Source organism: Polynucleobacter sp. Adler-ghost (genome assembly GCF_018688495.1).
In the GTDB taxonomy this organism is placed as follows: domain Bacteria; phylum Pseudomonadota; class Gammaproteobacteria; order Burkholderiales; family Burkholderiaceae; genus Polynucleobacter.
Map to the genome: position 1 here is coordinate 490,571 of NZ_CP061320.1, position 115,343 is coordinate 605,913.

At 46.3% G+C, this 115,343-nt stretch carries 103 protein-coding genes, 3 tRNA genes, 1 other RNA gene, 3 pseudogenes and 1 riboswitch (2 of these 111 running past the window's edge); of the genes and pseudogenes, 54 read left to right on the plus strand and 56 right to left on the minus strand.

Going from position 1 to position 115,343, the window contains the following annotated elements; genetic code table 11:
- The 8 genes from ICV89_RS02640 to tsaE form a co-directional block, all read right to left on the minus strand.
- Positions 1-141: the 5' portion of a hypothetical protein gene (locus ICV89_RS02640; protein WP_251370894.1), read on the minus strand. Its footprint begins 87 nt before the window's first position; only the first 141 of its 228 coding nucleotides appear in the window; it begins with the start codon at positions 139-141; the stop codon falls past the left edge of the window.
- Positions 128-457 carry a hypothetical protein gene (locus ICV89_RS02645; protein WP_215309442.1) on the minus strand — a complete coding sequence of 110 codons (330 nt, stop codon included), beginning with the start codon at positions 455-457 and terminating at the stop codon, positions 128-130. Before ICV89_RS02645 ends, ICV89_RS02640 begins: the two co-directional genes overlap by 14 nt.
- Positions 435-725 (minus strand): hypothetical protein, encoded by a 291-nt coding sequence (locus ICV89_RS02650; protein WP_215309444.1) that lies wholly within the window; start codon positions 723-725, stop codon positions 435-437. Before ICV89_RS02650 ends, ICV89_RS02645 begins: the two co-directional genes overlap by 23 nt.
- A 273-nt stretch (positions 726-998) precedes the next feature.
- Positions 999-1,592: a Fic family protein gene (locus ICV89_RS02655; RefSeq protein WP_215309445.1), complete on the minus strand. Its 594-nt coding sequence runs from the start codon at positions 1,590-1,592 to the stop codon at positions 999-1,001.
- Complete coding sequence (locus ICV89_RS02660; protein ID WP_215309448.1) at positions 1,570-1,767, minus strand: antitoxin VbhA family protein; 198 nt, start codon at positions 1,765-1,767, stop codon at positions 1,570-1,572. The genes ICV89_RS02655 and ICV89_RS02660 overlap by 23 nt, the downstream gene beginning before the upstream one ends.
- A gap of 129 nt (positions 1,768-1,896) precedes the next feature.
- Positions 1,897-1,972 (minus strand) — tRNA-Lys (locus ICV89_RS02665).
- Between the two features lie 86 nt (positions 1,973-2,058).
- Positions 2,059-3,396, minus strand: a complete 1,338-nt coding sequence (locus ICV89_RS02670) for an N-acetylmuramoyl-L-alanine amidase (protein ID WP_215309450.1) — start codon at positions 3,394-3,396, stop codon at positions 2,059-2,061.
- Positions 3,397-3,401: 5 nt separating this feature from the next.
- Positions 3,402-3,911: a tRNA (adenosine(37)-N6)-threonylcarbamoyltransferase complex ATPase subunit type 1 TsaE gene (gene tsaE, locus ICV89_RS02675; protein WP_215309454.1), complete on the minus strand. Its 510-nt coding sequence runs from the start codon at positions 3,909-3,911 to the stop codon at positions 3,402-3,404.
- Between the two features lie 43 nt (positions 3,912-3,954).
- On the opposite strand from tsaE, the gene queG reads away from it, so the two are divergent.
- From queG to ICV89_RS02690, 3 genes are read left to right on the plus strand one after another with little or no spacing between them, the layout of a single operon-like run.
- Positions 3,955-5,049 carry a tRNA epoxyqueuosine(34) reductase QueG gene (gene queG / locus ICV89_RS02680; RefSeq protein WP_215309456.1) on the plus strand — a complete coding sequence of 365 codons (1,095 nt, stop codon included), beginning with the start codon at positions 3,955-3,957 and terminating at the stop codon, positions 5,047-5,049.
- Between the two features lie 42 nt (positions 5,050-5,091).
- On the plus strand, positions 5,092-5,877 hold the full coding sequence (locus tag ICV89_RS02685) for an AzlC family ABC transporter permease (RefSeq protein WP_215309458.1): 786 nt from the start codon (positions 5,092-5,094) through the stop codon (positions 5,875-5,877).
- Entirely contained in the window at positions 5,877-6,218 is a 342-nt protein-coding gene (locus ICV89_RS02690) for an AzlD domain-containing protein (RefSeq protein ID WP_215309459.1), read from the plus strand. The genes ICV89_RS02685 and ICV89_RS02690 overlap by 1 nt, the downstream gene beginning before the upstream one ends.
- Before the next feature lie 19 nt (positions 6,219-6,237).
- On the opposite strand, the gene ICV89_RS02695 is transcribed toward ICV89_RS02690, so the two are convergent.
- Positions 6,238-9,315, minus strand: coding sequence for an FAD-binding and (Fe-S)-binding domain-containing protein (locus ICV89_RS02695; protein WP_215309461.1), 3,078 nt, complete (start codon positions 9,313-9,315; stop codon positions 6,238-6,240).
- Positions 9,312-9,995 (minus strand): GntR family transcriptional regulator, encoded by a 684-nt coding sequence (locus ICV89_RS02700; protein ID WP_215309463.1) that lies wholly within the window; start codon positions 9,993-9,995, stop codon positions 9,312-9,314. The genes ICV89_RS02695 and ICV89_RS02700 overlap by 4 nt, the downstream gene beginning before the upstream one ends.
- A 180-nt stretch (positions 9,996-10,175) precedes the next feature.
- Here ICV89_RS02700 and ICV89_RS02705 point away from each other — a divergent pair, with 180 nt between their 5' ends.
- The 3 genes from ICV89_RS02705 to ICV89_RS02715 all read left to right on the plus strand — a co-directional run bounded on the left by ICV89_RS02705 (position 10,176) and on the right by ICV89_RS02715 (position 13,319).
- On the plus strand, positions 10,176-11,360 hold the full coding sequence (locus ICV89_RS02705) for an alanine--glyoxylate aminotransferase family protein (protein WP_215309465.1): 1,185 nt from the start codon (positions 10,176-10,178) through the stop codon (positions 11,358-11,360).
- Positions 11,361-11,489: 129 nt separating this feature from the next.
- The gene (locus ICV89_RS02710) at positions 11,490-11,894 is read left to right on the plus strand and encodes a heme-binding protein (RefSeq protein WP_215310296.1); all 405 of its coding nucleotides are present in this window, start codon (positions 11,490-11,492) and stop codon (positions 11,892-11,894) included.
- Positions 11,895-11,900: 6 nt separating this feature from the next.
- The gene (locus tag ICV89_RS02715) at positions 11,901-13,319 is read left to right on the plus strand and encodes a DEAD/DEAH box helicase (protein ID WP_215309467.1); all 1,419 of its coding nucleotides are present in this window, start codon (positions 11,901-11,903) and stop codon (positions 13,317-13,319) included.
- Here the strand turns inward: ICV89_RS02715 and gluQRS are convergent.
- Entirely contained in the window at positions 13,306-14,259 is a 954-nt protein-coding gene (gene gluQRS, locus ICV89_RS02720; RefSeq protein WP_251370895.1) for a tRNA glutamyl-Q(34) synthetase GluQRS, read from the minus strand. The two genes, ICV89_RS02715 and gluQRS, sit on opposite strands and share 14 nt — an antisense overlap.
- 15 nt (positions 14,260-14,274) lie before the next feature.
- On the opposite strand from gluQRS, the gene dnaE reads away from it, so the two are divergent.
- Complete coding sequence (gene dnaE / locus ICV89_RS02725; RefSeq protein WP_215309471.1) at positions 14,275-17,901, plus strand: DNA polymerase III subunit alpha; 3,627 nt, start codon at positions 14,275-14,277, stop codon at positions 17,899-17,901.
- Between the two features lie 11 nt (positions 17,902-17,912).
- On the opposite strand, the gene ICV89_RS02730 is transcribed toward dnaE, so the two are convergent.
- Genes ICV89_RS02730 through ICV89_RS02740 form a run of 3 tightly spaced genes read right to left on the minus strand, consistent with a single transcriptional unit; the run spans position 17,913 to position 20,646 of the window.
- Positions 17,913-19,070: a glycosyltransferase family 9 protein gene (locus tag ICV89_RS02730; protein WP_215309474.1), complete on the minus strand. Its 1,158-nt coding sequence runs from the start codon at positions 19,068-19,070 to the stop codon at positions 17,913-17,915.
- Between the two features lie 20 nt (positions 19,071-19,090).
- Positions 19,091-19,870 carry a glycosyltransferase family 2 protein gene (locus ICV89_RS02735; protein WP_215309476.1) on the minus strand — a complete coding sequence of 260 codons (780 nt, stop codon included), beginning with the start codon at positions 19,868-19,870 and terminating at the stop codon, positions 19,091-19,093.
- Positions 19,867-20,646: a glycosyltransferase family 2 protein gene (locus ICV89_RS02740; RefSeq protein WP_215309478.1), complete on the minus strand. Its 780-nt coding sequence runs from the start codon at positions 20,644-20,646 to the stop codon at positions 19,867-19,869. The genes ICV89_RS02735 and ICV89_RS02740 overlap by 4 nt, the downstream gene beginning before the upstream one ends.
- Before the next feature lie 10 nt (positions 20,647-20,656).
- On the opposite strand from ICV89_RS02740, the gene msbA reads away from it, so the two are divergent.
- Positions 20,657-22,420, plus strand: coding sequence for a lipid A export permease/ATP-binding protein MsbA (msbA, locus tag ICV89_RS02745; RefSeq protein WP_215309480.1), 1,764 nt, complete (start codon positions 20,657-20,659; stop codon positions 22,418-22,420).
- 7 nt (positions 22,421-22,427) lie between these two features.
- On the opposite strand, the gene rng is transcribed toward msbA, so the two are convergent.
- The 8 genes and pseudogenes from rng to ICV89_RS02785 all read right to left on the minus strand — a co-directional run bounded on the left by rng (position 22,428) and on the right by ICV89_RS02785 (position 29,129).
- Positions 22,428-23,891 (minus strand): ribonuclease G, encoded by a 1,464-nt coding sequence (gene rng, locus ICV89_RS02750; protein WP_215309482.1) that lies wholly within the window; start codon positions 23,889-23,891, stop codon positions 22,428-22,430.
- Positions 23,888-24,511, minus strand: coding sequence for a nucleoside triphosphate pyrophosphatase (locus ICV89_RS02755; RefSeq protein WP_215309483.1), 624 nt, complete (start codon positions 24,509-24,511; stop codon positions 23,888-23,890). Before ICV89_RS02755 ends, rng begins: the two co-directional genes overlap by 4 nt.
- A gap of 7 nt (positions 24,512-24,518) precedes the next feature.
- Positions 24,519-24,962: a 23S rRNA (pseudouridine(1915)-N(3))-methyltransferase RlmH gene (gene rlmH / locus ICV89_RS02760; protein WP_215309484.1), complete on the minus strand. Its 444-nt coding sequence runs from the start codon at positions 24,960-24,962 to the stop codon at positions 24,519-24,521.
- A 13-nt stretch (positions 24,963-24,975) separates the two neighbouring features.
- A pseudogene (rsfS, locus tag ICV89_RS02765) lies at positions 24,976-25,362 on the minus strand (ribosome silencing factor); the annotation flags it as partial.
- Between the two features lie 54 nt (positions 25,363-25,416).
- The gene (gene nadD / locus ICV89_RS02770; protein ID WP_215309488.1) at positions 25,417-26,106 is read right to left on the minus strand and encodes a nicotinate (nicotinamide) nucleotide adenylyltransferase; all 690 of its coding nucleotides are present in this window, start codon (positions 26,104-26,106) and stop codon (positions 25,417-25,419) included.
- Positions 26,107-26,122: 16 nt separating this feature from the next.
- Complete coding sequence (gene hemF, locus ICV89_RS02775) at positions 26,123-27,034, minus strand: oxygen-dependent coproporphyrinogen oxidase (RefSeq protein WP_215310298.1); 912 nt, start codon at positions 27,032-27,034, stop codon at positions 26,123-26,125.
- Positions 27,035-27,084: 50 nt separating this feature from the next.
- Positions 27,085-28,362: a phosphoribosylamine--glycine ligase gene (purD, locus tag ICV89_RS02780; RefSeq protein ID WP_215309490.1), complete on the minus strand. Its 1,278-nt coding sequence runs from the start codon at positions 28,360-28,362 to the stop codon at positions 27,085-27,087.
- Positions 28,363-28,409: 47 nt separating this feature from the next.
- Positions 28,410-29,129 carry a YebC/PmpR family DNA-binding transcriptional regulator gene (locus ICV89_RS02785; RefSeq protein ID WP_215309492.1) on the minus strand — a complete coding sequence of 240 codons (720 nt, stop codon included), beginning with the start codon at positions 29,127-29,129 and terminating at the stop codon, positions 28,410-28,412.
- 141 nt (positions 29,130-29,270) lie between these two features.
- On the opposite strand from ICV89_RS02785, the gene ICV89_RS02790 reads away from it, so the two are divergent.
- A tRNA-Leu gene (locus tag ICV89_RS02790) sits at positions 29,271-29,355 on the plus strand.
- 42 nt (positions 29,356-29,397) lie between these two features.
- Here ICV89_RS02790 and ICV89_RS02795 read toward each other — a convergent pair.
- From ICV89_RS02795 to lptF, 3 genes are all read right to left on the minus strand, one after another.
- Entirely contained in the window at positions 29,398-30,339 is a 942-nt protein-coding gene (locus tag ICV89_RS02795; RefSeq protein WP_215309494.1) for a CysB family HTH-type transcriptional regulator, read from the minus strand.
- 62 nt (positions 30,340-30,401) lie between these two features.
- Positions 30,402-31,556 carry an LPS export ABC transporter permease LptG gene (gene lptG, locus ICV89_RS02800; protein WP_215309496.1) on the minus strand — a complete coding sequence of 385 codons (1,155 nt, stop codon included), beginning with the start codon at positions 31,554-31,556 and terminating at the stop codon, positions 30,402-30,404.
- Positions 31,553-32,668, minus strand: a complete 1,116-nt coding sequence (gene lptF, locus ICV89_RS02805; RefSeq protein ID WP_215309498.1) for an LPS export ABC transporter permease LptF — start codon at positions 32,666-32,668, stop codon at positions 31,553-31,555. Before lptF ends, lptG begins: the two co-directional genes overlap by 4 nt.
- 124 nt (positions 32,669-32,792) lie before the next feature.
- Here lptF and ICV89_RS02810 point away from each other — a divergent pair, with 124 nt between their 5' ends.
- The 6 genes from ICV89_RS02810 (at position 32,793) to ICV89_RS02835 (ending at position 39,772) form a co-directional block, all read left to right on the plus strand.
- Positions 32,793-34,388, plus strand: a complete 1,596-nt coding sequence (locus ICV89_RS02810) for a leucyl aminopeptidase (RefSeq protein ID WP_371817885.1) — start codon at positions 32,793-32,795, stop codon at positions 34,386-34,388.
- Between the two features lie 3 nt (positions 34,389-34,391).
- Complete coding sequence (locus ICV89_RS02815) at positions 34,392-34,856, plus strand: DNA polymerase III subunit chi (RefSeq protein ID WP_215309502.1); 465 nt, start codon at positions 34,392-34,394, stop codon at positions 34,854-34,856.
- Positions 34,857-34,875: 19 nt separating this feature from the next.
- On the plus strand, positions 34,876-35,673 hold the full coding sequence (gene lgt, locus ICV89_RS02820) for a prolipoprotein diacylglyceryl transferase (protein ID WP_215309503.1): 798 nt from the start codon (positions 34,876-34,878) through the stop codon (positions 35,671-35,673).
- 129 nt (positions 35,674-35,802) lie between these two features.
- Complete coding sequence (locus ICV89_RS02825) at positions 35,803-37,107, plus strand: malonyl-CoA decarboxylase (RefSeq protein WP_215309505.1); 1,305 nt, start codon at positions 35,803-35,805, stop codon at positions 37,105-37,107.
- Between the two features lie 106 nt (positions 37,108-37,213).
- The gene (locus tag ICV89_RS02830) at positions 37,214-38,209 is read left to right on the plus strand and encodes a tripartite tricarboxylate transporter substrate binding protein (RefSeq protein WP_215309507.1); all 996 of its coding nucleotides are present in this window, start codon (positions 37,214-37,216) and stop codon (positions 38,207-38,209) included.
- Positions 38,210-38,248: 39 nt separating this feature from the next.
- Positions 38,249-39,772, plus strand: a complete 1,524-nt coding sequence (locus ICV89_RS02835) for a malonyl-CoA synthase (RefSeq protein ID WP_215309509.1) — start codon at positions 38,249-38,251, stop codon at positions 39,770-39,772.
- A gap of 18 nt (positions 39,773-39,790) precedes the next feature.
- Here ICV89_RS02835 and ICV89_RS02840 read toward each other — a convergent pair whose 3' ends face one another.
- The 8 genes and pseudogenes from ICV89_RS02840 to ICV89_RS02875 form a co-directional block, all read right to left on the minus strand.
- The gene (locus tag ICV89_RS02840; protein ID WP_215309511.1) at positions 39,791-40,609 is read right to left on the minus strand and encodes a sulfite exporter TauE/SafE family protein; all 819 of its coding nucleotides are present in this window, start codon (positions 40,607-40,609) and stop codon (positions 39,791-39,793) included.
- Positions 40,610-40,828: non-coding RNA, 6S RNA (ssrS, locus tag ICV89_RS02845), on the minus strand.
- A gap of 99 nt (positions 40,829-40,927) precedes the next feature.
- A pseudogene (locus ICV89_RS10995) lies at positions 40,928-41,158 on the minus strand (cell division protein ZapA); the annotation flags it as partial.
- Positions 41,133-41,417 (minus strand): hypothetical protein, encoded by a 285-nt coding sequence (locus tag ICV89_RS02855; RefSeq protein ID WP_215309512.1) that lies wholly within the window; start codon positions 41,415-41,417, stop codon positions 41,133-41,135. The gene ICV89_RS02855 and the pseudogene ICV89_RS10995, both read right to left, overlap by 26 nt.
- Before the next feature lie 51 nt (positions 41,418-41,468).
- Positions 41,469-42,230, minus strand: a complete 762-nt coding sequence (locus ICV89_RS02860) for an ABC transporter ATP-binding protein (RefSeq protein WP_215309514.1) — start codon at positions 42,228-42,230, stop codon at positions 41,469-41,471.
- Positions 42,227-43,204 (minus strand): iron ABC transporter permease, encoded by a 978-nt coding sequence (locus ICV89_RS02865; protein ID WP_215309516.1) that lies wholly within the window; start codon positions 43,202-43,204, stop codon positions 42,227-42,229. The genes ICV89_RS02860 and ICV89_RS02865 overlap by 4 nt, the downstream gene beginning before the upstream one ends.
- Positions 43,204-44,109, minus strand: a complete 906-nt coding sequence (locus ICV89_RS02870) for an ABC transporter substrate-binding protein (RefSeq protein WP_215309518.1) — start codon at positions 44,107-44,109, stop codon at positions 43,204-43,206. Before ICV89_RS02870 ends, ICV89_RS02865 begins: the two co-directional genes overlap by 1 nt.
- Positions 44,110-44,113: 4 nt before the next feature.
- A complete protein-coding gene (locus tag ICV89_RS02875) occupies positions 44,114-46,153 on the minus strand; it encodes a TonB-dependent receptor domain-containing protein (protein ID WP_215309519.1) in 2,040 nt (679 codons plus the stop codon).
- A 147-nt stretch (positions 46,154-46,300) separates the two neighbouring features.
- Positions 46,301-46,516, minus strand: a riboswitch (cobalamin riboswitch).
- Positions 46,517-46,588: 72 nt separating this feature from the next.
- Between ICV89_RS02875 and ICV89_RS02880 the strand changes: the two genes are divergently transcribed.
- The 5 genes from ICV89_RS02880 to ICV89_RS02900 all read left to right on the plus strand — a co-directional run bounded on the left by ICV89_RS02880 (position 46,589) and on the right by ICV89_RS02900 (position 52,856).
- Positions 46,589-47,206, plus strand: coding sequence for a Crp/Fnr family transcriptional regulator (locus ICV89_RS02880; RefSeq protein WP_215309521.1), 618 nt, complete (start codon positions 46,589-46,591; stop codon positions 47,204-47,206).
- 210 nt (positions 47,207-47,416) lie between these two features.
- A complete protein-coding gene (gene oxc, locus ICV89_RS02885; protein WP_215309523.1) occupies positions 47,417-49,126 on the plus strand; it encodes an oxalyl-CoA decarboxylase in 1,710 nt (569 codons plus the stop codon).
- Positions 49,127-49,181: 55 nt separating this feature from the next.
- Entirely contained in the window at positions 49,182-50,432 is a 1,251-nt protein-coding gene (gene frc / locus ICV89_RS02890; protein ID WP_215309525.1) for a formyl-CoA transferase, read from the plus strand.
- A gap of 242 nt (positions 50,433-50,674) precedes the next feature.
- On the plus strand, positions 50,675-51,922 hold the full coding sequence (frc, locus tag ICV89_RS02895) for a formyl-CoA transferase (RefSeq protein WP_215309527.1): 1,248 nt from the start codon (positions 50,675-50,677) through the stop codon (positions 51,920-51,922).
- A gap of 1 nt (position 51,923) precedes the next feature.
- Positions 51,924-52,856 (plus strand): methionyl-tRNA formyltransferase, encoded by a 933-nt coding sequence (locus ICV89_RS02900; protein ID WP_215309528.1) that lies wholly within the window; start codon positions 51,924-51,926, stop codon positions 52,854-52,856.
- 28 nt (positions 52,857-52,884) lie between these two features.
- Here ICV89_RS02900 and panC read toward each other — a convergent pair whose 3' ends face one another.
- From panC to metG, 4 genes are all read right to left on the minus strand, one after another.
- Positions 52,885-53,736: a pantoate--beta-alanine ligase gene (gene panC, locus ICV89_RS02905; RefSeq protein ID WP_215309529.1), complete on the minus strand. Its 852-nt coding sequence runs from the start codon at positions 53,734-53,736 to the stop codon at positions 52,885-52,887.
- Positions 53,733-54,614 carry a ScpA family protein gene (locus ICV89_RS02910; protein WP_215309531.1) on the minus strand — a complete coding sequence of 294 codons (882 nt, stop codon included), beginning with the start codon at positions 54,612-54,614 and terminating at the stop codon, positions 53,733-53,735. The genes panC and ICV89_RS02910 overlap by 4 nt, the downstream gene beginning before the upstream one ends.
- Positions 54,607-54,795 (minus strand): DUF3460 family protein, encoded by a 189-nt coding sequence (locus ICV89_RS02915; RefSeq protein ID WP_215306243.1) that lies wholly within the window; start codon positions 54,793-54,795, stop codon positions 54,607-54,609. Before ICV89_RS02915 ends, ICV89_RS02910 begins: the two co-directional genes overlap by 8 nt.
- 150 nt (positions 54,796-54,945) lie before the next feature.
- Entirely contained in the window at positions 54,946-56,616 is a 1,671-nt protein-coding gene (gene metG, locus ICV89_RS02920; protein WP_215309532.1) for a methionine--tRNA ligase, read from the minus strand.
- Positions 56,617-56,751: 135 nt separating this feature from the next.
- Here metG and ICV89_RS02925 point away from each other — a divergent pair, with 135 nt between their 5' ends.
- From ICV89_RS02925 to ICV89_RS02940, 4 genes are all read left to right on the plus strand, one after another.
- Positions 56,752-57,594, plus strand: a complete 843-nt coding sequence (locus ICV89_RS02925) for a formate dehydrogenase accessory sulfurtransferase FdhD (protein WP_215310299.1) — start codon at positions 56,752-56,754, stop codon at positions 57,592-57,594.
- Between the two features lie 41 nt (positions 57,595-57,635).
- Positions 57,636-58,202, plus strand: a complete 567-nt coding sequence (gene dcd / locus ICV89_RS02930; protein WP_215309538.1) for a dCTP deaminase — start codon at positions 57,636-57,638, stop codon at positions 58,200-58,202.
- A gap of 39 nt (positions 58,203-58,241) precedes the next feature.
- Positions 58,242-60,509: an arginine/lysine/ornithine decarboxylase gene (locus tag ICV89_RS02935; RefSeq protein ID WP_215309540.1), complete on the plus strand. Its 2,268-nt coding sequence runs from the start codon at positions 58,242-58,244 to the stop codon at positions 60,507-60,509.
- Positions 60,510-60,630: 121 nt separating this feature from the next.
- The gene (locus tag ICV89_RS02940) at positions 60,631-60,888 is read left to right on the plus strand and encodes a type II toxin-antitoxin system Phd/YefM family antitoxin (RefSeq protein ID WP_215309542.1); all 258 of its coding nucleotides are present in this window, start codon (positions 60,631-60,633) and stop codon (positions 60,886-60,888) included.
- Here the strand turns inward: ICV89_RS02940 and ICV89_RS02945 are convergent.
- From ICV89_RS02945 to argH, 3 genes are read right to left on the minus strand one after another with little or no spacing between them, the layout of a single operon-like run.
- A complete protein-coding gene (locus ICV89_RS02945) occupies positions 60,877-62,409 on the minus strand; it encodes a TRAP transporter large permease subunit (protein ID WP_215309543.1) in 1,533 nt (510 codons plus the stop codon). The two genes, ICV89_RS02940 and ICV89_RS02945, sit on opposite strands and share 12 nt — an antisense overlap.
- Positions 62,406-62,957, minus strand: coding sequence for a TRAP transporter small permease subunit (locus tag ICV89_RS02950; RefSeq protein ID WP_215309545.1), 552 nt, complete (start codon positions 62,955-62,957; stop codon positions 62,406-62,408). Before ICV89_RS02950 ends, ICV89_RS02945 begins: the two co-directional genes overlap by 4 nt.
- 5 nt (positions 62,958-62,962) lie before the next feature.
- Entirely contained in the window at positions 62,963-64,381 is a 1,419-nt protein-coding gene (gene argH / locus ICV89_RS02955) for an argininosuccinate lyase (protein ID WP_215309547.1), read from the minus strand.
- A gap of 43 nt (positions 64,382-64,424) precedes the next feature.
- Here argH and hemC point away from each other — a divergent pair, with 43 nt between their 5' ends.
- Together hemC and ICV89_RS02965 are read left to right on the plus strand one after the other, a co-directional pair.
- Positions 64,425-65,405, plus strand: a complete 981-nt coding sequence (gene hemC / locus ICV89_RS02960; RefSeq protein WP_215309549.1) for a hydroxymethylbilane synthase — start codon at positions 64,425-64,427, stop codon at positions 65,403-65,405.
- A gap of 36 nt (positions 65,406-65,441) precedes the next feature.
- Positions 65,442-66,251 carry a uroporphyrinogen-III synthase gene (locus ICV89_RS02965; protein WP_215309551.1) on the plus strand — a complete coding sequence of 270 codons (810 nt, stop codon included), beginning with the start codon at positions 65,442-65,444 and terminating at the stop codon, positions 66,249-66,251.
- Here ICV89_RS02965 and ICV89_RS02970 read toward each other — a convergent pair.
- Together ICV89_RS02970 and ICV89_RS02975 are read right to left on the minus strand one after the other, a co-directional pair.
- On the minus strand, positions 66,248-66,820 hold the full coding sequence (locus ICV89_RS02970) for a chorismate lyase (protein ID WP_215309553.1): 573 nt from the start codon (positions 66,818-66,820) through the stop codon (positions 66,248-66,250). The genes ICV89_RS02965 and ICV89_RS02970 overlap by 4 nt on opposite strands.
- A gap of 2 nt (positions 66,821-66,822) precedes the next feature.
- Positions 66,823-68,376, minus strand: coding sequence for a DEAD/DEAH box helicase (locus ICV89_RS02975; protein WP_215309554.1), 1,554 nt, complete (start codon positions 68,374-68,376; stop codon positions 66,823-66,825).
- Positions 68,377-68,627: 251 nt separating this feature from the next.
- Between ICV89_RS02975 and leuE the strand changes: the two genes are divergently transcribed.
- Positions 68,628-69,296 (plus strand): leucine efflux protein LeuE, encoded by a 669-nt coding sequence (gene leuE / locus ICV89_RS02980; protein ID WP_215309556.1) that lies wholly within the window; start codon positions 68,628-68,630, stop codon positions 69,294-69,296.
- 17 nt (positions 69,297-69,313) lie between these two features.
- Here leuE and ICV89_RS02985 read toward each other — a convergent pair whose 3' ends face one another.
- Positions 69,314-70,717, minus strand: a complete 1,404-nt coding sequence (locus ICV89_RS02985; RefSeq protein ID WP_251370896.1) for an aldehyde dehydrogenase family protein — start codon at positions 70,715-70,717, stop codon at positions 69,314-69,316.
- Positions 70,718-70,769: 52 nt separating this feature from the next.
- Here ICV89_RS02985 and msrA point away from each other — a divergent pair, with 52 nt between their 5' ends.
- The gene (gene msrA / locus ICV89_RS02990; protein ID WP_215309558.1) at positions 70,770-71,342 is read left to right on the plus strand and encodes a peptide-methionine (S)-S-oxide reductase MsrA; all 573 of its coding nucleotides are present in this window, start codon (positions 70,770-70,772) and stop codon (positions 71,340-71,342) included.
- A gap of 29 nt (positions 71,343-71,371) precedes the next feature.
- On the opposite strand, the gene pdxH is transcribed toward msrA, so the two are convergent.
- Positions 71,372-72,007, minus strand: a complete 636-nt coding sequence (pdxH, locus tag ICV89_RS02995; protein WP_215309560.1) for a pyridoxamine 5'-phosphate oxidase — start codon at positions 72,005-72,007, stop codon at positions 71,372-71,374.
- Positions 72,008-72,029: 22 nt separating this feature from the next.
- Between pdxH and ICV89_RS03000 the strand changes: the two genes are divergently transcribed.
- From ICV89_RS03000 to pepN, 5 genes are all read left to right on the plus strand, one after another.
- Entirely contained in the window at positions 72,030-72,779 is a 750-nt protein-coding gene (locus ICV89_RS03000) for a ThiF family adenylyltransferase (protein WP_215309562.1), read from the plus strand.
- A gap of 307 nt (positions 72,780-73,086) precedes the next feature.
- Positions 73,087-74,412 (plus strand): amino acid permease, encoded by a 1,326-nt coding sequence (locus tag ICV89_RS03005; protein WP_305848971.1) that lies wholly within the window; start codon positions 73,087-73,089, stop codon positions 74,410-74,412.
- Positions 74,413-74,422: 10 nt separating this feature from the next.
- Positions 74,423-75,541 carry an alanine dehydrogenase gene (ald, locus tag ICV89_RS03010; RefSeq protein WP_215309566.1) on the plus strand — a complete coding sequence of 373 codons (1,119 nt, stop codon included), beginning with the start codon at positions 74,423-74,425 and terminating at the stop codon, positions 75,539-75,541.
- Positions 75,542-75,613: 72 nt separating this feature from the next.
- Positions 75,614-76,189: a TMEM165/GDT1 family protein gene (locus ICV89_RS03015; RefSeq protein WP_215309568.1), complete on the plus strand. Its 576-nt coding sequence runs from the start codon at positions 75,614-75,616 to the stop codon at positions 76,187-76,189.
- Positions 76,190-76,222: 33 nt separating this feature from the next.
- On the plus strand, positions 76,223-78,832 hold the full coding sequence (gene pepN / locus ICV89_RS03020; protein WP_215309570.1) for an aminopeptidase N: 2,610 nt from the start codon (positions 76,223-76,225) through the stop codon (positions 78,830-78,832).
- Between the two features lie 26 nt (positions 78,833-78,858).
- Here the strand turns inward: pepN and ICV89_RS11000 are convergent, their stop codons facing one another.
- Together ICV89_RS11000 and ICV89_RS03030 are read right to left on the minus strand one after the other, a co-directional pair.
- Positions 78,859-79,083 carry a hypothetical protein gene (locus ICV89_RS11000; protein ID WP_371817869.1) on the minus strand — a complete coding sequence of 75 codons (225 nt, stop codon included), beginning with the start codon at positions 79,081-79,083 and terminating at the stop codon, positions 78,859-78,861.
- Positions 79,084-79,244: 161 nt separating this feature from the next.
- Positions 79,245-79,448: a type II toxin-antitoxin system VapB family antitoxin gene (locus tag ICV89_RS03030; RefSeq protein WP_215309573.1), complete on the minus strand. Its 204-nt coding sequence runs from the start codon at positions 79,446-79,448 to the stop codon at positions 79,245-79,247.
- Positions 79,449-79,643: 195 nt separating this feature from the next.
- Between ICV89_RS03030 and ICV89_RS03035 the strand changes: the two genes are divergently transcribed.
- Positions 79,644-80,654, plus strand: coding sequence for a class 1 fructose-bisphosphatase (locus ICV89_RS03035; protein ID WP_215309575.1), 1,011 nt, complete (start codon positions 79,644-79,646; stop codon positions 80,652-80,654).
- A 99-nt stretch (positions 80,655-80,753) separates the two neighbouring features.
- Here the strand turns inward: ICV89_RS03035 and cphA (ICV89_RS03040) are convergent, their stop codons facing one another.
- Both cphA (ICV89_RS03040) and cphA (ICV89_RS03045) read right to left on the minus strand, forming a co-directional pair.
- The gene (gene cphA, locus ICV89_RS03040) at positions 80,754-83,324 is read right to left on the minus strand and encodes a cyanophycin synthetase (protein ID WP_215309577.1); all 2,571 of its coding nucleotides are present in this window, start codon (positions 83,322-83,324) and stop codon (positions 80,754-80,756) included.
- Between the two features lie 24 nt (positions 83,325-83,348).
- Positions 83,349-85,517, minus strand: a pseudogene (cphA, locus tag ICV89_RS03045) (cyanophycin synthetase); the annotation flags it as partial.
- Between the two features lie 210 nt (positions 85,518-85,727).
- On the opposite strand from cphA (ICV89_RS03045), the gene ICV89_RS03050 reads away from it, so the two are divergent.
- The 10 genes from ICV89_RS03050 to ICV89_RS03095 all read left to right on the plus strand — a co-directional run bounded on the left by ICV89_RS03050 (position 85,728) and on the right by ICV89_RS03095 (position 96,840).
- Complete coding sequence (locus ICV89_RS03050; protein WP_215309582.1) at positions 85,728-88,067, plus strand: ABC transporter ATP-binding protein; 2,340 nt, start codon at positions 85,728-85,730, stop codon at positions 88,065-88,067.
- A complete protein-coding gene (locus tag ICV89_RS03055) occupies positions 88,064-88,540 on the plus strand; it encodes a DUF1854 domain-containing protein (RefSeq protein ID WP_215309584.1) in 477 nt (158 codons plus the stop codon). The genes ICV89_RS03050 and ICV89_RS03055 overlap by 4 nt, the downstream gene beginning before the upstream one ends.
- Positions 88,541-88,720: 180 nt before the next feature.
- Entirely contained in the window at positions 88,721-89,725 is a 1,005-nt protein-coding gene (locus tag ICV89_RS03060) for a tripartite tricarboxylate transporter substrate binding protein (RefSeq protein ID WP_215309586.1), read from the plus strand.
- Between the two features lie 81 nt (positions 89,726-89,806).
- Positions 89,807-90,334 (plus strand): tripartite tricarboxylate transporter TctB family protein, encoded by a 528-nt coding sequence (locus ICV89_RS03065; RefSeq protein ID WP_215309588.1) that lies wholly within the window; start codon positions 89,807-89,809, stop codon positions 90,332-90,334.
- Between the two features lie 40 nt (positions 90,335-90,374).
- Positions 90,375-91,874, plus strand: a complete 1,500-nt coding sequence (locus ICV89_RS03070) for a tripartite tricarboxylate transporter permease (protein ID WP_215309590.1) — start codon at positions 90,375-90,377, stop codon at positions 91,872-91,874.
- Positions 91,875-91,971: 97 nt separating this feature from the next.
- Positions 91,972-92,343 carry a DUF2946 family protein gene (locus ICV89_RS03075; protein WP_215309591.1) on the plus strand — a complete coding sequence of 124 codons (372 nt, stop codon included), beginning with the start codon at positions 91,972-91,974 and terminating at the stop codon, positions 92,341-92,343.
- A 79-nt stretch (positions 92,344-92,422) separates the two neighbouring features.
- A complete protein-coding gene (locus ICV89_RS03080) occupies positions 92,423-94,570 on the plus strand; it encodes a TonB-dependent receptor (RefSeq protein WP_215309593.1) in 2,148 nt (715 codons plus the stop codon).
- On the plus strand, positions 94,567-95,841 hold the full coding sequence (locus tag ICV89_RS03085) for a sialidase family protein (RefSeq protein WP_215309595.1): 1,275 nt from the start codon (positions 94,567-94,569) through the stop codon (positions 95,839-95,841). The genes ICV89_RS03080 and ICV89_RS03085 overlap by 4 nt, the downstream gene beginning before the upstream one ends.
- Positions 95,834-96,310, plus strand: a complete 477-nt coding sequence (locus tag ICV89_RS03090; RefSeq protein WP_215309597.1) for a TlpA disulfide reductase family protein — start codon at positions 95,834-95,836, stop codon at positions 96,308-96,310. Before ICV89_RS03085 ends, ICV89_RS03090 begins: the two co-directional genes overlap by 8 nt.
- A 56-nt stretch (positions 96,311-96,366) precedes the next feature.
- Positions 96,367-96,840, plus strand: coding sequence for a copper chaperone PCu(A)C (locus tag ICV89_RS03095; protein ID WP_215309598.1), 474 nt, complete (start codon positions 96,367-96,369; stop codon positions 96,838-96,840).
- A gap of 74 nt (positions 96,841-96,914) precedes the next feature.
- Here ICV89_RS03095 and ilvD read toward each other — a convergent pair whose 3' ends face one another.
- The gene (gene ilvD, locus ICV89_RS03100) at positions 96,915-98,606 is read right to left on the minus strand and encodes a dihydroxy-acid dehydratase (RefSeq protein WP_215309599.1); all 1,692 of its coding nucleotides are present in this window, start codon (positions 98,604-98,606) and stop codon (positions 96,915-96,917) included.
- 227 nt (positions 98,607-98,833) lie between these two features.
- On the opposite strand from ilvD, the gene ICV89_RS03105 reads away from it, so the two are divergent.
- Positions 98,834-99,466, plus strand: coding sequence for a response regulator transcription factor (locus ICV89_RS03105; protein WP_215309601.1), 633 nt, complete (start codon positions 98,834-98,836; stop codon positions 99,464-99,466).
- 74 nt (positions 99,467-99,540) lie between these two features.
- Complete coding sequence (locus ICV89_RS03110; RefSeq protein WP_215309602.1) at positions 99,541-100,569, plus strand: RodZ family helix-turn-helix domain-containing protein; 1,029 nt, start codon at positions 99,541-99,543, stop codon at positions 100,567-100,569.
- Between the two features lie 42 nt (positions 100,570-100,611).
- Here the strand turns inward: ICV89_RS03110 and glnK are convergent, their stop codons facing one another.
- The 4 genes from glnK to trxB form a co-directional block, all read right to left on the minus strand.
- Complete coding sequence (glnK, locus tag ICV89_RS03115) at positions 100,612-100,950, minus strand: P-II family nitrogen regulator (protein WP_015420723.1); 339 nt, start codon at positions 100,948-100,950, stop codon at positions 100,612-100,614.
- Between the two features lie 51 nt (positions 100,951-101,001).
- Entirely contained in the window at positions 101,002-102,621 is a 1,620-nt protein-coding gene (locus tag ICV89_RS03120) for an NAD+ synthase (RefSeq protein WP_215309604.1), read from the minus strand.
- 16 nt (positions 102,622-102,637) lie between these two features.
- Positions 102,638-103,174 (minus strand): inorganic diphosphatase, encoded by a 537-nt coding sequence (gene ppa, locus ICV89_RS03125; RefSeq protein ID WP_215309606.1) that lies wholly within the window; start codon positions 103,172-103,174, stop codon positions 102,638-102,640.
- A 192-nt stretch (positions 103,175-103,366) separates the two neighbouring features.
- On the minus strand, positions 103,367-104,323 hold the full coding sequence (gene trxB, locus ICV89_RS03130; protein WP_215309607.1) for a thioredoxin-disulfide reductase: 957 nt from the start codon (positions 104,321-104,323) through the stop codon (positions 103,367-103,369).
- A 39-nt stretch (positions 104,324-104,362) separates the two neighbouring features.
- Here trxB and ICV89_RS03135 point away from each other — a divergent pair, with 39 nt between their 5' ends.
- From ICV89_RS03135 to recQ, 5 genes are all read left to right on the plus strand, one after another.
- Entirely contained in the window at positions 104,363-106,675 is a 2,313-nt protein-coding gene (locus tag ICV89_RS03135; protein ID WP_215309609.1) for a DNA translocase FtsK, read from the plus strand.
- The gene (locus ICV89_RS03140) at positions 106,635-107,369 is read left to right on the plus strand and encodes an outer membrane lipoprotein carrier protein LolA (RefSeq protein WP_215309611.1); all 735 of its coding nucleotides are present in this window, start codon (positions 106,635-106,637) and stop codon (positions 107,367-107,369) included. Before ICV89_RS03135 ends, ICV89_RS03140 begins: the two co-directional genes overlap by 41 nt.
- A 31-nt stretch (positions 107,370-107,400) precedes the next feature.
- Positions 107,401-108,711, plus strand: coding sequence for a serine--tRNA ligase (serS, locus tag ICV89_RS03145; RefSeq protein WP_215309613.1), 1,311 nt, complete (start codon positions 107,401-107,403; stop codon positions 108,709-108,711).
- 55 nt (positions 108,712-108,766) lie between these two features.
- A tRNA-Ser gene (locus tag ICV89_RS03150) sits at positions 108,767-108,856 on the plus strand.
- Between the two features lie 87 nt (positions 108,857-108,943).
- Complete coding sequence (recQ, locus tag ICV89_RS03155) at positions 108,944-110,779, plus strand: DNA helicase RecQ (protein ID WP_215309615.1); 1,836 nt, start codon at positions 108,944-108,946, stop codon at positions 110,777-110,779.
- Positions 110,780-110,789: 10 nt separating this feature from the next.
- Here the strand turns inward: recQ and ICV89_RS03160 are convergent, their stop codons facing one another.
- Positions 110,790-111,335, minus strand: a complete 546-nt coding sequence (locus ICV89_RS03160; protein WP_215309617.1) for a YggT family protein — start codon at positions 111,333-111,335, stop codon at positions 110,790-110,792.
- Between ICV89_RS03160 and ICV89_RS03165 the strand changes: the two genes are divergently transcribed.
- Positions 111,336-112,055, plus strand: coding sequence for a glycosyltransferase (locus ICV89_RS03165; RefSeq protein WP_215309619.1), 720 nt, complete (start codon positions 111,336-111,338; stop codon positions 112,053-112,055).
- A gap of 4 nt (positions 112,056-112,059) precedes the next feature.
- Here the strand turns inward: ICV89_RS03165 and ICV89_RS03170 are convergent, their stop codons facing one another.
- Together ICV89_RS03170 and ICV89_RS03175 are read right to left on the minus strand one after the other, a co-directional pair.
- Positions 112,060-112,455 carry a dihydroneopterin aldolase gene (locus tag ICV89_RS03170; RefSeq protein WP_215309621.1) on the minus strand — a complete coding sequence of 132 codons (396 nt, stop codon included), beginning with the start codon at positions 112,453-112,455 and terminating at the stop codon, positions 112,060-112,062.
- 35 nt (positions 112,456-112,490) lie between these two features.
- Complete coding sequence (locus tag ICV89_RS03175) at positions 112,491-113,561, minus strand: ABC transporter ATP-binding protein (RefSeq protein ID WP_215309623.1); 1,071 nt, start codon at positions 113,559-113,561, stop codon at positions 112,491-112,493.
- A gap of 68 nt (positions 113,562-113,629) precedes the next feature.
- On the opposite strand from ICV89_RS03175, the gene ICV89_RS03180 reads away from it, so the two are divergent.
- Positions 113,630-115,186 carry an iron ABC transporter permease gene (locus ICV89_RS03180; protein WP_215309625.1) on the plus strand — a complete coding sequence of 519 codons (1,557 nt, stop codon included), beginning with the start codon at positions 113,630-113,632 and terminating at the stop codon, positions 115,184-115,186.
- 62 nt (positions 115,187-115,248) lie between these two features.
- Positions 115,249-115,343 carry the start of an extracellular solute-binding protein gene (locus ICV89_RS03185; RefSeq protein WP_215309627.1) on the plus strand. 961 nt of this gene lie beyond the right edge of the window, so only the first 95 of its 1,056 coding nucleotides appear in the window; the start codon lies at positions 115,249-115,251; its stop codon lies off the right edge, out of view.

The window sequence follows — 115,343 nt, forward strand, 5'->3', positions numbered from 1 at the left end:
AGTTTGGATTGCCAAGTCTATTGCTGCTTGGCCTGCTCGTTGCATAGCGTAGGATCCAGCAATATCAGGATCTGATGAATTACGAATGTCTTTGCTTGGAGTCAACACAAAAGATTTTTTTATGGGATTATTTTTTTCCATACGCTGCATCATGATCCGGTTGAATTAATAAGACGCGTAGAAAATGATCCTCTCTAAAGCCAATTCCTCGAATTGATTTACTGACTCTGAAGGAGTATAGGGCATCAATTCCATTGGGCGCTGGAATGCTCTGGATCTTTTCCCATTTCAAACCCTTATCACGGTAGACCTGGTTCCAGGTTAGTTGGGTAATTTTTTCAAAAGTAGCAAAAGCTTTTTCTTGCTCCGTTAACTCTAGTTTTTCCCAGGCTGATTGAAAAATAGGGCTATTGAGGTCTAGCTCTACTAAAGGCTCAGGCTTTGCGTTTCGAACCATTCGTTTTTGCCATTTTTAGTTTAGAAAGATTGGTAGCTTTTGCAGGCGTCTTTTGTGCCCAGGCTAGGGCGGTAGCTAAATCTTTTTTAACAGTAGGCTTGTGCATCCACTTTTCATTATCTGGAATAACGGTGGCGGTACGAATCACCCAAACTCCTGGTTCAGGGTTTTCAACTAGCACTTGGCGGCCGGCATGCTCCTTGCCAAGTGAAATTTGTCCACTGGATCCAATGGATTTAATAACTTGATGATCTATTACTGCGCCCATGGCATTCTCCCGTATTCATGCTGCATTAATGCATTATAGCATGATAATTCTGAAAATTATACTTATCTGGAGTAATGTAATAGCATATTCTGGCTTGAAGTATGGTCTTAGCTTGATTATGCAAAAGAAAAAGCCCTTGAACTTTAATTCAAGGGCTTTGTGTTTCTGGTGGGTCGGGCGAGATTGACTTCGTCGAAAATGCGTTTTCGAACTCGCGACCAACGGGCTTAAAGAGGTTTAATTGGCTCAAACAGGTCGGTAAATTTCTCAAATCTATTCATTGCTCTCCAGGTGCTCTAGGATGAGATTGGCAAGAATGGATTCATCGCCATTAAAGGCTAGTTCCATTGCTAGATAAATTTGCTCTTGCTCCAGGTCGGAGTAGTCGAGTTGATAGCCGGTTGATTGACTAAGTTGGGAGATGAATATGCGTTGTACGCGACCATTTCCCTCTCGAAAAGGGTGAAGGGCGTTTATCTCTGATAAGTAGTGAGCTAGTCGTTTTGATAGGGAGTTTGAATCTAGCCCCTTAAGCCAGTTTTCACGAGCTAGTTTGTTAAAGATGTCGTTTGCCGCAGATTCAATAAAGCGCACATTAGCAAAATGACTATTGCCACGGCTAATATCTACTGTGCGAATCTTCCCGGCCCAGTCGTATACATCCTGAAAGAGGGCTAAGTGAATGCGCTGAAGATGAATAAGGTCAAATTGACCTGCTATGGGACTCTCTAGAATCTCAATTGACCGCAAAGTCGATAGCTCACCTTCGTAGGCGTCTAAATCTTGTGTGTTAGTTATTTCTGCTTTATTTCGAAGTACGTCTGTACCTGGGTAGCAGTAAGTGTCATCCGCGTCGTAGCGTGACATAACGTTGTTTGGTTTCTTCCAATATTTGCGCAATACTCTTTTTGCCAGCAACGTAATCAGTTAGGTTTTGTTCTAATTGCTTAGTTGGAATAATGCCCTCAATCCGAGCAGAAGCTACAGCATTAGAAACGTTGTATTGGCGGGCTTGAGATTGGGTGGCAAACTTAGTTGGCATAGTACTATTTTAGTGGATTTGGAGCTGTTTTTCTAGTTAAAAAAAGGCCTAAAATAAGGTTTAAAGAGCTATTTTTGAAGGATATCGCAGTCAATAAAAAAGCCCCGCAAAAGCGAGGCTTAGTAATATTGGTGGGTCGGGCGAGATTCGAACTCGCGACCAACGGATTAAAAGTCCGCTGCTCTACCGACTGAGCTACCGACCCAGTAAAAAGAAGATTATAGCAAGAAGTTTATGGGCGCCCTTGGGTCAGTAGGCCTCTGCCTTCAAGCCCTTGTACTTACAAGAGCGCTATGCATTTGCGCGTCTGGCAACAGGTGGATTTTTAGAGAAATAGTCCTTAATTCCCCTCATAATCGCTTCAGCAATTCGATCTTGATAAGCATCATCATTGAGGCGCGCCTCTTCCTGTGGATTACTAATAAAGGCAGTCTCTACCAAGATAGATGGAATATCCGGGGCCCTTAGAACAGCAAAGCTGGCTTGTTCAACTTTTGGTTTATGTAGTGGGGCAAATCCACTGATTTGTTTGAGGATTGAAGTGCCCACTTGAAGTGAGTCTTTGATCTGGGCAGTGGTAGACATATCCAGCAACAGATTAGCCACCTGCTTATCTTGTGTTTTGATGTTGATGCCACCAATGAGATCGGATGCATTTTCTTTATTAGCCATCCAACGAGCTGTTGTGCTGCTGGCACCCATTTGAGATAGGGCAAAGACCGAGGCACCTTTTGCTCTCGGTTCGATAAAGGCATCTGCATGAATAGAGACAAATAGATCGGCCTCTACCCGACGTGCTTTTTGAACTCTGGTGTGGAGCGGCACAAAGTAATCGCCATCTCGAGTGAGAAATGGACGCATATAAGGATCGCTCTCAATTTTGTCGCGTAAGCGTTTAGCAATCGAGAGCACTACATGTTTTTCTTTGGAACCCATGGTGCCAATAGCCCCTGGATCCTCTCCACCATGGCCTGCATCAATTGCAATGGTGATAAGGCGCTTATGTTTAGTTTTTACTGCGGACTCTTTTACGTCTGGGATCGCTTGGGCCACTGGCGCCCTCGGAGCCTCTTTCTCTTTTTTAGTTGCGAACTGCGCAATCAAGTCAATTTCTTCATTGGCTTTTTCTAGAGCACTTTCTTTACGTGCGCTACTTTTAACTAACTCCATTAGCGGATCGGGCGGAATGGCTGGGTAGAGATCTAGCACCATACGATATTGGTATTCCGCAATGGGCTCTAGCGTAAAGAGTTGAGGTTTAACAGGCTCTTTTAGGTCAAAGACCAAGCGAACCATGCCTGGTTGAAATTGCCCCACTCGGATTTGTGAAACGTAAGGGTCATTGGGTTTGACTTTAGCTACTAAATCTTTCAGGGTGGAGTTGAGTTCCATACCTTGAACATCAACTACCAAGCGATCGGGGTTGGTAAGTAGTTGTTGGGTAATCGGTAATGCTTTATCAGACTCGAGTGTGATGCGTGTGTAATCTTCTGCAGGCCAAATGCGTACCCCCAAGATCTTGGCTCCCCAAGCAATCTCTGTCTCACTGAAGAAGAGAATAAAGCCCAGCATCTTTACTGAACTTTTGAGATGCTTTCTTCTGGAGAAATTAATGGGCAGCTTACTCATTTCTATTAGATGCACATCTTCTCGAAAATAATCATTCCCTGATTTGAGTTTGCTTGGAAGGTAATATTTCTTTCATTTTCATCTGTACCAGCTATCAGATGAATTTCAACATCAAACGTAGGCAGCGTCCCTTCAGCTTTTTCTGGCCACTCTACTAAACAGAATCCAGGCTCGTCAAAATGTTCTGCAAAGCCGGCCTCTTGCCACTCCAAAGGATCTCGCATGCGATAAAGATCAAAGTGGTTCATCGCTAGAGTCTTGCCATGGATGATGAGCGGGTAGGGTTCACATAAGGTGTAGGTTGGGCTCTTCACCCGGCCCTCATACCCTAGGCCTTGTATGAGATGGCGAGCAAAGGTGGTCTTGCCAGCTCCAAGATCACCCTCTAGGGAGATATTGAGGTGAACGCTTGGATCGGCTTGAAAAAGATGGTCAAGACTCGAGGCAAGCTTTTGCGCTAAGGTAGCTGTATCCGCTTCTTGCCTACAATGATGAGTAAATGAATTCTGAGCCATTTGCCTAGTTTATTCAATTATTCAGCTACATTCTGTATTCCTAATGACTTCTTCTCAAATACCCAACTCTGTTGATCAGACTAATCTGCGTGAATGGCTGGGTGAGCAGTCTCGAAAATTGGGTTTTGATGACTTGCGTATTACTGATACCCATCTTGGTGTCGCAACTGAGCGTCTGAATGACTGGCTTGCACAAGGGCGGCACGGTCAGATGGAATACATGTCCAAACATGCTCAATTACGCTCTGACCCAGCCCTCTTAGTTCCGGGTACGGTGAGGGTCATTTGCGTCACCATGAATTACCTATCTCCCGCAATAGACTTCGATCAAGAATGGGACAGATTAAGTGATCCCGCTCAAGCAGTGGTATCGATGTATGCCCGTGGGCGCGATTATCACAAGGTGATGCGCAATCGTTTACAAGAGTTTGCTCAAATCATTGAAAAGCAAATCGGAGCATTTGGTTATCGCGTGTTTACTGATTCTGCACCCTTGATGGAAGTGGAGTTAGCGCGTAAGGCAGGCTTGGGTTGGCGGGGCAAACATACTTTATTGCTCAATCGCGAATCTGGATCAACATTCTTTTTGGGTGAAATCCTAATTGATGTTCCATTGCCTGTAGATCAAGAGCAGGAGTCGCATTGTGGAACTTGTCAGTCTTGTATAGATATTTGTCCCACGCAAGCGATTACCGCGCCTTACCAATTAGATGCGCGACGCTGTATTTCGTATTTAACGATTGAGAATCCAGATGCTATTCCGGTGGAGTTTCGAAGGTCGATGGGTAATCGTATTTACGGATGTGATGACTGCCAATTGATTTGCCCATGGAACAAATTTGCACAACGTACAACCATGCCAGATTACGCTGAGCGTCATGGTTTGGGGAGGGCAAGCCTTTTGCAACTTTGGTCTTGGACTGAAGATCAGTTTGAGAAACGCCATGAGGGTAGTGCTATTCGGCGGATTGGCTACTCTAGGTGGCGCAGAAACTTAGCAGTGGCCATGGGGAATGCTTTGGCTGCTGATCAGGTCCCCGAATTAGATAAAGACCTCCTGCGGCAAGCTTTGCAGGACGCCTTACCTTTGGCGGATGCCTTGGTAGCCGAGCATATTGAATGGGCGCTGAGTTCCTAAGTATTTTTTGGCAAAGTACCTAGCAACTCTTACAATCAAAGCATGTCATCAGCCGATCAACCTTTTATAGACCCTAGTGAAATCAAGCTAGAGGCTTCGGTAGCGCAACGCTATAAAAATCGCAGTGAGGCTTTTTGGGCGGGTATTCGGGATGCAGCTGGTGCACCTGCAATGGTGCTCTTTGCTGGCATGGTGGGCTTCGGTGCGATGGGTAAAACCAATGGTATGGATGCTTGGTTTACCACTGCCACTAGCTTTTTCATGTTCGCATTACCTGGCCAAGTAGTTTTGCTCGAGATGGCAATTACCGGATCATCAGTAGTCGCGATTGCTCTCGCAGTGACTTTAACTTCTTCGCGCTTCATCACGATGACGGTGACACTCTTTCCGCAGTTTCATGAAAAAGATCGTAATCATGGGCTTTATGCTTCGGTCCATCTACTGGCAATGACTGCTTGGGCTATTTCCATGCGCGAGTTTCAGACAATAGAAGCGAAGCATCGTTTGAGTTACTTCATTGGTCTTGGTTTACTGTGTTGGGTTATTTCTATTCCGGGCACCATTCTGGGATATTTATTGGCGGGTGTAGTGCCACCATACATCACGCTTGGCCTCGTTTTCATTAACCCATTATTCTTTTTGCTGACGTTTACCGAGGTGAAGCCCTGGGTTAACCGGATCGCCATTGGCCTAGGTTTTGTATTGGGCCCCCTTTTCTTTCTCTTGGATCGCGATACCAGCTTACTGACCACCGGTCTGGTAGGGGGAACGATCGCCTATGTGTTTGATCGCAAAGTACTACGCAAAAGAGCGGGGGTGATCAGTTGATGAATGCTGGCCTCCAGGGTTGGGGTTTGTGGATTGCCTTAGCAGGCGCCACAATAGGAACCTATATTTGTCGTGCCATTGGTGTTTTGCTAGCCAAAAGAATTAATCAAGAGAGCGAAATCTTTCGCTATCTTTCTGCCGTCACTTATGCGATGGTAGCGGCCCTCGTTGTCAGAATGGTCCTAATGCCGATTGGCCTCTTGTCGACTGTACCCGTATGGATTCGACTTCTGATTTGCATCTTGAGCATTGGTGTGATGGTTTCAAAACCAACACACCGTCTCGTTCCAGCCCTATTGACTGGAACCTTGCTGATGCTAGCTTACGGCGTTATTCGTTAGCTAGTTTTGACATCCTGTTTTAGAGATGGGCTGCCAAGATCTTGGCGATATGCACGGCGTCTCTTTGGGTGCCATCGGCAATCTGATGGCGACAACTGGTGCCATCCGCAACCACCCAACTATCTGGCGCTTTACGAATCGCTGGCAATAGACTAGCTTCTGCCATTTGCTTAGACACTTCAATGTGCTCAGCCTCATAACCAAAGCTACCAGCCATTCCGCAACAGGAAGATTCAATCAGCTTAGGCTCTGCATTTGGGATCAATTTTAGAAGTTCCATTGCCGGTGTTACGGCAGCAAATGATTTTTGATGGCAATGACCATGAAACAGCACTGGTCGCGTTGCCGTTTTTAGTGACAGTTTGAGTTTGCCCGCCTTGACCTCACTTTCTAGAAATTCTTCTAAGAGCTGTGCATGCTTACTTACAGTAACTGCCCGCTTACCAAAGCCCATAACCAATGCTTCGTCCTTTAAGGTGAATAAGCAAGAAGGCTCAAGACCAATGATCGGAATATCTTTTTCTGCAAAGGGGGCAAGATGATTTACTAATTCATCAAGACTTGCTTTAGCTTTATCGACCATACCAGCTGCTAGGTATGTGCGACCACAGCAAAATTCTTTAGAGCAGGTATTGGTACTATCGCTTGAAGTTTTTGTCTTTTGAGGAATGTGAACGCGATAGCCCGCTGCTTCTAAAACTTGCAGAGCTGCACGTAAGTTCTCATCCTCAAAATAGGCATTAAAGGTATCGGCCAATAACACCACCCCCTTATTACCATTGACATCTGCTTTGCTCAGTTCTGCGGGTGTAAATTGATGGGGTGCAATAGCGCTCTGATTATTCCAGAAGGTTTTTGCTTTCCAGATCGGTAGACTTCTTTGTGCAGAAATACCCATAACCCATTCTTGTAATTTAGCAATGGGCGTAATGTGGTTGCGAAGATTGAGTAATGCGGGAAGCCCTGGAATACTGCTGATGATAGGGGCGTATTTCGGTAAGTAGGCAACCGCGAGATCGCGCATCGTATGGCCAGTCCGCTTTTTATAAGCAGATAAAAACTCGATCTTCATCTTTGCCATATCAACGCCAGTAGGGCATTCACGGCGACAAGCTTTACAGCTGACGCAAAGCTCCATCACTTCTTTAATGGCATCACTACCGAGAGGTGAACTCCCGCCTTTAATATCCAGTTGGTTAGAAAGGGCTAGGCGCAATGTATTGGCGCGACCACGGGTGAGATGTTTTTCATCGCGCGTAACGCGATAGCTTGGACACATCACTTCCGCATCAAACTTACGGCAATGACCATTGTTGTTGCACATCTCCACAGCTTTAGCGAAGCCCATCGCAGGATCACCACCGCTACCTGGTGCACTAGTCTCTTCAGTGACTGGATTGTTCTGTACGTTCCAGGCGGACCAATCTAAGGCTGGTTGCAGCGGAATCACTTTGTAACTTGGTGGAAAGCGGAAGTTACTCGCATCATCCATCTTTGGTGGGTTCACGATCTTACCGGGATTGAATAATCCCTTTGGATCAAATGCATGCTTGATTTCAGCGAGGGCTTGCGTAATCTTTGGGCCAAATTGCCAGGAGATCCATTCTCCTCGGCAGAGTCCATCACCGTGCTCACCGCTATAAGCACCTTTGTACTTACGAACTAGGGCGGACGCCTCTTGCGCAACTGCACGCATCTTTTGCGCGCCATCACGACGCATATCTAGAATAGGGCGGACGTGGAGGGTGCCGACGGAAGCATGCGCATACCAAGTACCACGTGAGCCGTATTTAGAAAATACCTCTGTGAGCGCTTGGGTGTATTCAGCAAGACTCTCTAGTGGAACTGCACAATCCTCAATGAAGCTGACTGGCTTGCCATCGCCCTTGAGGCTCATCATGATATTGAGGCCAGCCTTACGCACTTCCCATAGATTCTTCTGCAGGCCGGCATCCGGCATTGCAACTACCGAGCCTGGAAGCCCCAAGTCACCCATCAGATCTTGCAAAGACTTTAATTTCTCCAGTAAAGAGGCATGCGCTTCCCCTGAGAACTCAACTAATAAGATAGCTTCAGGCGTTTGAGCGCTAGGGTCAATCAGCGCGGTCTCAATTGTTTTCTTAAAGCTAGGATTGTGGCGCGCCAAGTCAATCATGGTGCGATCGACTAACTCAACAGCAGTAGGTCCGAGCTTGACGATGTGTTGAGCACTATCCATTGCCTTAAAGAAGCTCGCAAAGTTCACCACTCCAAGTACTTTATGTTGCGGTAATGGCGCCAGCTTCAGCTCAAGTGATTTGAAATAAGCTAATGTACCTTCGCTACCCACCAAAAGGTGTGCCAAGTTGACACTCCCATCTTGGGTGTAAGGGAGCTCACTTTGTGGATGGAACACATCTAGGTTATAGCCAGCGACACGACGTAGGACTTTGGGGAAGTGCGCCTCAATCTCAGGCTGTAGTGTATTGGCAAGGCTTTTAACGAAGTCACCCAATTGTTTTGCAGCACCAGAACTTTGGGCGTAATTACCAAAGCTTGCCACTTGTCCATTTGCTAACCAGGCATCGATTCCTAAAACATTGTGCACCATGTTGCCATAAGCAATTGATCGACTACCGCAAGAGTTATTACCTGCCATGCCACCAATGGTTGCTTGCCCTGCAGTAGAAACGTCTACTGGATACCAAAGGCCGTGTGGTTTGAGCGCAGCGTTGAGGTGGTCGAGCACAATGCCCGGCTCAACAATTGCTGTGGCCTTAGCGGGATCTGCATGCAGGAGTTTGCGAAAGTATTTAGTGTTATCGATGACAAGTGACGTGCCCGTAGTCTGCCCACACTGACTGGTGCCCCCGCCACGCGGAAGAACTGGAATATCTAAGTCGGCTGCAATCTGAATCGCCGTCGCAATATCCTCTGCTGTTTTAGGGATAAAGACCGCAACTGGCATGGCTTGGTAGATCGATGCGTCGGTTGCATAGCGTCCGCGACTAGCGATATCCGTCAGGACCTCGCCAGAGGTTTCTTGTTTTAGGCGCTTAGCAAGCTCCGCTTTATTGGCAACGAATTCTGGCAATGGCAAATCAACAGGCTTGTTCATGCTGCAACCTTCTCTTTAGACTCTGAGTCAATTAATTGAATTACAACATCACGCTTATTCATCACATGCTGCATCATGACCTTGCGCATCCGCACGCTGTCGCGAGCCTTTAATGCATCCAACATCTCTTGATGCTCTTCGACGGCTTTTTCCCACTTAACGCCATTCTGATTGGAGCGAAAGCGGAGCGCTTCAATGCGAGCGTTGACTTGGCTAAATAGTTGGCTGAGTACGGGATTGTTCGCTGCGTGATTAATAGCTTGGTGAATCTGAAGATTGAGTCGATAGTAGCTAGATAAATCCCTGCGAGCATACGAGGCCATCATTTCGTATTGGAGCGCTTCAAGTTCAATCAGTGTTTGATCACTAATGTTTTGTGCTGCTAGCTCCCCAGAGAAGCCTTCTAAATTGGCGATCACATCAAAGGTATGAATGATGTCATCTTTGCTCAGTTGAACGGCAATGGCGCCACGGTTAGCAATTAATTCAACCAGACCATCGGCGGCTAGACGGCGAATTGCCTCGCGGATAGGGGTGCGTGAGACATTAAGCTGCTCTGCTAGCTCACGTTCATTGAGCTTGCTTCCCGGCGCAATGGAGCCTTCTACTAATAAAGCTCTGAGCTTAAGAAAGATGGCTTCATGCAGGTTTCGTGTATTAGCTGGTGTTTTGAGCATCATTTGAAATGCCTTAAATTTGTATACATAATCACTATAACGCATCTATAAGCATAAATAACGCTGTAAATCGCTTATTTTTTTGATTATTTAGAAATTATTTTGCATACAAAATTGTAAATTGTCAAAAAGTGACTTACACTGATCCCCAAGATTAACTACAAAAACCAAGCGAGACTCAGCATGCTAAAACTAGATAACCACCTCTCAGGACGCCATTTTTTACATATCCCTGGCCCAAGCCCAGTGCCTTCCCGCATTCTGAGGGCGATTAGCTATCAAACCATTGACCACCGTGGCCCTGAATTCGGGGCATTTGGCCTGAAGGTTTTAGATGGCATCAAGAAGATTTTTAAGACTGAGCAACCTGTCATTATTTATTCCGCATCTGGAACTGGTTCTTGGGAAGGGGCTCTAGTTAACGTTCTCAATCCTGGTGATAAGGTGGTCTTTTACGAGACTGGCCATTTTGCAAACTTGTGGCGTGCTTTGGCCAAAAAGATTGGCATTGAAGTTGAGGTGGTGGGTAAAGCAGGTGCTGATACTTGGCGCTGGGGTGTTGATGCATCTGTGATCGAAGAGCGCTTACGCAAAGATACTCAACATGAAATTAAAGCAGTTTGCGTAGTGCATAACGAAACTTCCTCTGGGATTACATCTAATATTGCTGCCGTTCGTAAGGCGATTGATGATGCAAAGCATCCAGCACTATTGCTTGTTGACAGCGTATCTGGCATCGGTTCTGCCAACTATGAGCATGACAAATGGGGTGCTGACGTTACTGTTTCAGGTTCGCAAAAAGGTTTGATGTTGCCTCCGGGTATTGGCTTTAATGCCTTGTCACCAAAAGCAATTGAAGCAAGTAAGCACAGCAAAATTCCAAAAGCCTATTTGGCTTGGGATGAAATTTTAGAATCCAATAAAACTGGCTACTGGCCAACTACACCCAGCACCAATCTGATGTACGGTTTGCATGAGGCAATCGACATGATGCAGACAGAAGGCTTGGATGCGATTTTTGCTCGTCATCAACGTTTGGCAGAAGCTTGTCGTCGTGCGGTTGCCGCTTGGGGTCTGGAGAACCAGTGTTTAGACCCCAATGCCTATTCACCAGTGTTGACAGCGATCGTAGTTCCGGAAGGAATGGACGCAGATGTTTTGCGTAAGCATGCCCTAGAAAAGTTCAATCTTTCGCTCGGAACTGGCCTTGGCAAGCTCAAAGGTAAGATTTTCCGTATCGGCCACCTTGGTGATTGCAATGAATTAAGCCTCATGGCTGCTTTGAGCGGTGTGGAGATGAGTTTTAGTGCTATCGGCTATAAACCCAAGGCCAGCGGTGTGGTTGCCGCCCAAGAATTTCTAAAATAATCAGTCAGTTGGGAGTAAATGGGGTACAGGCTAGCGTATTAACTGGCTTGCACCCCTTATAATTCAAGTACTTATAAAGATAGCAGTTTCATCAAATAAAACATATTCGAGACAGAGAGATTAATCATGTTGTCAACTAAACCGTATTTAACCCAGGCTGATGTTCAAAAGATTTTGGATGCAGCTGACAAGCACGCTGCTGCCAATAACTGGGCTGTGACGATTGCTGTCTGTGATGATGGTGGTCACCTATTAGGTTTGATCCGTCGTGATACATGTGCTCCTGTCTCTGCTTACATTGCTCAAGAAAAAGCACGTACTGCTGCAATGGGTAAGCGCGAGAGTCGTGTATACGAAGAAATTATTAATAACGGACGCACTTCCTTTTTATCTGCCCCACATATTTCGGGCATGTTGGAAGGTGGCGTCAATATCGAGGTAAACGGGTTTACCATCGGCGCAGTCGGCGTTTCCGGCGTTAAATCGACTGAGGATGCCGAAACCGCAAAGGCCGGCATTGCAGCCATTCTGTAAGTTACCTTGATAAATACTGTTCCTGAAATAAATTCCCCCACCGGCGCTACTGAGAGTAGCGCCACCCCAGCAACAATGACCTTTGCTGACTTTGGTTTAGATCCAAAGATTCAAAAAGCGGTATCCGAGCAGGGTTATAACACTCCAACTCCGATTCAAGCGCAATCGATTCCGCACGTTTTGGCGGGAAGTGATTTAATGGGCGCGGCTCAAACAGGTACCGGTAAAACGGCTGCTTTTGTACTGCCCATTATTCAAAAGATTCTGCGTCATGCTAGTAGCAGTGCTTCGCCTGCTCGCCATCCGATCCGTGCTTTGGTGTTAACACCGACACGTGAGCTGGCTGTTCAGGTTGCTGAGAATGCAGCGAGTTACTCTAAGCATACCGATCTGCGTGCTGCCGTGGTTTACGGTGGCGTGGATATGAAAGAGCAAGTGGCTACACTGCGTGGCGGTGTAGAGATTTTGATTGCTACCCCAGGGCGCTTGCTTGATCACATTGGTTCTAAAGTAGCGAACCTGTCTCAAGTAGAAATTCTGGTGCTAGACGAAGCCGATCGCATGCTCGATATGGGCTTTTTACCTGACTTGCAGCGCATCATTGATTTGATTCCGGCTCAGCGCCAAACACTATTGTTCTCCGCTACGTTTTCACCTGAGATTAAGAAATTAGCCCAAAGTTATTTGCGTACGCCAGTGACTGTTGAAGTGGCGCGCCAAAATGCTGCGGCAGATACTGTTAAGCAAGTGGTGCATATGGTAGCTAGTGCTGATAAGCAACAGGCGATTGTGAAAGTGCTTGAAGCACGTACTCGTCAAGGCTTATCTCGCCAGTGCATTATCTTTACCAACAGCCGTTTAGGCTGTGCAAGGCTAGCTCGCTCATTAGAGCGTGATGGCATTAAAGCTGGCGCGATTCATGGTGATAAGAGTCAGGGTGAGCGTACTCTTACTTTGGATGCATTTAAATCTGGAGCGATCGAAGCCTTGGTTGCAACCGATGTGGCTGCTCGTGGTCTGGATATTCCATCTATGCCTTGTGTGATTAATCATGAGTTGCCGTTTAATGCGGAAGATTTTATTCACCGCATTGGCCGTACGGGACGCGCTGGAAGTAAAGGCGATGCCATTGCATTGGTCGATGCTAGTGAAAAACGTTTACTCGATGATATTGAAAAGTTGATGAAGCGCAAGTTGGACATTCAGCCATTACCTGAGGGCAGTTCACGCCCCGCATCCAGCAGGAATTCGTCGAGATCAGATGCGCCAGCAAAAATGTCAGATCCATTTTTCTACAAGCCTTATGAGCCCAGCGCTGTAGTTAAGCCAGCATCAGAGACTGTAAATCCTACAGAAAAAAAAGTGGGGATTACTCCCTCAAAACCAGCGCTTGGCGCTTTGCTGGGCGGCTTTAAGAAGAAGTAATTTTTCTATCCCAGGCTTGGGTGGCTGCCAAAAGCCACTGTGCAATCGTAGTTTCTTTTCCGTCTGGTAGATCTCTCAGTCCTAAATGCATTGCGGCTTTACGTAACTCTTGTAAAGCCTGCTGCGCATTCTCAGTATGAATGGCGCTTGCCAAAGTTTGCTTGCTGAGTTTTTCGCCATGTTCATCAAGCACCAAGGGTAGGTGCAGGTAGCTCGGAGTTTGATATCCCAAGACTCTTTGCAGATACATTTGTCGTGCTGTGTTGTTCAGTAAATCCGCCCCACGCACAATGTGTGTAATCTTTTGCTCAGCATCATCCACCACGACGGCCAGTTGATAGGTAAACACACTATCTCGGCGATGCAGTACAAAATCCCCCACTTCTCGATTGAGATTTTGCGTTTGTTTACCAAGGACCAGATCTTCAAAATGCATGGTGATCCCTGGTGGCAGAGCAAGTCGCCAAGCCACTTGTGCTGATGATCTTTCTACCTCATCGTAGGTGCCAATTTGATGTGGGCGACAGGTTCCCGGGTAGACCATCTCTTGATTGCGGGGAGTCATTACGCCACGAGCTTCTAGGACGTTTGCAATATCTTGTCTAGAACAGGTGCAGGGATAGATGATTTGGAGCTGATTTAAGCGCTCTAGAGCCTTTTTATAGCGCTCTTGATGTTTAGATTGCCAAGTTGGCTCCTCGTCCCAATTAAGGCCGCAAGCAAGCAATTGGCGCAGGATTTCTTGATCTGCCCCAGAAATACAGCGGGGAGTATCCAAATCCTCAATTCTGAGTAGCCATTTCCCGTGATTTCTACGGGCATCTAACCAGCTTCCCAGGGCGGCAACTAGGGATCCCGCATGAAGCGAGCCAGTGGGCGAGGGGGCAAATCGCCCGCGATAGCCGTCGGCTGGGGGTGAGGGGTTTTTGAAGTTCGGCACAGCTAAAATGATCTCATGGCTTCACCCCGTTTTGTTCATCTGCGCGTCCATTCCGAGTTTTCGATTACGGATGGCGTCGTTCGCATTGACGATGCGGTAGCTGCTGCCGAAAAAGATGGTATGGGCGCCTTAGCCCTCACCGACTTAAGTAATTTATTTGGCTTGGTCCGTTTTTATAGTGCTGCACGCTCTAGCGGCATCAAGCCAATTGCAGGCGCAGATGTTTGGGTTAGCAATCCTCAAGACCCAGATCAACCTCATCGTTTATTACTCCTCGTTCAAAATCACTCCGGCTACCTCAATTTATGCCAGCTCTTAAGTAAGGCGTCCCTTGAGAATCAATCCCGAGGTCGAGCTGAGGTCGATCTCAAATGGTTTAGCGAACCAGCCTCAAAGGCTGAAGATAAAGCTGCAAAAAGAACACTGTCTTATGGATTAATTGCCCTTTCAGGTGGACGCTGGGGTGATGTTGGTGCTGCGCTTCTAGCTGGTCAAGAAGATTTAGCTAAAGATGCTGCCAAGCGTTGGGCAAGCTTATTCCCAAATGCTTTTTATATTGAAGTGCAGCGCGGTGGTCATCCTCAGGATGAGCAGCACCTACAGTTGGCTTGTCACCTTGCGAGTGAAATGGATTTACCAATTGTTGCCACACATCCTGTGCAGTTTATGCAGCGTAGTGATTTCACAGCCCATGAGGCTCGAGTCTGTATTGCTGAAGGTGAACTTTTAGGTAATCCTCGTCGCACCAAGAAATTTAATGAAGAGCAATATTTTTTATCTCAAGAGGAGATGGAAAAGCGCTTTGCAGATTTGCCAGTCGCACTTACAAACTCAGTGGAGATTGCCAAGCGTTGTAATCTCTCTTTGACCTTAGGTCAGCCGCGCTTGCCGGATTTCCCAACGCCACCAGGTATTACGCTCGACGATTATTTATTACAGCAATCCGAGATTGGTTTGAAGCGCCATATGGAGCGCAATTTTCCTGATCCAGAAGAGCGCGCCAAAGAAGAGGCTCGCTATCATGAGCGCCTCGTCTTTGAAGTGAAGACGATTGCTCAAATGGGTTTCCCAGGTTATTTCCTGATTGTTGCGGACTTTATTAATTGGGCGAAAAATAATGGCGTACCTGTAGGTCCGGGCCGTGGATCTGGTGCTGGCTCTTTAGTTGCTTATTCACTGGGTATTACCGATCTTGACCCACTGCGTTACAACCTCCTCTTTGAGCGTTTCTTAAATCCTGAGCGGGTATCGATGCCCGACTTCGATATTGACTTTTGCCAGCATGGGCGAGATCGCGTTATTCAGTACGTAAAAGATAAATACGGAAAAGATGCGGTTAGTCAAATTGCGACCTTTGGAACGATGGCTGCACGTGCTGCGATTCGTGACGTAGGCCGCGTGCTTGAACAAGGCTATAACTTCGTTGACGGTATCGCAAAATTGATTCCGAATAAGCCAGGTCAGTACATGACTATTGAAATGGCTAAGAAGGAAGAGAAGCAATTAGGCGAGCGTGAAAAGAATGAAGATGAAGTGCGTCAACTGTTGTCTCTCGCACAGCAGTTAGAGGGTATGACCCGTAACGTGGGTATGCATGCGGGTGGTGTATTAATTGCGCCTGGCCGCTTAACTGATTTTTGCCCGCTGTATACGCAAGAAGCGAAAGACTCTAAAGACCAAGAGAGTGGTTCCGTCATTAGTCAGTTTGATAAAGATGACGTAGAGGCGATCGGTTTAGTGAAGTTCGACTTCCTGGGTTTAACCACCTTAACGATTTTGGCGGCTGCTGAGAAATGGATTAAGACGCTACACGCCGACCGTAAAGATTGGAATATCGGTGAAATTTTGCTCGATGATCAAAAGGCTTTTGAAGTTTTAAAGAATGCCAATACAGTCGCCGTCTTCCAGCTAGAAAGTCGCGGCATGCAAGGCATGCTTCGCGAAGCTAAGCCTGACCGCTTCGAAGATATTATTGCGCTCGTTGCCCTCTACCGTCCTGGCCCAATGGATTTGATCCCGGACTTTATTGAACGTAAGCACGGGCGGCAAAAAGTAGAGTATCCAGATCCTCGGATTGAGCCCGTTCTGCAAGAAACCTACGGCATCATGGTCTACCAAGAGCAGGTGATGCAGATGGCGCAGATGATTGGCGGCTACTCACTGGGTGGTGCAGACATGTTGCGTCGAGCAATGGGCAAGAAGAAGCCTGAAGAGATGGCACAGCATCGTAAGATTTTTAGTGACGGTGCAAAAGCAGGCGGTATTACTGAAGGTAAGGCTAACGAGATTTATGACTTGATGGAGCGTTTTGCAGGCTATGGATTTAATAAATCCCATGCTGCTGCTTATGCGCTCTTGGCATATCAAACTGCTTGGCTAAAGGCCTATTACCCGGCTGAATTTATGGCAGCCAACTTATCGCTCGCAATGGATGACACCGATAAGGTGAAGATTCTGTATGACGATTGTTTGGCAAATAATATTCGCGTGTTCTCACCTGATATCAATACTGGCGTTTATGTATTCACACCATTGCGTGCACCAGATGCTGCACCGGATTCCCCCATTAGTCATATTCGTTATGGTTTGGGTGCCGTGAGGGGAACAGGTGAAGCGGCCATTGAGGTGATAGTGAAGGCGCGTGAGTCTGGCGGCCCATTTAAGGACCTGTTTGATTTCTGCGCACGCGTTGATCGGAGGCAGGTGAACCGTCGAGCGATTGAGGCTTTGATGCGTGCTGGTGCTTTTGATAGCTTGTATAAGGACTCTATTCCTGCGGGTGGCAATCCTTACGATATTCGATCCACTCTCTTGGCTTCTCTTGCGCGCGCTATTGAGGCTGCCGAGCAAGCTGAAGCTTCAATTAATCAAGTGAGTTTGTTTGAGGTGGCAGGGGAAGATGATCGTCATTTGCCAGAGCTAGTCCGCGAATTACCGTGGTCTGAAAAGAAACGTCTCCAAGATGAGAAAAGCGCCCTTGGATTGTGTTTGACCGGCCATATGTTTGATGCCTATCGCGACGAGACGGCGCATTTCATTCGCCAGCCATTAGCCAAGGTGGCTGAGGGTAAAGATCAGTTGATTGCCGGCATTATTACCTCTGCTCGGATGTTGACTGGTCAGCGTGGCCGCATGATGATTGCAACCATTGATGATGGCACTGCTGCGATTGAAGTGACGCTCTATAGCGAAGTCTATGAACCAAACCGTTCTTGGCTCAAAGAAGATGAGTTGCTAGTGGCCAAGGTCAATATCACTCCCGATAAGTTTTCTGGCGGGGTACGAATTGTTTCTGAGGCAGTGATGGATATTACGGGAGCCCGTATGCGTTTTGCGCGTAACCTTCATCTGTCCATCGATTCGGCCATAGATCTCAAATCCTTACGCAGCCAAATTGGACCTTTCTTGATGAGCAATCGTGTGCGAGATCCAAAGTTAGGGCCTTCAGCAGTCTCTATGCCAAGCGCTAGTGAAGGTATGAAAGGTTTAATGCTGACTGCTGCAGTTACCACTAGTGGTGGAGCCTGCTTGATGCAGTTCCCGGAAGAGTTGCGGATTTATCCAGATGATGCTTGCTTACATAGTTTGAATCAAATTTTGGCAGCTAAGCAATCTAATGTGGTTCAGGTTCAGTACCACTAAACACGCATTTTTTATTTCTTTGTCGCGCTTTGCAATGCTTCGATTACTTGGTTGGGGTCTAGCTGGTCCAAGCATTCGCTATTGCTACTTGCACGATCCTCACAGCCTGCTTTTCGGCAGGGAACGCATTCACCGGGCCCTTGTAGGATTGTGACATTACCAACCGTCTGCGTGCGAGATCTTAATTCATAGGGTTGTTCGCCAACAAAACCATTGGGCCAAGGCCCAAAGTTAGTGGGTGGTGTTGGACCAAATAGAGCAATGGTGGGTGTATTGCATGCTGCTGCTAAGTGCGTGATGGAGGTGTCTACCCCAACATAAGCTATCGCTCCACGAATTAGTGTTCCCGCCCGTGGGATAGTGAGTTGGCCCGCAGTATCTACAACCTGTTTACGGGTTTCCTCATCGAGCAATGAAAGAATATCTTGATTGAGTTGTAGATCTTGCTTAGCCGGGGATGCGCTCAGTACCACTTGCCAACCTTGCTTTGTGACCCATGTGAGCAATATTTGCCAATACGCAAGTGGCCAACGCTTATATGCGGTTAAAGGCCCAGGGTGAACTACTACATAAGGTGAGTGCAGTTGGCTGGCAATACTGGGTGTGACTGGGTCACCGGCCGGTGCACTTACTGAAATAGGTTTATTGAATAAGTCTAGCGGTTTTCGATAGAAGATCTCGAGCAGACGAAGCTTTTCGGTGATGACGTGTTGTGCAAAATAATCTACGTCAACAGTATGTAAGCTAATCGCCTTCTTCCAGGCATTTTGCTTATCAGTCTTACTTCTCTTCGCTTTATCTTGTTCCGTGTGACCTTGGGGGTGGCCGCCCAATACGCCCACACGGTGATGCGCCGCTACTAGGCCATAGCAATAGGCGCGATCACTGGGTTGTGTAACCACTGCCAAGTCATAACGTTGAAAGAGTCTGAAAAATAAAGTGAGGTATTCCCAAAACTTGGGACGATCTGAGGTTTCAATAATCTGGGCAATATCGGGATTGCCTTTGAGCATCTCGAGCTTACCGCGGTAGCCTAGAAAGTGAAACTCCGCATCTGGCCACAAGTCACGTGCTTGTGAAATTAGTGGCGTAGTGACAAGGACGTCTCCAATTTGGCGAGTCGCAATAAATAAAACTTTTTTAGGTTTTAGTGCTGAGAATGCAGTCATGGGGCTAATGTAACTCAATCTTACCGAGCTTTAGCCAGAATTTTTTCACGGACGCGACGTGCATTTTCGGCAGCATTGGATTGATCGTTGATGCGGTGGTAAAGGTGTAAGACTTCAGTTGCCCAAGATCCAGATTTACGAATCAAACCTTTGCTTTGAAGTCTGAAAACAAAATCAGCATCCTCGTGTCCCCAGCCTGTCATAGTTTCATCAAAGCCGCCAATAGCTAAGGCATCAGTCTTCCAGCAGGCCATATTGCAACCTTTAATACGGCGCCAGACAAATTTTTTATATTTGCGCCAGGCGCCATCACCTAACTTAATTTTGAGGGGCCAATACTTATTGATGCCGCCGGATAGTCGAGAGCTTAATAAGTTACCGGTGAATTTCTTAAAATCCCAATTTGCCCATAAAAGTAATTGCTTGCTGAGCTCGTCATTCAGCAAGACACGACTTCCTGTCACTAGATGGTTCGCCTGAGACAGTGCGCGATGTTGTGAAATAAAGTCCGACTGAACGATACAATCACCATCGAGAAATACGAGATATTCACCATGCGCTGCTTGAATGGCTTGATTGAGAATGCGGGTCTTACGAAATCCTTGATCTTCTTGCCATAGATGAGTGATTTTTACTGGGAAATTTTTCTGAATTGCCTCTATGAGATCTTTGGTAGTTGTGGTGGACCCATCATCGGCAATGATGATTTCAAAATCTAAATCTGTTTGAGTGCTAAGTGACTCAAGACAGATTTTGAGGGCTTGCGGCCAGTTATAGGTCGCCAGAAGTACGGAGATCATTTACTGAGAGAATGATTGGAGCTTGCTTCTTGGTGTAATTGCCACAACTTCATATAGCGATAGTAGGTTCCTTGCCCGTTCGAGATGGCTAATGCAAAACCCTGAGGACCATCTAAAAAACCAAGACGGATAAAGTAGGTACGAGTAAAAGCCCAAAAACCATGAAGTACGGCAGTTAATGGACTACTCTTTTTGCCTTTAGAAAATGCCTGTTCTGCTGAAGCTGTTGAATAGCGATCTAACTTCTGAAGTACTTGTGAGTAGTTCATGAAGCTAAAATGCAGCATCGGATTCTCTAATTTTGCTACTTGCCCGCTAGGAATTAGTCGTTCATGAACCAGATCATCCGAGAAGCGGGCGGTGCCGCGCTTAAATAATCGATCCACATAATCTGGACTCCAGCCAGAATGCCGAATAAAACGACCGCAATACCAAGATAGGCGTGGAATTGCAAAGCAGTCAACATGAGCTGAATGATTAATAGCGGTCAGAATCTCACTTCTGAGGGCGGGAGTTAGTCGCTCATCTGCATCTAAGGAGAGCACCCACTCGCCAGTTGCCAGGTCTAAGGCACGATTCTTTTGAGGCCCAAATCCAGGCCAATCCGCCGGTTGGCTAATGACGGCCTCATAGTTTTTAGCAATCTCTAGGGTTCTATCGGTGCTATTGGTATCCACCACCACAATTTGCTGGGCAATCCCTTCCAGGGAGGCCAAACAATCGGCCAAATTGGCCTCTTCATTGCGAGTAATGAGTATGACGGATAAGGTGGGCATAATTCATTATATGAATGCTCAAGACCGTACCGCCCTAAATCGCTTAATTCAGTACCTTAAGCCCCATATTGGCTTAATTATTGGCTCTATATTGGCCATGGCACTGGTTGCTGGCGCAGAAACCTCTATTCCGGCCCTCATGAAGCCTTTGCTCGATCGTGGCTTCACTGGTCAGATGGATCAAAAACTCTGGCTGGTGCCAGTTTTCCTGGTCGGCCTAGCTTTTGTTCGAGGGATGGCACAATTTTTGTCTAGTTATCTACTTAATCGCGTTATCAATGCCGTTTTGCTGAAGATGCGTATGCAAATGTTTAAGGCATTACTGCATTCAAGTACTACGTTCTTCCAAAAGAACTCTGCATCCAGCTTAATTAACGCGGTAGTTTTTGAGGTGAATAATGCCCTCTCCATTATGGGTGGTATGTTGATTAGTTTAGTACGTGACTCTCTCACCGTAATTGGATTGATTGGCTACTTGATTTACCTAAATTGGCAACTGACATTAGTAGTGCTGATGATTTTCCCAATTATTGCCTTCATCATTGGAAAGATTAATAAACGCTTACGTTCACTGAATCGTGAGCAGCAAACAATGACCAGTGAGCTCGCTTACATTGTTGAAGAGTCAGCCGCTGGGTACAAGATCGTGAAGGTGCATGGTGCTGAAGAGTACGAGATGGGTCGCTTTATGGAAAAGGCTGATCGTCTTCGCCGATTTGCCTTGAAATCAGCGGTTGCTGGCGGCTTGAATCAGCCAATTACCCAGCTCATCGCTTCTATGGCGCTATCGATCGTCTTGGTCATCGCCTTGATGCAGTCAGCTACCGAGGGAACTACGGTTGGTGGCTTTGCCTCTTTTATTACTGCTATGTTGTTGGTGATATCGCCGATTAAACATCTCGCTGATATTAATCAGCCATTGCAGCGCGGCTTAACTGCTGCGGAAATGATCTTTTCCCTCATGGATCAACCCTTTGAAGAAGATGAATCCCGTAAGGAGAGTATGAAGCCTCTAGGTAAAGCTAAGGGTGGAATTCGGTTTGAAGATGTCGGCTTTTCTTACCAGCAAGAAGCTGGACGAAAAGATGCTCTCACTGGTGTGAGTTTGAATATTAAGCCTGGTGAAGTGGTTGCCTTTGTTGGTCCGTCTGGTGGCGGTAAATCAACACTAGTCAATTTATTACCGCGTTTCTTTAAGCCGACCAGTGGGCAAATTTTCTTGGACGATATTCCCCTAGAGGATATTGTGCTGGCTGATGTGCGTAAGCAAATTGCTTTTGTGAGTCAAGATGTGATTTTATTCAATGACAGTATTGCGGCAAACGTAGCCTACGGCGCTACGGGCACGGAGGGCATTGATCGAGGACGTGTCATAGAGGCTCTTGAGGCGGCAAACTTATCTGCACTCATGAAAGAAATGCCCGAAGGAATTGATACTCAAATTGGTGACAACGGTAATCGTCTATCAGGCGGTCAACGTCAGCGTTTAGCTATCGCAAGAGCCATCTATAAAGATGCGCCTATTCTGATTTTAGATGAAGCAACCTCAGCACTCGATTCTGAATCAGAGCGTCAAGTTCAAGATGCTTTAGAGCGGTTAATGGCCGGCAGAACCACTTTGGTGATCGCGCATCGCTTATCAACTATTGAGCATGCCGATCGGATTGTGGTGCTAGAGCACGGTCATGTGATTGAGAACGGCTCACATGAAGAGTTGATTGCTAAGGATGGCTTATACGCTAACTTGCATCGCATTCAATTTTCAAATGCTTAATCAATGATTAGCTAAGAACGATATCGTATTGTTCTTGGCGGAAGTTGCCTTCTGCCTGGAGTTTGATGGGCTTGGCAATAAAGTCACCTAACTGTGCCAAGAATTGATTTTCTTCCTCAAGGAAAAGATCAATCACATCAGGTGCGGCAACGATTCTAAATTCCCGGGGGTTAAATTGGCGATGCTCGCGCACAATCTCTCGCAAAATCTCATAGCAAACCGTTTGTGCAGTTTTGATTTCACCTTTGCCTTGGCACGTAGCGCATGGCTCACAGGTAATATGGGCTAGAGATTCTCGAGTACGTTTACGCGTCATCTCCACCAGTCCCAGCGAGGAAAAGTCATTCACTGAGGTGCGAGCATGATCGCGTTCTAAATTGCGCTTCAGTTCGTGTAAAACCGATTCTTGGTGGTCTTTGCTCAGCATATCAATAAAGTCGATGATGATGATGCCGCCAAGATTACGTAAGCGCAGCTGACGGGCAATAGCTTGGGCAGCTTCAAGATTGGTTTTAAATACGGTGTCATCCAGATTGCGTGCGCCTACATAACTTCCGGTATTGACGTCTATCGTAGTCATGGATTCTGTTTGGTCGATCATCAGATAGCCACCCGATTTGAGATCAACTCTTCTACCCAGTGCTTTATTAATTTCAGCATCCACATCGAATAAATCAAATAAGGCGCGCTCGCCACGATGCAGTGTAAGTTTGTCCAATAGATTTGGCATATAAAGCGTAGCGAATCCTTTGAGCTTTTCAAAGTTCTCAGCTGAGTCCACCCGAATTTCTGAAGTTTCTTCGCTAGCAAGATCTCGTAATACACGTTCAGCTAGACTGAGGTCCTGATAGAGCAAGCTAGGCGCGGCCTTGTGATTTACAGCCTCACGAATCTTTTCCCAGGTTGTGCGCAGGTAATGCATGTCATGCTCAAGCTCAGTATCGCTGGCATCTTGTGCGCTGGTACGCACAATGATCCCACCCTTTTCGTCGGCAGGCATCAGTCCTGCAAGGCGCGCCTTAATGGCCTCACGTTCGTCAGCTTGATCGATTCTCTGAGAGACGCCAATATATTTCTCGGTAGCTGCATCCGTACCAGCTGGCGGGAGATAAACCAAGTTCCGGCCAGCAATACTAAGTTGAGTAGTGAGACGTGCACCTTTGCTTCCCAAAGGATCCTTCAGAACTTGAACTAAAACATTTTGGCCCTCAAAGAGTAGTTTTTCTATTTGAGCTTGAGGATTATTTTGAGTAATGTCGGCGACATGCATAAATGCAGTGCGCTCTAAGCCGATCTCAATGAAGGCGGACTGCATGCCAGGCAGAACCCGTACAACTTTTGCTAAATAGATATTGCCAACAATGCCACGCTGACGGGTACGCTCGATCTGAAGCTCTTGAACGGCCCCTTGCTGAATTAGTGCCACCCGTGTTTCTTGGGGGGTGATGTTGATCAGAATTTCTTCGTTCATATGCGGGCGACTTTTGCGAAATCTAGTAATTGGTTAACTTCGAAGATGGGTAATCCCATGATACCGCTATAGCTGCCTTTAATTGAGGGAATAAAAGCGCCACCAAGACCTTGAATACCATATGCTCCAGCCTTACCAAAAGGCTCGCCACTCTGGATATAGCTATCAATTTGAGCTTCAGTTAAGTGGGCAAATTCCACCTCAGAAACTTGAACTAGACACAGTGGATTGGTTTTTGGGTCAATCGTAAGCACAACTGCAGTTAATACCTGATGTATTTTGCCGCTCAGAATTTTTAGGATGCGCGCAGCATCAGCGGCATCATGAGGTTTTCCAAGAATTTCACCGGCTGAATTGCTAGGTAGGCTGACGGTAGTATCTGCACACAAGATCGGTGCCCAAGGTTTACCACTGTGATGCCACCTGGCTAAGGCAATAGCACTTTTGGCAAAGGTAACTCGTTCAACATAAGCACGCGCCTTTTCATCAGGGAGTGGGGTCTCAAGGGTTTCCGTATCCTCACCTGTTGCTGCAATCAGCATCTCAAACTTGACGCCAATCTGTTTAAGCAGTTCTTGGCGTCGTGGACTCTGTGAGGCAAGGTAAATATAAGAAAACATGAATAACTTACTCGCGGTGATAGGGGTGGCCTTGCAAAATAGTCCAAGCTCGGTAGAGTTGCTCAACCAGTAAGACTCTTGCCATGGCATGTGGCAGGGTCAGACTCGAGAGGCGCCACATCGCTTGAGCATTCTCCTTAAGGCTGGGATCGAGTCCATCGGCACCACCAATCAAAAAAGTAATATCAAAACCTTCTTGCCGCCAGCCTGCCAACTGGGTAGCTAGATTTTGTGTGGTTTGATCTTTGCCACGCTCATCAAGCGCAATCACCCGAGAGCCTTTCGGAATAGCTGCTGCAATTTTGATAGCTTCTTTGGCTGGACTGAGATCCGGTTTGATCTCTTTGATTTCAATGCTGCAATCTGTGGGCATGCGCTTAATGTAATCATGGGTTGCAGTTGCAACCCATTCTGGCATTTTGTGACCAACAGAAACAATCGTTAAACGCATTACTAAAGCATTACTCTTCGTCGTCTGGGTCGCTTGCTTTCACTAGCCCCTTATCCGCAGCTAGTTTCACTCGCACAGGTTTGGCTCCCCACATGCCTTCAAGCTGATAGTAGGCGCGTAATGCAGGTTGCAAAATATGAACGACGATATCACCGCAATCAACCAGCACCCACTCACCAGTCTCCAGACCTTCCACCGAGATCACTTCACCACCTTTTGTATTGACAGCCTCTTTAACGGACATGGCTAGCGATCTAGTCTGACGATTAGAGGTACCTGTGGCGATGATGACGCGATCAAATAATTCACTGAGCTTAGTGGTGTCATATACACGAATATCCTGTGCCTTGACGTCCTCGAGAGCATCAATCACGACGCGTTGTAATTTTGTTAAGTCCATAGTTTCTTTAGTATTTTTCTGAGATTTTTGAATATAAGGGTGATCTTAGCCTGATTACCTGTACAGACCTAAATTTGTAATGATCTCTAAGGCATGAGACGGAATATGCTCTGAGGCAATATCCCTGTGAGAAGCGCTTTTCAGCTGTTTTCGAAGCTCTGTGGATGAAAGATCTATTGCAAGACTGTTATCTAGATAGATGTGGCCAAATCGGCTTTTTTCAAGGGTGTCTGTATTAATACATGAATGCTTTTCTAATAAAGCCTTAATTTCAGGGCTGATTTGGGTATCAAGTTGATGATGAGGTCTGCTGGCCACCGCCAAATTCACAAAGCCTAGTAATTGATCCCAGGACTTCCAGGAGGAGAGATTGATTAGAGAGTCGACTCCCATCAACCAAGTTAAGTTGACCTCTGAGCCAAAACGCTCTCTTAGGGCTTTGGCTGTATCGATTGCATAGCTTGGACCTGCCCGATCAATTTCAATGCGATCAACTCCAATTTGAGTCGGTATTTTTAGATACAGAAATGCCCTAGCTAAATCAGCGCATGCTGCTTCAGTGAGTTCAAGACGAATTTCTGCGGGCGTGATGCCAGGGCTTTTTTGCCAGGGCTCACCACTCGGGATGAGGAGCAGAGTGTCCAGGTGTAAAAGTTTCGCAAAATGCATGGCCAGTTTAAGGTGGCCAAGATGTGGTGGGTCAAAAGTACCTCCCAGAATGCCAATTTTTTTGGGAGTATCCAAATGTATTGAGATCAAGTTAGGCAAGCCAGTCGCGCGGCTTAAGGTAATAGTCGTACAACTTCGCCTCTGGCGTACCTGGTTTTGCTTGCCAGTTGTACCACCACTGCACTACGGGTGGCATCGACATCAAAATAGATTCTGTTCGTCCGCCAGAGTGCAGGCCAAAAATGGTGCCTCGGTCGAATAACAAGTTGTACTCTACATAACGACCGCGACGGTATTCTTGAAACGCTTTTTCTTCGGGCGTAAAGCTGTCTTTATAACGACGCTCCACAATCGGCAAGTAGGCTTCAATAAAGGCATCGCCAACAGCACGTGTCATGGCAAAGCTTTGCTCAAAACCCAGCTCATTGAAGTCATCAAAGAATACACCACCAATACCGCGAGGCTCTTCACGATGCTTGAGATAAAAATATTCATCACACCATTTTTTGAATCGTGGGTGTAGCTCTTTATCAAATGGATCTAAAGCATCTTTAGCAGTTTGATGGAAGTGTTTGCAGTCCTCATCAACGCCATAGTAGGGGGTAAGATCAAAGCCGCCTCCAAACCACCAAACCGGCTCTTTATCGGGAGCTTGTGCTATAAAACAGCGCACATTCATATGTGTAGTTGGCACCTTGGGATTATTTGGGTGAAACACCAAGGAAACGCCCATGGCCTCAAAGCTACGACCGGCGACTTCGGGGCGGTGGTGTGATGCTGAAGGAGGCATTTGATCACCGCGTACATGAGAAAAACCAACGCCACCTTTTTCCAATATATTGCCGCCATCTAAAGTACAAGTGCGACCATAACCACGTAGCTTGCTATCTTCTGGCTTCTCCCAGGCATCCGCTATGAAGGCCTTACCATCGAGGGCGCTCATTGCAGTGGTAATGCGATCTTGCAGGCCTAAAAAGTAAGCTTCTAATTCTGCAATATTAATTTGAGTCTGTTCAGTTGATGACAAGGATGAAAAGTCCTTTGTAGTTAGGGTTATTTCACTGCCCGATAGCCAATATCTTTGCGATATTGCATGCCATCGAATTGGATCTGAGCAATTGCTTCGTATGCCTTTTGTTGCGCACCGCGAACGGTATCCGATAGACCTACGACGCACATGACGCGACCGCCAGAGGTGACCAGCTTCCCATCTTGCAACTTAGTGCCGGCATGAAAAGTCAATTGATCTTCAGTATCAGTAGCGATACCTGTAATAACATCGCCATTACGTGGAGTATTGGGATAGTTGTGAGCTGCCAATACTACGCCTAAAGCAGTGCGGCGATCCCACTCCAGGTCCACTGCATTGAGTGTGCCGTCAACAGCATGATCCAGTGCGTTTACGAGATCGCTACGCAGACGTGCCATGATGGGCTGTGTTTCTGGGTCACCCATGCGGCAGTTAAATTCTAGAGTTTTAATCTTCCCATCGGGAGAAATCATGAGCCCAGCATAGAGGAAACCTGTGTATGGAATGCCATCAGCTTCCATGCCTTTCACTGTAGGCATGATGACTTCGCGTAGGGCGCGCGCATGAATTTCTGGAGTCACTACTGGAGCAGGGGAGTAAGCGCCCATCCCACCGGTATTGGGCCCTTGATCGGCATCGAGCAAGCGCTTGTGATCTTGACTCGTTGCTAAAGCCAAGACATGTTTGCCATCCACAAGAACAATAAAGCTGGCTTCTTCGCCCGTCAGAAATTCTTCAATGACTACGCGTGCACCAGCATTTCCCAGTTTGTTATCTGCTAGCATCATGTCAACAGCTGCATGCGCTTCCACTAAGTCCATTGCCACAACGACACCTTTACCTGCAGCAAGGCCATCTGCCTTAATCACGATCGGTGCGCCTTTAGCATCAATATAAGTGTGAGCCTCTAATGCGTTTGAAAAAGTCTGATACTCCGCTGTTGGGATGCCATGACGCTTCATAAACGCTTTAGAGAAATCTTTGGAAGACTCTAATTGGGCTGCTAGCTGAGTAGGCCCAAAGATGCGCAAGCCATTGTTGCGAAATACATCCACGATACCTGCAGCCAATGGTGCCTCAGGACCAACTACAGTAAGGTGAATTTTTTCACGCTTGGCAAAGTCTGCTAATTCTTGAAGGTCGGAGATCGGGAGGTTTTGGATACCTGCTACGGTTTGTTTTGCCGTAGCTGTGCCGCCATTACCCGGAGCTACATATACGGTTTGAACTTGTGAAGATTGCGCAAGCTTCCATGCTAGTGCATGTTCACGACCACCAGAACCAATTAAAAGAATTTTCATAAAGGACTAAAGGATGTATTAATAAGTAGTTTCAAAAAGCTGGTCGATTACAGGGAAGCGTTCGTGAATACTTCTTGAACATCATCCAAGTTCTCAAGCGCGTCTAATAGTTTTTGCATACTCTCCGCTTGATCACCTTCGAGTTCGGTTTCAGTTTCGGGGCGCATCGTCACTGTTGCTAGCTCTGCTTTTAAACCAGCCTGATTGAGTGCGTCTTGTACCTTAGGAAACTCAGGCACTGGGGTGAGTACCTCAAGCGAACCATCATCATGGGTGATCACATCTTCTGCGCCAGCATCTAGTGCGAGCTCCATCAGTTGATCTTCATTGGTGCCTGGGGCAAATAACATTTGACCGCAGTGCTTGAACATGAAAGCAACAGAACCTTCGGCACCCATATTGCCACCATTTTTTGCAAATGCATGGCGTACTTCAGCAACAGTTCGGGTACGGTTATCCGTTAAGCAATCGACAATGATGGCGGCGCCATTAAGGCCATAACCTTCGTAACGAATTTCTTCGTAGTTAACACCTTCCAAAGAGCCTGTACCGCGCTGAATTGCCCGCTGCACGTTGTCATTCGGCATATTGGCATCTTTAGCCTTATCGATCGCTAGGCGCAAACGGGGATTCGTGGCAATATCGCCGCCGCCTAATTTAGCTGCAACCGTAATTTCTTTAATGAGTTTGGTCCAAATCTTGCCGCGCTTTTCGTCTTGACGTCCTTTGCGGTGCTGAATGTTGGCCCATTTCGAATGGCCGGCCATACGGGTAAGTCCTTTTGAGTAATGTGGCTTGAAGAGCCTATTTTAAGGTCTTCTGAGGCTAAGAATAGGGGCTCTACAACTTTTTTGTTACACTCTCACCTCTTAGTAAGCTTCAATGCAGTATTTCCACTGCAAACACCTGCCCCGGTGATGGAATTGGTAGACGTGCCGGACTCAAAATCCGGTGCCGCAAGGCGTGGCGGTTCAAGTCCGCCCCGGGGCACCATCTCAAGTAGGCTGTTATTTTCGCCCCGAGACCTTATCAATCTTAAATCTCGTAAGTTTCTGACTCGCTATTCATCGCTTGCTCAACAATTTTCTTGGTGAGCGTGGGTGAGAATAGTTCGATGAAAGTGTACACAAAAGAGCGTAAGTAAGCCCCTTGTTTAACACCTAAATGCGTTACGTTGTTGCCAAATAAGTGCCCAACTGGAATGACTCGGAGATTGCGATCTCGATCTGCGTCATAGGCTAAGCCAGCAACAATTCCCACACCCATTCCAGTTTCTACATAGGTCTTAATGACGTCTGCATCAATCGCCTCCAAAATAATATCGGGGCTGAGATTGCGTTGTGCAAAAGCGGCATCAATCTTGCTGCGACCCGCAAAAGCTTTGTCGTAGGTAATGAGCGGGTACTTCGCAATTTCTTCTAGAGTGATTGTGGATTGATTGAGGAGTGGGTGACTTAGTGGCACCATGATGACGTGATGCCATTGGTAGCCTGGGAGTGCCAGTACTCCAGGGGTATTGGCAATACCTTCAGTGGCTATGGCGATGTCAGCACGATCATGAATGAGTAGCTCTGCAATTTGACCTGGGCTTCCTTGCTGAATACTGACCCTTACCTTGGGGAAGCGTTTTGTAAATTCAGTCAACACTTTAGGCAGGGCATAGCGAGCTTGGGTGTGGGTGGTGGCAATCACAAAGTTACCCTGATCTTGGCTAGCGAAGTCTTTGCCCACTCTTCTTAAAGTTTCCACTTCATCCAAAATTCGCTCAATCGAGATGAGGATGCGCTTGCCCGGCTCTGTAAGGGAGCGAATGCGCTTACCATGCCGTCGGAATATTTCTACGCCAAGCTCATCTTCCAACTCAATAATGGCTTTGGAAACACCGGGCTGAGAGGTAAAGAGTGCCTTGGCAGCCGAGGTGAGATTAAAGTTCTGCCTGACGGCTTCACGAACAAATCGAAATTGATGCAGATTCATATGGATTCCATTCTTTATATCAACTGCGATATAGGAATCAGATTCTATATGATTTTGAGGTATTAAGCTCTAGATACCCAACGTAAACCCACCATCGCCAAAATGAAATACACCAATGGAGGTGTTAGGGCGGTTAACAATGCCGGCCATGACCCTAAAAGCCCCACATTTGAGAAGAGCGAGTTAAAGAGCTGGAAGCTCATGCCCAGCATGATGCCGCCAAATACCTTAATGCCAACGCTGCCTGCCCGAACCTTTAAGTAGGCAAATGGCAGGGCTAGTGCCAGCATGACGAAGATAGTGAATGGATAAATTACTTTTTTCCAAAAGGCAATGGAGTGCCTTTGCGCATCTTGTTTGTTATCTCTTAAATGAGAAATGAAGCGACCCAAACTAAAGATCGACATTTTTTCTGGGCTGACTAAAAGTACGCTCAAAATTTGTGGAGTGACTTCAGAATTTAGGCTGATGATCGGGTGAACAAAAGTTTGCGCTGAATACACTGGGTTTAGTGGATCCGCTTGCTTGGTTTCTTTAAAGCGAGTTTCGGTGACATCATCCAAAATCCAAGTTCCGGTTTGATCAAAGCGTCCAGATACGGCACTGCGAATAGATAGCAGACGATAGGCATCATCAAACTCATACATGCGGATATTTTTGATTTCGTTGTCCCGCTCAATTTTTCCAACGTTGACATAGCGAACTCCTGGCCTAATTGGACCACTACCATCCTCATCACGTAAGCGATCTTTGACCCACACTCCAGTTTTAAATTGCGAGCTATAGGATGAGCCCAAAGCCTTCATACGAATTTGATCAGATAAGTTTTCTGTGTAAGGCCCAAGCCATTCACTCATCATGAGCGTAACGATCACTAGGGGTAGTGATATCTTTGCTAGGGTAGTTAAGCCCCTACGCATATCCAATCCAGCAATGCGTAAGATAGTGAACTCAGATTGACTTGCGAGCATCGCAAATACATAGATGCTTCCAATCAAACCAGCGATAGGAATAATTTCAGAGATACGGCTTGGTGCTTTCAATAAAACATGCAGCAATGCTAGTGGCAAAGTGTATTGACCCTTAACTGAGCCAAGCTCACTGAGGATGTCAAAAAATAAGAACAGTGTGACTAAGGCGAAAAGAATAAAACCAAAGGCCGCATAAATTTGCCTAGCTAAATAGCGTTCAAAGATATAAGGAAATAGGTATTTCATCTATTAGCCAAGAACGAAGGTAGTTGACGACGCCACCATTTCAGGGATGGATTAATACGATTGCGAATGAGTAAAAAAGCCATGCCAAAAGCGAGGGCGTGAATGGGCCAAGCCGCCACCAAAACATTCACCTTGCCTTGTGACACAAAATTTTGCGTGAGGTTTAAGAGGTTGCTATAAATGAGGTATATCAACACCGCATAAAACATTGCCGTGTAATTACCCAGTCTTGGGTTGACATAAGCAAGCGGGATTGCAATTAATACAAGCCCAAGTGCCATTAGTGGTAAACCGATTCTCCACAGTAATTCGGCATGATTGGGATTAGCCGCGGCCACATTGGGATCGTTTAATAACTCGGATACCGATTTTTCTCGATCACGTGGTGCTGGATCGAGTGCGCTCTTGTTTTGGATGTTGGTGCTGTATTGGGCGAACTCTAGAATCCTAAAATCAGCTTGCGTTGGTACTCCTTCGTAGCGCCGGCCATTATTTAAGACGATGGATTTGCCGTCACCCTTTGCATTCTCAATAAATCCAGTGGAGGCAACGGCGACACTCAGACGACCATTTTTGGTTTCTGCGGCAAAGATATTTTTCACTTCGCTTTTATCCACATCTAACTCTTCAATGAAAAATACCCGCTCGGCTTTGGCCGACTCTCTAAACTGGCCTGCAGCAACCATGGAGACATCACTTCGCTGCTGAAAGCGCTGGCTGATGATGGTGGATTCGCGATTAGCCCAAGGCCAAACAAAAAGGGCTAAAAGGGCAATGATGACAATCAGCGGTGCTGCAAAGCGCAGGATGGGTCGAATGAGGCTAGCAATGCTGAGGCCGCTAGCAAACCAAACAATCATTTCTGAGTCTTTGTACCAGCGCACTAGCACCATCAGAACGGCCACAAAGAGGGAGACGGTCAAAAGAACGGCCATATAGCCAAGAGTGGCCAGCGCAATGAGGACGAGAGCATCCTCTGGATTGACGGCGCCGTTGGCCGCAAAGCCCAGAATTCGGATAACCAGAGTGGTAATCATGATGGTAACCAGGACCAAGAAAACGCCACCAGTCGTAAAACTGAGTTCGCGGCGAAGGGTTTGGTGAAAAATCATGAATAAATGGTGAGTTCACTGTTATTGGCTCACTCAAGATGTGAACCTGCATCTCGGAGGATAATGGATAAATACCCATTTTTTCCCTTGAATTGACTTAAAAATACCTTAAGACATCATGACCATCCAATTTAGCACCAAGATTTTCGCGCAAGCCGATCTGAATAACCCTAAGCAACTAAAAGCAAGTCTAGCCACTTTATTGGCACAGAGCTCCGACTGCTTAGTTTTAGCTTATTCAAAGGCGGACTTAGATGCTATAGCGACCGCCAAATCCAAATCTGGACTTTTACTCGAATTGGATCGTCTGCTCGGCGGTTCTGTTAGCCATGCCAATCTCGTTGGTGACCTCGATGCTCAGCAGGCATCTACCTGTGTGATCCGAGCTGAAAAGTCTTGGGCCACATCTGGAGTGAAAGTAAAGCGCATCCTCTTGGTATCTTTGGGCGATATTGTTCCAGCTAGCGCACGAAGCCTGGTCTCATACTCAAAAATTGCGCGCGCCGCATTGAAGCAGCTCAGCGGCGGCTCCATTCAAAGTGCCTTGTGGTTTATTCCAAGTTTCGCTTTGGGCCATCGTGCAGAGTTCATTGCCGAAGAGGTGCGCTTGACCATTCAGTATGCTGGTGACCAGGCATATCGCTTTGGGGTTCGCCAGCCGGCGATGAAGTTCAAGGCCAAAGATAAAGCAGACACCTTTAACCATCTTATCTTTGTAGGAAATGATACTTGCGCTAAAGAGCTCAAGGCTGCGGTTCCAGAGGGTGCTGCAATGGTTGAGGGTATGAACTTAGCTAAAGACTTGGGTAATTTGCCTCCCAATATTTGTACGCCAACCTATTTAGGTAAGGCGGCGCAAGGCTTAAGTAAAAAGACTGGATTAAAGGTTGAGGTTTTAGGTCGCAAGCAAATTGAAGCTCTGGGTATGGGCTCATTTTTATCTGTAGCTCAAGGTTCTGATACGCCGCCACAATTTATTGTGATGCGTCACCTTGGTGGCAAAGTAGGCGAGGCCCCGATTGTTTTGGTGGGCAAGGGTATTACCTTTGATACTGGTGGCATTTCTCTCAAGCCTGGTGAGGCGATGGATGAGATGAAGTACGACATGTGTGGCGCTGCATCGGTGATTGGCACAATGTATGCAAGCGCTTTGATGAAGTTAAAAAAGAACGTCATTGGCGTGATCCCCACTTGTGAAAATATGCCATCTGGCCAAGCTACTCGTCCAGGCGATATTGTGAAGAGCATGTCGGGGCAAACGATTGAGATTCTCAATACCGATGCTGAAGGTCGCTTAATCCTGTGTGATGCCTTAACTTATGTTGAGCGCTTCAAGCCTAAAGCAGTGATTGATGTAGCTACCTTGACTGGCGCTTGCATCATTGCATTAGGCCATGTACATAGCGGCGTGTTCTCTGATGATGAGGGTTTAGTCAGCTCACTCACAAAGGCGGGTCATGCCTCTTTAGATACTGTATGGCGTTTGCCATTGGATGCGGCTTATCACGAGCAGCTGAAATCCAACTTTGCAGATGTAGCCAATATTGGTGGGCGTCCAGCAGGTAGTGTGACCGCAGCTTGTTTCTTATCGCGCTTCACTGAAAAATATAAATGGGCTCACTTAGATATCGCCGGCACTGCTTGGAAGAGTGGCGCCGCCAAAGGTTCAACTGGGCGCCCAGTGCCTTTGCTCGTGAATTACTTGCTAGAGCAAAAGTAATTCATGGCTCGGATTGATTTTCATAGCAACGTCAGCGATAAGCTGGAATACGCTTGTCGCTTAACACGCAAGATCTGGAGTGCTACGCCCGTTGGTGAGCCTGTACGTAATATCGTGATGGTGGGCGAGAAAGCGGATCTCAAAAAGTTGGATGAATTACTTTGGACATTTAGTGCAACGGATTTCTTGCCACATTGTTTTATTGAAGACGAGACAGCAATCGATACGCCTATTTTGCTGACAGATCATTTTTTATCACCTGCTTTGTCTCATCTTCCTCATGCGGATGTGTTGATTCATTTGGGAATGCGTATGCCTTCTGACGTCCCAGGCTTACTTGCCCGCTTCCCTCGCATCGTTGAGGTTGTGACTATTGATGAAGCAGAGCGCCTTGCCGGTCGTGAGCGTTACAAAGCCTATCGTGACCTAGGTCATGAATTGCATAACTTCGATCAATCTAAATCATGATTGTTGCTTGTCTCTCAACATGTTGATTCACCCCGAATTTGATCCTGCTGTAATTCGCATTGGCTCGTTTGCCATCCACTGGTATGGTTTGATGTATCTCTTGGCGTTTGCTCAATTTTTATTGCTGGGTCGTTTGCGCATACGCGCTCCGCGATACCAGTCTTTGGGTTGGTCATATAAAGACCTTGAGGATCTCTTATTTGTTGGTGTCTTAGGCGTAGTGCTTGGCGGACGTTTGGGTTACACCCTGTTTTATATGCCAGGTTATTACTTTGCAAATCCCCTGAGTATTTTCAAGATTTGGGAAGGCGGCATGTCTTTTCATGGTGGACTCCTGGGTGTTTTGCTTGCCTTGCTCTGGTTTGCCTATCGTCGTAAGGTTTCATTTTTTGTGGTTAGCGATTTAGTTGCACCATTAGTTCCATTTGGCTTGGCATTTGGTCGCTTGGGTAATTTCATTAATGGCGAGCTGTGGGGAAGACCGACAGACTTACCTTGGGCTATGGTTTTCCCATTGGTTGACTCCATTCCCCGTCATCCCTCCCAGATTTACCAGTTTTTTGGTGAGGGAATTTGCTTGGGAATCATCCTTTGGATTTATTCCAGTAAGCCTCGCAAGGTAGGGCAGATTTCAGGCTTATTTTTGTTAGGTTATGGCGTTTGCCGATTCTTGGCAGAATTTGCGCGAGAGCCTGATGCCTTCTTGGGGCTCTTGGGTCTGGGTCTTTCTATGGGTCAGTGGCTTTCTATGCCCATGATCATTTTCGGAATTTACCTTATAGTGAGAGTAAATACGAAAAAAGGCACTTATCAGTAGTTAAAAATTCTATTTTCTGGGTCTTTTGTAGTTAATTTCACAAAATTAACTAAATTCTCTGGAAAAGCGTTTAGTTTTCACTGAATTTGCCTAATTTCAGACTATTTCTACCCCAATCGAAAGTAATTCATGCTGGAAAAGCTAACTAAAGCTCGAAATTTGTCTAAGGCAAATAACGCTATCAAGCGACTGATATCGGAGCGCGGTGAATCAAATGCGCTCAGCATGGCGGACGATGTTGTTAATAACTACCGTAAGTTATCAAAAGATCAATACGTCTCATTCTTTACCTTTCTGTTTGAGAAACTCAACCCCCAAGCTGATGCAGTACTGAAAGCGGCGCAAAATTTTGTAGCTGACTCTAGTGCACGCAATTACATTCAGTTGCAAAAAGTTTCTGAATCTCCTCGTCAAGAATTCTTCCGCCGTTTAAATCGCGCTAGCCATGGTACTGCGGCTGTAGTACAAATGCGCCGTGATTTACTGCAGTTGTTAGATAAAAAACCTGAGTTGGCTGCAGTGGATTTCGATATGCGCCACTTACTTTCTTCTTGGTTTAATCCAGGGTTTCTGAAAATGCATCAGGTGGACTGGAAGTCCCCTGCAGAGGTGCTTGAGAAGCTGATTCAACATGAGGCCGTTCATGCGATTGATGGTTGGGATGACCTGCGTCGCCGCCTGCAGCCTGACCGTCGTTGTTTTGCCTTCTTTCATCCACAGCTTCCAAGTGAGCCTTTAATCTTTGTAGAGGTAGCGCTCCTGCCTGAGATTCCAACGGTGATTACGCCATTGGTTGATAAAAAAGCAGAAACAGTAGATCAGGCATCTCAATATAAAGTCGCTGTTTTTTATTCGATTAGTAATTGCGAATCCGGACTTCGTGGCGTATCGATGGGTAACTTTTTAATTAAGCGGGTCGCAGAGCAGTTACATGCAGAGTTCCCTGGAATCAAAACTTTTGTGACTTTATCGCCTATTCCAGGATTTATGGATTGGGTAGCTGCTGGTGCAAATTTAGGTGATGGTGTTCCAGCCGGGAGACTGAAACCGAATCTGAAGTTGGTAAGGGATTCTTCTTTGGCGGTCTTAGGTCTCGACAGCCAATCCTGGAGCGAGAGATTGGCGGGTGGATGGCATCCTGATTTAGCCTCCGAGAAAGAAAAAGCGGCTTTATTGAGCTTGGCGAGCATGTATTTAGGCTTGGCCTCTACGGGGCGCGATGGCAACCCTGTGGCGAAGTTTCATTTGGGTAATGGTGCCAAATTGCACCTGGTGAACTGGGCAGGCGATCTATCACGCAAAGGCTTGCGTCAATCTGCCGGCTTGATGGTTAATTACCTTTATGACCTGGGAAGCGTGGAGGATAACCATGAGCGCTTTGCCAATGGTGAAATCGTATATTCCAGGGCTGTAGCTCGCCTCATGGCTCCCTAGTGTTTTCCCTTGTGCGGACTTTTGCAGCAAGCCTTAAGTACCCTTAAAATGGGCGCTGAAATATAAATATGAAGTCAATCATGAGATTGATACAAAAGGAGACGAAATGTTTAATCAAAAAAACAAGTCAGTATTTTCTTTGAGCATGCTTAAGAAAGCAGCTTTTTTAGTCTGCGCTGCCCCTCTCGCTGTATTTGCGCAAGAGTGGCCAGTTAAGCAGGTCACATTCTTAAATCCGTTCCCAGCCGGTGGTGGAACAGATGCTTTTGCAAGACCTTTGGCTGCGCAGTTAACAGAGCAATTAGGTAAGCAATTCATTATTGATAACCGCGGTGGTGCGGGTGGTACTGTTGGCGCCTCAGTTGCTGCTAAAGCTGCTCCAGATGGTTACACTTGGTTCATCGGTGCTACCCACCACACCATTGCACCTTCGATGTATAAGAATTTAGATTACGACATTGAGAAGAGTTTTATTCCAGTTGCGATGATTGCTAACGTACCTCAGGTCTTAGTGGTGAATCCACAGCGCGTGAGCGCACGCAATGCTAAAGAGTTCATTGAACTCATGAAGAAGAATCCAGGTAAATATAATTTTGCCAGCGCGGGTAGTGGCACAGTCCATCACCTAGCAGGTGAATTATTTAAGATTCAGACTGGAACCTTTATTACCCACATTCCTTATCGTGGTGCTGGCCCAGCAATGAATGATTTATTGGCTGGTCAGATTGACTTGGAGTTTGATGGTCTTGCTACTTCTGCCCCTCAGATTAATGCTGGAAAGTTAGTGGCAATTGCTTTGGCTTCAAATAAGCGTTCCCCTGCGATTCCGAATGTACCTACTTTCAAAGAAGCTGGCTTACCTGACTACGAAGTATCTACCTGGTACTCTATTTTTGCCCCAGCTGGTACTCCTAAACCGATCGTAGACAAAATGATTGTTGAAGTACAAAAGGCCTTAAATACGCCTAAGCTCAAATCGATCTGGGAAAAGAACGGTTCTGACACCCCTAATTTGTATGGTGAGGCGTTCGGTAAGCAGGTTCGTGCTGACGTAGTACGTTGGTCTTCAGTAGTTAAGAAATCTGGCGCTACATTAGATTAATTAGTAAGCGGTTTAATTGTTTGGTTTTTTGAGGCTCGAATGAATTTATATTCTTTATTGGAAACAGGTTTTCCAAAAGATAAGCAGGCTTGTGCATTGGAAACGCATGATGGTTTGTACTACTCCTGGAGTGATCTGGAGCGCGCTACTTCTAAGATGGCAAACCTCCTTAAGAGCCTCAAATTACCAGCAGGATCTCGTATTGCTGTTCAGGTTGAAAAGTCACCTGAGGCACTTTTTCTGTATCTGGCTACTGTAAAAGCAGGATATGTTTACCTGCCTCTAAATACCGCCTATCAAGCAGCAGAGATTCAATACTTTCTAGAGAATGCTGAGCCTGCAGTAGTTGTATGTAGCAGCAAAAACTTCTCATGGGTATCTAAGGTTGCTTTTAAAGCCGGCACTAGGCATGTTTTCACCCTAGATGAGGATCGCAAAGGCACCTTATTAGAGCGTGCTGCTGGTCAAGGTGATAAGTTCAAAACTGTTGCTGTAAAGGATGATGATTTAGCAGCTATCTTGTATACCTCTGGCACAACCGGTCGCAGCAAGGGCGCAATGCTGACCCATAAGAACTTGGGAAGTAATGCCCAAGTATTACAGAAGTTTTGGGGTTGGAAAAAAGGTGACGTCTTATTGCATGCACTCCCAATCTTCCATGTTCACGGATTATTTGTGGCTGCGCATGGGGCATTAATTAACGGCAGCAAAATGATTTGGTTGCCACGCTTAGACACTACGCAACTAATTCATCACATGCCAAATTCGACTGTGATGATGGGTGTGCCTACTTTCTACGTACGCCTACTTGCTGATAAAAACTTTAATAAGAGCGTTGCACGCAATATGCGTCTGTTTGTGTCGGGCTCTGCGCCATTGTTGACGGAAACATTTAATTCTTTCAAAGAAGTCATTGGCCAGCCAATTCTTGAGCGCTATGGGATGAGTGAAACCGTGATGCTCGTTTCCAATCCCTATAAAGGCAATCGCGTAGGTGGGTCGGTTGGCTTGCCTCTACCCGGCGTCAAAGTGCGCGTGGTGAATGAAAGCAATCAGCCTTGCGGTCTTGATGAAATTGGCAGTATTCAAGTGAAGGGCCCAAATATATTTAAGGGCTACTGGCGTATGCCAGAAAAAACAGCCGAAGAATTTACTAAAGACGGCTGGTTTAAAACGGGTGACGTGGGTCGCTGGGGTGGTGATGCTAATGGTGGTAAAGCACCTCAGGATTACCTCTGTATCGTTGGTCGCAGTAAGGATTTAATTATTTCTGGTGGCTACAACGTTTACCCCAAAGAGATCGAAAGTTTTATCGATGATATGGATGGTGTAGATGAGAGTGCTGTGATTGGTATTCCGCATCCTGATTTTGGTGAGGCAGTAATGGCGGTAGTAGTGCCAAAAGCAGGCGCCAAGCTGGACGCGCAGGCCATGATCGCAACACTAAAAACGCAAATTGCGAATTTTAAGATTCCAAAGCGTTTAGAGATTGTTTCTGACTTACCTCGCAACGCAATGGGTAAGGTTCAAAAGAATATTCTGCGTCAGCAATACACTAGCTAAGAGCGGTAAAAGAGTTTCTTAAAAACCAAATGCCTTGCGGCTTTCATTAAACATGAAGGCTGCAAGCATAAAGAGCATCACCCCGAAGATGCGTTTGAGTTGAGCTACATTGAGTTTCCTGGCCATCTTTGCGCCCAGTGGGGCAGTAAATATACTGACCGCCACAATGCAGAGTACTGCTGGAACATAAACAAATCCAAGTGATCCTTCGGGAAGATTGGGATTACCCCAACTGCCATACATGTAGCCGATCGTTGCTGCAGCTGCAATCGGAAATCCTAAGCCTGAAGAGCTGGCCATCGCGGTATGTGGTTTGACATTGCACCAAAGCATAAATGGCACAGTAATAAATGCTCCGCCTGCACCTACTAAGCTTGCAATTACACCCGTTAGTGCTCCAAATGAGAAAAGACCAAAGGTACCGGGTAATTCTCGCCCAGCTGCAGGCTTTTTATTGATGATCATTTGGATCGAGGTGTAGACAATAAACATGGCGAAGAATAGGGATAGCCAAGAAGTATTGATTGCCTCAAAAATCTCACTACCACCAACTAGGCTGCCAATCACTAGGCCGGGACTAAGTGCTGCCACTAGCTTCCAATCGATAGCGTGATGTTTGTGATGCGCCCAGATGGCTGAAGTGGTGGTAAAGAGTATGGTTGCCATGCCAGTTGCGATAGCCATATGTACGATGACGTTTTGGCCAAATCCTAAATGATTGAACACCACAATCATGAATGGCACCAAAATCATGCCACCTCCAATACCTAGGAGGCCTGCAAGGAAGCCCGAGATGCTCCCACACAACATCAGCATGGCGATATCGGCTATTGACATGAATTCCCCGCCTTAGCCGCTAGGCCGTCATCCTGAACCCTAAGGTTCAAGGTGGAACGGCTACTCTGCTTCGGGTGCATTAAGAAATTCAGGGAGTGAACAGCGCGAGGCTGCCACTGTGAAAATTCGAAACGCTCACGCCCACAGTGTAAAGATCGTTCCTGATGCTTGCGCATCGGTTCAAGGAACTATTGGCCTTGGCGAACCAGGCAGGGAAAGGGTTTGCATCAGGGCATCTACTTGATCTTCCAGGGCATAAATTTCATTCTGGAGTCGAGTAATTTCTTCTGAATGAGAGCTGGATGAGCCGCTCTGTACGGAAGCAAGTTGAGCTGAAGTTTGTAATTTAATGAGATCGCCTGCAATTTTTAGTGCAGCCATCATGCTTGCACGTTCAATACTACGGTTGCCACCATTAATTGCCAGTTGGATTTGCTCATCAACTAATGTGCAGGCTGCACGAAGTAGTGGCTCATGCTCAGTACTCGTGGCAAGAGTAATTTTTTGACCTGCGAGGGTTACTTCAATGCGTTGTTGGCTCATTGTCATCCTCTGGATTGGTTGGTGTCGCGGGCTCACTGAGTAAGTTCAATTGACGTCCATCACTCTGCTCTGGTAGACGACTCAAAATATGCTGAACCCGTTTTTGTGCATCCTCAATCTTATTCTCAAGTTGGACGCGATCCTGATGCAGTGCTTTTACGGCATCAGAAATCAGCTGAATTTTTCCAGCTAGCCTCTGCAAAGATGCGGCTATTGAATCAGATTCAGTAGAGTCGCTTGGGACGTGAGGGGTGTACTCGGTCATATAGGCATTGTAGCCTTAGGGAAATGCTTTGTGGAACCCCCGATTTTGGGCTTAGTTGGGCAGAGCCACCCAATCACTACCAAGCTTTTCTAATCGAATGCGGCCGTCAAATAGCGCAATCAGGGCTTGATGGGTGGCGGGATCTTGACTGGACCCTTGAAAATGCAGTTTGCCTTTATCGAGCATGATCACATGGTCCGCTCGGAGTGCGAAATGAATCTCATGTAAAACGGTCACCAAGGTTTTGCCTTGACCCAGTAAATTGCCTTGCCATTGTAAAAAATCAGCTTGATGAGGGGGGTCTAAGTTGGCGAGCGGCTCATCCATTAAGAGAATGTCGGAACCCACCGCAAGTAGGCGTGCCAATAAAGCCCGCTGACGTTCACCCCCAGATAGTTGGCTTAGAGGGCGATGTCGTAAATGCCAAGCGTCACTCTGCCTCAAGGCTTCCTCGATAAGCAGATGATCAGTTGGAGAGGGTAGATGCAGCCATCCTTGATGAGGCATGCGCCCCAACATGACAGTCTCGTAAACGCTGAGAGAGTCACCAAGCTCATCTCTTGTATTCGAGCCTTGATCAAGCCAGGCAATTTTCTTTGCAAGATCTTTATGGGCAAATGTAGATAGATCTACACCGTCAATGGTGATTGAGCCATCCCACTTGAGTAAACCAGCTATTGCTTGCAGGAGAGATGATTTACCTACACCATTAGGACCAATAACACTAGTCCATTTTCCTTGTGGAATATCTAAATTTAAATCTGAAAGAATCGCGCATGGACCTCGATATATATTGAGTTGGTAGGTTTTCATGTATGCGCCTCAAGGGAGGTTCGCCTTAGCAGTGCCAGTAGATAGAGGCCACCTAAGACTGCCGTGACCACGCCAACCGGAATTTCAATTGGAGCAAAGAGGGTGCGCGCAACCAGATCTGAACTCAGTAACAAGATTCCGCCACCAAGGCAGGAAAATAATATTTGCACTCGTTGTCTTCCGCCAGCCAACTTTCTTACTAAGTGCGGAGCCGCCAATCCAACAAAAGCGACCAAGCCAGTTTGAGCAACAGCGCAACCTGTCGCAAGAGCAAGGATGCCAATCAATACAAGGCGTAGTTGATCTAAAGGTAAGCCTAAAGTGCGGGCTGTATTTTCACCGAGTGATAGCGCATCGAGTACAGGGCTAATGATTAGTGTGACAAGCAAGCAAAGTGCTAATGCGATCGCCATCATCTCTACGCCAGACCAATTGAGTAGAGTGGTATTACCCAACATGAATGACTGAATGCTTTGAAAGAGATCAGGTCGAATGAATGTGAATAAAGAGTTAGCTGCTCCCAAAATTACACTGATTACCACTCCAGATAATAAGAGGCGCAAGGAACTACGGTAGCCACCCGCCAAAAGTAATGAGGCCAGTACACCAATTAACGCCCCAAGAAATGCACCACCATTAAGACCAATCAGTTCTATCCAAGTGTTTCCAAGATAGCCAAAGCAAAGGATGCTACCAACTCCAAGGAGTGCGCCCGATGCACTTCCTAGCAAGTAGGGGTCAGCTAGAGGATTGCGAAACAGGCTTTGAGCAATACCGCCAGCAAGCCCAAGTAAGGCGCCTGCAAGGTAAGCGCCCAATGATCGCGGCAATCGAATATCAAAAACAAGGGCTTGGTCGGATCCAATGAAATTCCAGCTGGCACCAGTACTGCCAAGCAGCGTACCTAGCAATACTAATACTGCGCTGAAAATAAGCAGACCAGATAGCTTTCCAAGAAAATGATTTTTTTGCATTATGGAGATGATGACATCTTCTCTTGTATGCAGGCGGAGATGATTAGTGCCGCCTCTCCCATGCGTGGTCCGGGGCGAACTAAGACATCATTTTGATCGGCTGTAAAAATACAGACGCGATTTTTTGCTACTGCAGGTATCGATTTCCATCCCGGACGATTCTGGATATCTACGAGAGTGGACGTGCTTAGCAGAATGATTTCAGGATTTGATTGAACAACAAACTCCGGATTGATTTTAGGAAAAGGCCCCAAAGACTCAGGAATAATATTTACCAGGCCTAAGTGAGTCAGAATGTCTCCGATGAATGAGCTTCTTCCAGCTGCAAAGGGTGCTGAATTTACTTCGAAGTAAACGCTAATTTTTTTATCTCTTGATAGGAGTTGTTTATTGGCGCGAGTGATTTGTTGCTGAATCTGATTCCAAACCCGGGCACCCTCAGAAGTTCCTAGAATACTATCTAGCTTTTGAAGAGCGCGTTGTTCATCGCTCATGGATTTAATATCAAACGCAAAAGTTTTAATACCTAATCCATTTAGCCGCGCAATTACAGGTGAAGCTTTCTCTAGTAATACAACATCAGGTTTGAGTTGAACAATGCGTTCAATATTAATATCACTCATACCTCCCAATTTGGGTAAGTTTTCAATCGATTTAGGCCAATTGGAAAAGCGATCAATTCCAATTAAGGTGGAACACTTGCCTAACGCGCAAACAGACTCTGTTAAAGACGGTAAAAGACTAATAACACGCTCAGGTGACTTGTTAAATGACACTGCAATACCACTGTCATCGGCAACCCAAATACTTTCAGCAAAAACCATGGAAGGGATGTTAATTAAACATAAAGCAATCGCACTCGCTAAGTAGCGAGAACAAGACGAGTGCTGAATTATGTACTTCATACGATTATTTCAGTGCATAACGGATGCCGGCAAATATATTAGATCCTGGAGTGTTGTATCCATAGCTAAGCTGATAATCTTTATTAAAAATATTGTTCCAGCGCGCAAATAGATTCCAGTCTTTATCTAACTCATAATTAGCATAGAGATTAAATATTGCATATCCACCCATAGTCCCAGAGGTAGTTGCCGGGACATAGCTTACGTAATTTCCAACTCTAGCGGGATCATATCTTTGGCCGGAGAATGTGCCACCACCACCCGCAGTAATTTTTCCTTGACGAAATTCTATTGCGGCGTTTCCAAAAAGTCGTGCCCGTTTAGGCAGGACTGTCCCCGCTGGATTTGTAATAACTCCTGAACTATTAGCGGTGTCACTTTGTATTATTGGATTTTGTTGATCTAAGGAAGTTTTGATTGTGTAATTTCCGAGGCGGGAATTATTTCCGATCGATATACCGCTAATTTTCACAACCCCATAATTACTAGCGCATCCATTGCCAATTGCATTCACGCAGCTGCCCATATCTGAGTATGTGGTTTGAATAAGATTGCTGATAGTGTTGTTGTATGCAACTAGGTGAGTGTCGGATATTGCACTCTCGTAATGTAGGCCAATTTCAGTATTTTTACTTTTTTCAGGTACCAGGTTTAAATTGCCATAATTCGGGTAATAGAGCTCATAAAAAGATGGCGGCTTAAAACCAGTTGCATAATTAATATTAGTACGCCATTGTTTTGTAAAAAAGTAACCATATGCAATATTCCCTGTTGTTTGGGGGGTATATCCAGAGATGCTATCGTTTCTAAGTGCAAAATTAGCCAGCTGTTTTTCAGCCTTAAATTGGTAGGATGCAGCAATAGAATTAGTGGTACGAGATTTACTAAGGGTTGATGGAAACACTCCGTAATAGCTTGAATCAAGAGCTATAAATTGAGCATTTACAGCCTGATCCCTTCGCTCGGCTAATAGCTGCAACAAATCTGTGCCCAATTTAATGTCGTTCTGCCATGTATAAATAGTTTGCTTTGTTTTTGTGGTGGGATTCGAGTAGTAATAGTTCCCTTGGCCCAAATCTTCTGATTGTGCAATTTGCACCATGCTTTTCCAGATGTCGGTAATTTGGTTTTTTGAATACGCTGAAAATGTATTTAAATTTGTCACATCAGTTGAAACGTAAGGAATATTTACATGCCAATCATCGATATAGTCTGAAATCTGAGCCTGATTTTTTAGGCGACTTGCTAAAAATTGAATACCAAATTCTTGCCCTTTTTCCCACTCTTGGCTGAGTTGGCCGGTGCCACTGCTCTTCGTATACCCTGTATTTTGGGGACTTGGATAAGGAAATGCATTTTGTTTGTAAAAATTATTGCTTGCTATTGCATTAAAACCTTGAGAAGTTTCTTGGCTTACCCCAAGTGAGTAGCGAATTTTTTGATCCCCCTGTGTTGATCCATAAAGACTTACATCACTAATGCTTGTTCCATACGTGCCATATCCAGTGGATGCATTAAATTGAAGTGGGCCATCACCCTTTTTAGTAAAAATCTGTACAACACCGCCCATAGCATCGGCCCCATATAGACTACTCTGTGGCCCATAAATAATTTCAATATGATCAATAAGGGCTAGTGGGATTGTGGACCACGTGGCACCACCAAATAGTGCAGATTCAACTCGAATGCCGTCTATTAAAACCAGGCTTTGAGAATTATTGGTACCTCTTAAAAAAACGCTTGAGGGAGCTCCGCCTCCTCCATAGCTGGAGATCTCTACACCACGTTGCCGTTGTAATAGCTCCACCAAGCTTGTTTGTCCTGCCTGCGCAATTTCTTCTGACCCTATATAGACGTTATCGGCTAGAACATCACTTGCTTTTGTTGGGGTTCTGGTCGCAGTCACAATGATTGGATTCATTGGATTTGGCGAGTTTGTTACCGAAACTGATGGGTTAGTTTGGGCAATTGCTGCCGTGCTGAGTGTGATTACTGCGCCACAAAGTAGGGCGACTATCGCCTTATTGCTGAACTGCTGTTTCATGATGAACCTTCTGCCTTCGAGTCACCTAGCTAACTTCCCCGTAAGCTGGGTCGAACAGAATTTCACATTGTGAGAGCTCAGGCGTCAATTGGGCATCATGCCAGCTTGGCAGGGGATGCTTCATTGGCGCGCGAAGGTCCCCGTCCGCAAAATTCCACCTGTCTTGGCCGGTATCCGGGCTAGTAAACATCAGAATCTGGCCTTCCCATGCAATTGACGCGCACAGTGGCTTATTCAGACTCCTGACACCTTAACCTTGAGGTTAGGATGCATTTACTTACCGTTGCGGGGGCAGCACACGTTTAGTGTTTCCCGTTTAACTCTATTGCATTGCAACAAAGCACCACGACGATTTAATTCTATCCTATTAATAGGGGTTTCACTAATGTGAATAACAAAAAAAGCCTACAATGCACGCTCTAGGAACAAGGATTCATGACAGCATTAGACAAACATCCCGAAAAAAACCTGATTCGTTTGCAGTTGAGCCAAAACTCGGTGTTAAAAAGCCTAGATCCTGAAGCAATGGCTGATTTAGAGCGTAACTTGGTGATCTCAGACCTCAAAAAATCAGAAATCCTGCTTCATCAAGGCGACCATCAGATGGAGCAATATTTTGTTTTAGATGGGATTTTGAAGCGCATTGTCTCTAGTGCGGATGCAAAAGAAATGATTTTGCGTTTCGCCATCGAAAAAGATATTGAAACAAGTTATGCAGCTTGGCGCCTTAAGACGGCGGCCCCATATAGCATTGCTTCGGTAACCAAGGCTCGGGTTGCCCGTATGCCCCTTAAAAAGTGGGCTGAATTTCTGGATGCCCACAAGCCCCTCAAAGAGAGTTTTGAGTTTGAAGTGATGCGCTTAATGAGTGAGATCATGGCGCACACAATCACCCTGCACATGCTGGATGCGCCAGGTCGGGTAGAGCGGTTTTTGCGTAAATACGAAGACTTATTTGAGTTACTCCCTAAAAAAGAGTTGGCTGCCTACCTCAATCTCTCCCCAGAGACACTGAGTCGCCTTAAAACAAAGCATAAAGAGCTCTTTGTCTAGATAGCAGGGCTAGATGTTTCTAGATTTCAGGGGAAATTGACCGAAGTCAATGATGAACCTGGCCCCAGAGCCTAACATTCATATCAGCCTTAACGGGAGAGATTTTGTTACCCGTGGCACTACTAATAACTTAATTGGAGACAGTTAGCGAAAGCTAAATTGCACCGAGCATACTTTACGTTCGGGCGGTGTAATTAACTATAAATTTCTATGACAACAGATAATCAAAATACCCAAGTCACTGATGGTTTTCATCTCGTCATCGATGCTTTAAAAGCAAATGACTTAGACACCATTTTTGGTCTCGTTGGTATTCCAATTACCGACCTATGCCGCTTGGCTCAAGCTGAAGGTTTGCGCTTCATTGGTTTTCGTCATGAGCAGCATGCTGGTAACGCTGCAGCGATTGCAGGTTATATGACTCAAAAGCCTGGTATCTGCATGACTGTTTCTGCACCAGGTTTCTTGAACGGATTAACAGCATTGGCAAATGCCACTGTGAACTGCTTCCCAATGATTTTGATTTCTGGTTCAAGTGAGCGTGAGATCGTTGACTTGCAACAAGGTGACTACGAAGAGATGGATCAGCTCAATGCAGCTAAGCCATATTGCAAAGCGGCATACCGCATTAATCATATTGAAGATATCGGCATCGGTTTTGCGCGCGCAATTCGTGCAGCCGTTTCTGGTCGTCCAGGTGGTGTGTACCTAGACTTGCCGGCACAGCTGTTAGCTCAAACAATGCCTGTTGAAGAAGCTAAGAAATCGATCTTTAAAGTAATCGATCCAATTCCACGTCAAATCCCTGCGGCAGATGCAGTGGAGCGTGCACTGAATGTATTGAAGAGTGCTAAGCGCCCACTGATTTTGTTGGGTAAGGGCGCTGCTTATGCTCAAGCTGATGCTGACATTCGTGAATTGATTGAAAAGTCTGGTATCCCATACTTGCCAATGTCGATGGCTAAAGGTCTGTTGCCAGATAATCATCCACAATCTGCTTCTGCTGCACGTTCATTTGTATTGGCTGAGGCTGATGCGGTGATGTTGGTTGGTGCGCGCTTGAACTGGTTGCTTGCGCACGGTAAGGGCAAGACATGGGGCAAAGATCCTAAGAAATTTATTCAGATTGATATTCAATCAAATGAAGTGGACAGCAACGTACAAATCGATGCCCCGTTGATTGGTGATATCGGTTCTGTTGTTGGCGAACTCTTAAAAGGTATTGCTTCAGTTCCAAAGCCTTCTGCTGAGTGGATCGGCGCGATCAATGAGAAGAAAGACAAGAACTTGGCAAAGATGGCTGAGACTCTTGCTAAAGAAGCTTCACCGATGAACTTCCATGGCGCTTTGCGTGCTATTCGTGATGTGATCAAAAAGAACCCAGATGTGAACTTGGTTAACGAAGGCGCAAATACACTCGACTATTGCCGTGCCATTGTTGATATGTACAAGCCACGTAAACGTTTTGACTCCGGTACTTGGGGCATTATGGGTATTGGTATGGGTTACGCCATTGGTGCTGCTGTAACGAGCGGCTTGCCTACAGTTGCGGTTGAGGGCGATAGCGCATTTGGTTTTAGCGGTATGGAGTTAGAAACTATTTGCCGCTATAACCTACCAATCACAACAGTTGTGTTTAACAACAACGGTGTTTACCGCGGAACTGACGTGAATCCTACTGGCGGTGCAGATGTAGCACCAACAGTATTCGTGAAAAATGCCCGTTACGACAAAATGATTGAGGCATTTGGTGGCGTTGGTTACTACGTGACTACCCCAGCGGAGTTAGAGGCTGCATTGACTAAAGCGATTGCTGAAGGCAAGCCTGCTTTGATCAACGCTGTGATTGATGAAACTGCTGGTACAGAAAGTGGACGTTTAACTAACTTAAATCCATCAACTGCTGCTGGTAAGAAGTAATATTTTTTGAACTGAATTTAGCAATAAATAAGCAATACTTTAAGGAGAATCAAACATGACTAAACCATTAGACGGTATTCGCATCATCGATTTCACACACGTGCAAGCTGGTCCTGCATGTACTCAGCTGTTGGCTTGGTACGGTGCTGACGTTATTAAAGTTGAGCGTCCAGGCTCTGGCGACGTAACTCGTAGCCAGTTGCGCGATATTCCAGGTGCAGATGCTTTGTATTTCACGATGTTGAATGGTAATAAGCGTTCTTTGACTTTGGATACCAAGACTCAAGAAGGTAAAGAAGTTTTAGAGAAGATGATTAAGACTTCTGACGTCATGGTTGAGAACTTCGGTCCAGGCGCTTTAGATCGCATGGGTTTTAGCTGGGCGCGCATTCAGGAATTAAATCCAAAGATGATCATGGCTTCTGTCAAAGGCTTTAGCGATGGTCACTCATATGAAGACTTAAAGGTTTATGAAAACGTTGCTCAGTGTGCTGGCGGTGCCGCTTCCACAACTGGTTTCTGGGATGGTCCTCCAACAGTTTCTGCTGCTGCTTTGGGCGATAGCAACACTGGTATGCACTTGGCCATTGGTATTTTGACTGCATTGATGCAGCGTCAAAAAACTGGCAAAGGTCAGAAAGTATCTTGCTCAATGCAAGATGCTGTATTGAACTTGTGCCGCGTTAAATTGCGTGACCAACAGCGTTTGGATAAAGTTGGTTACCTCGAAGAGTACCCACAGTACCCACACGGTACATTCTCTGACGTAGTACCACGTGGCGGTAACGCTGGTGGTGGCGGTCAGCCAGGCTGGGTATTGAAGTGTAAGGGTTGGGAAACAGATCCAAATGCTTATATCTATTTCACAATTCAAGGTCATGCTTGGGAGCCAATTACTAAAGCTTTGGGCAAGCCAGAGTGGGCAACTGATCCAGCGTATATGACTGCAGAAGCACGTCAAGATAAGATTTTTGATATCTTCGCAACAATCGAAGAGTGGCTCAAGGATAAGACAAAGTACGAAGCTGTGGATATCCTCCGTAAGTTCGATATCCCTTGCGCACCAGTTCTGTCAATGAAGGAATTGGCTGCATCACCTGACTTGCGTAAGAGTGGTTCTATCGTTGAAGTCGATCACAAGGTACGCGGTAAGTACTTGACTATCGGTAGTCCAATCAAGTTCTCTGATTTGGAAATCGAAGTAGGTCCATCACCAGTATTGGGTGAGCACACTAATGAAGTATTGGCTGACCTCGGCTATAGCGCTGATGACATCGCTAAGCTGCATGCAGCAAAAGCAGTCTAATAACAATTAGTAGTATTTGTTTTAGCTTCAAAGGCGCTCCTTGTGGGCGCCTTTTTTATATGTTGCCGGCATCAAAAGAGCGTTGCTCGATCTTGAAAAAAGCCCTAATTCTGCAGCCAAATAGCTATTCTTGGGCATTAATCACTAAGATGCCCAATAAATAGGCATCCAGCATTCCGCCAACATCTGGCGCTGGTAAAATTGCCCTAATTCAAAATTTCATTCTTATTAGGACTTTAATCATGGCAAAAGCATTAGAAGGGGTCAAAATTCTTGACTTCACGCATGTTCAATCTGGCCCAACTTGTACCCAGCTGCTTGCTTGGTTTGGTGCCGATGTAATCAAAGTAGAAAAATCTGGTGAGGGTGATGCTACCCGTGGCCAATTGCGCGATATCCCGGATGCGGATAGTTTGTATTTCACAATGCTGAACCATAACAAGCGTTCAATCACTGTTAATACGAAAACTCCAAAAGGTAAAGAAATTCTAGAGCGTCTGATTAAAGAGTGTGATGTTCTAGTTGAAAATTTTGCTCCTGGCGCATTAGATCGCATGGGTTTTTCTTGGGAGCGTATTCAAGAACTCAATCCTATGATGATCATGGCTTCAGTAAAAGGTTTTGGTCCCGGTCCTTACGAGGACTGTAAGGTTTATGAGAACGTGGCGCAGTGTGCTGGTGGATCAGCATCGACCACAGGCTTTGATGATGGCCCTCCGATGGTTACTGGTGCGCAAATTGGTGATAGCGGTACTGGATTACATTTAGCTCTAGGTATCGTGACAGCTCTGTATCAGCGCACACACTCTGGTCGTGGTCAAAAAGTATTGGCAGCGATGCAAGATGCTGTATTAAATTTATGCCGCGTGAAGCTACGTGATCAACAGCGCTTAGAGCGTAACGGCTTGATGCAAGAGTACCCACAATTCCCTAACGGAGAGTTTGGTGACTCTGTACCTCGTGCTGGTAACGCCTCCGGTGGTGGTCAACCAGGCTGGATTGTGAAATGTAAAGGTTGGGAAACAGATCCAAACTCCTATATGTACGTTATCGTGCAAGCGCCAGTTTGGGAGGCAGTCTGTAAAGTGATTGGTCGCGAAGATTGGATTACGGATGTGCGTTTTGCATCACCAATGGCTCGCCTCCCACATTTGATGGAAATCTTTGGTGAAATTGAAAAATGGACGATGACTAAGACCAAGTTTGAAGTCATGGATATTCTGAATAAATACGACATTCCATGCGGCCCAATTTTGTCAATGAAAGAAATCGCAGAAGAGCCCGCATTGCGTGCGACTGGAACTGTAGTTGAAGTAGATCATCCAATTCGTGGCAAGTACCTTACAGTAGGTAATCCAATCAAGATGTCTGACAGTCCCACTGATGTGACGCGTTCACCATTATTAGGTGAACACACCGATGAAATTCTGAGTGAGTTAGGTTATTCAACCGACGAGCTAATTGCTCTACGCCACGATAAGGTAATCTAAGATGCGGGTTGCGCTGATTGGTAGTGCTGATTTTGGTAAGGCAGCCTTAGAGGCTTTTTTGGATCGTGGCGATGAAGTCGTTGCCGTGTTTTGTCCGCCTGACAATCCTAAGTCGACCAAGCCCGAAGTGTTAAAAGAAGCCGCTATTGCAAAGGGTTTAGCGCCTTTGCAATTTGCTTCTCTCAAGGGGCCTGAAGCAGCGCAAGCGATGATAGATAGCAAGGCTGATATTTGCGTCATGGCCTATGTGCTGCAGTTCGTACCCCAAGAGCTTTGTAAGATACCAAAACATGGCACAATTCAATATCACCCATCACTACTGCCGAAATATCGCGGCCCTAGCGCTATCAATTGGGCGATCGCATTAGGTGAAGAGAAGACGGGCTTAACAATCTTCCGACCATCTGACGGATTGGACGAGGGCGAAGTGATCTTGCAAAAAGAGGTTGTGATTGGGCCTAATGACACTCTAGGTAAGGTGTACTTTGATCATCTTTTCCCAGTTGGCATTAACGCATTGCTCGAAGCTGCAGATCTAGTAGTGGCCAATCAGCATCAAGAAGTTATCCAGGATGAATCGCTGGCAAATTATGAAGGTTGGTTTGGTGTTGATGCAGCTCAAATTCATTGGGCTACTCATATTAATCAGATCTTTAATTTGATTCGTGCATCTAATCCGGCACCAGGTGCTTGGACTAAATTTGGCGAGCAAAAAGTCCAGATCTACGATTGCCACAAGCATGTAGTGGCTACCTTCGGCGCGGTTAAAGGCAAGCCTGGTGAAATCACCCAAATTACTTCGGACTCGTTCTTTGTAGCTTGTCATGGCGGACAAATCGAGGTCCTCAAAGCAAAAGGCGCGTCAGGAAAAGTAACGGGTGCCGAATTGGCTAAAGAGTTGAACTTAGCGACAGGTCAGTTCTTCGCGCTGTAAATCGCGTTGCAAAGCGGATGATTGGAGATTAAATCTCTAAGTTATCAATCAAACGTGTTTTACCTAGCTTGGCAGCCGTCAAAATAACTAAAGGTTCGCCTGATTGCAGACTTTGATTGGAGGCAGGCGCTAAATCACTTTGCTGGCGTATGGCAATATAGTCTGGTTGCCAACCACGGCCAGTCAGAAGATCCACAGCGAGCTTTTCAATCTCGACCAGCGAATGCGTATTGCGCTCACTCAAATTCAGCACGCGAGCACGCACTTGCTGCAAGACTTTTTGAAGCTCAGGGGCTTCTAGACGTTCTTCATTGGAGAGATAACCATTGCGAGAGGAGAGGGCAAGACCATCTTCTGCACGAATCGTTTCTCCTGGAATGATGTCTACAGGTAGGGCAAATTGTTTGGCCATCTGGCGAATGATCATCAGTTGCTGGTAATCTTTTTTGCCAAAGACTGCTACTTTGGGTTGTACGCACGATAGGAGCTTGAGTACAACAGTACAAACACCTTTAAAGAAGCCGGGGCGGAATTCGCCCTCAAGAATATCTCCTAGTTGCTGTGGCGGATCTACGCGATATTCCTGAGGCTGCGGATATAGGTCTCGCTCAGTGGGTGCAAACAAGATATAAACACCTTCTTTTTCAAGCTTATCGATATCTGCCTGCATAGTGCGCGGGTAGCTATCAAAATCTTCATTTGGACCAAACTGTAGGCGGTTCACAAAGATGCTAGCGACTACGGGATCACCATGTTGCCTAGCAAGACGCATTAGTGATAAATGACCTTCATGGAGATTGCCCATGGTTGGCACAAAAGAAGCGCGATTTTGTCCGCGCAAATGGTCGCGCAACTCTTGTATATCGCTAATAATTTTCATGCAACAGGGGTATAGGCAAGGCGAACGTAGATTGGAGCGTATGGCTCTGCTTGGGTAATTTCAACTAAAGCCTCGCGTGAGAGCTCTAGCATCGCAATGAAGTTCACTATGACTATTGGAATGCCTTTGCCAGATTTAATAGCCTCTTCAAATAACTCACCAAACTCAACAAAGCGTGTGTTTTGTAAGCGACGCAAAATGCGCGTCATGAAATCTCGAACAGATAACTCCTCACGGGTAATCGTATGGTGTTGATTTAGTTTTGCACGGTGCAGTACGTCACGCCAAGCCATTTGCAGATCATCTTGATTGACCTCAGGCCAGGTCACTGCAACAGTAGTGTCAACATAACCATGTGCGATTTGAAAGTCACGTCCTTGTTGCGGAATTTGGTCAAGCTCTTGTGCAGCCAATTTCATGCGCTCGTACTCTAGGAGGCGACGAACCAATTCCGCACGAGGATCTTCCACCTCTTCATCGCTATCGGCCTTCTTCATTGGCAAGAGCATGCGAGATTTAATCTCGATCAACATGGCTGCCATTAAAAGATATTCGGCAGCAAGCTCTAAGTTGTGATGGCGGATTTGATCGATGTAGCTCAGGTACTGCTGAGTGACCTGTGCCATTGGAATATCAAGTACATTGAAATTCTGTTTACGAATCAGGTAAAGCAGAAGATCAAGCGGACCTTCAAACGCCTCTAGAAAAACTTCTAGGGCATCTGGCGGAATATAGAGATCTGTTGGAAGCTTAAAAAGCGGCTCGCCATATAGTTTGGCGAATGCCGAAGACATCCCATCAGTAACCGATGGTGTGCTATCAAGCAACTCTGTTTGAACGCTTGGCTCTGCTCCCAAGGCATTGCTTGAGTTAGTCATTCGAATACACGTAAGCGCGTTGTTTTAATTTAGCTGCTTGAGCGCGACGCTGATCTTCAATAGTCAAAGGCTCTTTATCCCAAAGGAGGGCGCGACCAGCTTGCTGGCCAGCTTCGAGATCTGGTTTCTCGGATTTGAGCTCATTTAAGAACTGGGTGAATTCGGATGTATACCTAGCCATCATATTTCCTAAAATTCTTATTTAATTCAATAACTTACAAAAAATACTGCGAGGCAATGTATTGCCTAGAACACCATTATTAACGATTTTTCCTACAAACCTGCCGACTTTTTGGCTAATTCTTAAAAATCAGCCCTTTTGGGGTCTTTTTTAGAGGTTTGCTGCCAATAAAGCCTCAATTTGAGGCGCTTCAACGCGCGTCATAAGGTGTTTATAGGGCTTGATCGGATTTTGGCTGGAGAGAGGTGTTTTCACGTCATTCCAGGTCATGGCTGGCACAGAGAGGAAGTCCTCAACCCCGGCCGTGACTTCTGGAAGTACTGGCTTGAGATAAAGACTTAATAAACGGAATGCCTCTAAGGTGATGCTGCAGACTCGCTGCAAGTCAGACTCGCGCTCAGGATCTTTGGCGACTTCCCAAGGTTTATTTTCGTCAACAAAAGCATTGACCTTGTCAGCCAACTCCATGATGGTGCGCAATGCCTTGGCATATTCACGCGCTTCATACAGGCCAGCAATTTTTTCACTAGCAGATGCAATCTCAGTCAGTAACGGGTTGTTCATTGCCTCATCAGAAACGACACCACCAAAACGCTTCACCAGAAAACCAGCACTACGACTTGCGATATTGATGTATTTGCCGAGTAGATCGCTATTCACACGTGCAACAAAGTCTTGAAGATTTAAATCCAAATCTTCCATGCTGTCGTTCAGTTTGGTTGCAAAGTAATAGCGGAACCATTCAGGATTAAATCCAGATTCAATTACGCTGTGCGCAGAAATTAAAGTGCCACGTGATTTACTCATCTTCTCGCCATCGACCGTGAGGAAACCATGAGCAAACACATTAGTTGGCGTACGGTAACCTGCAAAGTGCAGGGTTGCTGGCCAAAAGAGCGTGTGGAAATACAGAATATCCTTACCGATGAAGTGATACTGCTCGGTAGTCGTATCTGGTCTGACCCACTCCTCAAAGTTCATGCCTTTAGCCTGGCAGTAATTGAGAAAGCTAGCGTAATAGCCAATCGGTGCATCAAGCCACACATAAAAATATTTGCCTGGAGCATCCGGAATCTCAAAGCCAAAGTAGGGGGCATCACGTGAGATATCCCAGTCACCTAACTTACTGTCTCCAGGCTGTCCAACCCATTCCTTCATTTTGTTGCGAGCTTCAGCTTGCAGTGGGGTTCTTACCTGGGTCCAGTCCCGCAAGAAGGTTTCGCAGCGAGGATCGGATAATTTAAAGAAGTAATGATCGGAAACTTTTTTAATAGGTGTTGCGCCACTCACTACGGAGAATGGATTCTTTAAATCAGTGGGGGAATAGGTTGCCCCACACTTTTCGCAAGAGTCACCGTACTGATCTTTGGCGCCACACTTAGGACATTCACCTTTGATAAAGCGATCTGGCAAGAACATTTCTTTAACGGGATCGTATGCTTGCTCAATAGAGCGCATTTCAATTAAGCCGGCATCACGTAACTTGAGATAGATACTTTGAGACAGCTTTTCATTCTCAGGGCTATCGGTGGTGTAGTAGTTGTCAAACGAAATTAAGAAATCATCAAAGTCGCGCTTGTGCTCTTGCCAAACATTCGCAATGAGCTCTTTCGGGGTAAGGCCCTCTTTTTCGGCGCGCAACATGATCGGAGTGCCGTGGGTGTCATCGGCGCCAACATAGTGCACTTCGTGACCACGCATTCTCTGAAAGCGAACCCAAATATCTGTCTGAACATACTCCACCAAATGCCCAATATGAATCTGGCCATTGGCGTAGGGTAGGGCGGAGGTAACTAGCAGGCGACGTTTGGGGCTACTCATGCGGGCTTAAATAGAAAAAGTTTCAACAAATGGCAATATAAGATTATGGGGCTTGAAGCCCTGTTTCAGCACCAATTTTAGTCTGCGGTTAAAGTTAACACCGATTTGAACCTATTCAAGAGGCGTTTTATGGCTTTGCCCCACAACATTCAGATGTCTCACGCTTCCGTGCCGATGGTGCACGAGGTAGAAGTCATGGATGAGGCGGGGCGCATTAAGACCACTCATATCCCCGGTGAGCGCCCTTTAACCATTTACCTAGATAAGCGGGAAGTGGTCACTCTGATGACCTTGGGAAGTGCGCCTGAGGCTTTAGTTCTGGGCTATTTGCGTAATCAACGCCTCGTAGAATCGCCAGATGATATTGCGAGTATTCAGGTCGATTGGGAAACCGATTCAGCGGCAGTCAAGACTCATCGTAGTACGGTCGACATCGATGCCCTCACCAGCAAGCGCGTTGTAACGACCGGCTGTGGTCAGGGCACCATGTTTGGCGGCTTGATTGAGGAGATGGCAGAGATCAGATTGCCAGATGGCCCTCAGTTAACCCAAGAGGCCATCGTTGATCTGATTGACAGCATTCGAGTTCATGACACTATCTATAAAAAATCTGGCTCAGTTCACGCTTGCGCCGTGTTTGAGCGGGACGGTAATAACCATGTCCGCCTTCTCCATTTCATTGAGGATGTTGGGCGCCACAATGCCGTTGACTCAATCTCTGGGCTGATGTGGCTGGCAGACAAGCCAGGTAAGGATCTCATCTTCTTCACTACAGGGCGCCTCACTTCCGAAATGGTCATTAAAGGCGCTCAAATGGGCATTCCTTTCTTAATGACCCGCTCTGGCATGACATTAATGGGACTGGAGCTTGCCCGAAAAACCAATCTCACCTTGTTATCCCGATGTTCAGGGAAGCATTTTGAGATTTTCAATGCCCCTGAGAGGGTAATTTTTACCTCTCCACCTGCAGTCTCGTAAATTGGTGGGCATATAGCCCGTGATGGTTTTACAATTCGGCCATGACTATTAAATCTGACCACTGGATCCGCCGCATGGGCGAGCAAGGCATGATCAGCCCATTTGAACCTGGGCAGGTCCGCCAAGATGCCGCAGGACATAAAATTGTGAGCTATGGCACTTCAAGCTATGGCTATGACATTCGTTGTGCTGATGAATTCAAGATTTTCACAAACATCAACAGCACTATCGTTGATCCCAAGAATTTCGATGAGCAATCGTTTGTCGATTTCAAGGGCCCGGTTTGTATCATTCCCCCAAACTCTTTCGCTTTGGCAAGAACTGTTGAGTACTTCAAGATCCCACGAAGCGTATTAACGGTCTGCGTTGGTAAGAGTACGTATGCACGTTGCGGAATTATTGTGAACGTCACTCCATTCGAGCCTGAATGGGAAGGTTATGTCACTCTCGAGTTTTCGAATACGACCCCGTTGCCTGCAAAAATTTATGCCGGCGAAGGATGTGCACAAGTTTTGTTCTTCGAGAGCGACGAAGTGTGTGGTACGTCGTACAAAGATCGTGGCGGTAAGTATCAAGGCCAAGTCGGCGTTACTCTGCCAAAGACTTAATCTGCTTAATCGCCGCATTGGCGACTTTAAAGGGTACACATGAAATTTCGTTTTCCAATCATCATCATTGATGAGGACTTTCGTTCTGAAAATATTTCAGGTTCGGGGATTCGCGACTTAGCTGAAGCGATTGAAACTGAGGGCATGGAAGTCATTGGCTTGACTAGCTACGGCGACCTGACATCCTTTGCCCAACAGGCCTCCCGTGCCTCTAGCTTTATTGTGTCGATCGATGATGAGGAGTTTGTTTCTGACTCTGAAGATCATGATTTACCTGCTTTGAATAATTTGCGTGCTTTTATTACCGAAGTACGTAAACGCAACGAAGATATTCCCATCTTTTTGTACGGCGAGACCCGTACTTCACGCCACATGCCAAATGACATCTTGCGTGAGTTGCATGGCTTTATTCATATGAATGAAGATACGCCAGAATTTGTAGCGCGTCACATTATCCGTGAGGCTAAGGTATACCTCGATTCATTGGCGCCTCCATTCTTCCGCGCCTTAACTAATTACGCCTCTGAAGGCTCTTACTCGTGGCATTGTCCTGGGCACTCTGGTGGTGTGGCTTTCTTGAAGAGTCCGGTAGGGCGTATGTTCCATCAATTTTTTGGTGAGAATATGCTGCGTGCCGACGTCTGTAATGCAGTAGAAGAATTAGGTCAGCTGTTAGATCACACTGGACCTGTGTTGCAAAGCGAGCGCAATGCTGCCCGCATCTTTAATGCTGATCATTTATTCTTTGTGACAAACGGTACATCGACATCCAATAAGATTGTTTGGCACTCTACTGTTGCCCCTGGTGATGTGGTGTTGGTAGATCGCAACTGCCATAAGTCCGTGATTCATTCGATCACGATGATGGGCGCGATTCCGATCTTCTTGATGCCAACGCGTAATCACCTCGGCATTATTGGTCCGATTCCTAAAGAGGAGTTTGAGTGGAAAAACATCAAGAAGAAAATTGATGCCAATCCTTTCATCAAAGATAAGAACGTGGTGCCACGTGTTATGACGCTTACACAAAGTACTTATGACGGGATTATTTATAACGTCGAGATGATTAAAGATATGCTCGATGGCAAAGTCGATTCATTACATTTCGACGAAGCTTGGTTACCACATGCTGCATTCCATCCATTCTATAAAGATATGCATGCCATCGGATCAGATCGCAAGCGCACTAAAAAGAGTTTGATGTTTGCTACCCAATCAACCCACAAGTTATTAGCCGGTTTATCACAGGCTTCACAGGTATTGGTGCAGGACGCTGAAGAACATAAGCTTGATCGAGACTGTTTCAATGAAGCCTATTTGATGCATACCTCTACTAGCCCCCAGTACGCCATCATCGCTTCTTGCGATGTATCTGCTGCCATGATGGAGTCTCCTGGAGGTACTACGCTAGTGGAGGAGTCTATTGCTGAGGCAATGGACTTCCGTCGCGCAATGCGTGAAGTGGATGATAAGTTTGGAGCAGATTGGTGGTTTAAGGTTTGGGGTCCAGACCATTTAACTGAAGAAGGAATTGGAGAGCGTTCGGATTGGATTCTGGAGCCCAATGCTAGTTGGCACGACTTTGGCAATGTTGCACAAGATTTCAACATGCTCGATCCTATCAAGGCGACAGTAGTTACGCCTGGTTTAGATGTCGAAGGTAACTTCGGATCTATGGGTATCCCGGCGAGTATTGTGACCAAGTACTTAGCTGAGCACGGCGTGATCGTAGAGAAGTGTGGTTTGTACTCTTTCTTCATCATGTTCACCATCGGTATCACCAAGGGTCGTTGGAATACTTTGGTAACTGAGCTACAACAATTTAAAGACCACTTTGATAAGAACGCTCCCTTGTGGAAAGTATTGCCAGAGTTCGTTGCTAAACACCCTCGCTACGAGCGTGTTGGTCTCAAAGATATTTGCCAGCAGATTCATGAGTTCTATAAGGGTCGTAATGTAGCCCGTATGACTACCGAGATGTATACCTCGGATATGGTGCCAGCAATGATGCCTTCAGAAGCTTGGGCGAAGATGGCGCACAAAAAGGTGGATCGTGTTCCGCTGGATCAACTTGAGGATCGTATTACCGCTATGTTGGTAACACCATATCCTCCAGGTATTCCACTCTTGATCCCAGGCGAGCGCTTTAACAAACGCATCATTGACTATCTCTACTTTGCTCGTGACTTCAATGAGCAATTCCCAGGCTTTGAAACTGATATCCATGGCTTGGTCAAAGCAGATATTGATGGACGTAGCGAGTACTACGTTGATTGCGTAAGGCAGGAGCCAGATATCACCCTGTAATCTAGTTTAAGTAATGAATCCCTCGAAATACCCTGCTTTTGCGGGGTATTTTTTTGCTTGTGTGTAAATCTGAATTCATTTAGTAATGGCTGTAAGATTCCCAGATTAAAGTGGAGCTTGTATGCGAGTAATTCAATTTTCTGACGCCGTAAATCAGCTTGATCAGGTAATCGATCAAGTGGTCAGCGATCGTGATGTGACCATTATTTCTTGTGAGGGTTGTGAGACTGCAGTTCTTATGTCGAAGGCCACATACAATGGCATGATCGATACATTACATTTACTAAGATCCCCAGCTAACGTAAAACACCTGAATAGGTCTTTAGCTCAATATCACAAAGACTATCCAATAGGACAAGCACTTCACTTATTTAATTGACTTATCTAGCTGAAAGATAACCGGCGCATCTTCATCAACTTTGCTTGGCAATGAGTCTGGTTTAACTTCTTCGCTTCCTGTGAAATTAAAGTCCTGACTTTGAATCACTACAGAAGGCTTATCTAGTAAGGTGGTGACCAAAGCTGGGAATGCCGCAACCACCACAACCATGATGAGTTGCAGAACAACCCAAGGTAATGCGCCCCAGTAGATATCACTACTTTTGACTTCTTTAGGTGCAACGCCACGTAGATAAAACAGTGCAAACCCAAATGGGGGATGCATAAATGAGGTTTGCATATTGACGCACAGCATTACGCCGAACCACACTAGAGCAGCACTAGCCGCTGCCTGAGGATTACCATTCATGGAGGCAAGCAATACTGGTGCCAGTAGTTTGACTGCGACTGGTGCAAGCAGTGGCACCACGATGAAAGCGATTTCAAAGAAGTCCAAGAAGAATGCCAAGAAGAAAACAAACAGATTCACAAACACTAGGAATCCAATCCAGCCCCCCGGCAGGTTGGAAAACAATGCTTCTACCCAGTGACCGCCATCAACTCCTTGGAAAACAACTGAGAAGCAAGTTGAACCAATCAAGATGAACACTACCATCGCAGTAATCCGCATGGTGTTTTGATAGGCTTGCTGTATCAAGCCATTGAGATTGGGAATGCTTGCCCTTCGAATCCATGCCAAAAGCAATGCACCCATCGCTCCCATAGCGCCAGATTCGGTTGGGGTTGCGATGCCAGTCATGATGGTTCCCAGCACCAAGAAAATCAGCGCCGCTGAGGGAATAATTCCTAATAGACATTTTTTCCACAGCACCCAGCCTTTGAGAGTGAGTTCATTTTCTGGGGCCGCGGGAAGGTAATCAGGCCTAAAGCGGGATAGGAAAAAAGTGTAGAGGGCAAACAGACCGATTTGCAGCAGGGAAGGCCCCCAAGCGCCAAGGTACATACTGCCCACATCGGCGCTACCGCTTTGGGTTTTTAGTTGGTCGGCCAAAACAATCAGCACCAAGGAGGGTGGCACTAACTGGGTAATAGTCCCAGAAGCCGCTAAAACGCCCGTAGCGTAGCGCATGTTATAGCCATAACGCATCATTACTGGCAGAGAAATCATCGTCATAGCGATCACCTGCGCAGCCACCGTCCCCGTGATCGCCCCCAGAATAAATCCCACAATAATCACTGAGTAGCCAAGTCCACCCCGAATACGTCCAAAGAGCTGACCCATGGAATCCAACATCTCTTCTGCAAGACCGCAGCGCTCAAGAATAGCGCCCATGAATGTGAAGAAGGGGATTGCTAGCAGTAGGTCGTTAGCAAGAACGCTACCAAAGATGCGCTGGGGAATAGCTTGCAAAAACGGCACGCCAAAGAAGTTTTCACTGATGGCAATGCCAGCAAAGAATAGTCCTGCAGCCATTAAAGAAAAGGCTACCGGAAAACCGATCAACATAAACACAATGAGTCCGCCAAACATCAACGGTGGCATCCATTCCAATGGAATCATTGCATGGGCTTTTCATAATGAAGATCAGCGGCGGGTAATGTTGCTTTACCTTTGAGGGCGCCAATACGTTTGATGATTTCTGAGAGCCCCTGAAGACTTAGCATGAAGAAACCAAAAGGCACAATAAACTTAATGGGGTAGCGCGATAAACCACCTGCATTGAGTGAATGCTCAGAAACTAACCAGGACGGATAAAACAAAGTAGTCCAAGACAGCCAGGAAAATAATAAGCAAGCGGGCAATAAAAAGACAATCAAACCAAAGAGGTCTACATAAAGACGTCCGCGATCAGAAAGTTGTGAGTAAATTAAATCGACTCGAACATGCTCATTGCGCTTGAGTGTGTATGCAGCCCCCAGCATGACAGCGGCAGCAAATAAGTACCACTGTAATTCTAGTGGCCAGTTATTGCTGATATCTAGACTATAGCGAAGCAGAGCATTAGTAGCTGACACTACGCAAGACAGCAAAATCATGATGCTGGCTGCCTTGCCAAGGAATTGATTGAAGCGGTCAATTCCTGTTGAGAGCGTTCCCCAAAAGCCCATGCGGATTAGAGATCTGCACGACCCCGTTTAATTGCAGCAAGTACTTGTGCTGGGGCGGTACCGCCAGCATGTTGACGAGAATTCACGGAGCCATCCACCGTCAGTAGAGTAAAGACATCATCACCTATAAGCTCTGGGCGGCTATCTAAGCCACAAGCAAAACGCAATTCAGAGAGTGACAAATCAGTAAGCATGCAGTTACGGCCTACACAGGCCTTCACTGCATGAGCGACTGCTTCGTGAGCGTCCCGGAAAGCCAACCCCTTTTTAACTAAGTAATCAGCCAAGTCAGTGGCAGTTGCGAAGCCTTCTTCAGCGGCAGCTTTCATCACATCGGCTTTCACCTGAATATGCGGCACCATATCAGCGAAGATACGCAAGGTATCTTGCACGGTATCTACCGCATCAAATAAAGGCTCTTTGTCTTCTTGATTATCTTTGTTGTACGCCAATGGCTGGCTCTTCATCAAGGTCAGTAAAGAAATCAAATCACCATAAACACGCCCAGTTTTGCCGCGAGCTAATTCTGGTACATCTGGATTCTTTTTCTGCGGCATGATGGAGCTGCCAGTACAGAAGCGATCTGGTAAATCAATAAAGCTAAAACGTGGACTCAACCACAGTACCAGCTCTTCAGATAAGCGTGACACGTGCATCATTAAGATGGATGCAAAGGCGCAGAACTCAATCGCAAAGTCACGATCAGATACTGCATCAAGAGAGTTATTGCAGATACCATCAAAACCTAAAATTTTGGCAACCTGCTCGCGATCGATAGGATAAGTTGTTCCGGCTAAAGCAGCCGCACCGAGCGGTAAACGATTAAAGCGGGCGCGCAGATCTGCTAAGCGACTCGCATCGCGACTAAACATTTCGTAATAGGCCATCAAGTGATGACCAAAAGTAATGGGCTGGGCTACTTGTAAATGAGTATGGCCAGGCATGATCGTTGCAGCGTGACTCTCAGCTAGGTTAAGAAAGGCGGTACGTAGGGTTTTGAGAGTGATTGCGATCTCATCAACGCTGCCACGCAACCACAGGCGCAAATCAGTTGCTACTTGGTCATTCCGCGAACGACCAGTATGAAGACGCTTGCCAGCATCGCCAACTAACTCTGTCAGGCGAGCCTCGATATTCAGATGTACATCTTCCAGTGCGAGTTGCCAGTTAAATTCACCGGCTTCAATTTCGCTTTTAATCTGGGCCATACCCTTTTGAATATCCGCTAAATCTTGGGCGCCGATAATTTTTTGAGTGGCCAGCATTTCAGCGTGAGCTAAAGATCCAGCAATATCCACTAAGGCAAATCGTTGATCAAAACCAATGGAGGCGGTATAACGTTGAACTAGTTCGTCAACGGGTTCATTAAAGCGGGCCGACCAAGCTTGGGCTTTGTTGGAAAGGGAATTTTTTGATGAGCTCATAAACGCAGTATATTGATGTAAATCTTTAATTATTTTAAATGCTATGTCCCAAACACCTATTTCTAGCCCTGTAGCCTCCAACTCTGGCACCCCTGAGCGCCTTGTAATCGCCTCCCGTGAGAGCCGCCTCGCTATGTGGCAGGCTGAACACCTCCGAGATTGCCTTAAAAAGCTCTATCCGGCATGCGATGTACAGATCCTGGGTATGACCACTAGAGGAGACCAAATACTGGATAAAGCCCTCTCCAAAGTGGGTGGCAAGGGCTTATTTGTAAAAGAACTTGAAACTGCCCTAGAAGATGGTCGGGCAGATTTAGCGGTGCATTCTCTAAAAGACGTCCCCATGGTCATGCCAGAGGGCTTTGATTTGTCATGCGTGATGGTCCGTGAAGATGCTCATGATGCATTTGTTTCTAATGACTATGCCAGCCTAGAGGATTTACCAAAAGGTGCGGTGGTGGGTACTTCTAGTTTGCGACGAGAATCCGTGCTTAGATCCAGATTTCCACATTTAGTGATCCAGCCCTTGAGGGGTAATTTAGATACCCGTATGGGCAAGCTTGATCGCGGCGAGTACCAAGCAATTATTTTGGCTGCTGCAGGTCTCAAGCGATTGGGTTTAGGAAGCCGTATTCGGGCTTTATTACCCATTGATCCCTATACGCCAGCTGCTGGACAGGGTGCACTTGGTATCGAAACTCTGATTAAGCATCCCAGAATTAAAGAGTGGCTTGCGCCGCTTAATGATTTACCTACACTCTATGCAGTGACTGCTGAACGTATGGTGTCGCGCCAATTAGGCGGATCTTGTGAAGTACCTTTGGCTGCGTATGCTACCTGGGATCAAGATCATATGAATATTCGCTCCTTTGTTGCTAGTGTTGATGGCACTGCAATTTGTTTGGCCAGCGCTCAAGGTGCCGTAAAGAGTCTTGATGATGCAGAGGCTTTAGGATTATCAGTAGCGCAAGATCTGATTGCTCAAGGTGCTGAGCATTTATTGCCTAATGGCCTGCCTAAATAAAAGTTTATTAGCAAGAAGCCATTAAACAAGTTGCGGATGAGTAATAAGACCATTGTCATTACCCGCCCCAGTGGACAGGCGCGTCAGTTGTCAGAAGCGCTTTTGGTGAGCTTGCGCAATAGTGGTTTTACCCCCGAATCTACCCCCAAGATTATTGCTTTACCCTTACTTACTATTGCCCCAAAGGGTGATGGTGTTTTGGTGAAGCAGATTACTGCAGCGCTAAAGACTGCAGACTTAGCCATCTTTGTTAGTCCGAATGCCATTGAATGTACGATGCGTTTATTAGAGTGTTCTTGGCAAGAGTTATCGAGCAAACCTGTGCCAATTGGGGTTATGGGTGGTAGCAGTATGTTGGCTCTCAAAAATCATGGTGTTGGTGTTGAGGGTAACCACACTCAAATCATTCTTCCTCAGAATAATGCGCAGTGGGATTCTGAGGGCTTGTGGACCGAATTACAGAATCTACGCTGGAATTGGTCTACTAAAAAAGTGATCATCTTTAAAGGTGAGGGCGGGCGCGATTGGCTCGCTGACACTCTAAAAAATGCTGGTGCTCAAGTTGAAGCATTCTCAGTCTATGCCCGCGTTCCTTTGGATCTCAAGAGCTCCGCTTGGAACGAAATTCATGAGATAGATTTTGCTAAATCGCTTTGGCTCCTAACTTCATCGGAGGCGGTAAGACATTTGGGTGGGGCAAAACTGCCGCTTGATCTCGCCACAGCCATTTGTCCGCATCATAATATTACCGATGCGGCAGAGCGCATTGGTTTTGGTGAAGTGATTACTTGTGAACCTGGAGATGAGGCTTTGATTGCCGCAGCGCAAGCTTGGCTATCTATTTAATGAGCGGGATAGTTAAGTAGGGCCGGCAGAAAAACTTCACTCACCAAGAGTGGGCGTCCTTTCAGTTGATATAGCGTACGTCTTGCCCAGTTGACCTGTGGCAACCCTGAATATTGCTGAAAACATTTTTTCCACAGTGCACTTTGCTTATCAAGGCGAGCAATCTCTCGGGGCGGTTTCTTTTGGGAGCGCATCCGCGTTTTAGCAAAAAGCACTGCACCTAATGGTTTCTTTCCTAAGCGCAGAACCTCATGATTACTGCCACTCGAGCTGGTGCTGGGAATAATGCTGTGTGCCATCACCAGCGGAATACCATGAGTGCAAAGCAGTACTTCTCTGATACGACAACGTTTGATCTTGAAATGGAAATAGCGACTCTCGTCGCTATTCAGGTTTTGGCGGCAATCACGCAAAACTACTACCTCTAGTTTATGTCCGATTGCACGTTCAATTTTTTGGGTTAAAGAACCAGTATCGCTGAGCCAAGACTGCCACTGGCGTGGCGCTTGATGCAATTCACCGGAATCGACTCGATTCCATGCAGAACGGAGACGGCGACGGCGAACCATTTTTAGTTACCGCTAAAGCTTCTACGTTGACCGCCAGTTTTGGGTTTAGCAAAACGTGGACCAGCAGACGGACGTGAGTCACCAGAGCGGTTACCGCCAGCAGGGCGTGAGTCGCCAGAGCGCGCAGGGCGTGAATCAGCAAAACGATTAGCGCCAGCAGGACGTGAATCACCCGATGGACGTGAGTCGCCAGAACGAGATTCAAAATGATTGCCTGAGCGATTACCACCGCCTCCACCACCAGAACGAGACTCTGAGCGAGCACCAGAACCATAACGACCGCCACCGCCACCAGAGCGATTTCCGCCGCCAAAGCCACCACCGGAACGACCGCCACCTGGACGACCACCGCCACCACCAAAGCTAGGCTTGGCTTGTGGCTCGAGGCCAGCAATCACTGAGGCAACGATGTCTTGCTGTGTAAAGCGTTCGATATTGCGAATTTTGGCGCGATCACGATGTTCAACCAAAGTGATAGCAACACCATTACGACCAGCGCGTCCTGTACGACCGATGCGATGCGTATAGTCCTCTGGTTTCATTGGTAAACCAAAGTTAATCACGTGACTAATACGTGGTACATCGATGCCGCGAGCTGCTACGTCAGTTGCAACCAAAATCTTGGTATGACCTTTGCGTAGTGACTCAAGACGACGCATACGTACTGCCTGAGGCATCGCACCGTGTAAGGCGCTAGCTTCGTAACCGTTAGCACGTAAAGTGTCAGCAATTTTTTCACTTTCAATTTGAGTGCTTGCAAACACTACCGCTTGATCCAAAGAGGCGTCAGCCAAAATGTGCTCGAGCAATTTATGCTTGTGTGACATGCTGTCAGCCCAGTGCAGCTTCTGTTCAATGTTGGCGTGCTTCTCGCCAGCATGGGCTAACTCAATACGCTTCGCGTTAGTAGTCAGCTCATTAGCTAAAGACATAATCTTTGGCGCAAAAGTTGCAGAGAACATCAAAGTTTGAGTCCGACTAGCGCAACGCTTATCAATTGCCTCGAGGTCATCTGCAAAGCCCATATCGAGCATACGATCAGCTTCATCGATCACAAGTTGTTTTACATCATCTAGGCGAATTGCTTTGCTATCGGTCAGATCGAGTAAACGACCAGGAGTTGCAACAACTAACAATGCACCTTTAAGCGCTTGGATTTGCTTGCCGTAAGGCATACCGCCCATAACAGTAGCAATGCGGATGCCTTTCATGCCGCGAACTAAGTTCACTGCATCAGCGGCAACTTGTTGAGCTAATTCACGAGTAGGGCAGAGCACTAGTACTTTTGGCTGTGCACGGCCTGGTACAGGTGAGCCGCTTGGGTTGTCTTCGATGAGTTGATTAATTAAAGGCAATAAGAAGGCTGCAGTTTTACCGCTACCAGTTTGGCTGCTGACCAATAAGTCACCACCAGCAAGCGCAGCAGGAATAACCTGAGCTTGCACTTCAGTAGCTTGGGTGTAACCCAATTCAGCAACGTTTTTAAGGAGTGGCGCCGCGAGGGCGAAATTCTGGAACTCTGTTCCAGTAGGATTAGTTTCTTTAGAAAAAGTCATGCTATTACACATCCCATTAATGGGATGTCTCCGTGTATACACTCTCTGTTTTTTATTGAGTGTGATGGTCAAAGGCATCGACCATCAGACAGGCGGCAGCGCGTTTTGTAAATTCGGTGTTTATGACTTCTAAACGATGCGCTGAAATATAGCTGGGGGGCGATGAATCAAATTGCTTTAAAAAGCCATTAATTATGACATTTTAAGTAGCCCATTACAAGGGTTTTCCCGAATTTAATTATGATTAGGTGATGAATTGGTTTATTACGTCCTCAAGTGTGGGCATTAATGATTTTCCTGCATACCTTGTGGGTGTTATTTTGACGATCTTATTTCCCGGCCCAAATTCCCTGTATGTGTTGGCGATTGCTTCGGTTAAGGGATGGCGCGCTGGTGCGTGGGCATCGGTGGGCATTTTTATTGGCGACGCTATCTTGATGATCGGCATCGCCTTAGGCGCTGCAACTTTACTGAACTCATCGCCATCCACATTCAAGATCTTGCGTATGCTTGGTGCCGCTTATTTAGCATGGATGGGGTATGGCTTTATTCGGAGTGGTCTGGCGCGTTGGCACGGCACTCAAGTGCTGGTATCAGGAGATGGTCGGACTCATTACTTAAATACCCTGCATCCAGCAATTGCTGCACTGACTTTATCTTTAACCAATCCTAAGGCAATCTTTTTCTTCGTCTCATTCTTTGCGCAGTTTATTCAACCGGAGTATGCGCATCCAGTGCATACCTTTTTATACCTAGCCCTGGTATTGCAAATAGTGAGCATGACCTACTTGATGAGCCTCATCTGTGCTGGGCAATTTTTTCTGGGCTTTTTTAATCGGCACCCTCATCACGCCGCAGCTCTTTGGTTTCTAGTTGGGAGTCTGCTAATTGGCTTTGCTGGCAAGCTACTACTCTATTGACAAATCCTGATCAGCAATCATTTAAGCCAACGCAATAGGCGCTCAACACCCTTACCGTAGGGTGGTCTTGCTAATTGAGTGCCACGTAAAAAATGAAGACCAAAGAAACCTCGAACCTCTAAAACAGATTTGCGATGGCTAAACAACTCAAAACCTGTTTTGCCGTGATAGGCGCCCATACCGCTTGGGCCGATGCCACCAAATGGTAAATCTTCCACAGCTGCATGCAGAAGGGTGTCGTTGATTGTTACGCCACCAGAGCGCGTTTCATTCAGAATACGATTCATTACCGCTTTATTTTTACCAAACCAGTACATGGCTAATGGCATTGGACGCTCATTGACATAACGGATTATTGAATCTACATCGTTAATTGTCACGATTGGCAGAATAGGACCAAATACTTCTTCTTGCATAATCAGCGCATCCTCAGAAACATTTAAGAGTGCTACTGGAATAAATGGCAGTCTAGTATTGTCGGTAGGTGAAATAAGCGGAATTGCTTGTGCACCATGATCTATTGCGTCTTGAACTAGTTTTTGCCAGCGTGCTAGCTGATGCTCATCAATCGCGCCAGTGAATTCTTCTGGGTTGGAGAATTGATTTTGCGCTGCAATCTGCAACTCTTGAATAAATGCATTGCAATCACTTGCGCGAATTACAGCGTAATCAGGAGCAATGCAAGTTTGCCCACCATTAACCAACTTGCCATAAATAATGCTAGCGGCCGCCTCTTTGAGCTTGGCTGAGGGGTCGACAATTGCTGGAGACTTGCCACCCAACTCTAAAGTAATCGGAGTTAGATGCTCTGCTGCAGCGCGCATAACCTTTTTACCAATATCTCCTGAGCCCGTAAAAAATAGGTGATCAAAAGGGAGTGCGGCAAAAGATTCTGCAACTTCAGTACCGCCAACGCTGACGCAAAATTCAATCGGGTGAAAATATTCTTGAATCAAGGTTGCCAAGAATCCAGAGGTGCGTGAACTTCTATCCGAGGGTTTTAGCCAAACACGGTTACCTGCTGCAAAGGCTGCAATGGCTGGAACAAGTGCGAGTTGTACCGGGTAATTCCAGGGGCTCATGATGCCCACGACTCCCATGGATTGCATTTGAGTCCAAGCATGGGATGAGCCCAAGAATCCTGGCGTCGGCACTAGCTGAGGTTTCATCCACTCTTTGAGGTGCTTACGAACATATTTGCATGCCTGATAAATCATTTGAAACTCAAGTAGACGGCTCTCAATAGGGTGACGATTGCCAAAATCCGCAGCCAAGACTTTGCAGATTTTTTCTTCATTGGCGGCAATCATCCGCTCAATACGTCCAATCCGCTCAAGGCGAACCTGAAGCGTGGGGTTGGGTTCTGAGGCATACGCTGCCTTGATTTCGTCTAATTGGAGTGTGAAGCGATTGATCGACATAGGGTTATATGGGGGGCAAGCAAACGATTGAATAAGGCATTAGGATAAAGCCATGAACGAAACTACCCTCAAAAACAAGATCTCCCTTGAACGCGCTACTTTGGGAGGTGGCTGCTTCTGGTGCCTAGAAGCGGTTTATCAGCAAATCTCCGGCGTGAGTACTGTGGTCTCAGGATATGCTGGAGGGGCCATGCCAAATCCAGACTATGAATCTATTTGCTCTGGCCAAACAGGTCATGCTGAAATCGTTGATATTTACTTTGATCCGGCGATAGTGTCTTATCGTGATTTATTGGAGATCTTCTTTGTTATTCATGATCCAACTACTTTGAACTATCAGGGTAACGACCGCGGTACTCAATACCGCTCTGTGATTTTTACTCACAGCGATACCCAAAGCACAACTGCTCATGAAGTGGTTATGGAGCTAGAGAGTGCGAAAATATATTCCAATCCAGTAGTGACTCAAATTGATGTAGCACCCGTTATTTATCCGGCTGAGGAATATCATCAGAATTATTTTCGTCAGCATCCAGGGCAGGGCTACTGCATGGCAGTCGTTGCTCCTAAATTAGCCAAATTCAGAGCAAAGTTTCAATCCCTGATAGCACCAGCGTTTCGCTAGAGCAGCTTGATCAAGCGCAGCTCAAGGTTTCAAGGAGCTAAGCGAGTGATGCGCCATTGAGCGCCATCAAGTTGATAGTGAATGCGGTCATGTAGGCGTGAAGGACGGCCTTGCCAGAACTCAATCTCCGTGGGGTGTAGGCGATATCCGCCCCAGTGTACTGGGCGTGGAGGCTGATTGCCAAAGTCTGCTGCGAAGCGCTTTTCCGCTTCCTCAAGAAATTCGCGATTGGGAATTTCAGAGCTTTGTGGCGAAGCCCAGGCGCCAATTCTCGAGGCGGCTGGACGGGAGTGAAAGTATGCATCGCTCTCAGCAGGGCTAACACGCTCAACAGCCCCTTTGATGCGAACCTGGCGCTCTAGCTCGTGCCAATGAAATAACAAGGCAGCATGTGGGCGAGCAGCCAGCTCTTTACCTTTTTGGCTTTCGTAATTGGTAAAGAAGGTGAAACCAGTACTATCCGCACCTTTTAGTAAGACAATACGGGCTGATGGATTACCCGCTGCATCTGCCGTTGCCAAGGTCATGGAGTTAGGTTCGGGACATTCCGCTTTGATAGCCTGATCAAACCAAACCTGAAATAAGTCCAATGGATTTGGTGAAACCTCAGCCTCTGAAAGTTGGCCGAAGGTGTAGTTTTTGCGGAGTTGAGCAATGGAGTCCATTTTTTCAGTATAAAGAGAGTCTATGGCAGAAGACAAGATAGAGGACAGTTTGGGAGATCGTCGTTTTGGGGGTGTAGCTCGTCTATATGGCCCAGAGCTGCGTGAGCGTTTTCGACAGGCGACAGTGGTAGTGGCGGGATTAGGTGGAGTGGGATCGTGGGCTGCTGAGGCATTGGCTCGCACTGCTATCGGGCATCTCGTCCTGATCGATTTTGATCACATTGCCGAAAGCAATACTAATCGACAACTACATGCTCTAGAGGGTGAGTACGGTAAGGCAAAAGTACAGGCCATGACTGATCGCATTCGCCAAATTAATCCTGAGATTATGCTCACCACCCATGATGTATTTTTGGAGCCAGAAAATCTAGATATTTTGATTCCAGAAAATGCGATTGTTTTAGATGCAACTGATTCGGTGCAGACTAAGATTGCTTTGGCCGTGTGGGCAAATAAAAATGAGCGCGCTCTAGTCATGTGTGGTGCAGCTGGTGGAAAGTCAGACCCTACTTCTGTGCGCTGCGATGACCTTTCGCGAACTGAGCAAGATGCCTTGTTGGCAAAGGTGCGTCAAGGCCTCAGACAAGATCATGGCTTTTCTAGAAATTTAAAAAGAAAAATAGGTATTCGCGCAATTTACTCTCATGAGCCGCGCGCGGGAGCTTCTAGTGGCGGCCTTGCTTGCTCTGGTTATGGTTCTACCGTGATGGTCACGGCAGCTTGTGGTTTAGCCGCTGCTGCTGAAGTTTTAAATCTGATTGCTACCCAGTAAGCAATTTTTTTTCAAATCCATCGATAAATCCTTAAGGGGAATCCCTGTAGGAAATTACGGATTCTGCTGTCATCCCAAATTTATTAATTTCCCATTGAGCTCGCTCGCATGGAGAGGGCTTATTTATGACACAACATATTTATTAGTTTAAGTACTTTACGCATTTTCATCCCCTAGTGTAGATGCGCAGTCCTCCCTAGACTTTGCCTCGTTGGTGATTTACCAAAGACAAATCGAAAGGAGGTCTCTTTTGCAGACTGAACAAACTGGTTTACAGCGCCACCTCAAAGTGCGGCATATTCGCCTTATGGCTTTGGGGTCCACTATTGGCGTTGGATTATTTCTAGGCTCGGCAAGTGCGATTCAAATTGCAGGACCTTCAATCTTATTGGGGTATCTTCTGGCTGGCATCGTGGCCTTCATCGTGCTTCGCACCTTGGGTGAGATGGCAGTTCATGAACCAGTCGCAGGTTCATTTGCGGCTTATGCCAATACTTACGTAGGACCACTTGCGGGCTATATGGTCGGGTGGGGCTACTGGACTTATTGGATTGTTGTCGGAATAGCCGAAGTCACTGCGGTTGGTATTTATATGGGGATTTGGTTTCCCGAGACACCCCAGTGGATTTGGGCTTTATCTTCCATTTTGATGATGGGCCTGATTAACCTCATTGCTGTCAAAGTGTTTGGTGAGTTTGAATTTTGGTTTGCTCTTATCAAAGTGGTCGCTATTGTTGCCATGATTGCATTAGGCTGCTCAGTCATTTTCTTTGGCTTTACTAATGACTGGAATCCTGTTGGCCTTGCTAACCTATGGCAACACGGCGGTTTCTTCCCTCATGGTATCAGCGGGATGCTGCTCTCTTTGCAGATGGTCCTGTTTGCGTATGTTGGCATTGAGATGATTGGCTTATCTGCTGGTGAAGCCGAGAATCCACGAAAAACTATTCCGATGGCAATCGATTCCTTGGCATGGCGCATCCTCATTTTTTATATGGGCGCAATTTTTGTCATCCTCACCATCTTTCCTTGGAATGAAGTTGGCCAACAAGGCAGTCCATTCGTGGTGATGTTTGAGCGCATTGGTTTACGTGAAGCTGCGGGAATCATTAATTTCGTAGTGATTACTGCTGCTTTGTCATCTTGCAATGCTGGCATCTTTAGTGGTGGGCGACTCCTCTATGCGCTCTCAGTCAATGGGTATGCACCTGCGCCATTTGCCAAGCTGTCAAGATATGGCGTTCCACATCGTGCGGTGATCGCTACTGTAGCGGTTTGTATGACTGGCGTAGTGCTGAACTACTTTGTTCCAGATAAAGCATTCCAATACATTATGGCCGCAGTGACCTTTGTAGGTTTGATGGTATGGATTGCGATTTTGATTACGCAAATTCAGTTTCGTCGCTCACTGACTAAAGTCCAGGCTGCTGAGTTGGCGTATCGCACACCTTGGTGGCCCTATTCCTCATGGTTCGCATTGGCATTTATTGCTCTAGTAGTCGTGTTGATGGGGTTTCATGAGGACGCGCGGATTGCCTTGGTCTTAGGCCCGTGCTTATTAGGTGTGTATCTCGCTATGTTCTACATCGTCGGGTTACATCGCAAAACAAAACTGAGTCGTGAATTCAAATAAGGAGACATAAATGATTGTTGGCGTACCTCAAGAAGTAAAAAATAATGAATTTCGTGTTGGCTTGACCCCGGGTAATGTCAGAGGCTTATGTAAGCAGGGACATTCTGTCTTAGTGCAACGTGGAGCAGGAGAGCAGATTGGCTTGAGCGATGAGTCCTATCGCCTAGCTGGCGCTACCTTAATCAATAGCGCTGCTGAAGTTTTTGCGAAGGCGGAGATGGTCGTGAAGGTGAAGGAGCCCCAGCCTCAAGAATGTGCAATGTTACGTGAAGATCAACTTCTCTTTACTTATTTACATCTAGCGCCAGATCCACAGCAGACCAAAGCATTACTCGCATCGGGTGCCAGTTGTATTGCCTATGAAACAGTCACTTCATTTAATGGTGCTTTACCGCTTTTGGCTCCCATGAGTGAAGTTGCGGGCCGGATGTCCATACAAGCGGCTGCTACGCATCTAGAAAAAACAAATGGAGGGTTAGGAATTTTGATGGCAGGCGTCCCTGGCGTAGCGCCTGCAAAGGTAGTCATATTGGGTGCGGGGGTGGTAGGTCGTAATGCGCTACAAATGGCTGTTGGTATGGGTGCAGATATCTGTATCTTCGATCGTAATATCGACTGCTTAAGACAGATTGACATACTCTATGGCAATCGCGTGCGAACTTTTTATGCCGACCCTCTTTTGGTAGAGCTTGAGGTTTGTGAAGCAGACGTGGTTATTGGCGCCGTATTGTTACCTGGTGCCGCAGCACCAAAGTTGGTAACACGCGAGATGGTACGAAAAATGAAGGCGGGTGCAGTAGTGGTAGATGTGGCAATTGATCAAGGTGGTTGTTTTGAGACCTCTAAAGCCACTACACATACTGATCCAACCTTTACCGTAGATGGAGTGCTGCACTATTGCGTTGCAAATATGCCTGGTGCAGTTGCTAGAACTTCTACCTTTGCTTTGACGAATGCAACTTACCCATTCATTGAGGCCTTGGCAAATCGTGGCATGGTAAATGCGCTATCACATGACCATCATCTACGTAATGGTTTGAGTATTTGCCGGGGTAAGCTCACATCTGAACCAGTTGCTATAGCGCAGAAAGTAGATTTTGTATTAGCGGAAGAGTTGTTGGCTGCTTAATAGTTTGACTATAGTTCTTCGCTTGAATGTCTTGGGAGTCTTGCTCCCAAGCTTTCCTATATCATTGGATGAATGGACTTATCTGCATTAGCACTTTCTACTGGTGTAGTCGCCCTAGCTGAGATGGGTGATAAAACTCAATTACTCTCATTAATGTTGGCTGCGCGCTATCCAAAGCAGGCGCTCGCCATTATTGGCGGGATACTCCTCGCAACGATTGCTAATCATGCTTGTGCAGCTTTACTAGGACATTGGCTTACCACTTTTATGAGTCCAGATCTGCTTAAGTGGATTTTGGGCCTGAGTTTTTTGGGGATAGGCCTTTGGCTCTTAGTGCCCGATCATATTGATGATGCGGCCGGATCAAAGGTGGCGGATAGGGCCGTTCAAGTATTTATGCTGACAGTTGGACTATTTTTCTTGGCAGAGATGGGGGATAAGACCCAAATTGCCACGATTGCCTTGGGCGCAAAATATTCCGATGTCTTTTCGGTAACGGTTGGTACTACTTTGGGAATGATGTTGGCTAATGCCCCGGCTGTTTGGATTGGCCAGAAATTTACCAAACGCATGCCTATTAGGTGGGTACACGCAGTAGCCGCCGTAACTTTCATCGCTATTGGTATTGCTACCCTGATTTGGGGTTAGGTCGAATTTTCCTATGGGGCTTAAAATTACCCCATGAAAACTGATCTACCACAGAGCTTTCGAAGGCTCGAATACCGTGCTCCTCATTACACCTTCTCACAGGTTGAGTTAGACATTGCCTTAGATCCTGCTAGGACGATTGTGAAGAGTCGTCTAGAGGTTTTGCCTGGGCCTGGTCATGAGGTTGGTGCACCTTTAGTTTTGCAAGGACACGAACTGGAGTTTGTCAGCTTGCGTATCAATGGTGCAGCCCATCGTCAGTTTGAACTTAGCCCAGAAACACTGACTATTCATGCTTTACCGAATGAGGGTAAACAAGCTTTCATCGTTGAGATTATTTGCGTCTGTGTGCCCGAGAAAAATACCTCACTGATGGGCCTATATGTTTCCAACGGAAATTTCTTTACGCAGTGCGAGGCTGAAGGATTTAGAAAGATTACTTACTTCCTCGATAGGCCAGATGTCATGGCGCGTTATCGAGTAACTCTTCGTGCTCGCGAGGCGGAGTGCCCAGTGCTGCTATCAAATGGTAATCTGATTAGTGCTGAAAAATTACCAAATGGCTGGCATAGCGCCGTTTGGGAGGATCCATTCCCAAAACCTTCCTACCTGTTTGCCTTGGTTGCTGGCAAGTTGGAATGTATTGAAGAGGCAATCACTACAGGCAGTGGTGCAAAAAAGTTATTGCAGATTTGGGTTGAGCCACATGATTTGAAAAAGACTCGTCATGCCATGGATTCTTTAATTGCCTCAATTCACTGGGATGAGAAACGCTATGGCCTTGAGTTAGATCTCGAGCGCTTTATGATTGTGGCTGTAGGTGATTTCAATATGGGCGCGATGGAGAACAAGGGTCTTAATGTTTTTAATACCAAGTATGTTCTAGCTCAAGCAGAGACTGCAACCGATGCTGACTTTGCTAATATTGAAAGTGTCGTTGCCCATGAGTATTTCCACAACTGGACTGGTAATCGTGTAACTTGTCGTGATTGGTTTCAGCTTTCATTAAAAGAAGGTCTGACTGTATTTCGCGATCAAGAATTTTCTGCCGATCAAATGGGTAGTGAGTCTGGCAGGGCGGTAAAGCGAATTGAGGATGTGCGTTTATTGCGCCAACTACAGTTCTCTGAAGATGCGGGCCCGATGGCGCATCCAATTCGTCCAGACGAATATCAAGAGATCAATAATTTTTACACCGTGACGGTGTATGAGAAGGGCGCTGAAGTTGTTCGTATGTATCAAACTCTATTGGGTGTTGACGGTTTCCGTAAAGGTATGGACCTATACTTCCAGCGTCACGATGGCCAAGCAGTGACTTGTGATGATTTCTTGGCTGCTATGGCCGATGCTAATGGCCGCGACCTTTCTCAATTTAAGAACTGGTATAGCCAGGCGGGCACGCCTCAGGTCAAGGTGGAAGAAGCCTACGATGCAAATAAAAAGCAATATCAAGTGACTTTGACGCAAAGCTCTTCAGCAAATACAGCGCACAAAGATAGCAAGCTCTTCCATATTCCATTGAAGATGCGCCTACTCACGCCTGAAGATGATCAGGTGGAGACTTTATTGGAGTTAACTCAAGATCAGCAAACTTGGACTTTTGATCGGATGATGAGCCGTCCAGTCTTATCCATCAATCGGAATTTCTCTGCCCCGATTCATTTAGATTTTGATCAAAGTGAGAATGATCTGCTCACCATGTTCTCGAGTGATGACGATGCCTTTAATCGCTGGGAAGCTGGTCAGAAACTGGCAATGCAAATGATTCTGGGTAATCGCTTGCCGGATCAAGTTCTGATTGAGGCTTATCGCACTTTGTTAACTGATCCGGACTTGGATCCTGCGTTCAAAGAGCTGGCGCTGACTTTACCTGCCGAAACTTATCTGTATGAACAGTGTGCGAGTGTTGACCCTCAGCAGATTTATAACGCACGTCGCGCTTTCCGCCACGTTATTGCCAGTGAGTTACGCATCGAGTGGGCTGCCCTCTATCAGCAGATGCAAACGCCAGGACCATTTAATCCTGATGCAGCAAGTGCTGGTAAACGTGGTTTAAAGAATCTTGCGCTAAGTATGTTGCTCGAAGCGGATCCCCTGATCTGGGCGCCAATGGCGGTCAATCAATATCAGAATGCTGACAACATGACTGATCGATACGCTGCTTTGGCTGGCTTAGTAATTCATGGGTCAAAATCAGCAGCAGCTTGTTTGCAGGATTTTTATACCCGGTTTGCTGACGATGCTTTAGTGATTGATAAATGGTTTGCATTGCAATCGAGCAGGCCGCCAGTCGCTAACGCTCAATCTACCTTGAGTGAAGTCAAGCGTTTGCGTGAGCATGAAGCTTTCAAAATGAATAATCCCAACCGAGTTCGCAGCGTCATTCATGCTTTTTGTATGAATAACCCCGCGAGTTTTCATCAGGCGGACGGCAGTGGTTATGCATTTTGGGCAGAATCTGTGCTGGCCTTAAACCCAATCAACCCACAAGTTGCCGCTCGTTTAGCTAGGGGATTGGATCGTTGGCGTCAATTTGCCAAGCCGTACCAAGATCACATGTTGGCAGCCCTAAAGCAGGTTGCGGCTTGCGAAACCCTCTCCCCAGATGTGAAAGAGGTGGTTTCTAAGGCTTTGGGAAGTTAAGTTGCCCCTAGATTTGATGGTTTACTTCAGTGAAAACTCTCTTTGAAGGCAACATCAAGCTGGGTGGCCAAAGCTTCTAAGTTTTTATCAAATGTCCAGAGCAGAGCATTTTTTGATAGCAGCGTTGAGGTAAGGAGTGATATATCAACCGCTCCGCAACCCAAATCATAGAACTTATTTTTCTCAATAAATTCTATTGTTTCTTCTGTTGTTGCTATCGTCGCTTGACGCAAACTTTTTAGTTGACTCAAAGTTTTTAGTCTTGGGGCTGGAGGGGATCCGCAAGCAAGCTCTAAAAGGACTAATGGATGACATAGGATTTGATCATTCTTTAGGAGGGACTGTAATGATGGATTACCTTTTCTGAAGTGAGATATCCATACTGAGGTGTCGGCCAAAACCATTGTCATAGTTATTGACCGTCCTTTGGTTTTCGGCGGGGAATATTCTTCATTTCAGGCGCCTTTCCGCCCAATGCTGCCAACCGTTTGCCGATTTGAACTCTGACAAACACACTCATTGCTTCGCGGAAAAGGTCAGCCTTATCCATTTCAGGGTCTGCAAGCTCTAATCCCCGTTGATAAAGCTCATCATCAATAGTTACGGTTGTTCTCATGGTTTTCCTCATCAATAATGATGTATATTAACATCAAATATATCATCAATTTATATGAAATTACTGATAATGGTGTGCTAAATCCCTTCAGAACGTCTTTCCAAGTTCAGATTTGAGAGTTTGTTGGCCGAACAAGGCAAAATAGAACTTATGTAAAGAAATGTTGTTTAGACAGCATCTACGGAGAAATTCCTTTTGAGCGCTTCAAGTACTTTTAATACCAATTTCAAGCAATACCTGACATCCACCAAGGTGAAAGGTGCCCACATCCCTGCAGGTCTACAAGAGCTGTTATTGGCAGTTGCAGCCACTTGCTCAACATTGAGTCATGAAGTGGCGCAAGGCGCTTTAATTGGCTTGTTGGGGTCTGCTGGCACTGGTAATGTCCAGGGTGAGGTCCAGCAAAAACTGGATGTGATTGCCAATGACTTATTAATTGATGGCGTACAGGGATGTAAATCATTGGCTGGGCTAGCTTCTGAAGAGATGGAGTTACCGCTTCCAGTTCAGGGCACTGGCGACTACTTACTATTATTTGATCCATTAGATGGCTCATCCAATATTGATGTGAATGTATCCATCGGCACCATTTTCTCTGTACTCAAGAAACAAGATCCTGCAGCACCATTACAAACTTCGGATTTCTTATTATCAGGCCGTCATCAGGTGGCGGCAGGCTATGTTGTCTATGGTCCGCAAACCACTATGGCACTAACGCTGGGCGATGGCGTAGTGATGTTCACCTTAAATAAAGTCACCGGTGAATTTGTATTAATTAAACACGCAGTGGAGATTGCTTACTCAAGCAAAGAATTTGCCATCAATATGTCGAATATGCGTCACTGGGCTGAGCCTGTTCGTCGCTATGTAGATGAGTGCTTAGCAGGCGTGAGTGGCGAGCGAGATAAAGATTTCAATATGCGCTGGATTGCGTCTATGGTTGCTGACGTTCACCGCGTCTTATCGCGTGGAGGTATCTTTATGTATCCATGGGACCAGCGTGAACCTCATAAGCCAGGGAAGTTGCGCTTGATGTATGAAGCAAACCCCATGAGCTTTTTAGTGGAGCAGGCTGGTGGTGCATCAACCAATGGTGATCAATTAATCATGGATATGATTCCGACAGAATTGCATGAGCGCGTCTCTGTGATGTTGGGGTCTAAAGAAGAGATTGAGCGCTTGCAGCATTACCATTCGCAGGCGTAAGTATTCGTATCATCTGAACTATTCAGATTTAATAAAAAAGCCCAATCACTGACTGGGCTTTTTTACTTTAGGCGACTGCCTGAAAAATGAATTCAATAATTATGGTCGCACCTGTTCTTTGAGATAGGCAAGAGATTCTTCGACCTGGTCAATTAGTATCAGACAGATATCACCAGCAGATAAATCATTGAGTGCAGTATCAATAGCAAGAAATTCACCAGTAATCTTTTTCACTTGTTTGGCTTTCTTAGTGCCCACTAAACCTTCTTGAAGCAGCTTGAGCACTTCACCATCTTCGCGGCCACGCTGACACTGATCTTGATAAAGGATGACATTGTCAAAGCTATTGCCAAGAATGCGGGTCAGATCGCGAATATCTTCATCGCGACGATCGCCGGCGCCACTGATGACTACATGACTCTTCTTTGGTTTCATGGCCTCTATTGCGCTAGCTAGAGCGCGCATGGCATCTGGATTGTGGCCATAGTCAGCAATGACAGTAGCACCCTTGTGCTGGAATTGATTGAAGCGTCCCGGCACTGCATTGGTAGAGCTCTCAAAGGAGTGGAGGCCGCGCGCGATCTTTTCAGCATCTAAGCCTAATGCCCAAGCTGCGCCAATAGAGGCCATGGCATTTTCAATTTGGAATCCTAAAACACCATTCTGAGTTAAGGGAATTTCACTGACTGGGAAGCGGAAGAGAACGCGAGACCCTTTAGAGCAAACGATAAAGGCACCATCAAAGTAAATCACTTTTTTGTTTTTAGCTCGATGGGCGGCAATCACAGGGTGGTGTTGATTTTGCGCAAAGAAAATCACTCGACCCGTGCAAACATCCCCCATCTTGACGACTATGGGATCCGTGGCATTGAGGACTGCAGCGCCAGACGGCGCCACATTTTGGACAACCACCCGTTTTAAGATAGCTAAGTCTTCAACGCTAGTGATGTAGTTAAGACCAAGATGATCCCCTTCACCAATATTGGTAACAACAGCAACTTCACAGCGGTCAAAACCTAAGCCCTCGCGCAGCATACCGCCACGGGCTGTCTCTAAGACAGCGGCATCTACATCAGGATGCATGAGAACGTTACGAGCACTCTTAGGCCCACTACAGTCTCCAGAATCAATTAAGCGGTGGTTGATATATACGCCGTCAGTAGTCGTCATACCAACACGTAAGCCAGTTTCATTGAGTAAATGAGAAATAAGGCGAACAGTAGTTGTTTTGCCATTGGTTCCAGTGACTGCCACAACTGGAATTCTGCCATCCTCGCCAAGCGGGTACATTGTGTTGATGATGTCTTCGCCTACAGGACGGCTCTTGCCGTAGGAGGGCTTGAGATGCATACGTAGGCCAGGAGCAGCATTGACTTCAACGATACCGCCACCTTGACTCTCTAAAGGCTTATAAATCGCCTCGCACAAAATATCGACACCGGCAATATCCAAACCAATCATTTGCGCAGCAGCGATAGCGCTGGCTGCAACATCAGGATGGACATCATCAGTCACATCGGTAGCCGTACCACCAGTGCTGAGATTGGCGTTATTGCGCAAGAGAACGCGTTCGCCAGTGTTGGGTATATGTTGCGGGCTGAGACCGTTACTAGCTAAATGTGCAAGAGCAATGTCATCAAAGCGAATCTTGGTTAATGCGGTTGCGTGACCATCGCCACGCAATGGATTTTTATTTTCCAGCTCAACCAGTTCAGCGACGCTATGCTTGCCATCTCCCACTACTTGCGCAGGCTCGCGCCGCGCCGCAGCGGATAAGCGATTACCTACCACGAGCAAGCGATAGTCCGCGCCAGGTAAGTAGCGTTCGACTATAGTTTCCCGGCCAAAAGCCTGGGTTACTACAAATCCAGCGCGTACTTCAGCTTCAGTTTGAATATTGGCAACGACACCTTTACCTTGATTGCCATCCTTGGGCTTGAGCACAATAGGGCCACCAATTTTTTGGGCGGCACGCCATGCATCATCTGCGGTAGTGACTACTTCACCAGTTGGCACGGATACTCCTGCAGCCGCTAGAAGATTTTTAGTGAGCTCTTTATCTTGTGCAATCGCCTCGGCTATCGCACTAGTGTCGCTAGTCTCAGCAGCTTGGATACGTTTTTGTTTGCTACCCCAGCCAAACTGCACCATGCTGCCCTCAGTCATACGGCGATAGGGGATGTTTCTCTGTACTGCAGCATCAACAATGGAGCCAGTACTGGGCCCTAGGCGGACATCTTCGTACAGTGCCTCTAATTCTGAGAGGGCAGCTGCCAAATCAAACGGCACGTCGTTGAGGGTTGCCTGAATTAAAGCAAAAGCAAAGTCAAAAGCCATTCGCCCGACAACTTCTTCGGTGTACTCCACTACGACTTGATATACGCCCACGTCAATGGTTTGTACGGTACGGCTAAAAGTGACAGGGCAACCTGCTTGAGATTGAAGACCTAAAGCAGCATGTTCTAGCGCGTGTGCCAGAGAGAGAGTTTCATTTTGCCCCCCGCGACGCATACTACCTAATTGCGGAAAGCGCTCACGAATCTTGATTTCAAATTCGGGAATCAGATCAATTGAGCGTTCTGATTCCTCGCAAGACACTATGGCCTCTAAAGCGGTATGGCGGCTCCATAAATTTGGGCCACGCAACATGCGAATACGGGTGATTTCCAATTAAGCCCCTACTGGAATACTAGCGTCAGAAACAAAAGTTTCAGCACCAGCTTCGATAACGTTGAACGGAATATCTAAGGCCCAAGCTGCAGCAATTGCAGCACCAAGATTTAATGGTTTCCATGGCTCACTAGTGCTGGGCTCAGAGTTACGCGGCACCGGAATGCTCTTTTGATCATGCTTAGAAGACTTCAATGTAATTTGTTGATTGCCGATCATCACGACGCGACCACCATTCTTCAGGTGCTCTAGCGCAATCGAGGATGTGGAATCTTGAGTAAAGAAAATGACTTCGCCATCACATAGTTCAGCCATGCTGGCAACCATTGGATCATCTGCGTTAAGAACAGCCACTCCCGTTGGTAGTACGACATCTACTTGAGTTCTGACGATGCTAAACACCTGGTCCTCATCGTAGATAGCGTATTGAGGAAAGTTGGCTTTTGGATCTACGTTTAACACAACCCCTACTTGGCAACGATCGTAGGCTAAACCTTCTATCAGCATAGACAGATTATTGTTCTCAATTACAGCTGCTTCAACTGCACGATTCAATAGAGTACGGCGGGCATTTTCCCAGTTGGCAGCATTGCTCTTTTGAATGGAGCGATGACCAAAAAATAAACCCTTGCTGCAAGAAAGGCCGACATATAAATTCGTCAGTCGCAAGAAGTGGGCAATCATTTCAGCTACAGGGGTTTTGCCACGAGCACCGCAAATTCCTACTACAGGGATGCGGAAATCAGCTCCCGGTGGGAAGAGGTGGTTAGCGATCTCTTTACCGACCGGTTGAGGTTTGCCGCTGGCAGGTTTTAAGTGCATCAATAAGCCGGGGCCAGCATTCACTTCAACAATAGCGCCATTTTGCTCATCTAGTGGTTTGCTAATGTCTTGTGCAACCAGGTCAACTCCAGCAATTTCTAATCCCACTACGCGGGCAGCAAGAGCAACTTGACTGGCAACATCTGGATGAACTAAGTCGGTGACGTCAAAGGCGACATTGCCATTACTTTGAATCAGCACTTTTTGATCTAAGCTTGGAATGCTACTGCCGGTTAGCTTTTGGCGTGCAAGTTCCAACTCTACTGCAGAATCAATGCGAACTGGGTTGAGTGGACATTCTTCAGTTTTGCCGCGACGTGGATCGGAGTTAATTTGAATTTGAATCAACTCAAGAACGGTATGCTTGTTATCACCGGTAACCCAGACAGTCTCACCTTTAGCAGCTGCAACTACTTTATTACCCACTACCAATAGGCGATGCTCATCACCCAGGATGTGCCGCTCTACTAAAACTTCGCTACCTTCATCAATTGCGACCGCATAAGCCGCTTCAATTTCTTGTTGGGTATACAGATTGATAAATACCCCGCGACCATGGTTTCCATCGATCGGCTTGACTACAACTGGAAAACCAATGTCTTGAGCTGCTTCCCACGCATCATCAGCGCTGGTAACTGTGCGACCCTCAGGAGTCGGAACTCCAGCGCTAGATAGAAGACTCTTCGTCAGATCCTTGTCTCGAGAAATTGTTTCAGCGATGGCGCTGGTTTGATCGGTTTCTGCTGTCCAGATACGGCGTTGATTTGCCCCATAACCTAGTTGTACTAAGTTGCCTTCAGAGAGTCGGATGGAGGGGATGCCTCGCTCCTCAGCTGCATTAACGATGCAGGCAGTACTGGGGCCGAGTAATAGATCATCGCCGAGCTCACGTAGCTCCTCAAGAATGCTAGCAACTAGTGCGATAGGATCTTTGGTGTCTTGCGCTAGAGCAAGATATAAATCGCGAGCATATTTGAGTGCAGTGAGTGTTACTTCTTCATTAATCGCACTCACCATGACTTTGTAAACGCCGCGACGATCACCATCACGCGCTTTACCAAAGCCGCCAGGAATGCCGGCTAAATTTTGTAACTCTAGGGTGAGGTGTTCTAGGATGTGAGCAGGCCAGGTGCCTTCCTCAACTCTTTTTAGAAATCCACCAGCTTCACCATAGCTGCAGCGATGTTCTTGCAGGCTGGGAAGAGCTCGAACAAGACGGTCATAAAACCCAGGAATGAGATTGGAGGGGAAATCTTCTAATTCACCAATATCGAGCCAAACTTCAATAACGGGATGGTAAGTCCACATATTGGGGCCGCGAAGATGCTTGACACTCAAGATCTCAATGGTTTTGTCTAGTAATTGGGGCATATGTGGAGTGGGGGATCTCAGCGCCACCTTGGAAAATGAGGGCGGAGATGTCTCAGACTGTCTCTCTGGTTCTAGTAATTATTCAAAATCCACAAAATTAGCAAAAATGCATAAAAAAGCCTGCTTAGTCAATTTAACGGCTTTCTACCCGCTAAAGTTGACAGTATTACTAAATCTTAAAAATCTAGCTCCACTATACTTTTAAGACTAATGAAGCCAGAAATTTCTCCATCCGCTCCCCCTTCGCCAAGTCATTGGGCTAGCGTTTTAGAAGCTCCTCAATCTCCAGTAAAAGACCTTAACTCCATACTGGCATGGGTTGAGCTTGATCTCAATGGTGAAATGCGCTTTGAGAAAAGCCTACTTTGCTTGATTCCTACAGGCCTATTTTGGACTGATGGCACTCGCTCAGAATTTTGGCCTATGAGCTCTGAGACCCGTCTTTTGCAGGGTGATCACGCTGGAGTTGGGCATCTCAAGCTGGAGTCTGAGACCAGTCTGCTGCGACTTTGGTACTTCACTTTGGCTGTCAATCCACAAGTATTACGCCTACAGAGTAGTTTTAGGCAGTTAATCAGAGGTGATCAGCTTAGCAATGAGCCTGAGGCTTCTGAATACGATAAGCAAGTTTGCCCTGTATGTTTGAGCCCCAAACCTGCCAATTCAGATGCTTGCCCAACTTGCGATCCAGAGGAAGATGCCCCTCCATCGACTTGGACTTTATTTAAGTTGTGGCGCTTTGCCCGCCCCTATAAAAAAGAGTTATTACTAGGCTTTATCCTGACCTTGCTGTCAACCGGTGCCACACTGATTCCACCGTATTTAACAATGCCCTTGATGGATCATGTGTTGATTCCATATGAAAAAGGCAATCCGATTGATTTTGAATTAGCTAGCAAATATCTCTTCGCTTTATTTGCTGCCGCAATTGTTGCTTGGGGTCTAGGTTGGTGGAAAACCTATTTACTCGCATTAGTGAGTGAGCGCATTGGCGCAGATCTACGCAACACGACTTTTGAACATTTGCTCAAACTGTCTTTAGAGTATTTCGGTGGCAAAAGAACCGGTGACTTGATTGCACGTATTGGCGCCGAGACAGATCGTATCTGCGTATTCTTATCTTTGTATGCTTTGGATTTTGCAACCGATGTCATCATGATTACGATGACGGCAGCGATTTTGGTATCAATTGATCCTTTGCTGGCATTAGTTACTTTGGCGCCATTGCCATTCATTGTGTGGATGATTCATGTGGTGCGCGATAAGTTGCGATTTGGTTTTGAAAAGATTGATCGCGTTTGGTCTGAAGTCACGAATATCTTGGCTGATACGATTCCAGGGATTCGGGTAGTCAAAGCATTTGCTCAAGAAGATCGTGAGCTCAAACGTTTTGTGGATTCCAATAAACACAATTTGCAAATCAATGATCGCGTCAATCGCGTATGGGGATTATTTTCTCCAACGGTAACCTTGCTAACAGAAACTGGTCTTTTAGTGGTGTGGGGTTTTGGTATTTGGCAGGTTGCACATCAAAAGGTCACCGTTGGTGTGTTGATTGCATTCCTTGCTTACATCGGACGCTTTTATATTCGACTCGATTCAATGAGTCGAATCGTTTCGCATACGCAAAAAGCCGCTGCCGGAGCTAAACGCATTTTTGATATTTTGGATCACGTCTCTAGCGTTCCCGAGCCAATTAATCCAGTACCTTTGGGTGAAGTGAAGGGCCGTATCTCCCTGCGAGGCGTGGGTTTCCGCTATGGCAACCGTGCGGTTTCTAAAGGGATTGATCTAGATATTGCCCCCGGAGAAATGATCGGCTTAGTCGGTCATAGTGGCTCCGGCAAGAGCACTCTAGTGAACTTGATTTGCCGCTTCTATGACGTGAGCGCTGGTTCAATTACTTTGGATGGACGTGATATTCGTAGCATCAAAATTGCTGACTATCGTAAATGTATTGGTTTAGTTTTACAGGAGCCATTTCTATTCTTCGGCACGATTGCAGAAAATATTGCGTACGGAAAACCAGATGCTACTCGTGAAGAAATTATTGAGGCAGCGCGCGCTGCACATGCGCATGAATTTATTCTGCGCTTACCGCTCGGTTATGACTCCCTAGTAGGTGAGCGCGGTCAATCTCTTTCAGGTGGTGAGCGTCAACGTATTTCAATTGCGCGTGCACTTTTAATTAATCCAAGTATTTTGATTTTGGATGAAGCTACCTCATCGGTAGATACCACCACCGAAAAAGAAATTCAGCGCGCTTTAGATAATCTGGTTAAGGGTCGCACTACGATTGCAATTGCCCATCGCCTCTCTACTTTAAGAAAAGCAGACCGCTTGGTTGTGCTTGATAAAGGCGAGATCGTGGAGATTGGCTCGCATGATGAGTTGATGGATACGCAGGGCGCTTACTACGCGCTCTACCAAGCTCAATTGCGTCATGCTGCAGAGTTAGTTGAGGGTGGCGCTATTGGTGAAAGCATTGATGATAATGAGCGCAAAGACGGCCCCCAAGCCATTGCCAAAGAAGCCGGGAGCGGGGTATGAGTCAGCATCACAAGACATACACGCTAGAGCGTGATTCGCTAGGTCGTTTGGTATTGATTGATGCTGCTGGAAGTCATCATATTGGCGTCTATCCAGTAAGAGCATTTCCGATTACAGCACCTGGCGCTGGAATCTCGATCATGGATCAGTCAGGCAAAGAGTTGTGCTGGTTTGATAGTGCCGCCACCATTCCTAAAGGCGAGTTAGCCTTGATTGAGGAAGAGTTGGCCGCTCGTGAGTTCATGCCTATTATTGAAAAAATCACCAAAGTGTCCACATTTGCCACCCCGAGTATTTGGGATATTGAAACTGATCGTGGTCCCACCAGGATTCGCCTTAAAGGCGAGGAAGATATACGTCGCATTGCTGGCAATACACTCCTGATTGCTGACTCCAATGGTCTGCAATTTTTGATCAAAGATTCCACTCAATTGGATAAAGTCAGTAAGAAACTTTTAGATCGATTCCGTTAAGTATCGATTATGCAAAGGTTTTTCTAGGGTTATTACTTAGGAGTTAGTGTTATCCCTAACTACCCATTTAATAATTGTTGATAGGAGTCAAGTGATCGCCCCTCAGATTAGGTAAAAATCATCCCATAACAAATAGAAGCCAAAGTAATATTGGTATTCAAATTTTTTGGAGGAGCGTTCATGAAAATGAAGTTAAAAGGGGCATTGATTTCCACCGCATTAGCCCTCGGTGCTGCTACTGTTTCACCTGCTTTCGCTGCCTGGGAACCAACCAAGCCAGTAGAGTTCATCATCCCTGCCGGTCCTGGTGGCGGTGCTGACCAAATGGCCCGCATGATCCAAGGCATCATTACCAAAAATAACTTGATGAAGCAGGCGGTAATTCCTGTGAACAAGGGCGCTGGTGCAGGAGCTGAAGGGTTCTTGGCAATGAAAGAGGCTAAAGGCGATCCAAACAAGATCGTGATTACTCTCTCGAACCTATTTACAACTCCATTAGCAACCGGCGTTCCCTTTAATTGGCAGGACATCACTCCTGTAGCGATGTTGGCTCTTGACCAGTTCGTCTTGTGGGACAACGCTGACAAGCCATACAAAACAGCCAAAGAATATATTGATGCCGCTAAAGCAGCTGGCCCAGGTAAATTCAAAATGGGTGGTACTGGCTCTAAGCAAGAAGATCAAATTATTACCGTTGCGCTTGAAAAAGCTACTGGTGCTAAGTTCACCTACATCCCATTCAAAGGGGGTGGCGACGTTGCTGTTCAGCTCGTAGGTAATCACATTGATTCATCTGTGAACAACCCTATTGAAGCTGTAGCGCAATGGCGTGCTAACAAGTTGCGTGCATTGTGTGTATTTGATGACACACGTATGCCTTACAAAGAAAAAGTTACCGACACTATGTCATGGTATGACGTACCTACCTGTAACGAGGCAGGCGTAAAAACTGACTATGTGATGCTGCGCGGTATTTTTATGGCTCCAGGCGTAACTCAAGAGCAAGTTGATTTTTATATCGATTTGTTCAAAAAAGTGCGCGCTACACCAGAGTGGAAAAAGTTTATGGCTGATGGCGCATTTAATCAGACATTTATGACTGGTAAAGAGTTTAGAAATTGGCTCACATTAAACGAAGCTTTGCATAAGCAGTTAATGACTGAAGCTGGCTTTTTGGCTAAGTAATTCAAAAAGGGTAGGACCTCCAATTGGGGGTCCTATTTTTTAAGTATCCGTAACAACCAACTTTAATTAGTGAATAAAAAAATGTCTGAACAAGTGAATAATTCAAATCAAGAATCAGCAATCAGTGTGAGAGTAATGGATATCATTACCGCACTCCTGTTTGTTGTTGTGGGCCTAGTAGTGATGATTGGCAGTCTGAAGCTGGGTGCCAGTTGGGGTGCCGATGGTCCTGAAGCTGGATATTTCCCCTTCTATATTAGTTTGATTATTTTGCTTTCAAGCACGGTAACTCTCTACCAGGCTGCAATCGTTAATAAGAAAAAGAAAACACAGTCATTTGTCGATAGCGAGCCTCTAAAGCAAGTCATGGCCGTGCTTTTGCCAGCCATCGTTTTTGTGTTGGGTGTGCAATTGATTGGTATTTATGTTGCTTCAGCCATCTACATCGCAATATTTATGGTTTGGTTGGGTAAATACCCAATCTGGAAAGCAGTTGCTGTATCTGTTGGAGTGAGTGCCGCCCTCTACCTGATGTTCGAATACTGGTTCCAAGTTCCATTGCCACATGGCTCATGGTTCAATCCACTCGAGTTTGTGGGCGTAAATTAAAAAACAATAACTATTAAAAAAGATTAAAAAGGAGTCCAAGTTGGAAGAAATTAACGCTCTATTCAACGGCTTTGCCGTTGCAATGACACCCTTTAACTTACTGCTGATGCTTGTTGGCGTAACACTCGGCGTAATTATTGGCGTATTGCCTGGTTTAGGTGGCGCTAACGGAATTGCGATTCTGTTGCCGTTGACTTTCACAATGCCGCCAACTTCCGCAATCATCATGTTGTCCTGTATTTACTGGGGTGCATTGTTTGGCGGTGCAATTACATCTGTACTCTTCAATATCCCGGGCGAGCCTTGGTCTGTTGCGACAACCTTTGATGGTTATCCAATGGCTCGTAATGGTAAGGCTGGCGAAGCATTGACAGCAGCGTTCACATCCTCATTTGTGGGTGCGTTCTTTGCGATTGTGATGATTACCTTCTTGGCACCATTGGTTGCGAAATTCGCACTCCAATTCGGTCCGCCAGAGTTTTTCTCGGTTTACCTTCTCACCTTCTGTAGTTTTGTGGGTATGAATAAAGGTTCGCCATTCAAGACAATCTCAGCAATGATGTTGGGCTTTGCATTGGCTACTGTTGGTATGGATACCGTGACAGGTCAGTTGCGCTTAACTTTCGGTAACCCAGAGTTGATGCGTGGTTTTGACTTCTTGATCGCGGTGATCGGCTTGTTTGGTATTGGCGAGATTCTTCTTTCAATGGAAGAAGGCTTGGCCTTCCAAGGTGCTGCAGCGAAGATTCGCGGTAAGGTTGTTTGGGAAACTTGGAAGCAGTTACCTAAGTACTGGGCAACTTCATTGCGCAGCTGCTTAATTGGTTGCTGGATGGGCATCACTCCAGGTGGCGCTACTCCTGCATCCTTTATGGCTTACGGTGTTGCAAAACGCGTATCTAAAGAAGGTGATAAGTTTGGTACTGGAAAAATGGAAGGTATTGTTGCTCCAGAAACTGCAGCTCACGCTGCAGGTACAGCAGCGCTTCTCCCAATGTTGTCCTTGGGTATTCCAGGTTCACCAACAGCAGCGGTATTGTTGGGTGGCTTGTTAATCTGGGGTCTACAACCTGGTCCATTGCTTTTCGTTGAGAAGCCAGACTTTGTTTGGGGCTTGATTGCCAGTATGTACTTGGGTAACCTGGCAGGCTTGTTTGTTGTATTAACTTGCGTTCCATTGTTTGCCTCTATTTTGAGAATTCCATTCTCAATTATTGCGCCAGTCATTATTGTGATTTGCGCGGTAGGTGCCTACACCGTTCACAATGCCATGTTTGATGTTTGGTTGATGTTGGGCTTCGGTGTTATTGGTTATGTATTCAAAAAACTTGACTATCCAATGGCGCCAATGGTGTTGGCTTTGGTATTGGGCGACCGTGCTGAAGACTCCTTCCGTCAATCCATGTTGTTCTCACAGGGAAGTCTAGATATTTTCTTCTCTAACTACTTGGTAGGTGCGATCACAACATTGGCTTTGGTATTGTTGTTCTGGCCATTGATTGGTAAGTTCATTGGCAAGAAAAAGGTGGCTGCAACATAAATAATGAAACACGCTAGCAATAGCGAATTCAAAGGAAAAAGGGGCGTCAGCCCCTTTTTTCATGGAAAACCTAAAAGTCCGATAAAATTCTGAAATCATGAATTTCCGCAAAAACCGCCTCATTCACTGGATTGCTGCCGCAGCCATTGCGATGAGTGCACTTGCGCCAGCTGCTTCTCAAGCAGTATCGCTAGCGAAGCATGGGCAAGGCTTTGCAATGGAAATTTGTTCGGCTGATGGCACTAAATCACAGATTAATGTGCAAATTGAAGAGCAAGCGGATCGCGTAGAAGCGCAGCCATGTCCGTATTGCATTGCTCATACAGCTATCACTCCAGCATTCAACACCAACCTCACATTCCAAGCACCGCAAACACTTGCTTTGCTGCCACAGCTTTTCTATCAATCACCCAAGCCTCTCACCGTTTGGGTAACACCCCCTTCAGCAGCGCCTCCTACACAAGCCTAAATCTTTTTAGGGCATAGCCTAGCTATGTTGTTAGCAACAAGCCTCAAGCAAGTTGCAGAAATATTGTGTGGAAAATTAGATGTTATTGAAGCAAAAGAAAATTAGTATATGCATTGGCATGCTATTGGGATCAATCTTGATATCTGGTGGTGCTCAGGCTCAAATTGCACCCCCTCCTGACTATGATCAGAAATTAGCTGATATGGTAGTGACAGCCACAAAATCAGGTACTACCCTCAGGGATATGACCCAGAACACCACAATTTTGACGAAAGAAGAGTTGGAGATTGCGCCCGAACAAACGATTGATCAAGTTCTTAAAAACCAGACAAGTGTATTTTTAAACGATCAGCCTTATTACGAAAAAGATCCAACCGGTCAAAGTATTAACGTCCGAGGCTTGGGTAATGCGAGAACTTTAGTTCTCATTGATGGTGTGCCTGCTAATGATGCGATGTATGGAACCGTACAGTGGAATTTAGTGCCAATGTCAGCAATCCAGGATGTCGAGTTTATCCGCGGCGGTGTTTCTAGTCTTTATGGAAATATGGGTATGGGCGGCGTGATTAATATTACAACTAAGCCAATCAGTGATAACAAGGGCGAGGTATCTGGGAGTATTGGATCCTATGCAACTGGAACGGCTGCAGTGTCAAAGGAATTTGCAATTAGCAATTCCTTTAAGCTGAGAGCTTCAGCTGACTACTTTAGTACTGAGGGTTACCAAAATATTGCAACAATTTACCCCTCATCCCAATCTGCCCTAAAGACTGGAATGGGAAATCAAAGTGCGGAGAGTGCCAACTACCGTTTGCAGGGCTCTCTAAAGGTTAGTCAAGATACCGATGGTTTTTTCAATTTCGGACTTCATTCAATGTCAAACCTGCCTACAGGTGGTTATAACTTCGCTAGAAAATCTACCAACGAGACAACAATTTCCGGTGGAACCACAACAAGGTTGAATTCTAGTGAACAGGTTCAAGTTAATGCATTTTATGAAAACACAACTCTGCAGCAACAAAATGTGAGCTCAAGTAATCCATACATCAATGCCACTTTCCATAATCCTTACTATCAAGTTGGCGGCTCAGCTCAATATACTAATAATTTTCAAAATTCTCTGATTGACCAGATGATCTTAAGTGCTGATGTAAAGCAGCTCTCAGCATCGAATTATCAAAATAACTATGCCTCTCCTGGTGCTGCAAATTATCAAACAAGTAAATTGGGTGCTTTAAGCTCTCAGGTTGTGTCAGAGGGCACGCAAAACTTCTTGGGAATTTTGGGCCAAGCTAAATCAAAACTAACGGCCATTCCTCTTCAAGCTACCCTATCCGCTAGAGTTGATAATTGGACTAGCCAGATTCCAGTCAACTATACCCAAGCAGCTGGAGGGGCCCAAGTAAGTACGGCTGTACCCAATCAGTCTAAAACAAAATTAAGTCCAAATTTAGGCCTCTTATATCGAGCATCTAGGGAGTTGGATTTTAGAGCTGCCGCTTATCAAGCTTTCCATGCGCCTGGACTGAATAATTCAATCCGTAGCTATGGGTCCGGTTCAAGCTATGTCAGTAATAATCCATTTTTAACTCCAGAGAATATGACTGGGTATGAGATGGGATCTGACTATCGCTGGAAATCCGGATTTATTCAAGTAACAGGTTTTAATGCGAATGTCACAAATGCTATCGCTACCTACACCATGACAAGTAGTCAGATTGCAAGTACTTGTGCGCCAGTATGCTCTTCTGGGGCAAAATCTTATAGCAATGATCAGTCGCTAAGAAGTACCGGATTGGAGCTTCAAGCTCGCTATGACATTAGCTCTAAATGGGCAACAGATTTGGGGTATACGCTCACTAAGGCTGTATTAACTTCAACCTATGGGGCGATTGATAAAACTTTAAACCCAACGGGCGTTCAGATAGCTGGAACACCTAGAAATATGGGTAGTGCAAGCCTTACGTACTTCCCGATACCAAAGGCTAGTTTGACAGCCTCGGTTCGCTACATTGGAAATTCTTGGTATGACACTGCTCACACTTCACCAATACCGGCTTATGCTGTAGTTGGTGCAAGGGCTAACTATGAGGTAACGCCAAATGCAACTGTATATTTGAGTGCTGTGAACTTATTAAATCGTAATTTCATTACATTTGGTTCTGGCTCACAATACACTGCTGGTCAGCCTCAAACAATCACCGTTGGTGGTCGGATAACGTTTTGATAACAATAAAAAACTCACTTTATTGCAGGCGCTTTAATGCGGCTAAGATTTTAATTCTGGGTCTCTTAGTTTGGGGTGGGATTGATCTAGCTGTTGCTCAGATGGATCACTCATCCCACTCTGGGATGAGTGTGTCTGCCAAGCCCTCTTCATCATGCAAGGGGTCGGGCCTAGACTGCGCAAATGCTGCAACACCGTTTCTAGATAAAGAGGGTAAGTTGCTTCTGGTCTGGACTGGTGGTGGAGTTGTTTCGTTCGCTAAATCTGATGATTTGGGAAAGACGTTTATATCCCCTATAGTTATTGCTGAACATGGAAAATCTCTGGATGCTGGAAGCGATGCTCGACCACAAATCGTTTCTGATTCAAATGGAAATATTTTTCTGACGTATGCTTTTTTCAAAGATTCCAATTGGAATGCTCAGATTAATACTTCACGGTCCAGCGATGGGGGCGCCACCTTTTCAGTACCAACATCTTTGATTGAGGGTGGATCCAGTCAGCGCTTTCCCTCGGTTTTAATTGGGTCCAATAACTCTATTTTTATGACATGGGTTGATAAACGTCTTGTCTCTGCAGCTAAGCAAGGAGGGGAGAAGAGGTTAGGGGGATCCATCGCATACTCCTTTTCAAATGATGGAGGAAGTACATTTTGGATAGAGCGTATTGCCAATGAAAATAGTTGTGAGTGTTGTCGTATAGGAGCCGCATTGAGTTCTGCTGGAGAGCCTGCAGTGATTTATAGAGCAATCTTTCCTGGCGGTATTAGGGACCATGCCACTCAAATTATTTCCCCAAAGGGCGCTGGGCCCATTCAACGAGTCTCTGATGATCAGTGGCGGACGGATGCTTGTCCTCATCATGGGCCAACTATTGCCATTTCAGAGACAGGAAAAATGCACGTCGCTTGGTTTACCCAAGGCGAACGACGATCTGGAGTTTTTTATGCAAATTCAGGCAATCAGGGCCGCAGTTACTCCAAGCCTATGAGGGTTGGCGCTGATGGAGCAAATGTATCTAGACCATATCTTTTGGCTCTTGGTAGAAATATTTTCTTGGTATGGAAAGAATTTAATGGAAGTGTTTCTAGTGTTTATATGAAGCGCTCCCAAGATGACGGGGGGACATGGTCAGTTCCCAGTACGATTTTTGAAACATCTGGTTACTCGGATCATCCACTACTCATTTCCCAGCAGGGTAAAGTCTATCTGTCCTGGTTAACACGCATGAATGGTTATCAGCTAATCGAGATAGGAAAAAATAATGAATAGATTGATATTTACATTTGTGATGCTGCTTGCAGCAACTAGCGTCTCCATAGCTGGCACTGGGGTGCCCAAGCCTTACCAGGGTGGAGATTGGACTTCTCTTATAAAAACTTCTAAAGGTTCTCCAGTGGCCATTCATTTCTGGGGGGTAACTTGCGCGCCCTGCGCAAGGGAGATGCCTCAATGGGGTCAGTTTGTTGCTGCGAATAAGAAAGCCAACGTTATCTTTATTCAAGTTGATGATGTTTCCCCTGAAATGATTCAAAAGATGCTCGCTAAGGCAAATCTAAGCGAAGCAAAGAATTACTATGTCCATTCCACTTTTGATGAGCAACTACGGTATGAGATAGACCCAAAATGGAGAGGTGAGACGCCCATTACTATCTTGATTGACAAGGGCGGAAAGGCAATTAGAAAGACGGGCCCAATGAACTTTTCTCAATTAAGTGATTGGTTTAATAAGAATGATTGATGAAGTAAATCCGAGATGTAGATCGGAATTTGAATATTAACGAGGAGGATGTATCGATGAAAAGTATTAAATTATTGAATGCTTTATTGCTTGCTGCAGTGGGTTTTGGTTTAGTTTCTATTGCGCAAGCTCAAAACGCGAAAGTCGGTAGTGTACAAATTGAAAATGCTTATACGCGCGCAACTGTTCCTGGTCAGCAAGTGGCTGGTGGTTTTATGAAGATTGAAAACAAAGGTGCTGCCGATCAACTTATTTCTGCTAGTTCCCCTGTTGCCGGTGAAGTTCAATTGCATGAGATGGCGATGGACGGTAATGTGATGAAAATGCGTCAGGTAAAAGATATCGCTGTGCCAGCAGGAGGTGCAGTTGAGTTAAAGCCAGGCGGCTTACATTTAATGTTCATGAATATTAAGGCACCATTGGCTGCTGGAGAAACTGTACCTGTAAAGCTCAAGTTTGCTAAGGCAGGCGAGGTTGAGGTAAAGATGCCTGTGAATGCAATGGGCAACCCAGGCGCAATGAAGCACTAAGCTGAACCAGTTAAGATGTGCAACAAAAAAGCCCCTAGTTTTACTTAGGGGCTTTTTTAGTTAGGCTAATCAATTTAGATTTTTAAATCCAAATCAGTGACCGCACCTTTGCTAGCACTACTTGCCAGGCTGGCATATTTAGCCAGCAAGCCACGGGTATAGCGTGGCTTAGGTTGTACCCAAGCAGCACGACGCTTCGCAATCTCTTCATCGCTCACATTGAGTTGAATGAGGAGTTTATGGGCATCGATCGTAACGGAGTCGCCTTCATGGATCAGAGCAATCACGCCACCTACAAAAGCCTCTGGAGCCACATGACCTACAACCATGCCCCAAGTGCCGCCAGAGAAGCGGCCATCGGTGATGAGGCCGACTGTCTCGCCTAAGCCCTGACCAACGAGAGCAGAGGTAGGGGCAAGCATCTCACGCATGCCGGGACCTCCTTTAGGGCCTTCATAACGAATAATCACAACATCGCCATCCTTGATTTTCTGCGCCATGATGGCGGCCATTGCATCATCTTCAGAATCAAATACACGAGCAGGGCCAGTAATAGATGGATTCTTCAGGCCGGTAATTTTGGCAACGCAACCTTCAGGAGAGATATTGCCCTTGAGGATTGCTAAGTGACCCTGTTTATAAAGCGGAGTGTCTAGAGTGCGAATCACTTTTTGATCGGCACGCGGTACGGATGGAACATCTTTTAATGTTTCTGCAATCGTTTTACCAGTGATGGTCATGCAGTCGCCATGCAAGAGTCCGCCATCCAACAAGATCTTCATCACTTGAGGAATGCCGCCGGCTTGGTGAAGGTCAGTTGCTAAATACTGGCCAGATGGTTTCATATCCACGATCACAGGAACGCGCTTACGAATACGCTCAAAGTCATCAATCGTCCAATCGATTTCGGCAGCACTGGTGATCGCTAGAAAATGTAGAACCGCATTAGTCGAGCCACCAACTGCCATGATGACACTCACCGCGTTCTCAATGGATTTCTTGGTAATGATGTCGCGTGGACGTAAATTATTTTTAATTGCTTCGACCAACACAATGGCTGAATCATGGGCGCTAGTGACTTTCTCGGCATCTACGTTGGCCATCGTAGATGAGTAAGGCAGGCTCATACCCAAAGCTTCGAATGAGGAGCTCATAGTGTTGGCGGTATACATACCTCCGCAGGAACCGCTCCCTGGGCAAGCATTTTGCTCAACGCCTTTAAGATCTTCTTCGCTGAGACGGCCTGAGGTAAATTCACCAACAGCTTCAAATGCAGAAACAATATTAAGCTCTTTGCCTTTGTAATGACCAGGCTTAATTGTTCCGCCATAAACATAAATTGCTGGCACGTTGGTGCGCGCAATCGCCATCATTCCACCTGGCATGTTTTTATCGCAGCCACCAATGACTAAAACGCCATCCTGCCATAAGCCATTTACACAAACTTCAATGCTATCGGCAATCACTTCACGTGAGACGAGAGAATATTTCATGCCCTCAGTACCCATGCCAATGCCATCTGATACGGTCGGAGTACCAAACATTTGCGCCTTTGCGCCTGCTTCCTCAAGCGCGCTTACTGCCGCATCCGCGAGTTTCTGTAAGCCACTATTGCAAGGGGTAATGGTGGAATGACCGTTGGCCACGCCAACCATTGGCTTAACAAAATCCTTCTCTTCATAGCCCATCGCGTAATACATTGAGCGATTGGGAGCGCGAGCAACCCCTTCGGTGACATTGCGTGAGCGTTCATTGAGGCGTTTCATACTGATATTGACTCCAGAAAAGAATTTGTCGAAAGGCTCTATTGTGCCGTGATACAAGGGGGAATGCAGGGGTTTATACGCCCATTCCATACCCTTTTTTGCATCGCAACAAAGAGATTTGTTTATTGTATTTGTTGATTCGGCCTAATTATTAGCCTAAAAGCTAATATCCTTGGCAGAAAAGCTGCGATACATTGCCTCATCACTTACTTTTCCTTTTAAATTCAATGACTAAAGTTGGCCACATCTATCTAATAGATGACGATGAGTCGATGCGTACCTCCTTAGGCAGAATGCTCAAGGATGTCGGTTACATCGTGGAGGAATTCTCCTCCGCAGTGGCATTTTTAGACCATTCAGTGCCAGTGGCGCCGGCCGTCATTTTGCTCGATATGCAAATGCCGGATATGACTGGATTGGATTTACAGGAAAAATTAGTCCAACTGAGCCGTAAAACCCCCATTGTGTTTATCAGCGGGCAGAGTCATCCCCATCAAATTGTTACCAGTCTCAAGCGTGGCGCTGTAGATTTTCTCTTCAAGCCCTTCAATTTGGAGGATTTATTGAAAGCAGTTGCAGATGCCCTTGAGTTTGATAGACGTCAACTCAAACGGGTTTCCAAGGAACTAGAGACTAAGAAAGACTATGCAACTCTCACTCCTAGAGAAAAGGAGGTCTGCTTTTGGCTGGTGAAGGGATTGCTCAATAAGGATATTGCTGTTAAGTTGGGTACAACCGATGCCACAATCAAGGTTCACAAGGCTAGAGTGATGGATAAGATGAATGTGGATTCGGTTCAGTTATTGGTTGCAAAGTACCTTGAATCTGATTTAGAAAACCTCCAGAATGCTAGCTCTTGAGCTAATTTCCCTGTAGCTAAATTAGCACTAAGATGGGGCATTATTTTGATAGATAAAACACTTAAATCAATTTTGTGAATACCACTTCCAAGATTCCTGAGATTCGCAAAGAGGCTTTTATTCAGGCTCGCGAAAAGCTGAGCTTGACTACTAAAGATCTTGGTGGAATGGCATGTCTATCCACTCGGCAAATTGAGCAGATTGAAAACGGTGAAACCAGCTCCTTCTATAGCGCTCAAATCAAAGCAACTGCTGCTAAAAAAGTAGCAAAGTTGCTTAAGTTAAGCGATGAAGAGGCATTTAATTTCGGTGCGATTGCTCCTGAGACCTCAAGCGTATTACAGTTACCAATTGCAGAGGTTAAATTAACAGATGATTCAATGAGTAAGGAGGCTAAAAAAGAGTCTCCTAAAAAGGCGGAAGCGAAAATAGATGTCGCGCAAACTCAGGAGCAGGTACAAGAGAGTCAGTTACCCGTAGAAGAAACAGAAGTTCAGGAAAATGAAGCGCCCCTCAATCAAGTCACCTCAAAGCCAAAATCGAGTTCACAAAGCAAACCGTTTCTTTGGTTGAGCGTAGTTGCTGCAGCAGTATTTGCAGTAGTTAATTTGCAGCCTTTATTTTTCTCAGAAAAACCGGCAGAAATCGTCCTCGTAAAAGAAGAAATTATTGAGCCCGTGCCAGCCGAGCCAGTGCCGGTAGCCCCAGCTTCTTCAGCAGCCCCTGCTCCTGCGCTGCCAGCTCCAGTTGCTAGCGCTGAAGTCGCAACAGCATGTCCTCCTGAAGAGGGCATTATTAGCTATAAAACAGATGCCCCACGTAAGGCGGCAGATATGGTTTATGTGCAGGTGAAATCGAAGCAAGTTGTTTGTGTCAGTGATGCTTCTGGGAAGATGCAAAACAAGATGATTGAGCCTAGTGCAGGAGTATCTTTTTATGGCAAGCCTCCATTCAAAGTGCTGACTAGCGGACTTGCTCAGGCTGATGTGTTTTTTCAGGGTGCAAAAGTACGCCTGACAAATCTCAATCACAAAACTTTAATATTAGAAGCCGCTGAAGTAGCGATCCCTTCTGTAGACCGGGCAGATTTGCAGCAGCGCTAACCCTCGGAAGAGTTGGCGAGTTAGCGCATCAAATCCTGCTGCTTAAACAGCTGAGTCGTTAGTTTCGCCAGTACGAATACGAATAGCCTGTTCGATTGGACTAACAAAAATCTTGCCATCACCAATCTTGCCTGTACGTGCTGCTTTAGTAATTGCCTCAATTGCTGAATCGACGCGGTCATCAGCAACAACTACTTCTACTTTTACTTTGGGCAAAAAGTCGACTACATACTCTGCGCCACGATAGAGTTCAGTGTGACCTTTTTGGCGGCCAAAGCCTTTAACTTCGGTAACAGTCAGTCCGGTAACGCCTACTTCAGCTAAGGCTTCACGAACTTCGTCAAGTTTGAACGGCTTAATAATGGATGTGATTAGCTTCATATATTCCCCTTAATATAGTAATCATACCTAGAACTGAAAACCAATGCCCCGTTAGGCTCTAAATTGGGAGGTAATTGGGTAGCGCCAGTCACGCCCAAAGGCTCTAGTAGTGACTCGAACGCCAGGGGGTGCTTGGCGACGTTTGTACTCATTAAGCTTAATGAGACGGGTGACTTTTTCTACGCTTTCAGGATCAAACCCGGCAGCAATGATTTGGGCGATAGATTGGTTTTGCTCCATATAGCGCTCGACGATGCCATCCAATACTTCATATGATGGCAAGCTGTCTTGATCGGTCTGATCGGGGCGTAATTCTGCTGAAGGCGCGCGCGTCAAAATCCGCTCCGGAATGATCGGGGCAATGCTATTGCGATAAGCGCATAAGCGATAGACCAAAGTTTTGGCAATATCTTTAATGACCGCAAAGCCACCAGCCATATCTCCGTAAAGAGTGCAGTAGCCCACAGCCATTTCACTCTTGTTGCCCGTAGTTAAAACTAGTCGACCTGTTTTATTGGAGAGGGCCATCAGGAGGGTGCCACGCACGCGTGCCTGAATATTTTCTTCAGTAGCATCAAGTTTTAGGCCTTTAAATTGCTCAGCTAGAGCATGCTCCAAAGCATCAACAGGCTCGCTAATTGGAATCTCATCATATTGCACGCCTAGATTCTGAGCCATTTCTCTGGCATCAATCCAGGAGATGTCAGCTGTATAGCGTGAAGCCATCATGACGGTGCGAACTTTGTCTGCGCCCAATGCATCTACTGCAATTGCTAACACCAATGCAGAATCAACTCCACCCGAGAGGCCAATAATGACTCCTGGAAAACGATTTTTTTGAACATAGTCACGCACACCTAGAACAAGTGCTTGGTAAGCCTGAGCTTCCACACTAGTCGGGACAACCATTGCTCCTGGTTCTAAATCGGCGGAGGGATTGACATTGACATAGCCAAGAGCGGTTTCAAACTGTGGCATGGTCATCACTACTTTGCCTGTGCTATTTAGCGCAAATGAGCCACCATCAAACACCAGTTCATCTTGGCCGCCGACTGCATTTACGTAAACTAATGGCATCTGACTTAGGGCAATCTGTTTGCGCAGTACTTCAATACGTAAAGATTCTTTTTGGAGGTGATAAGGCGAGGCATTGAGAACCAGCAGTACTTGGCCGCCTGCTGCATGAGCCTGTTTTGCTGGACCTGCATGCCATGCATCTTCACAAAGAATAAGCCCGTACTGAATACCTGCATGTTCAAAGACACAGGCCTCATGCCCTGGTGTGAAATAACGCACCTCATCAAACACTTCATGATTAGGTAACTCTTGTTTGGCATAGCCAGCGATGATCCTGCCATCACGAATGACAGAAGCATAGTTTTGTAGACCAAGGGTAGTTTTCTTGGGGTGGCCAATAATCACAGTCAGCCCCGGGAACTTCTGGAGCTCTAGCATTAAACAGCTGAGCTCTCGATCTACTGCCTCAATGAAGGCAGGACGCAATAATAAATCTTCTGGGGGGTAGCCAGTGAGCGAGAGCTCTGGCGTAAGTACGATTGTGGCGCCTTGTGCATAAGCATCTGCCACGGCTTGAGAGATGAGCTGCGCATTGCCAGGCAAATCACCCAAAAGAGGGTTGATTTGCGCTAAGGCGATTTTTTGCGAGCTCACTCCAATAGCTACTTAATTACTTCTGCGACTTGGCATAACCTTCGATGCCGTCCAAAATTTCTTTATGGGCACCAGCAACACCAGTCCAACCTTTAACTTTTACCCACTTGCCTTTTTCGAGATCTTTATAGTGCTCGAAGAAATGTTGGATTTGGGCGAGAAGTAATTCGTTTACATCTTCAGGTTTTTGTAAATGCTTGTAGATTGGCAAAATCTTGTCTTCTGGAACGGCCAACAACTTCGCATCCTGGCCGCCTTCATCTTCCATTTCTAACATGCCGATAGCGCGGCAGCTCACTACTGAGCCTGGCACCAATGCAAATGGAGTAATAACGAGAACATCTACAGGGTCGCCGTCACCAGCAATCGTTTTAGGGATGTAGCCGTAGTTGCATGGGTAGTGCATTGCTGTGCCCATGAAGCGATCCACGAAGAGGCAGCCAGTCTCTTTATCCACTTCATACTTCACTGGATCCGCATTCATTGGGATCTCAATAATGACGTTGAATGATTCTGGAATTTTCTTGCCTGGGCTGACCTTGTCGTAACTCATAAATACTCCGGTTAGTGATTAATGGATACCTCGATATTAGCAAAGAGGTGAGATGACGCCTATTTTAAAGCTTTCCAGGACTCTCCAAAAGTCTGTAATTAGTCAATTGGATCGGTTAAACCTCTACGGAGTACGCTGGAATGAAAAGCGCCCAGCAAGGCCGGGCGCTCTCTTGCCTTAGTTGATTCGCCGTTAATCCAAAGTTTCTAAGTAACGCTGGGCATCTAATGCAGCCATACATCCAGTACCTGCGCTGGTAATGGCTTGACGGTAAATGTGGTCCTGCACATCGCCTGCTGCAAATACGCCAGGGATATTGGTAGCAGTGGCATTGCCTTCCAAGCCGGAATGCGTCTTGATGTAGCCGTTATTCATATCGAGCTGACCGATAAATAATTCGGTATTGGGTTTGTGGCCAATCGCAATAAAGGCGCCAGTGACTGCGATATCTTCTGTGCTGCCATCAGCTTTCTTGATACGTACGCCAGTAACACCTTTTTCATCGCCCAAGACTTCATCAAGGGTCGAGTTCAATTTCAGCTCGACTTTGCCCTCGGCTACTTTGGCCATGAGGCGATCATTCAGGATTGGCTCTGCGCGGAATTTATCGCGCCGATGAATCACGGTCACCTTTTTAGCGATGCCAGTCAGGTAGAGCGCTTCTTCAACAGCAGTGTTGCCGCCGCCGACTACGCAAACATCTTGATTGCGATAGAAGAAGCCATCGCATGTTGCGCAACCAGAAACACCACGACCCATAAATGCTTCCTCACTTGGAAGGCCAATGTATTGAGCGGAGGCCCCTGTGGAAATAATCAAGGCATCACAGGTGTAAGTTCCCGAGTCGCCAACCAAACGGATGGGCTTTTCAGTTAGAGCTGCAGTGTGAATATGATCAAAGATGATATTGGTGTTAAAGCGCTCAGCATGCTTTAAAAAACGATCCATCAACTCTGGACCTTGGACACCATCTGGGTCAGCTGGCCAGTTTTCTACATCTGTAGTGGTCATTAATTGGCCACCTTGTGCCAGACCAGTAACGAGAGTGGGGCTCAGATTGGCTCGCGCTGCATATACGGCAGCTGTGTAGCCAGCAGGGCCTGAACCGAGGATGAGAACTTTGGAGTGTTTTGGGGTATTTGTAGTCATATTCAAATTATAGGATTGCTTGATTACAATCGGTAGAACATGGCAAGAACAGCATATCCGAAGTCCAAAACACCTTTAGGCCTCCAGCCCCCTGAGAATCAAGGGCAGGGTAGGATGCCCCGTCTTCTTTTAGAAGCCCGCTGGTTTATCTCCCTTGGCCTTTGTTTGGGTTTGCTAGCTATTCTGGTGACTTATTCCAAGGCAGATCCAGCTTGGTCACACGCCAGCTTTGAGGCTCCCAAGAACCTGGGTGGGCGTTTTGGAGCCTATTTGGCCGACTTAATGCTCTATATCTTCGGTATTTCTGCATTTTGGTGGGTCGTGCTCTTTGGCCGCCGCGTTCTGACTGGCTGGCGTGAGCTTTGGAGTATTCCTCTCCCGCAGGATCCAGATGCTAAGCCAGACTCCTTGCTAGTGCGTTGGTTGGGCTTTGGGCTGACTTTATTGAGCAGTATGGGTATTGAGTCTATTCGAATGCATTCGCTGACCTGGGAGCTTCCTAGGCCTCCTGGCGGTATTTTGGGCGAGCTCATTGGGGATCCCTTGCAGATGACTCTGGGTTTTACGGGTTCCACCCTCGTGTTGTTATTTACTCTGTGTGCTGGCCTGTCCTTATTTCTGCACTTTTCCTGGTTAGAAGTTGCTGAAAAAGTAGGTCGCACTCTTGAGCTTGCTTATAACCGTTTACGAGAGCGTCGCGATAGCGAAGAAGATCGTAAATTAGGTGAAGCGGCTGCTGAAGAGCGCGAAGAGTTCGTTGAAGAGTTTCGTGGGCGAGTGGAAATTGCTAAGCCCGTTCAGATTGTTCGTGCCCCAGTAGAAATTCCGAAGAGCGCCCGCGTTGAGCGTGAAAAACAGCAGCCACTATTTGTGGATATTCCAGATTCAGAATTGCCGCCCTTGGCTCTGCTTGATCCCGTGCCAGAAGTAAAAGAAACGATTTCGGCAGATGTATTGGAATTTACTTCTCGCTTAATTGAGCGCAAGTTAGCCGAGTTCAACGTAGATGTAAAAGTCATTGCAGCCTACCCCGGCCCAGTGGTAACTCGTTACGAAATTGATCCTGCTGTTGGTGTAAAGGGTAGCCAGATTGTCAATCTCTCGCGTGACTTAGCGCGCTCACTAGGCGTAGTGAGTATGCGGGTAGTGGAAACTATTCCAGGCAAAACTTGTATGGCCTTGGAGCTACCAAACCCAACACGTCAATCGGTTTATCTCTCTGAGATTTTGAGTTCACAGGTTTACAACGATAGCCACTCTAACTTGACTCTTGCTTTGGGTAAGGATATTTCAGGTAGCCCCGTCGTTGCTGACTTGGCGAAGATGCCACATTGCTTGGTTGCTGGTACTACTGGTGCTGGTAAATCCGTTGGTATCAACGCAATGATTTTGTCCATTCTCTTCAAGGCAAAGCCTGATGAAGTGCGCTTGATCATGATTGATCCGAAGATGCTTGAAATGGCGATGTACGACAAGATTCCACATCTCTTATGTCCAGTGGTTACTGACATGAAGCAGGCGTATAACGCACTCAACTGGGCTGTGAATGAGATGGAGCGTCGCTACAAGCTCATGAGTAAGTTTGGCGTACGTAACCTGGCTGGCTTTAATAAAAAAATCTTAGAGGCTGAAGAAAAAGGTGAGAAGCTCACTAATCCATTTAGCTTGACTCCTGAGGATCCAGAGCCAATTTATAAAGCCCCCGTGATTGTCATCGTAATTGATGAGTTGGCAGACTTGATGATGGTCTCCGGTAAGAAGATCGAAGAGTTGATTGCACGTATCGCACAAAAGGCGCGTGCTGCAGGTATTCATTTGGTCTTGGCAACACAGCGCCCTAGCGTGGATGTCATTACCGGCCTGATCAAGGCTAACGTACCAACTCGTATTTCATTCCAAGTGAGCAGCAAAATTGATAGTCGTACGATTTTGGATCAACAGGGTGCTGAAGCGCTGCTGGGTATGGGTGACATGCTCTACATGGCGCCAGGGACCGGCTTACCGGTTCGTGTCCATGGCGCCTTTGTTTCTGACGACGAGGTTCATCGCGTGGTCGAGTGGCTCAAAGAGAAGAGTGAGGCCAACTACATTGACGGTGTTTTAGAAGGTGCTGATGAATCAACTATCGATGCATTGACCGGTGAAGGCGGAGGCGAAGCCGATCCCTTGTACGATCAAGCAGTAGCTATTGTTTTAGAAAATAAGCGCCCATCAATCTCTTTGGTGCAGCGTCACTTACGCATTGGCTATAACCGCGCAGCCCGCTTACTCGAGGATATGGAGAAAGCTGGTTTAGTTTCTAAGATGGGTAATGGCGGTAATCGCGAAATTCTCCATCGCCCTTCTGAATAAGGTCATCCCCTTGCGTAGATTTTTCCCGGTAGTAGTTTTAGGGCTCACAGTATTCCTATCTCCCAATTTAGTATTGGCGCAAAGCGAGAGTGGGGCTGAGCAGTTGCGTCAGTTTGTACGCAATTCTAAAACTGCAGAGGGTGAGTTTGTGCAACAGCAGTTGCGCGCACCCAAAGCTAGTGAGCCACAAGACAAAGGTTTAAAAGTGGTTCGCCAAACACAAGGGCGTTTTGTGTTTCAGCGACCAGGCAGATTTATCTGGGATACGCAAAAACCATATGAGCAAAAACTCATTGCTGATGGCAAGCAACTCATTTTGTGGGACAAAGATTTAAATCAAGCCACCTTTAGGCCTGCGGGGCAGGCTTTGGCTACTACCCCTGCTGCAATTCTATTTGGTGAAACTTCCTTAGATCAGCATTTTGATTTGGTCGAGGGCGAAGATCGCTTGGGTCTGAAATGGGTTGCCCTTGCGCCCAAGAAAACCCCCAATGCAAAAAATGGCAATGATCTGCCGTATACCAAGATCTCAGTCGGAATGGCCAATGGCCTGCCCAAAGCGCTGGAACTCATTGATGGCCTTGGGAGTGTTGTTTTAGTCACGCTAGATAAGATTCAGCTCAATGTGAGCCTACCCGCTAATCGCTTTACCTTTGTGCCACCTGCTGGCGCAGAAGTCTTACGCTTAAACTAACGTACATACCCATTAACCAATAGAGCATTACATGATTGATCCGCAATTACTCCGTAAAGATATCGCAGCCGTTGCTACCCGTTTAGCTACGCGTAAATTCCAACTCGATGTTGAGAAGTTCAACACCTTAGAGTCCGAGCGTAAATCCTTGCAAACTCGTACTGAAGAATTGCAAGCTAAGCGTAACCAGTTGGCTAAAGCTATAGGTATGAAAAAGGGCAAAGGGGAAGACGCCGCTGCTGAAATGGCTCAAGCAACGCAGATTAACCTTGATATGGAATCAGGTGCAGCACGCTTAGCAGTATTGCAGGTGGAGATTGCGGATTTCTTGATGGGTATTCCTAATTTGCCGGATGAAGCAGTACCAGTAGGTAAAGACGAGACTGAGAATCAGGAAGTTAAGCGTTGGGGCGCAATCCCAGAGTTTTCATTTCCCGTGAAGGATCATGTGGATTTGGGTGCACCCTTAGGGCTTGATTTTGAATCTGCTGCAAAGATTAGCGGCTCACGCTTTGTTGTTCTGAAGGGGCCTGTTGCCAGATTGCATCGCGCATTAGCGCAATTCATGATCGATCTACATACAACCCAACATGGCTATGAAGAGCTCTACGTTCCCCTCATGGTGAATGCTGCATCTATGCGGGGTACTGGCCAGCTGCCGAAATTTGAAGAAGACTTGTTTAAGGTCCCACGTCAAATGGGTGGTGAAGATGGGACGGGCGAAGCAAAAGTTGAAAACTTTTATTTGATACCGACAGCAGAAGTACCAGTTACTAATTTAGTGCGTGACACTATTACTGCGGCTGAAGAGTTGCCGCTGAAATTTGCTGCTCATACTCCATGCTTTAGATCCGAGGCTGGAAGCTATGGCCGTGACGTGCGCGGCATGATTCGTCAACACCAATTTGAAAAAGTAGAGCTCGTACAAATTGCAAAGCCAGAAGACTCAATGCGGCTACTTGAAGAGTTAACTGCGCACGCAGAAAAGGTGTTGGAACTACTTGAGCTGCCTTACCGAAAAGTATTGCTGTGCACAGGTGATATGGGCTTTGGAAGTACAAAGACTTATGACCTTGAGGTCTGGATTCCATCACAAAATGCGTATCGCGAAATTAGCTCTTGCTCCAATATGGGTGATTTCCAGGCTAGACGTATGCAGGCAAGATATAAAGCTGGTCAAGGTAAGCCGGAGTTGGTGCATACCTTAAATGGTTCTGGGCTTGCAGTGGGAAGAACTGGCGTTGCTCTTTTAGAGAATTGCCAGCAGGCCGATGGCAGCATTGCTATACCGAAAGCTTTGCGACCTTACTTGGGTGGTTTAGAGGTATTGAAGCCTCTTTAATTAAAAGGTTAGAAATTTAAATAGGCCCCCGAAAGCTATAATCACCTTTCGGTTCGGAGAGGTGGCAGAGTGGTCGAATGTACCTGACTCGAAATCAGGCGTAGGGTCAAACCTACCGTGGGTTCGAATCCCACCCTCTCCGCCAGCCAGATTCTGTATTTGTAGATACAGAAAAGATGTTCATCAAGCCCCGCCATGACGTGGGGCTTTTTATTTCAAAGGAGTATTACTGTTGCAATCGAGTCAGCAAATACTTCATGATGTTTTTGGCTTTGATCAATTTCGTGGTGCTCAGGAGTCTATTGTTGAGCATGTAGTTTCTGGTGGTGATGCTTTGGTCCTCATGCCCACTGGTGCAGGTAAATCACTGTGCTATCAGATTCCATCACTTGTTCGACGTGGTGTAGGGGTAGTGGTTTCACCCTTAATCGCACTAATGCAAGATCAAGTGGATGCGCTAACTCAGTTAGGCGTTAAGGCTTCATTTCTGAACTCTAGTTTGGATGCAGTGACATCTCAAAAGGTGACTAGTCAATTGTTGGCTGGAGATCTTGATTTGATCTATGTAGCGCCAGAACGTCTAATGAACCCAGGTTTTCTATCCATACTCGATCGACTACATGCGGGACCTGGAATTGCCTTATTTGCTATTGATGAAGCGCACTGCGTTTCGCAATGGGGTCATGATTTCCGTCCAGAATATCGCCAGTTAACTGTTTTACACGGGCGCTTTCCGAAGGTGCCTCGTATTGCCTTAACAGCGACGGCAGATACGCCAACCCGCGCAGAAATTGTGGAACGTCTTTCATTAGAATCTGCCGAGCAGTTTGTCTCCAGCTTCGATCGACCCAATATTAAGTATCGAGTTCTGCAAAAACAGAGTGCCAAACAACAGTTAGAGCACTTCTTAGATGTCGAGCACGCCGATGACTCTGGAATTATTTATTGCCTATCTCGTCGCAGTGTAGAAGAGACTGCGCAATGGTTGCAAGACCGCGGGTGGGATGCTATGCCGTATCACGCAGGCCTTAGCGTGGAGACGCGCAGCGCCAATCAAAAACGCTTCTTGCGTGAAGAAGGCGTCATCATGGTTGCAACTGTAGCTTTTGGTATGGGGATTGATAAGCCCAACGTCCGCTTTGTGGCTCATCTAGATCTCCCTAAAAGTATGGAAGGCTATTACCAAGAAACTGGACGAGCAGGTCGTGATGGCTTGCCAGCCAATGCTTGGATGGCCTACGGATTTGGAGATGTGGTGAGCTTGCGGCAAATGGTAGATGCTGGTGAAGCCTCCGAAGATCGTAAGAGGGTGGAGCGCCAAAAACTCAATGCTTTGCTGGGCTATTGCGAATCTACGACTTGCCGACATCAAACGATCCTGCGCTACTTTGGTGAAGTGCATGTGGGTAGTTGCGGTAATTGCGACAACTGCCTAGAACCAGTAGCTACTTGGAATGCCACACAAGAAGTACAAAAAGCATTGTCATGTGTGTATCGCACAGGCCAACGCTTTGGTGTGACTCATTTAATTGATGTGCTGTTAGGTAAAGTGACTCCTAGGGTAAAGCAATATTTTCATGAGCAGGTGAGTACATTTGGCATTGGTGTAGAGCTCAATCAGACTCAGTGGAATAGTATTTATCGCCAATTAGTAGCTGGCGGATATTTAGATGCTGATATTGCATTGCATGGTGGCTTAAAGTTGGTAGATAACATTGCCTTGCCAGTGCTACGTGGAGAGCAGGAAGTTTGGCTACGAAAAGAGACGGGTTATTCCAAGAGCAGGGCCGCCAAGCCTAATGCAAGAAAAGGTTCTACACATCCCTTCAACAATATTACAGATGAAAAACTGTGGGAGGCACTCAAGGCTCAGCGGACTGAACTAGCACGTGAACAAGGGGTACCACCCTATGTGATTTTTCATGACAGCACTTTGCAGGAGATGGTGAAATCGACGCCCGCTACCTTAGATCAATTCAGTCGTATTGGTGGGGTTGGGCAAGCTAAGCTAGAGCGTTATGGAGAGCATTTTATTAAGGTCATTCAGGAGCATCTTGAGGCTAATTAGCTTAAATTAGTCACCTGAGATTACTCACCACAATCTGCAGAACTTGCAAGATCAGGAGTAGCAGTAGGGGCGATAAATCTAGGGCTCCAAAATTGGGCATTGCTTTTCTGATTGGCGCCAGTAGAGGCTCAACTAGTAGCGAGACCAAGTACTGAATCTGGGAGCCAGCACTAAGCCAAGAGAGAATCACGCTTGCAAAAACTAAGCCAACCAATCCTGAAAGTATCAGATCGACTAAATCAATTAAGGCCAATAGAAGCCACGAGATGTTAGTAAGAGCGGCTCCTGAGAGCAATAAAAGAATTGCTGTCTTTGCTGCGACCAGTAAGTAGGCAGCTAAAAAACTAGCGACATCAAAGCGACCAATACTTGGAATCAGCTTGCGAAGTGGAATCACAATCCAATTACTCAGTGGAAGCACGTATGCACCGATTGTTCTGCTTTGGCCCGACCCCAGATTAAACGCGAGCCACTGGAGATAGCATCTCAGTAGACATGCGCCCGCGATGATACTAACGAGAACTTGGAGGAGAAGATTGGCGATTTGTATCAACATATGTCTATTGTATGGGGTTTAAAGCAGCGCTTCATTCGGACATCATACTTTCATGTTCTAATCCCCAGCAATATGATTACTGTCGTTATCGCCTCTTATAAGTACGGCCACCTTGCAGCGCACTGCATTGAGTCCTTACTATCTCAAACAAAAGCTCCCGCCAGAATTCTTTTTGTCGATGATGGCGCGCATGATTGCGGCCATTTACCTGACTTATACCCCGATATTGAATATATTCTCAGGTCTCAGAATTTAGGTACTGTGGATAACTTCCATGATGTACTAATGGGGATTGATACGGAATACGTTCTTTTCATAGGTGCAGATAATTGGCTTAGATCGGATGCGATTGAGCGATTATCCAATGCGCGTGCAGATATTGTGACTTATGACATAGTGGTTACTGGCGAGTTAAAGGAAGAGATTCATGACCGCGTTCCCGGTGAGACTAGGTCTCACCAAGGAGATCTCTATTGGGACCGTGAAGGAAAGCACCATGGTTCGATGATGTATCGAACCTCCCTGGGTCAACAAGTGGGTTACAGGGAAAGATATGCTGATGGCATTCATCCACAAGAGGATTGGAATCTTTGGGACAAAATGCGAGAGCAGGGTGCAACTGTGGCCAGTCTGAATGAAGGCCTTTTGTACTACAGAAGACATCGTGAAAATTTTCTAAAGTACGACCATCTCGCTGATACTCTTGAGGAAGAGGTTTAAGTGTCTAAGCTAGTGCTGCTCTTGTAGCACTCAAACTGCTTTCATCAAGGTGCAGCTTGATCCCCAATAGGCCTGAGCTCTCCCGCACGGGAGTTTTCCTGAGGCTAATTTCTAGAGACTTAATTTCCGAATAGCGAGCACATGCCTCAACTATCCTAGTGACCAATCTTTCTTGAGTCTCGTAATGTCCATCGGCAGCCAGACGATCGATTTCTAGGACAAGGGGATCGTAGTCGAAGACCTGAGTCATGAGATCTTCTGAAATCAAAATCAGTTGAGTGCTGATCCATAAAGTCAGATTCAGTAGATGTTCATCAGGGATGGTAGCGCCTGGCGCATACGTTCCAATTTGGGTATGCAGGCGGAGATCTTTTAATTCTATGCAAGCTGTTGATGTCATGAGGTATTTTTCGATTGCTTTTGTATGGAGCTTCTTTATTTGCTGAAGGTCACCACGTGATCAGCTACCAAGTGGATGCCAATCCTTTCACCAATTGCATGATCATGGTGGCTAGGTACAAAAGCAAAAATCTCAATACCGGAAGCAAGTTTGAGGGTATACAAGAAGTCAGCGCCTCTAAAGGTTTTACGCACTACCTCTGCTAACAGGGTGCTGTGGTCATCATGCTGAATATCATCGGCGCGCAAGAGGACATCGATTTCTTTGCCAACTTCTGCGCTGCGATCTTCTTCTAGGTCGAGCTCACCTAACTCAATTCTGACTTTGTTGTTAGCTTGGACCACGCCTTTCAGAAATACCCCGCGACCAATAAAGTCGGCAATATAGCGATTGGCTGGCTTGTGATATAGCTCGTAAGGGGCATCCCACTGCAGTACTTTGCCATCCGTCATGACGCCGACCTTATCGGCAATCGCAAAGGCTTCAAATTGATCGTGAGTGACCAATAATGCGGTAATGTTATTGGTCTTGAGAATTTCTCTCATCTCACCTGCAAGACGCTCTCTAAGTTCAATATCCAAACTCGAGAAAGGTTCATCTAGCAAAATTAAATCTGGCTCCGGTGCCATTGCCCTGGCTAGTGCCACACGCTGCTGTTGGCCGCCACTGAGCTCATGAGGATATGCATCAGCTTTGTCAGATAGCGAAACCCGCTTAAGCCACTCCATGGCCACTACAGATCTTTCATTGCTGGATAGGTGTTGTAAGCCAAAGGCAATATTCTCTAAAACACTGAGATGGGGGAAGAGGGCAAAGTCCTGAAAGACCATACCGACTTTTCTTTGATTGGGTTGGAGATGAGTGGAGGTCGAGCTCACTACCTGATCACGTAGGAGGATTTTTCCCGCTTTAACGGGTTCAAACCCGCAAATTGCTCTCAAGACGGTGGATTTTCCACAACCAGATGAGCCCAATAAGCAGCCAATCTCACCTTGAGTAAGATCGAGATTAAGGTCTTTAACCGCAGTAACACGACCTAGACCATCTCGACTGGGATAGTCGATTTCCAGTTCTTGGATCGAAAGCAGTGTGCGAGCAGAGTTCATCTCTATAATTTTCTCATTAATGCTAGTGGTTTAATACATAACTAGAGTCTAAACGGATTGCCGATTTCATGAATCGTATTGTGGTGCCACTTGCCCTGTTGTTATTTTTGCCCCTCTTTGGCTTGGCAGCACCTTTCCTATTCCCCGGGAAGGAGTTATTAGCTACTGGCACCCTCAGTCATTTATGGAACTTTGTGCTGGGTGGCTATATTGCCTCGACCTTAGTGCTAATTTTTGGCGTCGGAGTGGGAGTCTTTATCCTTGGGGTGGGTAATGCTTGGATCATTGCCAGTTATGATTTTCCAGGGAAAAAGATATTTGAGTGGGCCCTCATTCTGCCTTTGGCAGTGCCGACTTATGTCATGGCCTACCTCTTTGTTGATCTCTTGCAGTTTTCGGGTCCGATACAGAGTACGCTGCGCGCTGTGCTTGGAGTTGATGCGCTCTGGTTCTTTCCAGACCCGAGATCCTTAAGTGGGGCTATTTGGTCTTTTTCGTTCTGCCTCTTTCCTTATGTATATCTCATTACTCGCACGGCATTCTTAGAGCGCAGTGGTCGATTAATTGAGGTTTCAGAAACGCTGGGCTACAGTCCACTTCAAGGTTTTGTGAAATTGGTGCTGCCTATGGCAAGGCCTGCCATCTTTGCAGGTATGGCTCTTGCGCTGATGGAAGTACTGGCTGATTTTGGTGCCGTCTCCTACTTTGGCGTTCAGACTTTTGCAACTGGTATTTTTAAGGCTTGGCTCTCATTTGGAGACCGAGTGGCGGCAGTACAGCTTGCCTTAGGCCTCTTAAGTTTTGTCTTGCTCATTTTCTTCATCGAGCAAAGTAGTCGCTCTAAATTGCGTTATGCCTCTGCAGCTCGGGGTAAGCCACTTGCAAAGTCTCTGCAAGGCAAGAAAGCTTTTTTTGCATTTGCATTTTGTGGCTCTACCCTCTTGTGCGGATTTTTGATACCAGCATTTGCGCTCCTGCAATTACTCTTCAAGCAGGGCCTCACGATCGATATTCGATATCTAGATTGGCTGGGTAATTCTCTATCTGTTTCGATTTTGACAGCACTGATCTCCGTCGCGCTCGCTATATTTTTTGCTTACTCGGTAAGAATGAATGCAAGTTTAAGTTGGGTTAATCGGTTACTAGGCTTTGGTTATGCTTTACCTGGTGCGGTCTTAGCTATTGGCATTCTCTCGTTTTTAGAAATCTTTCAGCTTGCTTGGTGGATGTCTGCCAGTATGTTGGTGCTGATCTATGCCTACCTAGTCCGCTTTCTTTCCTCTAGTTTGCAAAGTGTAGAGGCAGGACTGGCGCGCATCACACCTTCAATGGATGCTTCAGCAGCGCTCTTAGGCCTATCTAAAGCACAGATTTTGAAGCGAGTTCATGTGCCATTACTCAAGCGCAGTCTGATTACCGCGGGCCTCTTTGTCTTTGTCGATGTCATGAAAGAATTGCCTGCAACGCTTTTATTGCGCCCATTTAACTTTGATACCCTAGCTGTCGCAACTTATCAGTTGGCCGCAGACGAGCGTCTTGCTGAATTAGCATTACCCTCCTTAACCATTGTTTTGGTTGGACTTTTTCCAGTTCTGCTACTTTCTAGGGTAATTTCTAAATCCTAATTGATAATCATTCGTATTTGTGATACATTAGATTTAATCTAATTCTGATCGCAAATATAGCAATGGCAAACCCACTAATACGAAAATTCCTAGGCAGCTCTGGATTGTTATTGAGCGCTTTTCTAACCTTGCCTTTGCAGGCTCAAGAAGCGAAAGA

What these genes read in the sequence shown, in the direction of transcription:
- ppa (WP_215309606.1), bottom strand. Translation starts at nt 103,174, where the DNA reads ATGAGTTACGACAAGGTCAGCCCAGGCAAGAAAATTCCAGAATCATTC.
- ICV89_RS02650 (WP_215309444.1), bottom strand. Translation starts at nt 725, where the DNA reads ATGGGCGCAGTAATAGATCATCAAGTTATTAAATCCATTGGATCCAGT.
- ICV89_RS02740 (WP_215309478.1), bottom strand. Translation starts at nt 20,646, where the DNA reads ATGCCCACCTTATCCGTCATACTCATTACTCGCAATGAAGAGGCCAAT.
- ICV89_RS02935 (WP_215309540.1), top strand. Translation starts at nt 58,242, where the DNA reads ATGAAATTTCGTTTTCCAATCATCATCATTGATGAGGACTTTCGTTCT.
- serS (WP_215309613.1), top strand. Translation starts at nt 107,401, where the DNA reads ATGATTGATCCGCAATTACTCCGTAAAGATATCGCAGCCGTTGCTACC.
- ald (WP_215309566.1), top strand. Translation starts at nt 74,423, where the DNA reads ATGATTGTTGGCGTACCTCAAGAAGTAAAAAATAATGAATTTCGTGTT.
- ICV89_RS03105 (WP_215309601.1), top strand. Translation starts at nt 98,834, where the DNA reads ATGACTAAAGTTGGCCACATCTATCTAATAGATGACGATGAGTCGATG.
- ICV89_RS02685 (WP_215309458.1), top strand. Translation starts at nt 5,092, where the DNA reads ATGTCATCAGCCGATCAACCTTTTATAGACCCTAGTGAAATCAAGCTA.
- ICV89_RS02865 (WP_215309516.1), bottom strand. Translation starts at nt 43,204, where the DNA reads ATGCAAAAAAATCATTTTCTTGGAAAGCTATCTGGTCTGCTTATTTTC.
- ICV89_RS02835 (WP_215309509.1), top strand. Translation starts at nt 38,249, where the DNA reads ATGAATTTATATTCTTTATTGGAAACAGGTTTTCCAAAAGATAAGCAG.
- ICV89_RS03050 (WP_215309582.1), top strand. Translation starts at nt 85,728, where the DNA reads ATGAAGCCAGAAATTTCTCCATCCGCTCCCCCTTCGCCAAGTCATTGG.
- panC (WP_215309529.1), bottom strand. Translation starts at nt 53,736, where the DNA reads ATGAAAATTATTAGCGATATACAAGAGTTGCGCGACCATTTGCGCGGA.
- ICV89_RS02950 (WP_215309545.1), bottom strand. Translation starts at nt 62,957, where the DNA reads ATGGGCTTTTGGGGAACGCTCTCAACAGGAATTGACCGCTTCAATCAA.
- ICV89_RS03170 (WP_215309621.1), bottom strand. Translation starts at nt 112,455, where the DNA reads ATGACATCAACAGCTTGCATAGAATTAAAAGATCTCCGCCTGCATACC.
- ICV89_RS03175 (WP_215309623.1), bottom strand. Translation starts at nt 113,561, where the DNA reads ATGAACTCTGCTCGCACACTGCTTTCGATCCAAGAACTGGAAATCGAC.
- ICV89_RS02855 (WP_215309512.1), bottom strand. Translation starts at nt 41,417, where the DNA reads ATGACCGAGTACACCCCTCACGTCCCAAGCGACTCTACTGAATCTGAT.
- ICV89_RS02735 (WP_215309476.1), bottom strand. Translation starts at nt 19,870, where the DNA reads ATGATCTCCGTACTTCTGGCGACCTATAACTGGCCGCAAGCCCTCAAA.
- ICV89_RS02825 (WP_215309505.1), top strand. Translation starts at nt 35,803, where the DNA reads ATGCTGGAAAAGCTAACTAAAGCTCGAAATTTGTCTAAGGCAAATAAC.
- ICV89_RS03180 (WP_215309625.1), top strand. Translation starts at nt 113,630, where the DNA reads ATGAATCGTATTGTGGTGCCACTTGCCCTGTTGTTATTTTTGCCCCTC.
- ICV89_RS03095 (WP_215309598.1), top strand. Translation starts at nt 96,367, where the DNA reads ATGAAAAGTATTAAATTATTGAATGCTTTATTGCTTGCTGCAGTGGGT.
- ICV89_RS02660 (WP_215309448.1), bottom strand. Translation starts at nt 1,767, where the DNA reads ATGCCAACTAAGTTTGCCACCCAATCTCAAGCCCGCCAATACAACGTT.
- ICV89_RS03000 (WP_215309562.1), top strand. Translation starts at nt 72,030, where the DNA reads ATGGCAGAAGACAAGATAGAGGACAGTTTGGGAGATCGTCGTTTTGGG.
- ICV89_RS02645 (WP_215309442.1), bottom strand. Translation starts at nt 457, where the DNA reads ATGGTTCGAAACGCAAAGCCTGAGCCTTTAGTAGAGCTAGACCTCAAT.
- ICV89_RS02945 (WP_215309543.1), bottom strand. Translation starts at nt 62,409, where the DNA reads ATGATTCCATTGGAATGGATGCCACCGTTGATGTTTGGCGGACTCATT.
- ICV89_RS03140 (WP_215309611.1), top strand. Translation starts at nt 106,635, where the DNA reads ATGGCGGTAATCGCGAAATTCTCCATCGCCCTTCTGAATAAGGTCATC.
- ICV89_RS02940 (WP_215309542.1), top strand. Translation starts at nt 60,631, where the DNA reads ATGCGAGTAATTCAATTTTCTGACGCCGTAAATCAGCTTGATCAGGTA.
- ICV89_RS02915 (WP_215306243.1), bottom strand. Translation starts at nt 54,795, where the DNA reads ATGGCTAGGTATACATCCGAATTCACCCAGTTCTTAAATGAGCTCAAA.
- msbA (WP_215309480.1), top strand. Translation starts at nt 20,657, where the DNA reads ATGAATGCTCAAGACCGTACCGCCCTAAATCGCTTAATTCAGTACCTT.
- trxB (WP_215309607.1), bottom strand. Translation starts at nt 104,323, where the DNA reads ATGACTACAAATACCCCAAAACACTCCAAAGTTCTCATCCTCGGTTCA.
- dcd (WP_215309538.1), top strand. Translation starts at nt 57,636, where the DNA reads ATGACTATTAAATCTGACCACTGGATCCGCCGCATGGGCGAGCAAGGC.
- frc (WP_215309527.1), top strand. Translation starts at nt 50,675, where the DNA reads ATGGCAAAAGCATTAGAAGGGGTCAAAATTCTTGACTTCACGCATGTT.
- ICV89_RS02655 (WP_215309445.1), bottom strand. Translation starts at nt 1,592, where the DNA reads ATGTCACGCTACGACGCGGATGACACTTACTGCTACCCAGGTACAGAC.
- lgt (WP_215309503.1), top strand. Translation starts at nt 34,876, where the DNA reads ATGTTGATTCACCCCGAATTTGATCCTGCTGTAATTCGCATTGGCTCG.
- lptF (WP_215309498.1), bottom strand. Translation starts at nt 32,668, where the DNA reads ATGATTTTTCACCAAACCCTTCGCCGCGAACTCAGTTTTACGACTGGT.
- tsaE (WP_215309454.1), bottom strand. Translation starts at nt 3,911, where the DNA reads ATGGCTCAGAATTCATTTACTCATCATTGTAGGCAAGAAGCGGATACA.
- queG (WP_215309456.1), top strand. Translation starts at nt 3,955, where the DNA reads ATGACTTCTTCTCAAATACCCAACTCTGTTGATCAGACTAATCTGCGT.
- metG (WP_215309532.1), bottom strand. Translation starts at nt 56,616, where the DNA reads ATGAGTAGCCCCAAACGTCGCCTGCTAGTTACCTCCGCCCTACCCTAC.
- ICV89_RS02795 (WP_215309494.1), bottom strand. Translation starts at nt 30,339, where the DNA reads ATGAATCTGCATCAATTTCGATTTGTTCGTGAAGCCGTCAGGCAGAAC.
- ICV89_RS03015 (WP_215309568.1), top strand. Translation starts at nt 75,614, where the DNA reads ATGGACTTATCTGCATTAGCACTTTCTACTGGTGTAGTCGCCCTAGCT.
- oxc (WP_215309523.1), top strand. Translation starts at nt 47,417, where the DNA reads ATGACAACAGATAATCAAAATACCCAAGTCACTGATGGTTTTCATCTC.
- lptG (WP_215309496.1), bottom strand. Translation starts at nt 31,556, where the DNA reads ATGAAATACCTATTTCCTTATATCTTTGAACGCTATTTAGCTAGGCAA.
- ICV89_RS02815 (WP_215309502.1), top strand. Translation starts at nt 34,392, where the DNA reads ATGGCTCGGATTGATTTTCATAGCAACGTCAGCGATAAGCTGGAATAC.
- purD (WP_215309490.1), bottom strand. Translation starts at nt 28,362, where the DNA reads ATGAAAATTCTTTTAATTGGTTCTGGTGGTCGTGAACATGCACTAGCA.
- rlmH (WP_215309484.1), bottom strand. Translation starts at nt 24,962, where the DNA reads ATGCGTTTAACGATTGTTTCTGTTGGTCACAAAATGCCAGAATGGGTT.
- ICV89_RS03080 (WP_215309593.1), top strand. Translation starts at nt 92,423, where the DNA reads ATGTTATTGAAGCAAAAGAAAATTAGTATATGCATTGGCATGCTATTG.
- hemC (WP_215309549.1), top strand. Translation starts at nt 64,425, where the DNA reads ATGTCCCAAACACCTATTTCTAGCCCTGTAGCCTCCAACTCTGGCACC.
- ICV89_RS03055 (WP_215309584.1), top strand. Translation starts at nt 88,064, where the DNA reads ATGAGTCAGCATCACAAGACATACACGCTAGAGCGTGATTCGCTAGGT.
- glnK (WP_015420723.1), bottom strand. Translation starts at nt 100,950, where the DNA reads ATGAAGCTAATCACATCCATTATTAAGCCGTTCAAACTTGACGAAGTT.
- ICV89_RS02970 (WP_215309553.1), bottom strand. Translation starts at nt 66,820, where the DNA reads ATGGTTCGCCGTCGCCGTCTCCGTTCTGCATGGAATCGAGTCGATTCC.
- ICV89_RS02700 (WP_215309463.1), bottom strand. Translation starts at nt 9,995, where the DNA reads ATGATGCTCAAAACACCAGCTAATACACGAAACCTGCATGAAGCCATC.
- ICV89_RS03135 (WP_215309609.1), top strand. Translation starts at nt 104,363, where the DNA reads ATGGCAAGAACAGCATATCCGAAGTCCAAAACACCTTTAGGCCTCCAG.
- ilvD (WP_215309599.1), bottom strand. Translation starts at nt 98,606, where the DNA reads ATGAAACGCCTCAATGAACGCTCACGCAATGTCACCGAAGGGGTTGCT.
- ICV89_RS02755 (WP_215309483.1), bottom strand. Translation starts at nt 24,511, where the DNA reads ATGTTTTCTTATATTTACCTTGCCTCACAGAGTCCACGACGCCAAGAA.
- dnaE (WP_215309471.1), top strand. Translation starts at nt 14,275, where the DNA reads ATGGCTTCACCCCGTTTTGTTCATCTGCGCGTCCATTCCGAGTTTTCG.
- ICV89_RS02870 (WP_215309518.1), bottom strand. Translation starts at nt 44,109, where the DNA reads ATGAAGTACATAATTCAGCACTCGTCTTGTTCTCGCTACTTAGCGAGT.
- msrA (WP_215309558.1), top strand. Translation starts at nt 70,770, where the DNA reads ATGAACGAAACTACCCTCAAAAACAAGATCTCCCTTGAACGCGCTACT.
- ICV89_RS02975 (WP_215309554.1), bottom strand. Translation starts at nt 68,376, where the DNA reads ATGACTTTTTCTAAAGAAACTAATCCTACTGGAACAGAGTTCCAGAAT.
- ICV89_RS02985 (WP_251370896.1), bottom strand. Translation starts at nt 70,717, where the DNA reads ATGTCGATCAATCGCTTCACACTCCAATTAGACGAAATCAAGGCAGCG.
- ICV89_RS03005 (WP_305848971.1), top strand. Translation starts at nt 73,087, where the DNA reads ATGGCTTTGGGGTCCACTATTGGCGTTGGATTATTTCTAGGCTCGGCA.
- argH (WP_215309547.1), bottom strand. Translation starts at nt 64,381, where the DNA reads ATGAGCTCATCAAAAAATTCCCTTTCCAACAAAGCCCAAGCTTGGTCG.
- ICV89_RS03090 (WP_215309597.1), top strand. Translation starts at nt 95,834, where the DNA reads ATGAATAGATTGATATTTACATTTGTGATGCTGCTTGCAGCAACTAGC.
- ICV89_RS02840 (WP_215309511.1), bottom strand. Translation starts at nt 40,609, where the DNA reads ATGTCAATAGCCGATATCGCCATGCTGATGTTGTGTGGGAGCATCTCG.
- ICV89_RS03060 (WP_215309586.1), top strand. Translation starts at nt 88,721, where the DNA reads ATGAAAATGAAGTTAAAAGGGGCATTGATTTCCACCGCATTAGCCCTC.
- rng (WP_215309482.1), bottom strand. Translation starts at nt 23,891, where the DNA reads ATGAACGAAGAAATTCTGATCAACATCACCCCCCAAGAAACACGGGTG.
- ICV89_RS03075 (WP_215309591.1), top strand. Translation starts at nt 91,972, where the DNA reads ATGAATTTCCGCAAAAACCGCCTCATTCACTGGATTGCTGCCGCAGCC.
- ICV89_RS02965 (WP_215309551.1), top strand. Translation starts at nt 65,442, where the DNA reads ATGAGTAATAAGACCATTGTCATTACCCGCCCCAGTGGACAGGCGCGT.
- ICV89_RS02705 (WP_215309465.1), top strand. Translation starts at nt 10,176, where the DNA reads ATGCTAAAACTAGATAACCACCTCTCAGGACGCCATTTTTTACATATC.
- pepN (WP_215309570.1), top strand. Translation starts at nt 76,223, where the DNA reads ATGAAAACTGATCTACCACAGAGCTTTCGAAGGCTCGAATACCGTGCT.
- ICV89_RS02910 (WP_215309531.1), bottom strand. Translation starts at nt 54,614, where the DNA reads ATGACTAACTCAAGCAATGCCTTGGGAGCAGAGCCAAGCGTTCAAACA.
- ICV89_RS02695 (WP_215309461.1), bottom strand. Translation starts at nt 9,315, where the DNA reads ATGAACAAGCCTGTTGATTTGCCATTGCCAGAATTCGTTGCCAATAAA.
- ICV89_RS02670 (WP_215309450.1), bottom strand. Translation starts at nt 3,396, where the DNA reads ATGAGTAAGCTGCCCATTAATTTCTCCAGAAGAAAGCATCTCAAAAGT.
- ICV89_RS02730 (WP_215309474.1), bottom strand. Translation starts at nt 19,070, where the DNA reads ATGACTGCATTCTCAGCACTAAAACCTAAAAAAGTTTTATTTATTGCG.
- ICV89_RS02830 (WP_215309507.1), top strand. Translation starts at nt 37,214, where the DNA reads ATGTTTAATCAAAAAAACAAGTCAGTATTTTCTTTGAGCATGCTTAAG.
- ICV89_RS03030 (WP_215309573.1), bottom strand. Translation starts at nt 79,448, where the DNA reads ATGAGAACAACCGTAACTATTGATGATGAGCTTTATCAACGGGGATTA.
- ICV89_RS02785 (WP_215309492.1), bottom strand. Translation starts at nt 29,129, where the DNA reads ATGGCCGGCCATTCGAAATGGGCCAACATTCAGCACCGCAAAGGACGT.
- ICV89_RS02880 (WP_215309521.1), top strand. Translation starts at nt 46,589, where the DNA reads ATGACAGCATTAGACAAACATCCCGAAAAAAACCTGATTCGTTTGCAG.
- ICV89_RS03165 (WP_215309619.1), top strand. Translation starts at nt 111,336, where the DNA reads ATGTCTATTGTATGGGGTTTAAAGCAGCGCTTCATTCGGACATCATAC.
- frc (WP_215309525.1), top strand. Translation starts at nt 49,182, where the DNA reads ATGACTAAACCATTAGACGGTATTCGCATCATCGATTTCACACACGTG.
- pdxH (WP_215309560.1), bottom strand. Translation starts at nt 72,007, where the DNA reads ATGGACTCCATTGCTCAACTCCGCAAAAACTACACCTTCGGCCAACTT.
- ICV89_RS03160 (WP_215309617.1), bottom strand. Translation starts at nt 111,335, where the DNA reads ATGTTGATACAAATCGCCAATCTTCTCCTCCAAGTTCTCGTTAGTATC.
- ICV89_RS02860 (WP_215309514.1), bottom strand. Translation starts at nt 42,230, where the DNA reads ATGAAAACCTACCAACTCAATATATATCGAGGTCCATGCGCGATTCTT.
- leuE (WP_215309556.1), top strand. Translation starts at nt 68,628, where the DNA reads ATGAATTGGTTTATTACGTCCTCAAGTGTGGGCATTAATGATTTTCCT.
- ICV89_RS02690 (WP_215309459.1), top strand. Translation starts at nt 5,877, where the DNA reads ATGAATGCTGGCCTCCAGGGTTGGGGTTTGTGGATTGCCTTAGCAGGC.
- ICV89_RS02900 (WP_215309528.1), top strand. Translation starts at nt 51,924, where the DNA reads ATGCGGGTTGCGCTGATTGGTAGTGCTGATTTTGGTAAGGCAGCCTTA.
- ICV89_RS03065 (WP_215309588.1), top strand. Translation starts at nt 89,807, where the DNA reads ATGTCTGAACAAGTGAATAATTCAAATCAAGAATCAGCAATCAGTGTG.
- ICV89_RS02875 (WP_215309519.1), bottom strand. Translation starts at nt 46,153, where the DNA reads ATGAAACAGCAGTTCAGCAATAAGGCGATAGTCGCCCTACTTTGTGGC.